This is a genomic window from Actinosynnema sp. ALI-1.44 (assembly GCF_001984155.1).
Classification (GTDB): Bacteria; Actinomycetota; Actinomycetes; order Mycobacteriales; family Pseudonocardiaceae; genus Kibdelosporangium.
The window spans coordinates 519,045-633,438 of sequence record NZ_MTQO01000054.1 but is presented as its reverse complement, the minus strand read 5'-3'; the positions used below and the strand labels follow the sequence as shown (position 1 = coordinate 633,438).

Genomic DNA, 114,394 nt, shown 5'->3' with positions numbered 1-114,394 from the left:
CCAGCGCGGGCGGGTTCTCGCCACTGAGCATCTTCGGCGGCATCACCAACGGCGTGGTGGAGCGCAGCAATCTGCCCGGCAGCCCGATGACCCTGTTCATCGCCTCGTTCGTCTTCAACGTGCTGCTCAGCGCCGTGGTGTTCGTGATCTTCGGTGGGCGGCAGCTGCTGCGGCGCAGGGTCACCGACGAGATGGCCCCCGCTCCCTCCGGCCCCGGCACGGTCCAGGCACCCGTCAGACTGGACCTCAACCGAGTCCTCACCCTGGTCGGCATCGTCGGCGTTGCGGTGGGGGCGCTGTTCTTCGACCTCGACGTCGGTCTGCTGTCGTTGAGCGTGGTCGCACTGCTGACGCTCGTCTCGCCATCGACCACGCGGGACGCCGTCAACCAGGTCGCATGGACCACGGTTCTGCTGATCTGCGGCATCGTGACGTACGTCAGCCTGCTGGAGGACATCGGCACGGTCGACTACCTCGGCCACGGCGTGGCGGGCATCGGCGTGCCGCTGCTCGGAGCGCTGCTGATCTGCCTGATCGGCGCCGCGGTGTCGGCGTTCGCGTCGACCACCGGCATCCTCGGCGCGTTGATCCCGCTCGCCGTGCCGTTCCTGCAGACCGGGCAGGTCGGCGCGATCGGACTGATCACGGCGCTCGCGCTGTCGTCGTCCGTGGTGGACGCGAGCCCGTTCTCCACCAGCGGCGCGCTCACCGTGGCCAGCGCACCACCGGAGTCGCGTGAGCTGGTGTTCAAGCGGCTGATGGCGTGGGGGTTCACGATGATCGCTGTTGCGCCGCTCGTCACGTGGCTGGTTCTCGTGGTTCCGGGTTGGCTGTAGGGCATGCCACTCACTGGAATCACGGTGCTCGAGGTCGGCGTGTTCATGGCGGGCCCGTACGCCACCATGCAGCTCGCCGACCTGGGCGCGCGGGTGCTGAAGATCGAGAACCCGGCGGGCGGCGACCCGGTCAGGCAGGCCGGGCCGTTCGTCGACGGCGCGAGTTCGCCGTTCGCCCGGCTGAACCGGAACAAGAAATCCGTCGCGCTCGACCTGAAGACACCGGACGGCCGCGCGGCCTTCCGGCGGCTGGCCGACGACGCCGACGTGCTCGTGGAGAACCTCCGGCCAGGCGCATTGCGTGGACTGGGACTCGACTACGACACGCTGCGCGCGTCCAATCCCGGCCTGATCTACGCGTCGGCGTCCGGCTGGGGCCAGGACGGTCCACTTGCGACGCTACCGGGCCTTGACATCATGGCGCAGGCGCGCAGCGGCCTGATGAGCATCACCGGGCCTCCCGGCGGACCACCTGCCAAGATCGGCATCCCGGTCTGCGACCTGGTGTGCGGGATGTACGTCGCGATGGCGGTCCTTGCCGCGCTGCGGGAACGCGACCGCAGCGGCGATGGCCAGCACATCGACGTGAGCCTGTTGGAATCCGGTGTCTCGCTGGCGGTCTGGGAGGCCGGGAAGTACTTCGCCACAGGCGAGGTCGGTGGCCCGCTCGGCACCGCCCACCAGGGGCAGGCGCCGTACCAGGCCGTGCGGTGCGCGGACGGCTGGCTCACCGTCGGCGCGATCACGCCGAAAGCGTGGCGTGGCCTGTGCGGAGTCCTTGGCCTGCAAGCACTCGTCGACCAGGAGCGGTTCGCCGACGCGTACCGCCGCAAGGAGCACGTCGACGAGTTGATCCGGCTGATCGAGGAGGCCACTCGGCACAGGGCTGTCGCCGAACTGGTCACGGCGTTGGACGACGCCCACGTGCCGTGCGCCCCGATCTCCGACTACGGCGAGGTTTTCACCTCCGACGCGCTCACCGAGCGGAATTTCCTCTGGGACGCACCGGGCGGGGTGCGCCAATTGGGCTCGCCGATGCGGTTCTCCCGTACGCCGACGCGGCGCAACGCGGCCGGGCCTGCGCTCGGCGCGGACACGCGTGCGGCGTTGCTCGCTGTGGGGTACACCAATGACGAAGTGGACGCGCTGGTCGGAGGGCAGTCATGAGCGTTGTGGTCGAACAGGAAGGTCCGGTCCTCACGGTCACCTTCAACCGTCCGGACAAGCACAACGCCATGACGTTCGAGATGTACGAATCTTTGGCCGAGGCGTGCGAACGCGCGGACAGCGACGACGGGATCCGGGCGATGGTGCTGCGGGGCGCCGGTCGTCAGGCGTTCGTGTCAGGCACCGACATCACGCAGTTCCAGCAGTTCGAGACCGGTGCGGACGGACTCGCGTACGAACAGCGGATCGCGGAGGTGCTCACGCGCCTGGAGGACGTGACTGTGCCTACGATCGCGGTCATCCGCGGTTACTGCGTCGGCGCCGGTATCGCCATCGCGGCCGTGTGTGATCTGCGTGTGGCTGCGACATCCGCGCGGTTCGGTGTGCCGATCGCCCGTACGCTCGGCAACTGCCTGTCCATGAACACGTATTCACTGCTGGTCCACCACCTTGGCCCGTCGCGGGCGATGGACATGCTGCTCAGGGCCAAACTGCTGACCGGCGGCGACGCCAAAGCCGCCGGTTTCGTGCACGAACTGTGCGGTGACGACGACCTGGCCCGCACGGCGACCGCCGTGGTCGGGACGGTGCTGCGGAACTCGCCGTTGAGCATGTGGGCGGCCAAGCAGGCCATCGCACGACTGCGCCGGGCCGCGTTGCCCGATGGCGACGACATCGTCAGCAGGGTGTTCGGCAGTGACGACTTCCATGCGGCCGTGGCCGCGTTCGACACGAAACGGCAGGTGAACTGGAAGGGTCGTTAGGGCTTGCGGCCGACTCCGCACCAGGCCAGGTGATACGCCGACGGTTCGCGGTCGACCGGGTTGTCCGGCCGCCAGTCCTGCAGGTGCACGATGCCTGGGTCCTGCAGCTCCCAGCCGTCGAACAGGCGCTCCAACTCGGCCTTGGTCCGCGTGCAGAGGCGGGTCGTGGTGTTCCTGTACGCGTCCACGAAGGTCGCCACCTGGTCTTTCTGCTCCTGCGTCGCGTCGTCGGATGCCAGGTGCGACATCACGAGCAGGCTGCCGGGCGCCAGTCGCGAGCGGTAGTGCGCGATCAGGTCGGCCGGGTTGTCGTCGTCGCCGATGAAGTGCAGCAGGGCGACCATCTGCAGGCAGACCGGCTTGTCGAAGTCGATCAGCGCGCGGGTCCTCGGGTGGTCGAGGATGCCGTCCGGGTTGCGCAGGTCCTCCTGGATCATGGTCACGCGGTCGGTGACGTTCTGCTCCTGCAGTTTGATCAGTGAACTCTGCACCGCGATGGTGTTCGAGTCGACGTAGACGACGTGCGCGTCCGGGTTGGCCCGCAAGGCGATCTCGTGCACGTTGCCGACCGTCGGCGCGCCGGAGCCGATGTCGAGGAACTGGGTGATCCCGGTCACGCCCGCCTCTTTCACCGCGCGGCGCAGGAACGAGCGGTTGTTGCGGGCCAGCGGCTTGATCGGCGGCAGGATCTGCTCGACCTTGTCGACGAACGCGCGGTCGATCGCGGTGTTGTGGGATCCGCCGAGGTACGCGTCGTAGACCCGGTCCGGTGACGGCAGTGTCGCGTCGATGCCCGCTGCCTCAAGCCAGGCGACCACCGCCATGTCCTGGAACGGCTCAACGTACTCGGACATGTCACGGCCGGCGGACATCCGATCTCCTGTCGGGTTAAGTTGTGGCACGGGGTCACGCGCGGACATCGAGTCTATCGCGCGGATCAACCGCTCATTTGGCGTCGGAGTCGATGAGCAGCTTGCCACCCTGGCGGACGATGCGAACCGTGCGGGTCGTGGTGTTGCCGCCGCCGTAGTTCACGTTGTACGCGATCTGTTCGCCGCCGTCCGGGTCCGTGGCTGTCCGGTTCGCACCTCGCCCGCTGACCTGCGGGTACTGCGCCCAGTACTGCTCGAACGCGGCGAAGTCGCCGAACATCTGCTGCGCCTTCGGCGTCAGCATCCCCCACCGCTCCTGGGCGGACTTGTCGCCGCTGTAGTAGGCGACGACCGCGAGCCCGGCCGAGCGCCAGTCGATCGCGCCGCCCTCGTTGCCGACGGCGTTCGACGGGTTCGATGGCTGCGACGGCGTCTGTGTGGGCGTGACCAGCTTGGTCACTGTGTCCTGCGGCTGGGTGATGGTCGGTTGTTGCGCGCCTTGGTCCTTCGAGCCGCTTGTGCTGAGCACAGTGGCGATGACACCACCCAGCACGGCCGCCGCGACGATCGCGCCGACGATGCCCGCGACACGCTTGCTTCCGCCCGGTTTGCGAGGTTCAGCGGGCCGAGGAGGCGGGGGCGGCGGGGTACGCGGCGGCGACACGGGCCGCTGCTCGACGGGCTTGGGCGCCGCCTGCACCGAGACAGCCGTCGGGGCCGCCGCGGGCGTCGGGGCGATCAGGGTCTGCTGCACCGGCGCCGGTTGGTTCGGTACCGGTTTCGGGGCCACCGGCGGATTGATCGTCTCCCTGGGCACGACCACGGTCGCGCCACCGGCGAGTTCGCCGAACGAGGCGACCAGTTCCGGCATGGTCGGCCGGTCCGCGGGTTCGGCGCTGAGCAGCCGCATCAGGGTCTTGCTCATCGGCCCGGCCTGCTTGGGCTCGGGCACCTTGCCCATGGCCACGGCGTAGAGCTGGGCCAACGGGTTGTCCTTGAAGCCGTACGGCGGCTGGCCCTCGACGACGTGGTACAGCGTCGCACCGAGGGAGAACACGTCCGAGGCCCTGGTCGGGTCCTGTCCCCTGGCCACTTCCGGCGCCAGGTAGGCGGGCGTGCCGGCGAGCATGCCCACCGAGGACTGGGTCATCGTGCCGTCGTCGGTCGACCGGGAGATGCCGAAGTCGGTGATCTTCACCTGACCGCCCTGGTCGATCAGGATGTTGCCCGGCTTCACGTCCCTGTGCACGATCCCGGCGGCGTGCGCGGCGGTCAGCGCTGTGGCGACCTGCACGCCGATCTGCGCCGCCTCTTCCGGCGGGAGCGTGCCGCGCTCGGCCAGCAGCCCGGACAGGCTCAGCGACGGCAGGTACTCCATGATCAGGCAGGGATCACCGTCGTGCTCGGCCACGTCGAACAACGCGATGGCGTTGCGGTGCTGCAACCGCGCGGCGATCCGGCCCTCGCGCATCGCCCGGCGGCGTGCGTCAGCGGCCTGGCTCTCCGAGAGCCCGGCGCGCATCATCAGTTGCTTGACAGCAACCGTTCGGTCAAGCCGCTCGTCGCGTGCCCGCCAGACGATTCCCATCGCGCCACTGCCGATGTGGTCCAGCAGCCGGTAGCGACCGGCGACCAGCTGCCCCTCTTCGATGACGACTTCTTTCCTCGCGTGCGTGTACCTGACGGCGTCAACCTTATCGAACCCAACCCACGTTCGAGTGAAGCGGCACGGGTGATCCGGTAGCAAACCAAGCGATTGTTTGGTTTGATGGGCGTATGCTCGGCACCGAACACGACGATCTGCGGGACGCCGTGCGGCACATGCTCAACCGCGCCGACGTCTCGTGGTCCGCGCTGTGCCGCCAGATCGGCGTCGCCGGACTGGCCGTTCCGGAGGAATACGGCGGCGCGGGCGCGACATTGCTGGAATCCCACGTCGTCCTCGAGGAAACCGGCCGTGTGCTGGCACGGATCCCGATGTTGTCCACCGTGCTGGCCACGCAAGCCCTGCTACTGAGCGGTAACGCGTCGGCGTGCGCGGATCTCCTCCCCGGAATTGTCGACGGCAGCACAGCGGCGACGGTGCTGTGGGCGGATTCCGTTTCCGGAACAGTTCCGTTCGTACTGGACGGCGATGTCGCCGATGTGTTGCTCGTCGCCACACCCGACGGTCTTTTTCTCGGCGATTCCACGCATCGCGTGCATACCCCCACGATGGACGAATCCAGGCGACTGGCGACCGTGCACCTTTCCGGCGGAACCCGGATCGGGCCGCCCGCGCCACACCTGCGTGACATCGCGCTGGTCGCGTTGAGCGCCGAACAGGTCGGCGCCGCCCAACAATGCCTCGACATGACGGTGGAGTACACCAAGACACGCGTCCAGTTCGGCAGGCCGATCGGGAGCTTTCAGGCGTTGAAGCACCGGATGGCCGATATGTACGTTCTCGTCGAGACGGCGAGGTCGATCTCCTACGCCGCCGCCGAGGACCTGGACCTCGCCGCCGCGGCCGCCGCGCACTGCGCCGACACCCTGTCCACTGTGGCCGGTGAGATGATCCAGCTGCACGGCGGCATCGCGATCACGTGGGAACACGACGCGCACCGCTACTTCAAGCGGGCGCACAACAGCGCACACCTGTTCGGCCAGCCGCACGAGCACGTCGCGCGGCTGGCGGACGTCATATCCAGTCGTTGTGCTTCGACCACGTGAAGAGGTTGTCCAGCATGGCGTTCGGCTTGCGTTCGGCCTGCGCGTCGGTCGCCGTGTACCGGCCTCGGTAGAACAGCAGCGGCTGGGCGTCCCGGCAGGTGCCCAGCTGTCGCACCCGGCCGATCACGACGTGGTGGTCGCCGCCGTCCCTGACCTCCTGGATGTCGCAGTCGACCCACGTCAGCACGCCGTCCAGGACCGGCGCCCCGCTCGGTGCGGGCGTCCAGCCCGCCGACGCGAACTTGTCCGCACCGGCCCGGCCGAACACCGAGGACAGCTCCTGCTGGTCGTCGGCGAGCACGTTCACGCAGAACTTGCCGGACCGCTCGATCGCCTGCCAGGTACGGGAAGTCTTGCCGGGGCAGAACAGCACGAGCGGCGGGTCCAGCGACAGCGCGGCGAAGGCCTGGCAGGCGAACCCGACCGGGCCCTCGCCGGTGATCACCGTGACACCCGTGCAGAAGTGCCCGAGCACCCGCCGGAAGTCGACCGACACCGCCGCGGTCACTGCTTCGCGCCGACGCTGAAGTCGTGGCCCCACAGGCTGACCGCGGTGCTTTCGCGTGCGATCCAGTCCTCGTCGTCGACCTGCCTGCCCTCACAGCCGAACTCGACGTCGAAGCCGCCAGGGGTCTTCATGTAGAACGACAGCATCAGGTCGTTGACGTGCCTGCCGAGCGTGGCCGACATCGGGACCTTGCGGCGCAGCGCCCGGTCGAGCGTCAGCCCGACGTCGTCGCTGTTCTCCACCTCGACCATCAGGTGCACGATCCCGCTCGGGGTCGGCATCGGCAGGAACGCCAGGCTGTGGTGACGCGGGTTGCAGCCGAAGAACCGCAGCCAGGCGGGCGGCCCGTCGGCCGGGCGGCCGACGAACTGCGGCGGCAGCCGCATCGAGTCCCTGAGCCGGAAACCCAGCACGTCGCGGTAGAAGCGCAGCGCGGCCTCGTCGTCGTGTGTGGACAGCACGACGTGACCGAGGCCTTGCTCGGCGGTGACGAACTTGTGCCCGTACGGGCTGACTACCCGGCGGTGTTCGAGGGCGGCGCCGTGGAACACCTCGAGCGTGTTGCCCGACGGGTCGTCGAAGCTGATCAGCTCGACCACCCTGCGGTCGGCCAACTCGGCCTGTGTGCCTTCCTTGTACGGCACGCCCGCCTTGTCGAGGTTGGCACGCACCTCGTCGAGTTCGGCGGCGTTCGCCGTCTCCCAGCCGGACTGCGCCAGCTGGTCCTTCTCGCCGGGGAAGATCACCAGCCGCGCCGGGAAGTCGTCCATCCGCAGGTACAGCGCGTTCTCGTCGGTGCCCTTGCCTTCCACCATGCCGAGCACCTTGAGGCCGTACTCACGCCACTTCGCCATGTCGGTGGCCTCGATGCGCAGGTAGCCAAGCTGTCGGATGCCCATCACGCGCTCCCGATGAAGTCGAGGGTGAGCCGGTTGAACTCGGCGAACTTCTCCAGCTGCGCCCAGTGTCCACACCGGCCGAAGACGTGCAGCTGCGCGCGCGGGATGAGTTTGAGCGCGAGCAGGGCGCCGTCGAGCGGGTTCACCCGGTCCTCACGGCCCCACACGAGCAGGACGCGTTGCCGCAGCTTGTACGCCTCACGCCAGAGCATGCCCTCTTCGAAGGTCTCCGGGCTGGTGAACGACTTGCCCATGGACGCCATGGCCCGCAACGACTCCGGGTCCGCGGCGACCCGGTAGCGCTCCTCGACCAGCTCGTCGGTGACCATCGACTGGTCGAACACGAGTGTCCGGAGGAACTTCGCCAGCTTCTCCTTGGACGGTCCCGGTGGCGCGGCGAACCCGTACAGCGCCTTGATGCCCTCGGTCGGGTCCGGCGCGAACACGTTCACGCCGAGACCGCCGGGCGCCATCAGCACGAGCCGCCCGGCGCGGTCGGGGTGGCGCAGCGCGAACCGCACGGCCGTGCCGCCGCCGAGCGAGTTGCCGACGAGGTGCACCCGTTCGATGCCGAGCGAGTCGAGCAGGCCGAGCAGCGCGTCCGCGCTGTAGGTGAAGAACTGCCCGGTGATCTCGGGCTTGTCGGAGTGCCCGAAGCCGGGCTGGTCGACGAGCAGGGTCCGGTGGTGTTCGGCGAACACCTCGAGGTTGCGGCCGAAGTTGCTCCACGCCGACGCGCCGGGGCCGCCGCCGTGCAACATCACGACCGGATCTCCCGTACCGGCTTCGTGGTAGTGCAGCTTGAGGTCCGGGCCTGCCTGCGCGGTCCGTGAGGTGGACTCGAATGTCAGAGCCATGCGTCCTGCACCTTCAGGCCGAGTTCCGACTTGCCGTACATGGCGAGCGCGCGTTCCGGGTCGTTGATCGCGTGCACACGCCCGGCGTGCGCGTCGCGCCAGAAACGCTGGATCGGTGTGCCCGCGTTCAGCGCCTTGCCGCCGGAGTTCTCGAACAGCCGGTCCACCGCGCTGATCGCGCGCCCGGTCGCCTTGACCTGGTCACGCCGGATCCGCATCCGCAGGTCGAACGGGACCTTCTCGCCCGCGTTGACGTGCTTGTACGCCGTGCTGATGTTGTACTCCAGTTGCAGCCAGGCGGCGTCGATCTCGCTGGCCGCTTCGGCGACGCGCACCTGCGAGTACGGGTCCTCGGCCGCTTTGGTCCCATAGGACGCCCGGACGCGTTCCTGCATGTAGGAGGTGTGCGTTTCGTAGGCGCCGGTGGCCATCCCGATGACCGGGGTGGCGATGGAGTACGAGAAGACCGAGGCGAACGGCAGTTTGTAGAGCGGGCTGGTGTTCACCTCATGGCCGGGGCACACGCACTTGCCGGTGTCCTGGAAGCTCAGCGTCCGGTACTCGGGCACGAACACGTCGTCGACCAGGATGTCGTTGCTGCCTGTGCCCCGCAGCCCGACCGTGTCCCACACGTCTTCGATCTTGTAGTCGGAGATCGGCAGCAGGAACGTCCGGAAGTCCACCGGGTTGCCGTCGTCGCCGAGCACCAGCCCACCGAGGAACACCCAGCTCGCGTGGTCGCAGCCGGAGGAGAAGCTCCACCGCCCGGTGAACCGGAAGCCGCCGTCGACCGGCGTCGCCCGGCCCATCGGCGCGTACGAGGAGGAGATCCGCGCGTCCTGGTCCGCGCCCCACACGTCCTGCTGGGCCTGCGCGGCGAACAGGCCGAGCTGCCACGGGTGGCAGCCGAGCACCGACGAGACCCAGCCGGTCGAGCCGCAGGCGCTGGCGATCAGCCGGACCGAGCGGTAGAAGTCGAGCGGGTCGGCCTCGAGACCGCCGTGCGCGACAGGCTGCAGGAGCTTGAAGAATCCGGCCTGGCGCAGCGCGTCGATCGACTCGGCCGGAACCTTGCGCAGGTCCTCGGTCTCCTGGGCGCGTTCTCGCAGCACCGGCAGGAGTTCCCGGACCGCGGCGACGACCTCGCTCATGAGCAGCTCCCGAAACTGGAACGTGTTCTCCCTACTGGACCAGACTAGAACACGTTCCAGTTTCTGTCACGGCGGATCACGAGGCGGGCTTGGCCTCGTCCGGTTTCTCCGGGACCGGGGTACGCGCGGCGGCGATGTCGTCGGCCCATCTGCCGATCTCCACCACGATGTCCCTGACAGCGGTCGCGACAATCGACGCGATCCGGCCGAGATGCTCAGACGTGGCATCGGCGGCCGTACGGACGGCGTCTGTGGTTTCGGATTCATCACCCATGACTCGAACGTACCGACCCACATCGATTCAGCTGGACGCCCGCGATACCCCTAACGTGTGACAGGAATCCGTTTCCCCGGATTCCGGGCAAGCGTGCGGATACCGTCACCGAGAGTGGTTGTGACGAGGGGACAGCATGCATGTCAACGACGACGGCGGCGATAGCGCCGCCCAGCCGGAGATCAGCTGGGACTCCATAGGCGCCAGCGTGGCATCTTTCGCGAACATGGCCGCCAACGGCAGCTTCGAGGTCAGCGAAACCGGTGGTGACGCTTTGATCAAAGCCATCCAACGTCTGCGCGAGTGGGCAACCGACCAGGAAGTAGAACTGGCCGACTTGACGCAGCCGTTGCCGCTGGGAACCAGCCACACCGCCCATGTCATGCGACCGTACGTGCAGCAGGTGGCAGTCGACAGCCAAGGTTTCCTGACCCAACTCGCCCAACTTCAGCAGTCCCTGCACAAGGCGGAGGAGGGCATTCGTTCGGCGATGGCCAACTACAAAGCCACGGAGGAAGCCAAACGCGCCGCCTTCGGTAACATCGAACCGGCATGAAGCCGGGAGCCGACACCAGAAAGAGCTCTGAACCTGTGAAGCCCTCTCTGACGCGTCTGGCCGCGGCCATCGTGGTCTCGGCCGCGACCATGGCCGGATGTACCACCGCAACGGACGGCCTGCCGACACCTGGCAGTACACAGCCCACGCCGAACACAGGTCGCGCGACAATCCCAGGCGGAGGAAACACGGGTAGACCGCCGACACCAACCAGCAAGAGCACGGGCAACAGCCCCATCAGAAACGCCGACCCGTGCTCCTTGCTGACTGCGTCCGACATGGCGGCCCTGTCCCTACTGGCGGGCAAGACCACGGACGGGTCGACAGATGACGACAAGGGTTGTCGTTGGCACTCGTCGCGGCAAGGCGACCACACCGTACAAATTGACATCTACGCCTTGCTCAGCATTAAGGATGTACAGGCGACCGGAGAGGTCAAACAGCTTGGAAAGGTCGGCAAACACCAAGCAGTCCAATACCCGTTCGGAACCACCTGCACGATAAGCTTGGCCATCACCGACACCTCGCGTGTGGATGTGCGGGTTGGCGCAGCCGGTAACCACCAAAAAGCGTGCGAGATGGCTGCGCAAGTGGCTCAGATGGTTGAGCCCGAGTTGCCAGGTGGGAGCTGAGCGGTCATTCCCCACCGGGTCGATACAAGGTGATTGCCACCGGGCCGCGATCAGACACGTTTCGGGCAGCGGGGTCGGCCACCACGTAGTCCAGCAAGCCGGAGGCCACCCACACGGATTCGCCAGCCGCGTTCCGGAAACCTGCCGTGGTCAGCAAATGATCGATACCCAGGAAGCAACCGCACAGGATGACGTCTCCGGTGAGGTTCGACAATGCGCGGATGTGCCGGAACTGGGCTCCGGTGTCCACGCCACACAAGTCGGTCGCCACGACTGTCAACTCCCAGCCGTCAGCCCGCACGATGGCGACCGCTGTCGGTGCGGCCAGGAACTCGCGTACTTCGACGCGGCATCCAGTGAAGATCACCACGTTGTCGCCAGCGGGATCGCGCGCCACATGAGCGGACATGCCCCACTCCCGCGCGAGCAGGCCCAGTCGGCCATCCTCAGCCGATCCGGATATCCCGAGAACGCAGACCACGTCAGCCGACACGGTCCGCGCGAGGCGCCGCAAATCGGTATCCCGGCCCTCGATGTCCCAGACGGCCACGCGCATCGTGCCGGTGACCGGCGACGCATCCGCCAACCGCTGTTGTTCAACCTTGAGCATCAGACGATCCGCAACGCGTGCCGCGCACCCGCGTCGGGTTCGTCAAGCAACGCCAGACGCGCGGCCAGATAGACACGACAAGGCACGTTCGGCCGTCGCCATTGCCACCAACGCCGACGGCACACCGCGCAGCAGCCGTTCTCGTCAGGACGGTGCTCCCGCAAGAGCACACGCACTGCTCGGACCAACGGCGCGACCTCTGTCCTGGCAAGGGCGGCCGCCGCATGGTCATCGCCCTCGGCGGCCACTCGCTCCAGCACCGCGAGCGTTCCCTGCACGGCCTCATCCAGCTCCTGAAACACCACGGCTCCCTAAAATAGGCTCCCACTCAGGATCTTCACGCCGAATCCGGACTCCTGCCACAAAGTTCCCACGATCGAATGAAAGCGCTCGCCAGCGCTTGGCCGGAAGTCCAATATAGGCACCTGTGACAACCCCGACCATTCAACGACGCCGACTGGGCAACGCGTTGCGGCGCGCCCGCGAGGAAGCGGGCAGGACGCAGGACGAAGCCGCCGAGCAGATCGACGCGGCGTCCACCAAGATCAGCCGCCTCGAACTCGGCCAGAGCGGGATCAAGATCACCGATCTCAACGTGCTGCTCAAGTACTACAAGGTCGACAGGAGTTTGTGCGACGGCATGCGAGACCTCGCCCGCGCCGGGAGGCAGCGCGGACGGTGGAGCGGGTACCGCAATGTGATTCCCAACTGGTTCCGACAGTACCTCGACCTCGAACAGGACGCGTCGGAGTTGCGTTGGTACCAGGCCGAAATCGTCCCGGGCGTGCTGCAGACCGAGGCATACATCCGCTCGATGCTCGCGACCGCGCGGCCTCGGGCCACCGATGACGAGGTCGAACGGCAGGTCGAGGTGCGGCTGGAACGGCAGTCGATCCTGGACAACGAAGTGCTGCTGCGTTTCATCATCAGCGAGTCGGCGCTCCGCCGGAACATCGGTGACCCGTCGATCATGCGCGATCAGCTGGCCCGGATAGCCGAAGTCGCCGCGCAGCCGAACGTCGAACTACAGGTGCTTCCGTTCGATGCTCAGACGTTCGGTGCCGCATGGATCAACTTCATCATGCTGAGGTTCGACCACGACGCCTCATCCGATGTCGTCTATGTGGAGGACTTGATTGACGCCGATTACCTCGATCGCCCGGACGCCGTGCGGGCATACACTGGGTTGTGGAACCGCCTGCAGGCCGCCGCTCCGGGGCCCGTGGAGTCTCGGGACCTGATCCTGTGTATGGCCGACGAGACGCGAATCGAGCGAGCGCATGACACTGGACCTCTCCGACGCGGTGTGGCGGAAAAGCAGCCACAGCGGCGACAACGGCGGAGCATGCGTTGAGGTAGCCCTCTTAGCGGACAGCACAGCCATCCGCGACTCCAAGGACCCGACCGGTCCGGTGCTCGTGCTGACCCCACGACAGTGGGTCAACCTCCGGCACAGCGTGAACCCCCGCTGATCCACCAATCGAACTGGTCGAGCCCGGCCTTTTCGACGACGTCGAGCAGGCTGCCACGGCATGGCGGGCGACGGTCGGAGACACGGCCAAGGACGCGGAACTCCTCCCCGTGCGGTCGACGGACGGCGAGCGGTCGCACCTGCCGGGAAGCCTCCTCGACCACGCCGTCACCCAGGCCGCCCGCGACCACCGAGTGCGCAACTAGCCCGATTGGGTGGTACCGACCGGTAAAGAATCATGAGTACGCTTCCTGAGAAAGTGGCGCCGGTCACAGGGAGGCTCACTCATGCGACACGCGTTGGCACAGTGCCTTGCGTGTGGCTCCCGGTGTGCTTACTGCGATCTGCCGGTCCTGCTCACCAGCGAACACGAGCATCCCGGCTACGGCGTCGTCGACCAGGTGAACGACCTCGGCGGACTGCCGGGGCTCGGTCTCGTGCACCAGTTCTGCCGGGACTCGGCGCGGTCACGCAGCGCGGCCCGGCGCGGACTTGTCGTCAGAAGGGCGTATCTCGGACGGGCCACCGAGCGTTATGAAGCGCATCAGCCAGTGCGGCCTTACGATCGGCTCGGGGTTTGTCCGGGTGACGGACCGCGGTGGCGGATTGCGAAGATGCGGTACGCGTGCAAGGCGTGCCGTTACTACACAAGCTCACACTGACGAGGTTGGGTCTACGTGGTCGTTCGTCTCGTTCTTGGTCTGTTGATGACCGTCGTCGGGCTTGGGTTCGCCGCGCAGCGGGTGCTCTGGCTGAACCGGTTGATCCGGTCGGGCCAGCCCGACAACGACCGGTCCGACAATCTGGGCAAACGCGTCGCCGCGCACCTCGCGGAGGTGTTCGGCCAGCGCAAGCTGCTGAAGTGGTCGGTGCCCGGTATCGCGCACCTGTTCACGTTCTGGGGCTTCGTGATCCTCGCGTCGGTGTACCTCGAGGCGTACGGCGCGCTGTTCTACGACAAGTTCGCGATCCCGTTCATCGGCCACTGGTCGGTGCTCGGCTTCCTGCAGGACTTCATCGCCGTGATGGTCGCCGTGTCGCTGGTGGTCTTCGCGATCCTGCGGATCAGGCAGTCACCGGAGCGCAAGGAACGCAAGTCGCGGTTCTACGGCTCGCACACCGGTGGCGCGTGGCTGATCCTGGTCATGATCTTCAACGTGGTCTGGACGATGTTCCTGTTCCGCGGCGCGTCCGCGGCGGCGGGCAACTTCCCGTACGACGACGGCGCGTTCGTCTCGCTCGGGGTCGGCAACCTGCTGGAACCGCTCGGCCACGGCACCAACGAGGTCATCGAGACCGTCGGGCTGCTGCTGCACATCGGCGTGATGCTCAGCTTCCTGATCATCGTGCTGCACTCCAAGCACCTGCACATCTTCCTGGCACCGGTCAACGTCACGGCCAAGCGCCTGCCGGACGGCCTCGGCCCGTTGCTGCCGATGAAGTCGAACGGGAAGCCCATCGACTTCGAGGACCCGGGCGAGGACGACGTGTTCGGCCGGGGGAAGATCGAGGACTTCACCTGGAAGGGCATGCTGGACTTCGCCACGTGCACGGAGTGCGGCCGCTGCCAGTCCCAGTGCCCGGCGTGGAACACGGGCAAGCCGTTGTCCCCCAAACTGGTGATCATGGACCTGCGCGACCACATGTTCGCGAAGGCGCCGTACCTGATCGGTGGCAAGGAGCCGTCGGACGCGGTGGACGTGGTCGAGCAGAACGACCCGCACCACGTGCCCGAGGCGGGATTCCCCCGCGTACCGGGTGACCAGGGCGGAAGGCCGCTGGTGGGGACGCTGGAGGCAGGCGGCGTGATCGACCCGGACGTGCTGTGGTCGTGCACGACGTGTGGCGCGTGCGTGGAGCAGTGCCCGGTGGACATCGAGCACGTCGACCACATCGTCGACATGCGCCGCTACCAGGTGATGATCGAGTCGGAGTTCCCGACGGAGCTGGGAACGCTGTTCCGCAACCTGGAGACCAAGGGAAACCCCTGGGGCCAGAACAACAACGAGCGGATGGACTGGGCCAAGGGCCTCGACTTCGAGGTGCCGGTGTTCGACGGCGAACTGGCGTCCGATGTGGAGTACCTGTACTGGATCGGCTGCGCGGGGGCGTTCGACGACAACGCGCGCAAGACAGTCCGCGCGACAGCGGAACTGCTCCACCTGGCGGGCGTGAACTACGTGGTGCTGGGCAAGGAGGAAAGCTGCACGGGTGACCCGGCGCGGCGGTCAGGCAACGAGTTCCTCTTCCAGATGATGGCCCAGCAGACCGTGGAGATGCTCAACGCGGTCTTCGAAGGCAGGGAACCCCTGCAACGCAAGATCGTGACGACGTGTCCGCACTGCATGAACACACTGGGCCGCGAGTACCCGCAACTGGACGGGAACTACGAGGTCATCCACCACACGCAACTGCTGAACAGGCTGGTCCAGGCAGGCAAGCTGACACCGGTCGCAGCGGCGGACCCGCAGGGACCGGGCGTGACGTACCACGACCCGTGCTACCTGGGCAGGCACAACAAGGTCTACACGCCACCGCGTGAACTGATCGGCGCGGCGGGTGCGTCACTGACCGAGATGCCACGGCATGCTGATCGCTCGCTGTGCTGTGGCGCCGGTGGTGCCCGAATGTGGATGGAAGAGCGGATCGGCAAGCGCGTCAACGAGGAGCGCGTGGACGAGGCGCTCACCACGGGTACGGACACAGTGGTGACCGGGTGCCCGTTCTGCCGAGTGATGATCAACGACGGTCTGACCGCACGGCAGAGTGAAGGGCTTGGCGAGGGCGTCGCGGTCAAGGACGTGTCGCAACTACTGCTGGAGTCGGTGAAGCGCTCGAACAACACGGACAACGTCCCTGCGGCGGACTGAGTAACCCACTGACGCCGCCAACCCCAACCAACTCGCGCGCAGGCGAGCGCAGCGCAGAGAAGGCAGCTTGCGCGCAAGCGCAGAGTGGTGCTTCGGGGGTGTCTCCTGCCCGTCGGCCTGGGCGAAGCCAACCACGGGCTGTCCAGAGGTCGGCCTGCACAAGCAACGAACAGCGATAGCCGTACCGGCCTCTTGACAGTCCGTGGTTCCCTTGGGCAGGTCGACGGGCAGGGGACGCCCGCGCCCTGAACCCCCGGGACATCCCAAGTCTGCGCGGGGACGAACACGGCGGGAGTCCTCCTGCCTGGAGGTCTGCTCCCGGCGAGGGGCTTCTTTTCACCGCCGCGACTCCAGTGTGTTCTTCGACGGTCGCGGCGCGGACCAGGCACAGAAAGAAGGTCCCTCGCCGGGAGCAGACCTCGGGGCAGGAGGTTTCCCCGGGGCCTGTGCTCGTCCGGTTGTGGTGCAGTGACCTGGGGTGTGTCGGGGGCGGCGGTGTCCCCTGCCCGTCGACCTGCCCAAGGGAACCACGAACAGTCAAGAGGTCCGTACGGCTGTCGCCGGGCTCGCGAGAAAGTAGGCGGACCTCCTGACAGTCCGCGGTTGGCTTCGCCCAGGCCGACGGGCAGGAGACACCCCCGAAGCCCACCTCTGCGCATGCGCGCGAGCCGCGCACCTTGTCGTTCGCCGCTTGCCGATCAGGGTTGGGCTGCACCTGTGCACGATCTGCCTAGGACTCTGCGCATGCGTGTGCGTCCTACGGTTCGTTGAGTTCGATCGCTCCCGGTCGCGCATCGGCCCGTCCTGGTTTGGCGTCTAGGAGCTCTGGTACGCGATCCGCCAGTCGGCGTCCGTGGCGATCCGGTCGAGGACTTCGTCCAAGGCCATGAACACTTCCCACGGCTCGCCTTGCAGCCGCTGCACCACGAGGTTCTCCAGGTCAGGGACGCGCTTGGCCTTCCAGATCTTGTCGGCGAGGCTGACCAGCAGGTCTTCCAGTTCGATGCCGGGTTCGGTCCAGGCCGCGTGCGTCCTGGCGAACCTGGCCAGCCGCTCCGCCACGCCGTGCTCGATCAACAACTCGTACCCGGCCGGTTCGTGCTGGGAACCTGGTCCGGAGAGCTCAGCGGGATACAGCACCTTGCCGATGTCGTGCGTCGCGGCGCCGAACTGGACGGCTTCCCTGTCCACGGCGACGGCCGGGTAGCGGACTTCGAGCCAGTCCAGCAGGTGACACGCCACATCGTGGACAACGCGAAGATGCGCCGTCAGTCGTGACGGCGCATCCACCGACGCCAACAAGGCAGCCGCCCGGTCCGGCAGCGGCACCATTCCGCGTTTGAGCGAGCTCACTCGGCCAGCGTAGCCGCGAGGTTGATGGCGATGTCGGCCAGTTGGTCCTCCTGGCCGCCGACGAGCTTGCGTTTCCCTGCCTGGACAAGGATTTCCGCGCCGGAGACACCGTAGCGCTCCGCCTGCCGGTACGCGTGCTTGAGGAAGCTGGAGTAGACACCCGCGTAGCCCATCAGCAGGGCCATCCGGTCCAGTTTGCACTCCTCGGGCATCGCGGGCAGCACCACGTCCTCGGCCGCGTCGACGATCTTGAAGAAGTCGATGCCGGTTTCGATCCCGAGCTTGTCGCACACACCGACCAGCGCCTCGGTCGCCGTGTTGCCCGCGCCCGCGCCGAACCGGCGGGCGCTGCCGTCGATCTGCCGTGCCCCGGCGCGGATCGCGACGATCGAGTTGGCCACCGACAAACCGAGGTTCTCGTGCCCGTGGAACCCGACTTCGGCGTCGTCGCCCAGTTCCTCGATCAACGCGGTGACCCGGTCGCTGACCTGTTCGAGCACCAGGGCACCCGCGGAATCCACGACGTAGACGCACTGACACCCGGCGTCGGCCATGATCCGGCCCTGTTTGGCGATCACCTCGGGCGGCTGGGAGTGGGCCATCATCAGGAACCCGACGGTTTCCAGGCCTCGTTCGCGTGCCAGGCCGAAGTGCTGAACCGCGATGTCAGCCTCGGTGCAGTGCGTGGCGATCCGGCAGATCGACGCGCCGTTGTCCTGCGCCACCAGGATGTCGTCCTTCACGCCGACGCCGGGCAGCATCAGGAACGCGATCTTCGCGCGCTTGGCCGTCCTCGCGGCGGCGCTGATCAGCTCCTGCTCCGGGGTCTTGCTGAAGCCGTAGGTGAAAGACGAACCGCCGAGCCCGTCGCCGTGGGTCACCTCGATGACCGGCACGCCCGCGTCATCCAACGCGGCCACAATGGACGTCACTTCGGCAGGAGTGAACTGGTGGCGCTTATGGTGCGAGCCGTCCCGCAGCGACGTGTCCGTGATCCTGAGCATGGGCAATCCTTTCACCGACACGAACGGCAGCAGCGGTCATGATGTCCAGGTTTCCCGCATAGGGCGGCAGGAAGTCACCCGCACCCTCCACTTCGACGAAGACCGTCACGCGAGCGGGTGCGTTGCCCTCGGCCGGGTCGAACTGCGGCTCGTTGAGCAACCGGTAGCCGGGCACGTACGACGCCACATCGGCCACCATGGACGTGACGGACGCGGCGATCGCGGCATGGTCGGCGTCGTCGGGGATGGCGCAGATGATGGTGTCGCGCATGATCATCGGCGGGTCGGCGGGGTTCAGCACGATGATGGCCTTGCCGCGTTCGGCGCCGCCGATCACCTCGATCCCCCGGCTCGTCGTCCGGGTGAACTCGTCGATGTTCGCCCTCGTCCCCGGGCCCGCCGAGACGGACGCCACCGACGCGACGATCTCGGCGTAGGCAACGGGGACCACGCGTGACACGGACGCCACGATCGGGATCGTGGCCTGGCCGCCGCACGTGATCAGGTTGACGTTCGACGCGTCGATGTGTTCGTCGAGGTTGACCGGCGGGATGACGTACGGCCCGATCGCGGCCGGCGTCAGGTCGATCGCTTTGATCCCGGCTTCCTCGTAGCGCGGCGCGTTCGCGCGGTGGACGTACGCCGAGGTCGCCTCGAAGACCAGCTTCGGCGGATTGGCGCTGGACAGCAGCGTGTCCACACCGTCCGCTGTGGTCTCGAGGCCGAGCGACGCGGCGCGTTTGAGACCCTCGCTGTCCGGGTCGATCCCCACCATCCACACAGGATCGATCACCGGACTGCGCTTGAGCTTGTACAACAGGTCGGTCCCGATGTTGCCGGAACCGACGATCGCGGCAGGTACACCCATCAGACACCCCCGAACGTCAACGAGACATCACCAAGCCCGGAGAACTCGGCACGGAACGAATCACCAGGCCGCGCGTCGATCGCCCGTGTGCACGAACCGGGCAGCACGATGTGACCGGCTTCCAACCGGACGCCGAAGCTCGCGACCTTGCCCGCGAGCCACGCCACCGCGGTCACCGGGTTGCCGAGCACGGCGTCCGACCGCCCCTTGGCGACCTCTTCGCCGTTGCGCCACAACACCGCGTCGATCGCCCGGACATCCACATCGGACGGCCGGACACGCGCGGCACCCAGCACGAAGCCCGCTGAGGAAGCGTTGTCCGCGATGGTGTCCGGCAGGCTGATCTTCCAGTCGACGATCCGGCTGTCGATCAGCTCGATCGCGGGCGCGAGGAACTCCGTGGCCCGCAGCACGTCTTCTTCCGTGCAGCCCTCGCCGGGCAGGTCGGCACCGAGCACGAACCCGACTTCGACCTCGACGCGGGGGTAGCAGTACCGCCCGGTGTCCACGTCGGCGTCCTCGGCCAGGGCCATGTCGTCGAGCAGATGGCCGTAGTCCGGTTCGTCCACGCCCATCATCTGCTGCATCGCCTCGGACGACAGGCCGACCTTGTGGCCGAGCACCGGCCGTGCTCTGCGCCGGATGTTGTGCAATTGGATCTCGTACGAGTCCACCGCGTCGATGTCCGGGTAGTCCAGAACAAGCGGCCGGATCGGCGACCGATCGCGTTCGGCCTCGTACAGCCGGTCCGCCGCGTCGATGCGTTGGTCAGCCGTGAGCACTGGTTCTCCTTACACTCGCACTGTTGCCCGCTCTCCGGCCGGAGAACACGCAGTCGGCCAGCGACAGTCCGCTGACGTAGGAGTTCGAGCAGATCCCGACGGCGGTGCGGCCCGCGGCGTACAGGCCTTCGACGGCCGTGCCGTCGTCCCGGCGGACCGCGCCGGTGTCCTCGTCGACGACGAGCCCGCCGAGCGTGAGCATCGGGCACGGATAGCCGAGGCTGGGTTTGATCGAGATGTCCAGCAGCGAGTACGGCGGCGAGTCCAGCGCCCGCACGAACTCGGCTGGTTTGCCCGCCGGGTCGGGTTTTCCGGCCAGCGCGGCGGCGTTGTGCGCCTCGACGGTCGCGAGGAGCCCGGCCGGGTCGACGCCTGCCTTGCGGGCGACCTCTTCCACGGTGGCCCCGCTGACGCGCTCCCGTCCCAGCAGGAACTTGGTCTGCAACCGGTGGAACCACACGGTCTGCGAGCGCAACTGCTTGCGCACCTCGGCGACCAACGCGCTGTCCACGAACAGCCAGCCCCGCGAGCTGTGCCGGGTGACCATGTCGTGCCCCAGGGCCGCGCCGTACCGGGACTCGTCACCGATGCGCTCGCCAGCCTCCGACACGGCGAGACTGCCGAGGAACGCACTGGGCGGGCTGATGAACCGCCACGCGGACACCCGGTCCAAATGCGCGGTCGCGCCACCTGCCTCGGTACCCATCAGGATCCCGGTGCCGTCGTCGGCCACGGTGCCCAGGGCCAGGCCACGCCGGTAGTCGGGAGCGTGCTCGCGCATCATCTCGCGGTTGGCCACGAACCCACCCGCTGCCAGGACCACGCCACGCCGGGCCTCGACCCGCAACGGCTTTCCGTAACGGTGTTCCAGTCGTTTGACCCGCCGGTTCAGCGCCCGACGCAGGAACGGTACATACAACCCCGGCTTGGCCGCGTACTTGCCGTACACCCGATGTCGATAGGCGGCCCACCCGCTGAGCTGGGAACACTCAACACCGACAACCCGCCCGCCCTCGGTGACCAGGCGACGCGCGAAGGTTTGCGTCCGGACTCGCGCGCCCCTGGTCGCGGCCTCCGCGAGCCGGGCGAAGAACACCTTTCCCGAGGTCCCCTTGCCCTTGGTCCGATGCCCCCGGGCGGCGGGTGGCGCGGCGTCACGGAATCCGCCCGCCGACTCGCTGCCGGAGTAGTACAGGTAGTGCTTGTTGCTCGGGTAGGACGTCTTGTACGGGCAGAGGCTGGCGTCGAACGGCACGCCCTGCTTCTCCAGCCAGGCGATCATGTCCACGCTGGAGTCGACGAACCCGCGCAGGGTCCGCTCGGCCACCACATCGCCGGTCTCCAGTCGCAGGTACTTCAGCATCGCGTCCGGAGTGTCCGGAATGCCCGCTGCGGTCTGCTGCGGGGTGCCGCCGCCCGCGTAGACGACGCCACCGGACATCGCGGTCGCGCCGCCGCCGGTGAACCGGTCAAGCACCAGCACATCGGCTCCCGCGCCTGCCGCCTCGATCGCCGCACACGCTCCGGCCGCGCCGAAGCCGACGATCACGACGTCGGCACTGTCGTCCCAGTCTGGTGAAACACGTTTCTGCACGCTCAGACCTCGCCTCAGGGTGCTCGAATCTGGAGACACCATAGCGCCTTGACGGCCATTTCTATAACCTGTTCTAGTATTGGCCGTGGAGGTGGAGATGACCGAGCCAGCCGAGTTCGACCTCGTTGTCGTCGGCAGCGGGGCAGCCGGGATGACCGCCGCGCTCGCCGCCGCCCGCAACGGGCTGAGCACCGTGGTGCTGGAGAAGGCGCCGACCTACGGCGGCTCGACGGCCCGGTCGGGCGGCGGTGTCTGGATCCCCAACAACCGGGTGATCCTGAACTCCGGCGTGCCCGACACGCCCGAAGCGGCAGGCGCGTACCTCGACCACATCGTCGGGGACGTCGTACCAGCCGACCTGAAGCGGACCGTGCTGGCGCACGGCCCGGAGATGCTCGACTTCGTCCTGGCCAACACGCCGCTGGAGTTCAAGTGGGTGAAGGGCTACTCGGACTACTACCCCGAGGCGCCCGGCGGGATGCCGGGCGGCCGGTCGATCGAGCCGAAGCCGATGCCCGCGAGCCTGATCGGGGCCCACCTGGCCACGCTGAACCGGCCGTACCTGGCCTCGCCGATGGACGTCGCGGTGACCCAGGCCGACTACCGCTGGCTCAACCTGGTCCGCAGGCACCCCCGAGGCGTGCTGCGCGCGCTCCGGGTCGGCGCCCGTGGTTTCACGGCCAAGGTCCGCAACCGCAGACTGCTCGCGATGGGTCAGGCACTGGCTGGCGGCCTGCGGGCCGGACTGGCCAAGGCCGATGTCCCGGTGTGGCTGGAAACCGCGCTCGTGGACCTGGAGACCAAGGGCGACCGGGTCACCGGTGTCCGGGTCCGCCAAGGCGGCACGGAGTTCGTCGTCTCGGCGCGGCACGGCGTGCTGCTGGCGTCCGGCGGCTTCGAGCGCAGCGAGCAGTTGCGTAAGAAGTACCAGCGCGAACCGATCGGCACACAGTGGACGGTCGGTGCGCTGGAGAACACCGGCGACGGCATCGAAGCGGGTCTGCGACTCGGTGCGGCGGTGGACCTGATGGACGACGCCTGGTGGGGCCCGTCGATCTTGCTCAGCGGTGGACCGTACTTCTGCCTGGCCGAGCGGACGTTGCCCGGCTGCCTCATGGTCAACGCCGAAGGCAAGCGGTTCGTCAACGAGGCAGCGCCCTATGTGGACGCGGTGCACGCCATGTACGGCGACGGAGACGGACCGGCCAAGAACTTCCCGACCTGGCTGATCGCCGACCAGCGCTACCGCAACAGGTACATGTTCGCCGGGTTGTACCCGGGGCAGCCGTTCCCCGGCCGCTGGTACAAGGCGGGCGCGGTGGTCAAGGCGTCGACGCTGCGGGAACTCGCCGAACAGATCGACGTGTCCCCCGACGGCCTGACCGACACCGTGCAGCGGTTCAACGGCTTCGCGCGGACCGGGAAGGACGAGGAGTTCCGGCGCGGCGAGTCCACATACGACAAGTACTACGGAGACCCGCGCAACCGCCCCAATCCGTGCCTCGCCCCGCTGGAAGTCGCGCCGTTCTACGCGGTCCGGATCGTGCCGGGCGACCTGGGCACCAAGGGCGGGCTGCGGACCGACTCGACAGCACGTGTCCTGCGTGAGGACGGATCGATCATCGAAGGCCTGTACGCGGCGGGCAACGCCAGCGCGGCCGTGATGGGCCGAACCTACGCGGGTCCGGGCGCGACCATCGGCCCCGCTATGACATTCGGGTACCTGGCCGCACTCGACATTGCGGTACACCGCAAGGGGAGCAAGCGATGACTGGTGACGAGATCCGGACCATCGACGTCGGCACGGAGCCGACCAGGTTCGCCAGGGGCTGGCACTGCATCGGCCTGGCACAGCACTTCAAGGACGGCAAGCCGCACGCGATCGAGGCGTTCGGCACCAAACTCGTGGTGTTCCAGGGCGAGGACGGCGAGCTCAACGTGCTCGACGCCTACTGCAGGCACATGGGCGGCGACCTGAGCCAGGGCACGGTCAAGGGCGCCAACATCGCGTGCCCGTTCCACGACTGGCGTTGGTCCGGCAAGGGCCGATGCGTGGAGATCCCGTACGCCAAGCGGGTTCCGTTACGAGCGCGGACAAGGGCGTGGACCACTCTTGAGCAGAACGGCCAACTGCTGATCTGGCACGACCCGCAGGGCAACCCGCCGCCGGAGAGCGTCTCGATCCCGCGGGTGCCGGGTGCCTACGAGGACGGCTGGAGCAACTGGACGTGGGACACGATCCGGATCGAGGGCTCCCACTGCCGCGAGATCATCGACAACATGGTCGACATGGCCCACTTCTACTACATCCACTTCGCGTTCCCGACCTACTTCAAGAACATCTTCGACGGGCACATCGCCACCCAGTACCTCAACTCCCGCGGCCGTCCCGACGTGGCCCCGAACGGCAAGCAGAACACCGGCAACTACGCCGGTGAGGACAACCTGCTGCGCTCGGAGGCGTCGTACTACGGCCCGTCCTACATGATCAACTACCTGTGGAACGACTACAAGGGCATCGAGGTCGAGACCGTCCTGATCAACTGCCACTACCCGATCACGCACAACTCGTTCATGCTGCAGTACGGGCTGATCGTCAAGAAGCTGCCCGGACTCGACGACGAGATGGCCGACAAGGTGGCCGGCAAGTTCGCCAAGAGCTTCAAGGTCGGCTTCCTGCAGGACGTGGAGATCTGGAAGAACAAGACCAGGATCGACAACCCGCTGCTGTGCGAGGAGGACGGCCCGGTCTACCAGTTGCGCCGCTGGTACGAGCAGTTCTACGTCGACGTCGAGGAAGTCAGCGACGACATGACACGGCGGTTCGAGTTCGAAGTGGACACGACGAAGGCCAACGAGGCGTGGGAACGCGAGGTCGCGGAGAACCTCGCGCGCCGCAAGGAAGCCGGTGTGTGATGTGGGCGAAGGCACCGGTCGCCGACGTCTCGGCGCAGACCACCGCCGACAGGCGCGGGTTCCTCGCCGACGGGCTGCGGCCGGTGGAGTGCACGGCGTGCGGGACGTGCGTGCTGGTCAAGAAGAGCAGCCAGCACCACACGAGCATCCAGTGGCAGACGTCGACCGACAGCTGCCCGGAGTACGCCGCGCAGAACAAGCCGTCCGCGTTGCTCGACACGTGCTCGAAGTTGCGCGCGAGCATCGAATCCCTTGTCGCCGAAGGTCTGCTCGAGGTCCCCGATGGCTGAGTACCAGCAGGTCACGGTCGCGGAGGTGATCCAGGAGACGGCGGACGCGGTCTCGGTGGTGTTCGACGCGGAGTTCGACTACCGGCCTGGCCAGTTCCTCACCCTGCGGTGCGGCCCGGTCGCCCGGTGCTACTCGCTGTCGAGTTCGCCGCACGCGGACGACCGTCCCCAGGTGACGATCAAGCGGATCCCGGACGGCTACGGATCGGCGTGGGTGTGCGACAACGTCCGCGCCGGGACCGTGCTGGACATCCTGCCACCAGCGGGGATCTTCACGCCGAGTTCGTTGGACGACAACCTGCTGCTGTTCGCTGGCGGCAGCGGGATCACGCCGGTGATCTCGATCATCAAGTCCGCGCTGTCGAAAGGCAGCGGCCGGGTGGTCCTGGTGTACGCCAACCGGGACGAGTCCTCGGTGATCTTCGCGTCCGCACTGCGAGAGCTGGCCGACGAGCACCCCGACCGGTTCATGGTCATCCATTGGCTGGAGTCGTTGCAGGGCCTGCCGACGCCGCGCCACCTCACCGCGCTGCGGCCGTTCACCGGGTTCCAGTCGTTCCTGTGTGGACCGACACCGTTCATGGACGTGGTCTCGCAGGCGTTGCGTTCGATGGGCGTACCACGCGACCGGATCCACGTCGAACGGTTCATCTCGTTGTCCGGCAACCCGTTCGAGGAAACCGTCGAAGAACCGGCCGAGGGCGACGAAGCGACGGTCGAGGTGGAACTCGACGACGAACAGCACACCCTGCAGTGGCCGCGCAACAAGAAGCTGCTGGACCTGCTGCTGGAGAAGGGCATCAAGGCGCCGTACTCGTGCCGGGAGGGCGCGTGCAGCGCGTGCGCCTGCCGGATCGAGCAGGGCGAGGTGAAGATGCTGCAGAACGAGATCCTCGACCAGGAGGACCTGGACGAGGGTATCGTGCTGGCTTGCCAGTCGCTGCCGGTCACCGACACCGTCAAGATCACGTACAGCTGAGGAGTGCCATGCCCATCGACCCGTCGGTCGCGATCGGCGCACTGGTCGGCGAGACCACGTTCTCGTGGACTCAGCCCGATGTCATGCTGTACCACCTGGCGCTGGGTGCCGGGGCGGATCCGATGTCCGATGTGGAGCTGCGGTACACCACCGAGCAGGACCTGCACGTGCTGCCGACGTTCGGCGTGATCGCGCCGAACCTCCGGCAGACCGAGGCGCCCAAGGTGTCCTTTCCCGGTGTGGAGATCGACTTGGCGAAGGTGTTGCACGGCCAGCAGGAGATCACCGTGCACCGGCCGTTGCCCAGCGCGGCGACGGCCACGGTCCGCACGCAGATCACCGACGTGTTCGACAAGGGCAAAGCGGCCGTGATCGTCCAGGAGTCGACGGCCGTCGACACCGCCGGTGAGCCGTTGTACACCACGAGGTCCAGCATCTTCGCGCGTGGCGAGGGCGGTTTCGGCGGTTCCCGTGGGCCGTCGACCTCGATCGACCTGCCGGACCGCGAGCCGGACTTCGTGCTGGACACGCCGACGCTCCCCCAGCAGGCGCTGCTCTACCGGCTGTGCGGCGATCGCAACCCCTTGCACTCCGATCCGCGGTTCGCCGCGGCGGCCGGGTTCCCCAAGCCGATCCTGCACGGGCTGTGCACGTACGGAATGGTCTGCAAGGCCGTGACCGACGGGATCCTGGGCGGTGACGTCAGTCAGGTCGCCGGGTTCGCCACGCGGTTCGCCGGTGTCGTCTTCCCCGGTGAGACGCTGCGCAGCCGGGTGTGGCAGGAGGACAAGCGGTTGCTCGTGACGTGTTCGGCCGGTGACCGCCCGGTGCTCACGGACACCGTGCTCACCCTATGTTGATCGCGGGTTTCTTCGCCGGGTCCAGCCAGCGCATGATCTTGTCGAGTTCGGCCGCGTCGACCGAGACGCAGCCCGCGGTCGGCTTGCCCGCCGAGACGTGCAGGAAGAACGCCGAACCGGCGCCCGGCCTGACGGGGTCGCGGTTGTAGTCGATCACGACCGCGTGGTTGTAAACGGCACCCGCGGTGATCAGGCGTTCACCCGCGCGTTCGTTGAACGGACATTTGCCCACCGCACACCGGAAGTGTTTGTTGTACTCGCGTGCCGCGGTGTCGCTGACCCACCAGTCCTGCTCGTCGACCTTGAAGTACGGCAGGCGGGTGCCGTTGTTCGGCGCGATGCCGAACGACTCGGTCAGTCCGAAAACACCTGTCGGCGTGCGGGAAATCCCTTCCTGCGTCGCTCCCATTCCAGCCGTGCCGACAAACGCGTTCAGCGGGCCGATCTCACGCTTCCACTCGCCGTTCACGAGCGACCACGCACTGAGTTTGGCCGTTGTCGCGGAGTGATCCGGCGCCGACACCGTGATCATCTGTTCCATATCGCCGTTGTGCGGCAGGAAACCCGATGCCGCGCCCGGTTTGACCATCGCGACCAGTGTGAGCTCGTGCTCGTCCACCACCGGCTTTCCGGTCCTGCTTGCTGTCGGCGCGAAAGCCGGGATGGCGGCGACGCCGAGCAAGGCAAGGACGAACACGAACGGCAGGGCGATGCGACGCACCGGGCCAGACTAGTAGATCGGTCACCGGCTGACTATCAGTCCGCTCGTCGGCACCCCGGTTCCCGCGGTGACCAGGACAGGCCCGTCGACCTGGTTGTACGACGTGCCACGAATCTGCCTGACCGCTTCGGCGATGCCATTCATCCCATGTATATAGGCTTCACCGAGTTGCCCGCCGTGCGTGTTCACCGGCAGCCGCCCGCCGATTTCGATCGCGCCGTCGGCGATGAAATCGCGTGCCTCACCGGGTCGGCAGAAACCGAGTTCTTCCAGCTGGACCAGAACGAACGGGGTGAAGTGGTCGTACAGCACGGCGACCGAGATGTCGTCGGGCCGCAGCCCCGACTGGGCCCACAACTGGTCCCCGACCACACGCATCTCGGGCAGTCCGAGCAGATCGTCCCGGTAGTACGACGTCATCACGAACTGGTCCGAACCACTACCCTGTGCCGCCGCGGCGATCACAGCCGGTGGATGGGGCAGGTCGCGGGCGCGCTCGACGCTCGTCACCACCAACGCGACACCGCCGTCGCTTTCCTGGCAGCAGTCGAGCAGGTGCAATGGTTCGACCACCCAGCGTGACGCCTGGTGGTCGGCCAGCGTGATGGGCTTGCCGTGGAACCACGCGTTCGGGTTGACTGCGGCGTGCCTGCGGTCGGCCACCGCCACCCGGCCGAAATCCTCCGACGTCGCACCGTAGACGTGCTGGTAGCGGCGGGCGAACATGGCGACGTCGGCGGCGGGCGTGCCCAGTCCCATGGGGTACGACCACGACGCGTCGATCCCGTTCGTGGTCGGCGCGGACGCCACGGCCGCGGACACCCGTCCGAACCGGTGGCCGGACCGCTCGTTGAACGCGCGGTAGCAGACCACGACATCGGCGACGCCCGTCGCGACCGCCATCGCCGCCTGCTGCACGGTCGCACACGCCGCGCCGCCGCCGAAGTTGATCCGGCTGAAGAAGCTCAACCGCGGTACACCCAGTTCCCGCGCGACCGCGATCTCCGAGTTCGAGTCCATCGTGAACGTGACCAGACCGTCCACATCGGATGGTTCGAGGCCCGCGTCGGCCAGTGCCGACCTGACCGCCTCGACGGCCAGCCGCAGTTCCGTGCGACCCGACTGCTTGGAGAACTCCGTCGCCCCGATCCCGGCGATCGCGGCCGCGCCGGACAGTGTCCTCATGGCGCGCTCACCCGGACCGTTCCGGTCACGTGATCACCGAGTGAACACTTGCCGACCACGTCGACCACGGTGTCCGGCCCGTCGGGCTTCGCCGTGCCGGAGAAGACCAACGTGTCGCCCGCGTAGCACGGGACACCGAGCCGGATGGACACGTTGCGCACCAACGCGCGCGGACCGGCCCAGTCGGTGACGAACCGCTGCACCAGCCCGGTCGTGGTGAGGATGTTGAGGAAGATGTCCTTCGACCCGCGGGCGACGGCCGCGTCCCTGTCGTGGTGCACGTCCTGGAAGTCGCGGGTGGCCAGTGCCGTGCTGACCACGAACGTCGCGGTCGTGTCGATGGCGAGTTCCGGCAGCTCGGTCATGGCACCGCCCGCCAGACCGGCAGGGTGAGGTCACTGTCCACTCGCGACCAGTCGACGGTGACCGGCTGGCCGATCCGGACGTCGTCCGGGGACACGTCGAGCAGCTCACCCAGCATTCGCACGCCTTCCTCGAGTTCCACCAGCGCGATCACGATGGGCAAGCGTTTGCCCGGCACCGGCGGATGGTGGTGCACCACATAGCTGAAGATCTCGCCACGGCCACAAGACACCACGTAGTCCGGCGTCCCGCTGCCGCAACGCGGGCAGAACGGCCCCGGCGGGTGCCGTAGCGCCTGGCAGTCCGGGCATCGCTGGACCCGCAGCTCGCGTGCGGCCGTTCCCGCCCAGAAGAACTCGGTGTCCTGGTTGACCAGCGGGCGGATCACCGATCCGGTCGGCTCCGGCGGCTTGAACTTCAGGACGCGGAACATCATCTCGGCGACCGGCTCGTCGTCCACGTACCACGTGCTCAACGTGGTCACGAACCACCCCTCGCCCAACGCGGTCCGTTTGGGACCAACCACATCGGACAACCGGGTGGTCACGGCCAGCTGCTCACCGGGTCGCAGGTACCGGTGATAGGTCTGTTCGCAGTTGGTGGCGACGACCGAGGTGTATCCGGCGTCGTCGAGCACCTTGGTCATCGCCCCCAGCGGGTCGTCGTCGTCACGGACGCCGTTGAGGCCGTACATCGTCCAGACCTGGACCATCGCGGGCGGGGCGAGCTCCGGGTACACGGGGTTGCGGTCGCCCAGCGCCTCCGTCCAGTTGTTGATCATCGGCTCGTTGACCGGATCCCTGGCCAGGCGCGGTTTGCTCTCGCCGAGCTCCTTGAGCCGGGCGGCCTCGGCTTCGATCGCAGCGTTCATCGGGGCACCCTCGGCAGTTTCAGACCGGCGGTGGCGATGAGCTCGCGCTGGATCTCGTTCACACCACCGCCGAACGTCAGGACCAGGTTCCGTTTCGCCTGCACGTCCAGCCACCGCACCAGCTCGGCGGTCCGCGGATCGGCGGGATCGCCGTACCTGCCGACGATCTCCTCCATCAGCCGCCCGATCCGCTGCGTCCGGTCGGAGGAGAAGACCTTGGTCACGGAGGCGTCGGCGACGTCCAGTTCGGACGACGCGACCTGGCCGTTGAGCAGCTCGTTGACCTCGACCACCGCACGGGTCTCGGCCAGTGCTCGTCGCACGTCCGGCCGGTTGAGCAGATCGCGTTGCGCTGCCCATTCGTGGACCCGGTCGTAGAACCCGGCGATCCGGCCCGCCGGGCCGAGCATGATCCGCTCGTGGTTGAGCTGGGTGGTGATCAGCTTCCAGCCATCGTTCTCCTTGCCCACCAGCATGTCCGCCGGGACACGCACGTCGCTGTAGTAGGTGGCGTTGACGTGGTGGGCACCGTCGCACGTGATGATCGGCGTCCACGAGTAGCCGGGCGCTTTCGTGTCCAGGATCAGGATCGAGATGCCCTTGTGCCGTGGCGCCTGCGGATCGGTGCGGCAGGCCAGCCAGATGTAGTCCGCGTCGTGCGCACCGGTCGTGAAGATCTTCTGGCCGTTGACGACGTAGTCACTGCCGTCCCGGACCGCGGTGGTCCGCAACGAAGCCAGGTCGGTGCCGGACTCGGGTTCGGTGTACCCGATCGCGAAATGCACCTCCCCTGCCTCGATCTTCGGCAGGAAGTACTCCTTCTGGGCCGCCGAACCGAAGGACTTCAACGTGGGACCGACGGTCTGCAGCGTCACGTACGGCAACGGGATGTCGGCCCTGGCGGCCTCGTTGACGAAGATCTGCCGGTTCACGTCGGTCGTGTCACGCAGCCAGCCGTCGGATCCCATCCGCCGGATCAGGTCCCGGTACACCGGGCCGTGCCGGTCGACCATCATCTCGGTCCGCTGCTCCGGCGTCAGCAGGTTCTCGAAGTACGCCCGCAGTTCGGTGCGCAGCGCGTGCTGCTCCTCGGTCAGGTCTACGAACACCGCGCCCCCAATCGGTCGAGCCTCTGCTCCGCGCCGCCGACGAACCGAACGAGGTCCTTGCTCAGCGAGTAGTAGCGGTGCATCGGGTAGGTGATGTCGACGCCGATCCCGCCGTGCAGGTGGTGGCAGGTGTGCATGGCGCGCGGGAGTTCTTCGGCGAGCCAGTACGCCGCCACGTCCGTCGCCAGGCCGGCGTCCAGGCCGCTGTGCAGGCGCCAGATCGCGGACCAGACGGCCAGGTGCAGGGTCCGCGCGGCGACGTACACGTCCGCGATCTGCTGTGCCACGGCCTGGAACGCCGCCAGCGGTTTGCCGAACTGCTCGCGTGTCCGAACGTGCTCGGTGGTCAACCGCAACGCACCCGCCAGCAGTCCGTCGCCGACGGCAGCGGCTCCGGCCACGGCGAACGCCCGCAGAGTGGCCGTTTCGCCGAGCCGTTCGCCTTGCACGTCGACCAGATCGAGGGTGTACTCCGGCGTTCCGCTCGACGAATACGTCTTCGTCGTGGTCACATCGGCCGAGTCCACGATGTACACGCCGGTGTCGGCGGCCACGAGGATCGCCGTCGCGTCCTCCGCGTAGAGGACGTGGGTCTTGTGCCCGGTGAGCCGACCGTCGTGGGCTTCCACCCGGCCGTCCAGTGCCGCGGTGATCACGCCCGGTTCGCCCAGCAGGCGATCCTGCTGGTCGGCCGTTCCCATGTGGACGACGGGCAGCACGCCCAGTGCCAAGGTCGCCATCGCCGGGGTGATCACGCCTGCCCTGCCGACCTCGGACAGCACCAGGCACGTCTCGATCACGCCAAGGCCGTCACCGCCGAGCCGTTCCGGTGTGCCCAACGTCAGCAAGCCGGCCTGGCCGAGGGCTTTCCACGCCTGGTCGGGATCGCGGCGCAGCACCGCGGCGGTCAACTCGGCGATCTCGCGCTGCGTTTCGTCGAACGTGAAGTCCACGCCCACCTCCTAGCTTCTCGGTAGGCCGAGAACTCGTTCCGCGGCAAGGGTCGACAGGATCTGGGTGGTGCCACCGGCGATGCTCAGGCACCGCGTCATCAGGAACGTGTGAATCGCCCCGGCCGCGACGTCGGCCAGCGCCCCGTCCGCGCCGTACAGATCGAACGTGGCTTCCGCGACGGCTTGCCGGTGCTGGACGCCGACCAGTTTGCGGATGCTCGGGTCAGTGCCGAACTGGTCCATCAACGAGACGACCAGACCACCTGCCACCAGTTCGCCGAGCTTCTCCGGCTCCGCGCCCCGGGTTTCCGCGGTGGACAACAGCGTTTCCACCTCCGCGCCGAACGAGGAGCCGCCACCCATGGCGACCCGTTCGTTGGCGAGCGTCGTCCTCGCCAGCTTCCAGCCGTCACCCGGTTGTCCGACCACGCAGTCGTCCGGCACGAAAACGTTGTCCAGGAAGACCTCGTTGAACATGGCGTCGCCGGTGATCTCCCGCAACGGCCGAACTGTGATGCCCGCGGACCGCATGTCCACCAGGAAGTAGGTGATTCCCTTGTGCTTGGGCACATCGGAGTCCGTGCGGGCCAGGCAGATCGCCCAGTCGGCCTCCCCCGCCCGCGAGGTCCACACCTTCTGGCCGTGCAGGTGGTAGCCGCCGTCCGCTTTGACCGCACGAGTCCGGAGCGATGCCAGGTCGGAGCCTGCCTCGGGTTCGCTGAAAAGCTGGCACCAGGTGATCTCGCCGCGCAGGGTCGGCCAGACGAACCGGTCCCGTTGCTCGTCGGTGCCGTGCCGCAGGACCGTCGGCGCGGCCCACGCCCCGATCACGAGGTCCGGCCTGCTCACGCCCGCGCGGCGGAGCTCGTCGGCGATCATCAGCTGCTGCTCGGCGGACGCGTCCATGCCGTACGGCTTGGGCCATTCCGGCACGAGCAAGCCGGTTTCCGCCAGCCGGGCCCGTTGCCGGTCCTTCGGGAGCGCGGCGATGTCCGCGACGAGGTCCCTGGTCCGAGCGTCCGCTTCGGACACCGCACGGACCTGCCGCCGGGCGCCGCCGATGGCGAGTTGCGCGACTTTCCGGCGCCAATACGCGGTACCGCCGAACAAGGCCCTGAGTGCCAATGCCCGGCGCAGATAGAGGTGGGCGTCGTGCTCCCAGGTGAAGCCGATGCCACCGAGGACCTGGATGCAGTCCTTCGCCGTCCGCACAGCGGCTTCCAGTGCCACCGCGCCCGCGACCGCCGCCGCGAGCGGGTGTTCACCCGGTGCCTCGTCGGCCGCCCTTGCCGCGTCCCACGCCGCCGCTCTGGCTTCTTCGACGCGGCACACCATGCCCGCACAAAGGTGTTTCACGGCCTGGAACGAGCCGATCGGCTTGCCGAACTGTTCGCGGACTTTGGCGTATGCCACGGCTGTCGCCAGGCACCAGCCCGCGACGCCGACCGCTTCGGCCGCGGCCAGTGTCACCGCGAGGTCCTCGACACCGTCGACGTCCAGCGTGTGGCGTTGGCCGAGGTGCTCGATCTCGGACAGTGGACGGGAGAAGTCGAGCGCGTCCCGTTCCACGAGCTCGGCTTCGACGAGCGTCCAGGCGTCGTCCAACCGCGTCAGCAGATACGGTGCGTGACCGACAACGGGTGCGCCGGGTCCGAGTCCCAGCGCGACCGGGACGCCGCCCTCGGTCAGACCGGGCAGAAACTCCTGGGAAACCTGAGAATCTTTCGCACGAGCCAGCAGGACACCGGCGAGCACGGTCGGCAACACCGGACCGGGCACCAACGCCTTCGCGACGTGCTCAAGGGCCATGGCGATGTCCGCAACCGGCCCGTCGACCATCTCGAACAAGCCGAAGTGTGCGAGGTCGGCCCAGTGCTCACGCCAGTGTTTGGCGCCGTCCGCGCCACGAACCGTCGGCAGCACGTCGGCGCCTGCCGCCCACGCGGAGATCGACTCGCCGATGGCGCGCTGCTCGTCGGTGATAGACACTCCGTCATTATAGAACGTGTTTCAGTTCTGAACTCAACCCCACGAGCGAGTAGGATTCGCCGAGGCGCGGTACACTGGCAACCGAAGTGGAACAGGTTTCAGCAAGGGGACCCATCGATGACAGCCACGCCTTCCGGTGCCATCAGCGCCCTCGGCGACGACGAGCTCGGCTCGGCAGCGCAGCGCGACCGGCGCAAGCGCATCCTGGACGCGACGATCGCGTTGGCCACCAAGGGCGGCTACGACGCGGTCCAGATGCGAGCCGTCGCCGAACGGGCCGAAGTCGCACTCGGCACGCTGTACCGCTATTTCCCCTCCAAGATCCACCTGCTCGTGTCCGGGCTGGCGCGCGAGTTCGAGCGCAACCAGGAGCGGATCGAGAAAGGGAGCGTCCCCGGCGAGACCCAGTACGACCGCGTTCTGTTCGTACTGGGCAGGGTCACGCGTGCGATGCAGCGCGAACCCCACCTCACCGAGGCGATGACACGGGCGTTCATGTTCGCCGACACCTCGGCGGCCGCCGAGGTGGACCACGTCGGCAAGCTGATGGAGCGGATGTTCACCCGCGCCATGCACGAAGGCGAACCCACCGATGAGGACAAGGCGATAGCCCGCGTGGTCGGCGACGTCTGGCTGTCCAATCTGGTCGCCTGGGTGACCCGCCGCGCCTCGGCGACAGACGTGGCCACCCGCCTCGAACTCACAGTCAGGCTGCTGCTGAAGCCCTGATGTCGTGAGGTCGTGAGTGGTTAGGCCGGTTCTGACCCGGACGACCACTCACGACGAGGTCACGCCAGGGCGCCGCTGACTGAGGCGTGGCCCTTGAGGAGGTTGCGGGCTATCGTTCGGCGCTGGATCTCGTCCGTTCCCTCGTAGATCCGCAGCAGGCGCAGTTCGCGGTACCAGCGCTCGATCGGCAGTTCTCGTGTGTACCCCATGCCGCCGTGGATCTGCAGCACCCGGTCGACGATCTCGTTGGCCTTCACGCCGCCGTAGAGCTTGGCCATCGACTGGGCCTGGCGGGAGTCCATCTTCTGGTCGACCTGCCACGCCGCGTGCAGCACGAGCCAGCGCAGCGCCTCGATCTCCACGGCCGAGTCCGCGATCATCCACTGGATCGCCTGGCGCTCCGCGATCGGCAGGCCGAAGGTCTCGCGGGTCCTCGCGTAGTCGATGCCCATCTCCAGCAGACGTTCGGTCGCGCCGATCGCCCTGGCGGGCAACAGGTACCGGCCCTGGCCGATCCACCGCATGGCCAGTTCGAAGCCGCGCCCCTCCTCACCGAGGATGTTGCGGTGCGGGACGCGCACGTTGTCGAACGTCAACGCCGCCGGGCCCCACTCGCCCATCGTGTCGATCGGCTGCGACTTCCAGCCCATCTCCCGGTCGGCGAGGAAACAGGTGACCGCGCCCTTCTCCTTGTCCGTCACGGCGAAGACCATGGTGAAGTCGGCCTCGTTGCCACCGGTGATGAACGTCTTCTCGCCGTTGATGATCCAGTCGTCGCCGTCGCGCCGGGCCGAGGCGCGGATCGCGCGGGCGTCGGATCCCGCGCCGGGCTCGGTGATCGCGAAGCACGACTTGCGCTCGCCGGAGATCGTCGGCTTGAGGTACGTCTCCTTCTGCTCGTCGTTGCCGTAGAATAGGATGTTGTCCGCCGAGCCGCCGAACCGGAACTGCACGAAGGACCGGCCCAGCTCCGCTTCCAGCAGCGCCGCCATCACCGCGCCGAGGTTCATCCCGCCGTACTCCTCGGGCGTCAGCACGCCCCAGAAGCCGGATTCCTTGGCCTTCAACTGGAGTTCACGCAGTTCCGAGGCTTCCACCCCCGGGCGGCCGGACCGCTCGCGGCGCAGCACCTCCGGCTCGAGCGGCATGATCTCCTTGCGCACGAACGTCCGCACCCAGTCGCGGACCTCGCGCTGCTCTTCGGTGAGGGAGAAGTCCACCATGGTGATGCGCCTCCTAGAGCCTGCGGCCGCCGTCGACGTAGATGGTCTGGCCGGTGATGAACGATGACTCGTCGCTGACGAGGAACGCGATGGTGCTTGCGATGTCGGACGGCTGCCCGACTCGGCGCACCGGGGTGATCTCCGCACTGCGCGCGGCCAGTTCGTCGGGCGTGACGCCGACGCGCTCGGCGGTCGCGGCCGTCATCTCGGTCACGATGAAGCCGGGAGCGACCGCGTTGACGTTGATGCCGAACGGGCCGAGCTCGATCGCGAGCGTGCGGGTGAAGCCCTGCAGGCCCATCTTGGCGGTCGAGTAGTTGGCCTGGCCGCGGTTGCCGAGCGCGGACACGCTGGAGAGGCTCACGATCTTGCCGTACTTCTTGGCGACCATGTGCTTCTGCGCGGCCTTGGTGGCGAGGAACGCACCCTTGAGGTGTACCCCGATCACGGTGTCCCAGTCCTGCTCGGTCAGTTTGAACAGCAGGTTGTCCCTGGTGACTCCGGCGTTGTTGACGAGGATGTCGAGCGAGCCGAACTCGTCGACCGCGCGGTCGGCCGCCGCGGTGATCTGTTCGGCGTTGGTGACGTCCGCGCCGACGGCGATCGCACGGCCACCCGCGGCCTCGATCGCGTCGACCGTCGCCTTGCCCGCCGCCTCGTCGAGATCGAGGACGATGACCGCGGCGCCGTCCGCCGCGAGCCGCCCGGCGACAGCCGCGCCGATCCCGCGAGCCGCCCCGGTGACCAGGGCCACGCGTCCGTCCAGTGCCGCCATGCTCAGCCTCCGTAAAGCCGTAAACCGTACAGCGTTAGGTATAGTGCGAGCATAACTCTGGAGGGACGCCGATGCCACGGCCGAGCACGCCGATCCTGAGCAGGGATCGCATCAGGGCCGCCGCGCTGGAGATCATCGACCGCGACGGGCTGCCCGGTCTGTCGATGCGCAGGCTCGCCGCCGAGCTCGGGGTCCAGGCACCGTCGCTGTACAGCCATTTCGCCACGAAGGACGCGCTGCTCGACGACGTCTGCGACCAGATGATGTCGACCGTCGACGTGAGCGATTTCCAGAAGGCCGACTGGCGGACCGGGATTCGCACGTGGGCAAGGTCATACCGGGCCGCGTTGGCCGCGCACCCCAACATCGTGCCGTTCCTGGCCGGTGGACCAGCCCGCCGCGACTCCGCGCTGCGGGTCGCGGACGCGGTGCACGGCGGACTGGTCGGCGCGGGCTGGCCGCCCAAGATCGCGACCATGATCGGCGCTTCGACCAAGTACCTGGTTCTCGGCGCCGCGATCGGGTCGTTCTCGCGCGGGTTCGAGGACGACGCCCGCGTGTACAACGACCGGTACCCCAACCTCAGTCAGGCGCACCGGTTGGCCGAGCACGCCGACGAGATCGACCAGGGCTCGTTCGAACTGGCCCTGGATTCCTTCCTGAACGGACTCGGCGTGTTGTACGACTCCGTGGCTACGCGGGGTGGAACTCCTTGAGCCGGTCCGCCTCGGCGGATTTCTCCGTGGCCTCGAACCAGTGCGGGTAGGTCACGTACACCAACTCGGTTTCGTCGTTCGCCACGTACAGCACCTCGGTGTCCGCGCGTAGGTAGATCACCTCGCCGACGCCCGCCGTCACGGGACCGTCCGGCCCGTCGACGGTGAACGAGCCTTTCGTGATGATCAATGCCTCGTCGTAGGTCACCTTCCACGGGTTGCGCTCACCCTTGCCGTACCGGCCGAAGCCGACGCTCATCTGCGCGCCGCTGGTCTGGTCGACCACATCGGCCAGGTGAACCTGCTGGTCGAGGCGCTGAAACCACGTCTTCGCGCCGTCGATGACGAACCGTTCGACTGCTGCCATCCCCAGACTCCTCGGTTAAATGGAACTTCTTCCATTTAGTTAACTGGAATCTTCTCCACTTGTCCAGCGGTTAGGCTGCCGGGGTGCTTCCGATCGCCGGGTCCGGCCCGTCCGAACGGGCCGACGCGGCCCGCAACAGGCAGAAGATCCTCCAGGCGGCGGCGCGGATCGTCGCCACACGCGGAGTCGAGTACCTGGCGTTGGACGAGGTCGCCGCCGAAGCGGGCGTCGGCGTGGGCACGGTCTACCGCCGTTACTCCGACCGCGGCGCACTGGCGCAGGCGTTGCTGGACGCGCAGGAACGCGAGTTCCAGGCGTCGTTCCTCAGCGGCCCACCGCCGCTCGGCCCCGGCGCGCCCGCACGGGAGCGGATCCGCGCGTTCCTGCACGCGTACGTGGACCGCCTGGAAACACAGGGAAAACTACTGATGGTCGCGGAAACCGAGACGCCGTGGGCCCGGTTCGTGACCGGCGCGTACCGGCTGCACCACAACCACCTCGTCAGCCTGATCACCGAGGCCGAACCGGGTGCGGACGCGCACTTCCGCGCGGACGCGTTGCTGGCGCCCCTGGCTGCGGCGCAGTACGGCTACCAGCGCGAGAACGGGATGAGCGTGGAACGGATCAAGGCGGGCTTCGATCAACTGGTGAACTGAAACCACAGCCACAAACCGGCAGCCAGCACGACCAGCAGCACCAACCACAGCACCATGTCGCTGAGGACCTCGCCGACGAACTCGACGACGATCTTCACGACGCCGCGCAGAACCCACATCACGCCGTGCAGGACCGCGAGCGGCCACCGCCGCCAAGGCTGCGCGGAGTCGCGTCGTAGCCGTCTTGACTCCCGCCCGGCCGACTGTCCGCCGGGGTCATCCAGAGAGCTGATCAGCCACCGCCAGGATCCGGCGTGCGTTGTCCACGTGCAGGTTCTCGATCATCCGGCCGTCCACAGTGACCACACCGCGGCCCGCCTGCTCGAACGCCTCGACCACGCGACGGGAGTACTCGATCTCCTCGGCCGACGGCGAGAAGACCCGGTTGCACGGCTCGACCTGCCCCGGGTGGATCAATGTCTTGCCGTCGAAGCCGAACTGCTTGCCCTGCAAGCACTCCGCTTCGAAGCCTGCCAGGTCCTTCACGTCGTTGTAGACGCCGTCCAGGATGTCCTTGTCCGCCGCGCGAGCGGCGAGCAGGCACAGCGACAACCCGGTGAGCAGCGGCGCGCGGCCGGGCACGTGGTCGGCGCGCAACTCCTTGGCCAAGTCGTTGGTGCCCATCACCAGCACCGACAAGCGCTCGCTCGCGGCGGCGATGTCGTGGGCGTGCAGCATCGCGATCGGGGTCTCGACCATCGCCCAGATCGTCGTCTTGTCCGGCGCCCCACCGGCTTCCAGCGCGCGCTCGATGGCGTGCACCTCGGCGGCCGAGTTGACCTTCGGCACGACCACGGCGTCCGGCCCGGCCTCAGCTGCCGCGCGCAGGTCGTCGGCGTGCCATTGCGTGCCGAACCCGTTGACGCGGATGGTGACCTCGCGCTTGCCGTACTCACCGGACGCGGCGGCCTCACAGACCCGCTTGCGTGCGTCCACTTTGGAGTCCGGGTGGACCGCGTCCTCCAGGTCGAGGATCAGCGCGTCCGCGGGCAGTGTCTTGGCCTTTTCCAGCGCTCGCTCGTTCGCGCCGGGCATGTACAGCACGGACCGGCGCATCAGACCTCCTCGGCAGCGGCGTACGCCTCCGCCAGCTCCGGGTCACGGGCGGCGAGCTGGTCGGCCAGTTCGGCGACCACGCGGCACTGCTTCACGGTGGCGTCGTCCTGCATCTTGCCGTCGATCATGACGGTTCCGGTGCCGTCGCCCATCTCCCTGATCACGCGGCGCGCCCAGGCGACGTCCGCCGGGGACGGCGAGAAGACCTTCTTGGCGATCTTGATCTGCGCCGGGTGCAGGCTCCACGCGCCGACGCAGCCCAGCAGGAAGGCGTTGCGGAACTGGTCCTCGCAGCCGACCGTGTCGCGGATGTCGCCGAACGGCCCGTAGTACGGCAGGATCCCGTTGGCCGCGCAGGCGTCGACCATGCGCGCCACCGTGTAGTGCCAGAGGTCCTGCTGGAAGGTCTGCCTGCCGGTCGTGATGTCCTCGCCGACCGGGTCGGTGCGGACCAGGTAGCCCGGGTGACCGCCGCCGACCCGGGTGGTCTTCATCCGCCTGCTCGCCGCGAGGTCCGCCGGGCCCAGTGACATGCCCTGCATCCTCGGCGAGGCCGCGGCGATCTCCTCGACGTTGGCCACGCCGGTCGCGGTCTCCAGGATGGCGTGCACCAGGATCGGCCGCTCCAGCCCGGCCTTGGCCTCCAACTGCGCCAGCAACCGGTCGACGTAGTGGATGTCCTGCGCGCCCTCCACCTTGGGCACGATCACCACGTCCAGCTTGTGGCCGATCGCCGGAACCAGCGTCAGCAGGTCGTCCAGCGCCCACGGCGAGTCGATGCTGTTCATCCGGGTCCACAGCTGCGCGTCGCCGAAGTCGGCGTTCTTGCCGATCTCGACGAGTCCCGCGCGGGAGACCTCCTTGCGGTCCGCCGGGACCGCGTCCTCCAGGTTGGCGACCAGCACGTCGACCTGCTTGGCCAGGTCGGGCACCTTGGCGGCCATCTTGGGGTTGCCGGGGTCGAAGAAGTGCAACGCTCGCGAAGGGCGCAACGGGATCTCCCGCACCGGCTCCGGCGCACCGAGCGCCAGCGGCCGGAAGAAGTCCTTCGGCGAACGCATCCTGACCTCCATGTCCTCGGGTGTACCGGAGGGTAACCCGATGTGCGCGGCTCTGCCCGCGACTCGCGTCACACAAATCGGTTGCCGTGCCCGGTACGGCTCTGCTGAACTGCGCGCAAACCCCGCGATCAGAGGAGAGCAGTAGTGCGACTGTCAGCCATGTCCACCAGGAAAGGAATCCACCCCTATCTCAAGGACATGAAGCTTGGCACGCACGCTCAACTTGGGGATCCTCGCGCACGTCGACGCCGGTAAGACCAGCCTCACCGAACGCCTGCTGCAACTCGGCGGCGTGATCGACGAGGTCGGCAGCGTCGACGAGGGCAGCACCCAGACCGACTCCATGCGGCTGGAGCGGCAACGCGGGATCACCATCAAATCCGCCGTGGTGTCGTTCGTCGTCGGCGACGTCACCGTCAACCTGATCGACACGCCCGGTCACCCGGACTTCATCGCCGAGGTGGAGCGCTCGCTGAGCGTCCTCGACGGCGCTGTCCTGGTCGTTTCCGCCGTGGAAGGTGTGCAGGCGCAGACCCGTGTGCTGATGCGGGCGCTGCGCAGGCTGGCCATCCCCACGATCATCTTCGCGAACAAGACCGACCGGACAGGCGCGCGGCACGACAGCCTGCTGCGGGAGATCGCCGACCGGCTGACACCCGCGATCGCACCGGCAGGCACCGACCCGGTGGACGTCCTGGCCGAAGTGGACGATTCGCTGGTCGCCGCCTACCTCGACGGTTCGCTGACACCGGAACGCACCAGGGAATCCCTGGTCACGCAGACGCGCCTGGCCCGGGTGCACCCGGTGTTCTTCGGCTCGGCGATCACCGGCGCCGGAGTGCCTGACCTGATGTCCGCGCTGGTCGAGTTCCTGCCGTCGGCATCCGGTGCGCAGGACGGGCCGGTCTCGGGCCTGGTGTTCAAAGTGGAACGTGGGCAGCACGGCGAGAAGATCGCCTACGTCAGGGTCTTCGCCGGCACGCTGCGCGTCCGCGACCGGGTGCGTTTCGGTGACAAGGACGGGAAGGTCACCGCGATCAGCGTGTTCGACCGCGGTCCGGCTGTGCGGGTCGCGGCGGTCGGCGCCGGGCAGATCGGCAAGCTGTGGGGCCTGGCCGACGTCCGGATCGGTGACCAGATCGGCGAGCCGCGCACCCACTCCGAGCACCACTTCACCCCGCCGACGCTGGAAACCGCTGTCATACCGGACGACCCGTCCGAACGAGGCGCGTTGTACACCGCCCTCACCCAACTGGCAGAGCAGGATCCGCTGATCAACCTGCGGCAGGACGGCGTGATCTCGTTGTACGGCGAGGTGCAGAAGGAGGTCATCCAGGCGACCTTGATGACCGACTACGGCCTGGCCGTGTCGTTCGAGGAGACCACGACGATCTGCATCGAACGCGTCACCGGCACGGGCGAGTCCCTCGAGATCATCAACGAGGGCGACAACCCCTACCTGGCCACGGTGGGGCTCAGGGTCGAGCCGGGCACCGGCGTGACCTTCCGGCTGGAGGTCGAGCTCGGCTCCATGCCGTCGGCCTTCTTCAACGCCGTCGAGGAAAGCGTGTACAAGACCCTGCGGCACGGGTTGTCCGGCTGGGAGGTCACCGACTGCGCCGTGATCATGACGCGCTCCGGTTACTGGGCACGGCAAAGCCACGCCCACGGCACGTTCGACAAGTCGATGTCCAGCACGGCCGGTGACTTCCGCAACCTGACCGCGCTGGTACTCAAGAACGCGCTCAAGCAAGCCGGAACCGTCGTGCACGAACCGATGCACTCGTACCGGCTGGAGATCCCGGAGGACACGCTCGGTGTCGTGCAGCCGGTGTTGGTGCGGCTGCGGGCGTTCCCGCTCAGATCCACCCCGCATGGCGCCGCCTACCTGTTGGAAGGCGACATCCCCGCGGCGCGGATCCACGAGCTGGAGCGGCTGCTGCCGTCACTGACCCGTGGTGAAGGCGTGGTGGAGAGCGCCTTCGACCACTACGCGCCCGTCTAACGCGGGTCGTCGGTGAAGACCTTCGTGACGATCTCGCCGTCCATGGTCAGGTAACCGTGCAGCATGCCCGGCGTGCTGTGCGGCCCGGCGAAAGCCCCTTGGCGGTCGATGGCGATCACGCCGCCCGTACCGCCAAGGGCAGGCAGGCGGCGCATCACCACGTCGAACGCCGCCTCGGCGAGACTCAGGCCGCCGAACTCGACCATGGCCGAGATCGTGCCCGCCGCGGCGCCCCGGATGAACACCTCGCCCTGGCCGGTCGCGCTGATGGCCGCCGTGTCGTTGCGGGCGTACGTGCCCGCGCCGATGATCGGCGAGTCACCGACGCGGCCGCTCATCTGGTTGGTCGTACCGCCGGTGGACGTCGCGGCGGCCAGGTCACCGTCACGGTCGACCGCGACGGCACCGACCGTGCTGTACTCGGCCCGTTCCGGGATCTGCGGGTCCTTGGCCTCGTTCAGCTGGTCCAGGCGCCGCTGAGTCCAGAAGTAGTCCTGGGTGACGGGCCGCAGGCCGTTGCGCACCGCGAAACTCTCCGCGCCGTCGCCGCACAGCAGCACATGCGACGTCCGCTCCATGACCAGCCTCGCCGCCAGGACGGGGTTGCGCACGTTCCGCACGCCCGCGATCGCCCCTGCGGCCAGGTCGGCGCCACGCATGATCGACGCGTCCAGCTCGTGACCGCCGTCCTCGGTGAACACCGAGCCCTTGCCCGCGTTGAACAACTCGTTGTCCTCGAGAACCCGCACGGCCGCTTCGACGGCGTCCACGCTCGATCCGCCTGCACGCAGCAGCTGCTCGCCCGCGCGCAAGGCGTCGGCGAGCCCGTCCCGATGGGCTTTCTCCAGCTCAGGCGTGGTTTCTTCGCGGATCAGCTTGTTGCCCGCGCCGCCGTGCACGGCGATGATGACGTTGTGTGCGTCTGGCTGATAGGTCACTACGGCACAGTAGAGCGTCAGTGCGCGGGGACGCCGTTGGCGGTGATCCAGCGTTCGACGGAGTACTCCACCAGGGTGATCAGGGTCTGTTTGGTCGATTCGCGGTCCCTGGCGTCACACCGGACGATCGGCACACGCGGGTCGATGGCCAGCGCTTCGCGGACGTCGTCCACCCGGTGCCGCATTTCGCCGTCGAAGCAGTTCAGGCCGATGATGTACGGCAGACCGCGCTCTTCGAAGAAGTCGACGGGGGAGAACGAATCGGCCAGCCGACGGCTGTCGGCGAGCACGACCGCGCCGATCGCGCCCCTGACCAGGTCGTCCCACATGAACCAGAAGCGTTGCTGGCCAGGCGTTCCGAACAGGTACAGGATCAGGTCGGTGTCCAGCGACACGCGGCCGAAGTCCATCGCCACCGTCGTCGTCGTCTTGTCCGGCGTCGACTCGATGTCGTCGAGACCGGCGCTGGCCTCGGTCATCACCGCCTCGGTCGTCAACGGCATGATCTCGGAGACCGAACCGACGAACGTCGTCTTGCCGGCGCCGAAACCACCGGCTACCACGATCTTCACCGACGTCATGGTCGGCACGAGTGCTTGCTGCGCGGTCCTATAGCCGGCGGAGTCCACCCAAAACCCTTTCCATCAGCGCGAGATGTGATGAACCGCCGGACAGGCCGGTCGTCCGGTGGACGACCACCAATCCGGTCGCGACCATGTCCCCGAGCACGATCTTGGCTACTTGCAACGGCATGTCGAGCTCCGCGGAGATCTCCGCGACCGACTTCGGCGTGCGGCACAGCCGGGCGATCGAGCGGTGCTCGATCTCGGCGAGACCGTCCTCGGCCATCCCGGCGGACGCCGTGGAGATCATCGCCTCCACCCGCAGGTCCCCGTCGGCCTTGGTGCGTCCGCCTGTCATCGCATACGGGCGGACCATCGCCGGGTCGTCGTCCGGCATCTCGACGAGCACCGGCTGCGGGGGCTGCGGCGCGGGCCTCGGCCCCGGCTGCGGTTTGACTTCGACGGGCTCACCCGCCTTGCTGCCGAACGTGAGTCCATTCAGGACATCGGCGAAGGTCGGACTGGGTGGCGCGTCCTCGTGGATCGTCATGCGCCCCTCACACCGCAGCTCCGGTCATCCCCCTCGCGCCTTGCAGTGCCGCGCGCAGTTCGGGGGTGAGCATCTGGCCGACGCGGTCGACCAGCATGGTCATCTCGTAGGCGATCTGGCCGATGTCGCACGTGGGAGCGGCGAGCACGGCCAGCGACGACCCGTCGCTGATCGACATCAGCAGCAGGATCCCGCGTTCCATCTCGACGACGGTTTCCTTGACCGGACCGGCCTCGAAACACCGCGAGGCGCCGTGGGTCAGGCTGACCAGGCCGGACGAGACCGCGGCGAGCTGGTCGGCGCGGTCGACGGGCAGGCGTGCGGACGCGGTGAGCAGCAGTCCGTCGGCGGACACGACCACCGCGTGCGCGACACCGGCGACTCGCTCAGCGAAGTCGTTGACCAGCCAGCCGAACTGGTGCGGCTGGGATTGGGGCGACGTCATGATCGGGTCTCCTGTTGTCCATTCTGGTTTTCGGCCAGGCTGCGCCTGCCGTTGCTCAGTCCGCGCTGAAGCCCGTCCAGCCGGCCCCGAACCTCCTGTGCCCCTCGCTCACCCCGCACCAGGCCCTCGCCGAATCCCGGCGGCGAGGCGATGCTCCCTGGTACGAGCTTCTCCCGGGGGACGCGCTGCGGCAAGCCCGCGGACGTGACACCTTCGGGGGACTTCGCCGCCGACTCGGCGGACTTGAACCCGTCGTCGGCCTCGCTGCGGAATTCGGAGTCGTCGGTGTAGACGCGGGGCTTGCCCGCGTCGGTGCGGTCGCGGGCGCGGGACAACCCGCTCTGCAGCCCGCCCAGCCGTTCGCGCAACGCCTCCGCCTCACGCTTGCCGCGGATCTCCGGCGACTGGCCGGTGTCGGAGACGCTGCCCGGCACGAGCTTCTCGCGCGGGACGCGCTGCGGCAGGCCCGCCTTCGTCACGCCACGCGGTGCTTCGACGACCGCCTGCGCGGTCTCGAATCCCTTGTCGGCGGCGAACTTCCACGTCTCGGTCGGCGCTTCGGCCGGTGGCCGCTCCTGATCGGACCCGGTGAACCACGCCGAGATCATCTCGTCGAAGATCGGGGTGGTCTCGTGGATGCCGCGTTCGGCGGGCGGGGACGCCGGTGCCGATGCCGAGGCCGACGCCGGGGCGACCGGGTCCCACCAGCCGGTGGTCACCGCCGACTGCTCCGCCGTGGCGACGCCGTGGTCGCCCGTGCCGAACAGGTCGCCGCTGACGGGTCGCTCGGCTTCCGTGCCCGGGCCGTCGGTGCTCTTGTGCACCGGCGCGGCACCGGTCGCCAGCCGGGCAGCCAAGTCCGAAGTGGACACCGTACGCCCGTTGGGGCGCGGCTGCTCGTCGTGCTCGCCCGGCGACAGCAGGTCGACCGGGATGGTCATGGTCGCCCTGATGCCGGGGATGTCCTTGCCACCGTGCAGTTCCACCCGGACGTTGTGCCTGCCAGCCAGCCTGCCGACGACGAAGAGACCCATCCGCCGGGACGCCGACGCGTCGAGCTGACCGCCCTCGGCCAGCCGCTTGTTCACCTCCTCGATCTCCTCGTCGCGCATGCCGATCCCGCTGTCGAGGACGTCGACCGACACGGTGCCGTCGTCCGCGAACCTGCTGGCGATCGTGACCTTGGTGTCCGGCGCGGAGAACGCGGTGGCGTTGTCCAGCAGCTCGGCCGTCAGCCGGACCAGGTCACGAGCCGCGTAGCCGACGACCGCCAGCCCGGGCGGCGGCTGCACGACAACTCGTTGGTACTGCTCGATCTCCGACACCGCCGCACGCAACAGGTCGGCCAACTGGACCGGCGGTCCGGCCCGGCGGGCCAGCTCGCTGCCCGACGAGAGCACCATCAGGTTCTCGTTGTTGCGCCGCATCCGGGTCGCCAGGTGGTCCAGCTGGAACAGCGTGGCCAGCTGGTCGGGGTCCTCCTCGTCGCGTTCGAGGCGGTCGAGCAGGTGCAGCTGCCGCTGCACGAGGCCCTGGCTGCGCCGGGAGAGGTTGACGAACACGTCGCCGTAGCTGGCCCGCAGGTGCGCCTGCTCGGCGGCCAGCCGCAACGCCTGGTCCTGCACGGCGTCGAACGCGCGCGCCACCTGCCCCAGTTCGTCCTTCGTGGTCACGGGGACGGGTGCGACCAGCGGCGGCAGCAACGCGCCCGACCGCAGCCCGGCGACCGCCTCCGGCAGCTTGTGCTCGGCGACCGACAGCGCGCTGCGCCGCAGGATCCGGAGCGAGCCGACGAGTTGGCGGCCGACGATGACCACGACCGCCGCCGCGAGGAGCACCGCGGCGAACAACACCACGGAGACGAGACCCGCCGCGTCGCTCGCGCCGTTCTGCAGCTTCATGGACTCGGCACGCAGATCACGTCCGAGCGTGTCCGCGATCGTCGACAGCGCGGCGGTGGCGAGCTGGGAACTGGTCTCCCAATCGCTCTTGCCGATGGTCACCGCCACCGGCCCGGTGCCCGGCTGGTCGAGGATCTGCTTGAGCAGGCTCGCACGGCTCGTCACCCCCGAACCGGTGACCGTCTCGTCGAACTGCCGTTGGTGGTCCTGGCCCGCAGCCGCGTGGAAGTCCCTGATCCGGGCGTCGTACCTGGCCTGGGACGCGCCCAGTGCGCCCACCTCGGTGGCCGACAGCGAACCAGTGGCTATCCCGGCTTCGACCTGTGCCTGCTGCAGGTGGATCTCCTCGTTGGCCAGCCGCAGGTCGTGCAGCGCGACCGCGGTGCCGGTCAGCGCCGGGTCGGTGATCTCGCCGGCCAGCGCTCGGTCGAACCCGAGCAGCACCGTGATCACCTCGGTGTACCTGGCCAGCGCCGTCGGGGCGTCCAGCTCGGACCGGGTCACCTGGTCGCGCAGCGTCTTGATCGGGGTGAGCTGCGCGGCGACCTCGTTCGCCGTCTGCTGCGCGGCTGGCGTGGCGAACCAGAGCGATTGGGCCGCCCGGCTCATCGCGCTCCAGTTCACGTCGGTCGCCTGGTATTCCTGCCGCAGTTCGGCGCCGGGTTGCGCGACGCGCGCGACGAGCAGCCCCGCCGACTCCGCCCGCTCGTCCTGCAGGCCGCCGATCGCCTTGCCGAGCTGGTCGGACAGCGCCACCAGCCGGTCCACCCGGCGGTAGGACTCGGACCTCGCCACCTGGTCGCCGATCTGCACCGCGCCCAGCGCGACGACGAAGACCAGCGGGACCATGGTGACCGCGGCGAGCTTGGTGCGCAGGTGCCAGTCCCGCCAGCGCAGCATCCGTGCTCGTCCTGTGCTGGTCACTGTCAAAACACTCCCAATGCGCGCAGTCGCTTACTGCATTGCCTCTTCAAAGAGGGGATCAATAACTCGCATCCGTGCGGACGTACCGTTTCGCAGGGTGTCGGCACCCCCATGAGGAAGTCCCGGAGCCAAGATGCTACATGAGAAGAATGATCAATCAATGGTCCGATCGTGGCCGATCGACAATTCGCTACGGGGAGCATGTGCCAATAGCGGCTGTATGCCCCGATCGGGGGAAGTTTGATCGGCTCGCCTCGTCCCACATGGACGCACGCACGGCGTGACGACCACAAGCGGGGGTCACAGTGGACCGCTCCGGCCACCGTCGTCGCTGGTCACTCGACCGACACGCGGTGAGATCGCAGAATTCACCCGGAAGTGTGAGCGTCGCCCCTCAGGTACCGCCCCGGCCCGGCCGATGTAGTGATCGGACCGCCCGGAGACCTAGTGGACAACCCCTAACTCGTGGCTACTATGTCGCTCGCCGACAGGCGTACCGGGAAGGTACATATGACGCACTGGTCCGGCCGAACCACTTCGGCCAGCTTTGACAGAATCCACTCTTCGACAGAAAAAGAAGTCCAAGACGGGCCCGACTTCGTGCACATTCAACGGAGTCCGGAATTCACCGAACTGCGATCAGGACTGCGCAGGTTCGTGTTCCCGGTGACCCTGCTGTTCTTCGGGTGGTACATCGGGTTCGTCGTGCTCGCCGCCTACTTCGGCGAGTTCATGAGCCACCGGCTGATCGGCTTCGTCAACGTCGGCCTCGTGCTCGGCGTGCTCCAGTTCGCCAGCACGCTGCTGATCACCCTGTGGTACCGGCGGTTCGCCAAGCGCCGGATCGATCCGAAGACGGCGGCGCTGCGGGCGTCGGCCCGGCAGCAGTCCGCACTCCGGTCCCACGCCCGGCACTCGTCAACCCGGCGCTCGCCGGCCCGGCATTCGTCAGTACTGAGGGAGGTCGACCAGTGAGCCCCGATGTGGGCAGTCCCGTGCTCAACGTCGCCGTGTTCGCGCTGTTCGTGCTGGTCACGTTGGTGATCGTGGCGAACGTCAACCGCAGGCAGGCCACGGCGAACGACTACTTCACCGCGGGCGGCGCGTTCGGCGGCGGCAAGAACGGCCTCGCGCTGTCCGGCGACTTCCTGTCGGCCGCGTCCTTCCTCGGCATCGCCGGGGCGATCGCGATCCACGGCTACGACGGGTTCGTGTACTCCATCGGGTTCCTGGTGGCGTGGCTGGTCAACCTGCTGCTGATCGCCGAACTGGTCCGCAACACCGGCCGGTTCACCATGGGCGACGTGCTCTCGTACCGGATGCGCGCCCGCCCGGTCAGGGCCGCGGCGGCCACGTCGACCCTGGTGATCTCGTTCTTCTACATGCTCGCGCAGATGGCAGGCGCCGGTGGCGTCGTCGCGCTGCTGCTGGGCGTGCACGACGGCAAGGGCCAGGCGGTGGTGATCACCGTCGTCGGCATGATCATGCTGGTCTACGTGCTGGTCGGCGGCATGCGCGGGACCACGTGGGTGCAGATCATCAAGGCCGCGATCCTCGTGCTGTGCGTCGCGCTGATGACCGTGTTCCTGCTCGGCAAGTTCGGCTTCGACATCTCCGAACTGCTCCGGCAGGCCGCCGCCAACAACACCAAGGGCGAGCGGATTCTCAACCCCGGCGGGATGTTCGGCGAGAACGGCACAAGCAAGCTCGACTTCGTCTCGTTGGCGCTGGCCCTGGTTCTCGGCGCGGCGGGCCTGCCGCACGTGCTGATGCGTTTCTACACGGTGCCGAACGCGGTGCAAGCCAGGCGATCGGTGATCTGGGCGGTCGGCACGATGACGGTGTTCTACCTGGCCACGCTGATCATCGGCTACGGCGCGTCGGCGCTGGTCGGGTCGCAGCGGATCCTGGCGGCGACCGGTGGTGAGAACTCGGCGGCGCCGCTGCTCGCGTACGAGATCGGCGGAACGCTGTTGCTCGGCATCGTCGCCGCGGTCGCGTTCGCGACGATCCTCGCTGTGGTCGCGGGTTTGACGCTGACCGCGTCGGCGTCGTTCGCGCATGACGTGTACGCCAACATCTTCAAGCGTGGCCACGCCAAGCCGGGCTCCGAGGTCCGGGTTGCCCGGCTGACCGCCGTCGCGGTCGGTGCGATGGCGATCGTCGGCGGAATCCTCGCCAACGGGCAGAACGTGGCGTTCCTCGTCGGTCTGGCGTTCGCGTTCGCCGCGTCGGCCAACCTGTCCACTTTGCTCTACTCGCTGTTCTGGCGCCGGTTCAACACGAACGGCACGTTGTGGGGCATGTACGGCGGCCTGGTGTCGTGCCTGGCGCTCGTCGCGGTGTCGCCGGTGGTGTCGGGCAGCCCGACGTCGATCTTCCCGTGGCTGGACTTCGCCTTCTTCCCGTTGAGCAACCCGGGGATCGTGTCCATCCCGGTGTCGTTCATCCTCGGTTTCCTCGGCACCGTGCTCAGCCGCGACAAGGGCGACGAGCGCAAGCAGGCCGAGATGGAGGTCCGGTCGCTGACCGGGATCACCCCGACATCGTCATGACGGGAACGATGACGGGGACGTGTACATCATGCCGAGGAACTCGACGAGCGGCCGCTCCCGCAGTCCCGCGGTGGCCGCCGGAACAGCGAGCGAATCGGTCAGGTAGGGCAGCAGAAGCAGGCCGGGCGCGGTCGTGGAAGACCCGGTGACCAGCGATCCGGCGCTGTACCCCGCGCAGATCCGACGGCTGACGCTCATCGGTTGCGGGATGCTATCCCGCTGTCCCAGTCGATGGACACCCGTTGACCTTGTGTCCGTGGGTTTTCCATGCTCGACTCATGACGGTCGTAGGGGTACTGGTCGGAAATCCGAAACCGGCATCACGGACGTTGCAGGCAGCGCTCGCGATCCGAGCCGCGCTTCGCCGGAACAGCCCAGGTGCCACCGAAGGGCCGGTGATCGACCTCGGCGAGTTCGCAGGCGAACTGTTCGACTACCGCAGCGTGCGGGTGGAACGGGCGGTCGAGGACGTGCGCAACGTGGACGTCCTCGTGGTGGCGTCACCGACGTACAAAGCCACGTACACGGGCCTGCTGAAGGCGTTCCTCGACCGGTTCGGAGCGGGTTCGCTGCGGGGCAGGACGGCGGTCCCGCTGCTCGTGGCCGCGAGCGACAGACACGCGCTGGCCGTGGAGGTGCACCTCAAGCCGGTGCTGGTGGAGATCGGTCTGAGCGTGCCGGGCCCTGGGCTGTTCCTCAACGAATCCGTGTTCGCCACCGGGCTCGACGAAGCGGTAGCCGCACTGCTGAAGGGCGTCCAGTGAGCATCGGTGACCAGCTCAAGCTCGCGTTACGGCACCACCCGGCCGCGGTCACGATCATCACCGCGCCAGGTCCGGTCGGGCTCACGGTCAGCTCGTTCGGGTCCGTGTCGATGCGCCCGCCGCTGGTCGGGTTCTGGATCGGCACGAGCGCGTCGGCGTTCGACGCGCTGACCACCGCGACGCGCTTCGCCGTGCACCTGCTGCACGCCGACCACACGGACCTCGCCGACCTGTTCGCCCGCACGAAGGCCGACCGGTTCGGCGGCGTCACCCGGTGGGAATCCGATGTAGACGGTGTGCCGCACCTGCTCGACGCGCCGGTCAGGCTGCGCTGCCGGACCGCGCACCGGGTCTCGATCGGCGACCACGTCGGGGTGATCGGTGAGCCGCTCGACATCGAGCACCACGCGGAAACCCAGCCGCTGCTGAGGTTCCAGGGCCGCTACACGTCCGTGGCCTAAGAGCGGCACGAAAGGGCGGGCACGCCGCGGACGGGCACCCATAGCGTCGACGCATGGTGAATCAGCTGGTGGCCGCGGCCCGGTTCATGCGCGACGGGTTCGACGGCATGCTCACCAACTTCCGCGAGTACGGGCCGGTGGTGCCGATCGGTCCCTACACCTACCTGCTCGGGCCGGACGCGAACAAGTTCGTGTTCGCCAACCCGCAGCTGTTCAGCTGGGGCAAGGCTTTCAGCTTCCTCAAGCCCGTCGTCGGCGACACGTCGATGATCGTCAGCGACGGCGCGGAGCACAAACGCCGACGCGGCCTCGTGCAGCCCGCGTTCCACCACCGCCACGTCAACGGCTACCTGTCGGCGTTGGCGCGGGACGCCGACGCGTTGATCGACGGCTGGCGAGACGGGCAACACCTCGACCTCGGTGTGGAGTTCCGGCGCGTGCTGCGGCGGATGAGCGTGCGGTCGCTGTTCGGCGACCGGATCGGTGAGCAGGCCGACCGCTTCGGTGACCAGCTCGCGGCGATGATCGACCTGGTCGAGCAGCAGCCGCTGTTCGTCGACGCGCACCAGGCGCTGCGAACACGGGCATGGCGCCGCGCGCTGGCAGGCAAGCAGGAGACAGACCGGCAGATCATCGCCGAGATCGCCCGGGTACGCGCGGGCGACGCGGACAACGGTGTGCTGGCGAGGCTGACGAACGCACGCGACGAGGACGGCGCCGTGCTGTCCGACGTCGAGATCCGTGACCAGGCCGTCGGGTTGATCGCGGCCGGGTTCTCGGCCGTCAGCAGCGCCATGACGTGGATCGTGCGCACCCTGACGGACAATCCCGGCGAATGGGACCTGGCCCGTGCGGAGGTCACGCGTGTCCTCGGCGATCGGCCACCCACCGGCGAGGACCTCACCAAACTGGTCCGCGTGCACGGCGTCGTGCAGGAGACGCTGCGGCTGTGGCCGCCCACAGCCATCAGCATCCGGATCCCGACACGGGACTTCACCTACGAGGGCAAGCGGATCCGCGCCGGGCGGCGGGTGTTCTACAGCCCGTACGTCACCCACCGGCTCGCCGAGGTCTGGCCCGACCCCGAGCGGTTCATGCCCGAACGCTGGGACCCCGCGCACCCGGCGTACCGCAAACACGGGCCGCACGAGTTCCTGCCCTTCGGCGGCGGGCCACACCGGTGCGTCGGGTCCACACTGGCCGTCAGCGAGCTGGCCGTGCTGCTGACGAGGCTGTTGGTCAGGGTGACGTTCCAGCTCGCCCCCAGCGGCCCGACCGAGGCCACCAAGGGCGTCCCGATCAAGCCGAAGAACGGGCTACACGGCACAGTGACGAGGCTAACTGTGTCGATCCCGTAAGCGGATTTCGTTCATGGGCAGGACGGGACCTATGCTTGCCCGCTGTGATCGACGCCCTCCCGCAGGCGCCGGAACGCATCAGAGCGTTCCTGGACGACCGCAGACCCCCGACCCCGTGTCTCGTGATCGACCTCGACACGGTGCGGGAAAGCCATACCAATCTGCGGGAAACACTGCCTGAAGCGAGGATGTACTACGCGGTCAAGGCCAACCCCGCGCCCGAGGTCGTCAAACTGCTCGCCGGGCTGGGCTGCGGCTTCGACGTGGCAGGCCGCGAGGAGATCGAACTGTGCCTCGGCCAGGGCGCCACGGCCGACTCGATCTCGTACGGCAACCCGATCAAGAAGGCACGGGACATCGCGTACGCCCACCGGGTCGGCGTCCGCCGCTTCACCTTCGACAGCGAGTCCGACCTGGAGACCATCGCGACCTTCGCGCCGGGCGCCACCGTGTCGTGCCGGATCCTGGTGGCAGGCACCGGATCGCAGACCCCGTTCGGGCACAAGTTCGGATGCGCGCCCGAGATGGCCACACGGCTGCTCGTGCGGGCCGCGGAACTGGGCCTCGACCCCGAGGGCGTGGCTTTCCACGTCGGCTCGCAGCACCTCGACCCCACCGCGTGGGAGCCGTGGATCGCCGCGGCGGGCGAGGTCACACGGACCGTCGCAGCGACGGGCATCCCGCTGCGCGGCCTGAACATCGGCGGCGGCTTCCCCGGCCGGTACCTGGTCGACCCGCCGCCGCTGACCGACTACGCCGGCACGATCCGTGCCGCGATCGCGCGGCACTTCGACCACGAGGTCGACCTGGCGATCGAGCCTGGCCGGGTGCTGGTCGCCGGGGCCGGGATGATCCGCAGCGAGGTCGTGCTGGTGTCGCGCAAGTCCGACGCCGACCCCAAGCGCTGGGTCTACCTGGACATCGGGCGCTACGGCGGGATGGCCGAGACCGAGAACGAGGCGATCGCGTACCGGCTGCAGACCGCGCTGGACCACGAGCCGACCGGGCCGGTGGTCATCGCCGGGCCGTCGTGCGACGGCGATGACGTGCTCTACCAACGGACTGCCTACGAGCTGCCATTATCGCTGCGCGCCGGGGACCACGTGGACATCATGAGCACCGGCGCGTACACCCAGAGCTACTCGTCGGTGGCGTTCAACGGATTCCCGCCGCTGCGGACCTACTTCGTCGGCGGTGCCCCGCTTTCGCCGGAGGTGGTCGACAACGAGGTCGGGGAGTTCGCCGGGCGGCACGTGCTGGCGGAGTTCGAAGGCGTGTCGGCCGAGCTGCTCGACGACGCCGCGTTCCTGCGTGAGAGCCTGGAACGCGCGCTGGAGAAGGCGGGCGCGACCGTGTGCGACATGACGTACAAGCAGTTCGAGCCGCAGGGTGTGACCCTGCTGGCGCTGCTGTCGGAGTCGCACGCGTCCATCCACACGTATCCCGAACGGGGTGCGGTGTTCATCGACGTGTTCACCTGCGGCCAGGTCGCTGACCCCGAGCTCGCGGTGAACTTGTTGCGCGACATGCTCGACGCGAGCGTGTCCAGGATCAGTGTCGTCCACAGAGGACAGGAGAACCGGTGAGGATCGATGAGCCGGTCGGTGCCGGTCTGACTCGTGTGTGGCAGGTCGACGACGTCATCGTCGACACGCGCACGGAGTTTCAGCACCTGGTGATCGGCAAGACCGCGCAGGGTGTGTCGTTGTTCTGCGACAACGAACGGCAGAGCACGGACTTCAGCCAGCTCGTCTACCACGAGGCGCTGATGGTGCCCGCGTTCCTGCTGGCCGCGCGGGTCGACCGGGTGCTGGTCGTGGGGTCGAGCGAGGGCGTGGCCAGCCAGATGGCGGTGGCCGCGGGCGCGTCGGTGGTCGACCACGTCGACATCGACACCGAGGCCGTCAAACTGTGCGCGCAGCACCTGCCGTACGGCTACACGACCGAGGAGCTCGCCGCAGCCGAGCAGGGCGACGGCCCGGTACGCGTGATGTACGCCGACGGATTCGAGTACATCCGCACCACCGACGAGCGCTACGACATCGTGGTGGTCGACCTGCCCGACGAGCAGGACGACGTGAACGCCCAGCAGAACAGGCTCTACGGCGCCGAGTTCCTGCGGATGTGCAAGCGCCTGCTCACGGACGGTGGCGTCGTCGCCTACCAGGGCGGCTGCCCGACCCTGTGGCGGAACTCGACACTGGTGAAGTGCTGGCGGCGCTTCGAGGAGGTCTTCTCCGCACCGGTCTACTTCGGCTCCGACGAGCACGAATGGGCGTTCTTCTTCGGCACGGAACTGGACGCGCCGGTGGAAACGATGGTCGCCGCGCTGCCTTCGTCGAAGTACCGCCCGGAGACCATCGACGAGCTCACGCTGCGCGGCTCGACCGTGCCGCCGATCAGCCTTCGCCCCCGGTGATCAGCTCAGCTCCTTGGTGACCCTGCGTTCGGCGACGAAGGACACGAACGGGATCATCCCGGCGAGCAGGACCAGCCCGGTCTTGACGATCGGCCAGCGGGCCTTGAGCCCGAGGTCGACCGCCAGGACCAGGTAGATGACGTAGAGGAAGCCGTGCACGGGGCCCACGATGGCGCTGTACTGCGGCTCGTCGAACGCGATCCGCATGATCATGGCGGCGACCAGGGCGAGCAGCCCGACACCGACGATGTAGGCGAGTACCCGGTACCGCGCCAGCGCGCCCTTCAAACCAGGGGCGGCGGCGTCACGGGCCGGGTTCTCCTCGTTGGTGACGATGGGGTCAGGGGCGGTCATGGGATTCCTTCGCGTTCAGCTCGGCCAAATACTGGTTGTACGCGGCAAGCTCGTCATCGGGCTGGTCAGCGGTCACCGGGGGCTCCGGCCTGCGCGGCGACGGCAGCCGCCGGGGAGGCTCAGCGACAGCAGCGGATCCCGCCCCGGTCCGCTCCTCGCTCTCCCGCGCCCGCAACCGCCGGATCCGCCACACCATGAAAGCCGGGAACAACCCGAACAAGGGCCACTGCAGCACGTAGCCGAGGTTCTGCCACGACCCGCTGGCCGACTCGTACCGGTTCCACTGCCACCACGCCAGCAGGCAAGCACCGGCCAGACTGACCACGCAGGCCACCACAACAGCGAGCCTGCGCACAATCACCCGGTCGCGGTTGCCACGCACGGTTCGACGCTAACATCCCCACCCTGAGTGACCACCGTCACCGGCCACGCGACCGCCCGCGTTCCGCCTCCGAGCGTCACATGGACGACGGGCGATAGGATCAAGCAACACTCATGTGCAACGTTCGAGAAGGCGGGTTGACGTGGTGGGAAGCCCGACGACCGAGGTCAGGTCCAAGGTCGTCGACCTGGCCTCTTTCCAGTTGGACGAACTGCGGTCCGACGAGCACGAAGCGCGCACCGAGGCGGCCGTGAAGTGGGCCGTGGCGTACGCGATCGGTCCGTCCGCCACAGCGGTCCAGAAACAGAACGAGGACGGGTGACCAGGTCAAACCCTGTGGCACGCGGGACAACGAGTGCGGCGGCAACCACCCACCAGCTGCCCGTGTCCTTTCTGACGGAGTTCTGCTCGGGCCCCATTTCGAATGACTCGATGAGGGTGCTGCGGGAAAGTGTGCACAGTCAGCGCAAGGCAATGCTGCTCGCGATAATGCGCAAACTCCCGGACTCCGGAATGTCCGTCGACGATCTCGTCGATGTCGAGAATTCCTGGCGAGTTCTGTCGACCGCGGAGAAGGATCGACCGGACGTGGTCGATGACGTGCTGATGCACCCGTCCACCGGTGTGTGGCTCGTCCGGATCCTCCGCGCGTTGCTCGGTCTCACCGGCGACGCCACTGGTGAGCATGGCGAACTGCTCTACCTGCACGCGATCGCCGCCGCTGTGGCGACTCGTGCTGGTGTCTCGTGCACGGTGCCGTTGCCTGTCTCCCGTGGGATCGTCTGTCTTCCCACCATCGGCGTGGTGCAGTCGCCCACAGGCAACGCGACCGGATACGCCGAACTGCGCGTGTCAGCCGGGTCGACAGTGCTGCGGTTCGATGGCGAATTCGTTGATCTGGCCGGTGCCGAATTCTCCCCGGTGCAGCGGCATCACGCCGCCGCGGGTGGAATCGACCTCGTCGTGGAGGTCGACGACACAAACCCGTACCGGAAATTCTCAAGCCCCATTGCCCCGCACCGGATGAGCACGTCCGAGTGGGAGCGGTGGCGGGCTTTGCTCGACGACGCCTGGGACCTGCTGGTCCGCCGCCACCCCGGGTACGCTCGCGAACTCTCCGCCGGTCTCAGGTCCATCGCGCCCATATTCGACGACCGCACCATGGTGGGGTCGTCGTCGAGCGCCGCGTTCGGGGCCGTCGCACTGTCGTCGACAGTGTCCCCGACCGCGCTCGCCGAGATCCTCGTACACGAGTTGCAACACTCCAAACTCAACGCGTTGATGGAGCTCGTCACGCTCTGCGATGACGACGCCGGACAACGCTGGTACGCGCCATGGCGCGACGACCCCAGGCCACTGGCCGGTCTACTGCATGGGCTCTACGCGTTCATCAGTGTCGTGGAGTTCTGGCGGCTGCAACGGGATCCGGACGGTGACGCGGCTCGTGTGCGCGAAGCCGACTATGTCTTCGCCTACCGGCGGCACCAGTTGCGGCAGGCTGTCCGTGTCGTCCAGTCCGCGTCGGAACTGACCGAGCTCGGATCCCACCTGGTGACCGCTGTGTCGGAGCGAGTGGCCGCGTGCGCTGACGTGAGTGTTCCGGCCGAAGTGGCCGAAACCGTGGAGTTGATGGCAGAGGACCATCGCATCACGTGGCGGCTGCGGCACGTCCGGTCGGACGGCGACCATCTCGACCGGCTGGTCTCCGCATGGCTGCGGGAGCAATCCGCTCCACCGGCACCGTTCACCACCCGCGACGACGTCGTACCGTTTCATCGGGCTGCCACCGCGTCCGCCCAGCAGTCGTTGCTGAAGACCAGGATCGTACGCCCCGACCGTTTCGGCGAACTGAGTTCGACCGCTCCCGCCGGGGACCGGGCGTTCGCCACCGGTGACCTCCCCGGTGCGGCGAGGTCCTATGTGGACCGGGTTCGGACGGCACCGACCGACTTGGGCGCGTGGGCCGGGCTGGCTGTCTCCCTGCCCTCGCACACGCCTGAGGCAGGCGCCCTGCGCACGGCGCCAGAAGTCGTCTTCGACCTCCACAACCGTTTGCTTGGCACCGACCGAGCCCCGGTCGACCCGGTCCGCCTCGCCGCCTGGCTCGGAGCCTAGTGGTTGCGAACGGAAGTTCGTGACCACTAGTGGTCACGACCGCTAGAGCTGCATCGTGTCGGTGTCGCAGTTCGCTCTCTCCCATGCCGATGCCGCTTTCGTGGCCGGGTGATTCGGGCCGAGGACTGTCCGCAGGCGGTCCACTGTCTCGGTGTGCAGCAGGTCGGCTTCATCGCGCAGGTTCAGTTCGACGGAATCGATCGCCAGGTTCACCGCCACCGCCAATGTGGACGGATGCTGCTCGCCCAGTGTGCGTGTCGAGCGTTCGAGTGTGTCGCTGTCGAGTTCGTGCGCCTCACCCATGCGGCCGGAGGCCGCGAGGTCGCTGGCGAGGTTCGTGGCTGCGACAAGGCCGAACGGATGGTCGTTGGTGAAGATCCTGCGCAGCGCGTTCACAGTCACGGCGTTGCGTTCCCTTGCCTCATCAACGCGCCCGAGCAATCTGGAGGTGACCGCGAGGTTGATCGCGGCGACCAGCGTGTACGGGTGCTCCCCGCCGTACCGCTCGGCGAACAGCCGGTGGCTCAGTTCACCCAACTGCCACGACTCGTGCAGCCTTCGCAACTGTCTCAGGTCGGCGGACAAGCACATCTGGGCTGTGATGGTGTCCTCGTGCCGCGCGCCATGTCGCCGCCTGTAGAGACCTACGCATTCACGGGAGAGTTGCGCTGCGGCCTCGTACCGTCCGGCCCTTCGCCGTGCCACCGAGAGACTCCTCATGGCGCCGATGGTGCTCGGGTGCTCGGCCCCGATGACGGCCTTCTGCCGCTCCAGATTCTCCTCCTGGATCCGGCATGCCGTGATGTGCTCGCCGCACTCGCGCATGTCCATGACCAGGCCGTTCAATGACAGGAAGGTGCTGAGGTGTTCCTCACCCAGTACACGCTTCTTTCTGTTCCACGTGTCACGGTCCAGATCACGGGCGATGAAGAAATTGCCGTTCAGCCGGTGGCAGCCCGCGAGATTGTTCGCGTATATCAGCGTCGAAGGGTGCTCCCTGCCCTGTACGTGGCACGACCGCTCGAAGATGGTCCGCTGCATGTGGAGTTCGTCGACGACCAATCCCCGTGGCCGCAGGCTCATCCGCAATGTGTCCGCGGTGAGCAGGAACAGTCTGTTGTCCGTCCCGAAGGTGTCCTTCACCTGTTGATATGTCGAGTTGTTCAACTCATAGGCCTCGTCGTAACGATCGAGCCGGTACAAGGCCAGCCCTTGCCGACGAGCCATCTCCAACGTGTCGGCGTTCGTCCGCCCGAAACTGGCTCGCCACTGCGTTTCCGCCCGCTGCGCCAGATCGAACGCCCCCTGGTAGTCGCCGCTGTTGAGCAGATAACGGACCAGGTGGATCAACAGACCGCGGACCCGGCCGTCCCGGCGGCAGGCGATCGCGTCGGACACGTCGGCGTGCGGCAGCAGTTCGGCGTACCGCCCCCACGTCTGCGACGTCGGGTCGTCGGGGTCCGCGTGCACCAGCAGAACGTGCACCGCGTGCCGCAGGTCCGCCCTTTCGCCCGCGTCCAACTGGTTCTGGATGACGGTCTGCACCAGGCGGTGCAGCCGCAGCGTCGCCCTGTTCTCGTCGATCTTGGCCAGCCCGTATCCGCTGATCACCTGGAAGATCCGGTCCAGTTCGGCCGGGTCGGCCATCGCGTCGGCCAGTTGGTCCGCGACCGGGACGTCCTTGCTGCCTTCGAAGAACGCCCGTGGGATGGCGGGTTCGGCCGCGAAGAAAGCGCACACCTGCAGCAGTTGTAGCGCTGCGGGGAACTCGGTGCGCAGGTGGTGCAGCGGTACGCTCCACGCCGCCGCGACCGACCTCATCACCCCGTATTCGCCGGGCTCATCGTCCGGCAGTTCGGCCAGATGTCCTTTCAGCAGTTGGAGGTACTCGGCGGCGGGCATGCCGGTCCGCGCGCGCCACACCGCGGCCTGCTCGACCGCCAACGGCAGGTCGCCCAGTGCGTCGGCCAGCCGGTCGGCGTCGGCCTCGCCGATGTCGCCGCCGATCCGGCGCAGCACCTGGATGCTTTCCTCACGGGTGAACAGGTCGACTTCGACGACGTTGGCCACGCGTGCCCAGCGCGTGTCCCGTGACGTGACGATGATGTGGCCCGCGCTCGTGGGGAAGAACGGCTGGACGCCTTCCGGGCTGCCCGCGTTGTCGAAGACCAGCAGCCAGCGGTCGAACGGTTCCCCGGTCCGCAGGCTCTCGAGCACTTCGGTGATCGCGACCTCGGCCGAACTGGCGGGCAGTCCCAGTCGTTTGGCCAACTCGACGAAGCTCGCCGTGATCTGGGACATCTGCTCGGCCGGGATCCACCAGATCACGTTGTACTCGTCGGCGTGCCGGTAGATGTACTCGACCACGGTCTGCGACTTGCCCACGCCGCCCATGCCCTGCAGCGCTTCCGGGAGTACCGCGGTCACGCCGGGCGACGCCAGTTTGTCGGCGAGCACGCGCAACAGGCTGTCCCGGCCGACGAAATCGTTGTTCCGCGGCGGGATCGATCCCCAGACCCGCGGGCGGCGGTCGCTGTCCCGCGCGTGGGCGTCCACTGCCGGTCGCATGCCCCGTGCGACCGGAGTTCCGTCGTGGACGAGTTCACTGCGCGCGTGTGTCCACAGTCGCGCGCCTTTCAGCTCCCGCCGCAGGCTCACCGCCCTCGGCGCGTACCTTCCCGACAAGGCACGGAAAACCGCTTCCTGGACGCGCAGGTACGGCATCGTCTCCGGGGAGACCTCGGGCCGCACCGTGCCGTCCGGATCGTCGACGGCGTCGCGGAAGTTGCGCAGGATGGCCACACTCGAGCCGAGGTAGTCGCCGAGGACCCTGGCGACCCGGACGGTGTCCGCGCGGCGCACCCCGGACAGCAGTTCTTCCCTTACCCCGTCGTGGAACTCGAACACCACGGCTGTCGGGTCGTGCACCGACCGCGTGGTCTTCACCTTGCGCAGCAGGTCACCCAGCAGCACCTCGGCCAGGATGGAAACATCGCTGTCCGACAGGAGTTTCCGCTGCACGAACCGCATCATCGCGAGGTTCAACGGCGCCGCCGCCAGCAGGCCCGCGAGCTGGAACGCCGACGGCGAGGCGTGCGTGCGGAACCGCATCACCCGGTCGTAGGCCGACCGGGCCGCACGTGGCTCAGCCAGCTCCACCATCGGCTTGCTGTCATGGGGATTCAGCATGACCGCCGTCGTCTCGACCGGCGCGGCGCCGGACGCCGCGACCAGATTCGCCCAGCCGGACAGCCATTCCGGGGTCAGTGCGAGTACCGGGACCGGGATCGAGTCGCCGGGCACGTCGTCGTCGAAGATGTCGTGTTCGATCCGCCGCACGTGCAGTTCCCGGTTGGCCACACCGAGAGCACTTGCCGAAAGGGACACCCGGCGCGGCGACAGACCGCTCCAGCTCCACAGCCGTGCCGGCAGGACGTTGATGATCGCCAATGGCATCCGGCTGGCCCAGCGGGCGAGCACCCGCGTGGCCGTTCCGTCGTGCCACGCGCTGGCGATCGCGTCGGTCAGGACGATCACGAGCCTGCGTCCGGTCGGGTCCACCAGGTGACGGGTGCTCTGCACGGCCCCGGCCGGTCCTTCGACGCGGAGAACCAGTTCCGGTGCCGAGCAGTCGACGAGGAGCCGCCGTACGTTGCGGAACGCGCCCTGCTGTCGCATGAGTTCCCTGAACTCGTCGACGGTCTCGCGCCAGACGTCCATCGAGGCCGAGGTGTCCACGACGAGCACGAGTTCGAAACGGCGCCACGGCGCGGGTTCCAGAACGGGGAGCCACATCCCGTCCTGCGCCGCCCTGACTGCCGTCGCTTCCTCGTTGAGCTCGCGCTTCCACGGTGACGGCGAACGTTTCATCAACGGCCGCAAGGCTCGCGCCAGCAGCGCCGCCTGCTGCAGTTCGCGGCCCGCTGTCCCGACGCGTGTCGCGGACGTGGGTGACGTGCCGTCACCCGGTCGCGCGAACCGCGCCGACCAGGACATGCCCAAGTCCGGATCCTGTTGGGGGCGCGCCGGTTGTGGCTGGTCGGCGGGCAGCGGACCAGGTGTGTCCACCGTGGGCATTTCGGGCACCGTTGCCGCCTTGTCCGGTGGCCCGGCGTCCACGTGCTCGCTGATCACCCTGGCCAGCCAGAGCGCGTCCTTGATCTCGATCGCGGTCAGGTCGCCTGTGCGCAGCCGTGGCCTTCCGGTCGGCTCGTTGACCGCGCTCATCCGGGCTCCGCCGTGGACAGGGGGTGCCAGATCGCCCGCATCAGCTCGTTCCACTCCTCATCCGGCTGGTACGCCCCGGACGTGGCCAGCTCGCTCGCCAGGTGCACGACGTTGAGCAGCTGGTCGGCGGCGAGCCCGCCGACTGCTTCACTGCGTTCGAGGAACTCGCCGATCAGCCGCGCCACATCGACCCGCTCGGTCGTGCCGAACTGGGCGGCCACCATCGCGGCGAGCTGCTCGGAATCGGGTGGGCTGAGGTGTAACTGCAGACAACGGCGCAGGAAGGCAGGAGGAAACTCGCGTTCGCCGTTGCTGGTGATGATGACGACGGGGAAGGCCCGGCACTGCACCCAGCCGTCGGTGATCACGGCGCTGCCCCGCTTGTCGTGCGTGAACACGGTGACCTCTTGCTGCTGCTTGGCGATCCGGACCAGCTCAGGGATCTCGTACTCGCCGTCCTCGAAGACGCTCAGCAGGTCGTTCGGGAGATCGATATCCCCTTTGTCCAGTTCGTCCACCAGCAGAACGCGCGGGACCTCGTACGGGAGCAGCGCCGTTCCCAACGCGCCGAGGTGCACGAAGTCGCCGATGTCCGGCTCGCGGCCGGGGCGCGAGCCCGCCGCCTGGACACGGCCGATCGCGTCGTAGTTGTACAGACCGTCGACCAGTGTCGTCCGGCTCGTGATCCCCCACCGCAGCACCGGACCGAGGCCCAACTCGGTCGCGATCAGGAACGCCAGGCTGGACTTGCCCGTCCCCGGCCTGCCGGTCACCAACAGCGGTCTGCGCAGGTAGAGCGCGGCGTTGACCATCGCGATCTCGTGCGGTGTGGAGAGGTGCCTGCGACCAGCCGCGCTGCCGATCCGGCGCGCCGTTTCCCCGCTGTCGCCGTTCGGCCTGGTCGCGACGCCCTCGCCGGTGAACCTGCGCCACGGCGGCGGTTGCGGAAGGGCCGTGATGGGAGACGGAGCCGCTTGTCCTGTTCCGCGATAGATGCGCCAGTCCACCGTCAATCCACCTCCTCGGGTGGTCCCGGACGGTCCGGGACCACGACCCGCTCGGGGTCGTCCCACAGCACAGCCAGATGGCTGCCGACGTGCGGGTTCTGCGTGTCGCTCGCGAAGGCGCCGGTCCGCACCAGCCGGACCCGGTCGAGCAGCCGCCCTGGTTCCTCCGCGTGCAGGAGGTCCTTCGCGGTCGCGACGAAGTCCTCAAGGCCGCAGTCCGCGCGGTGCCAGACCATCACCGGGATACCGGCCCGCAGGCCGACGGCGACCTCGTCGAACGACAGCGGCGTCACCGTCGGCGGCGCACCGAGCACATGCGCGACGACGTCGGGCACGCTCTCGAAATGCGAAGTCAACTGGCGCAGGTTCGGTTCGTCACCGGGTTTGCTCCAAAACCCGGCTTCGGGCGTGAGCACGTTTTTCTCCCGGACGTGGGCCATGAGCCGCTTCCACCGGATGTACCACTGCCGATGCCATTTGCGGGCGACCATCCTGTCGAGACTGCGGACGCAGACGGGGAAATGACAGCCCACGGGCTCGGGGAAGTCGGATTCCGCTTCCCACTGCCACTGGTCGACATCCAGGTTGAGCAGTTCCCTCGGCAGAAAGAACTCGACCCTGATATCGACGTCGTACGGCGCCCAGTCGCTTTCGACGGCCTCGACGAGCGACGCGACGCGGTGCTTGACCTCGTCGAGCTCGCCGACGAAGTCCGAACCCCGTTTCGGATACCACCCGGCGGACAGATCGCGCTGCCGCCAATGGCAAAGCCGGTACAGTTCGGTCGACGGGCCGTCGCGCTGCAACTGGAACACGATGTAAGCCTGCGAACCGGGTGCCGCAGACTCACCAGAAGACTCACTCACGATCGTTTTCCGGACCGTGCGGGCCTCGGCCGCGACTCCTATTCGCGCCGCCTGCTCGTCCACCCATCGTCGCAGCTCCGCAGCCAGGTCCGGCCGGACGCGAACGGCGAGGTGCTCGACGAGTATCAGCGGCTTTGGCACGCCGTCAGGTCCGGCGTTGAGTGTTTCCAAAGCGAGGAAAACCTCCGAGCAGGTGGCCTGCGCACGCAGTTGGGGGGCATTCGCCCCGGCGACGAACCGGTAGATCCGTGCGATGTCGGGAACCACGACACCGGTCAGCATGGCGAAAAGCTGACGCCGTTCACCCGGTGACCATGTTTCCAAGGCGGACATCTCGGTGATGATCCGACGAACCTCGACCATCGCCTTGGTACCCGGCTCGATCTGGTCGAGAACGAACAACAACGCCGGCAACCCGTCCGGCCGGTGATGGCAGGTCTCGACGATGCTGAACAAATGAGCGGCGCACTGCGGGTGCTCTTCGGCGAGCAGCGGATGCCCCAACTCGTCGGACACGATTCTGACAACGAGGTTGCGCCCGTTCAAATCAGCGAGACACCCCACTCGCAAGAGGGCGCGCACCAACGGCCAAAGAGGGCCCCGTGCCGGTATGACGTCACCGCCCTCCGCCACATCGCCCCCTGAGGAGTCGCCGCTGTCACGGTTATGCGAACAATAGTGTGGCAGCCATCACCGGATCGCGGAAGCAGGTAATGAATTGATCAAGAGGCGCAGGCGGCCACCAAGATCACGAAGCCGAGGCCCGTTCGGTCCCTGAGGAACTAGCCACTCGGCCCTGCCGCACAAGCCGAACGTGCGGCACGATGGAGGCTGCGGGTTCGATGCTGGCGACAGTCCGGGGAGGTCCGTCCATGACAACGATCTCGACAGCCGATCTCACATCTGAGCTGATCGACCTGAGCACAGTGCCATTTCGCGAGTTGCGCGACGTGACAACTCCGGAACTGGCGAGCGCGGTCCGCCGCGCTGTCGCGTTCTGCACTGAGAACACCAACGACGTCCAAGTCCAAGACGAGAAGTCATAGTCGACACCAGGCTAGGACCATGAACTCCCTACGATTGCCGCCTGGCCAGCTCACGACTCATCAATTGTCCCGTCAGGCGTTCGACGAGTTGTGCTCCGGTGGCGTCACCGAGGAATTCATCACGGCGGTGGAGACCTCTCAGTGCAGCGGCAGAAAGCTACTGCTGCGCGGCCTGGCCGACTTCTGTGCTGAGCATCCCTCGGCGGTCGGCCCCCTTACCTCCACTGATTCACTGTGGGACATCGTCGCGGCGGCTGAACGCCGTGATCCCGCCGTGGTGCGGGATCTGCTGACCCATCCGACCGCCGGTGTCTGGCTCAGCAGGATTCTGCGACGGCTGAACGGCAAGGTGACGGATTCCATCCCCGTGTGGTCGGAACTCGGCTACCTGCACTCACTCGTGGCTGTAATGGCGATCCGAACCGGAGTGCATTGCCACATCAAACTTCCTGTGGTGCACGGCGTTGTGACTCTCCCGACAGTCGGGTACATCGAGTTGCCGACGGTTTTCCCAACCGGTTTCGTGGATCTGCGCCACTCCACAACCGGTTTCGTTGTGAGCACAGGGCAGGCGGAGACGGTGACACCAGACTCGCCTTACTTCTTCCCAGTGCGGCGACACACCACGCAGTCACGCGGTTTGCGGTTGTCGGTGGAGATCAACGACTGTGACCCTTATCGTGAACTTTCCGGACCTGTGGAACCGCAGCGAATGGACGCGGTCAGGGTCGCGGAGTGGCGGAAACTTCTCGACGAGGCATTCGACCTGTTGACGCTCTGGCACCCGGACTACGCGTACGAGCTTTCCGTCGGCCTGCGAATGGTGACGCCTTTGCCAGGGGACGGATCCATCCGGGGGGCCTCGTCTTCGGTCGCGATCGGCTGTGTCGCGGTTTCACAGAAACCATCGGCGACCCTGGTAGCCGAAACCCTGGTGCACGAGTTCCAGCATTCCAAGTTGAACGGCCTTCTCGGACTGTTCGACCTGGGACAGCGAGACGGTCTGTACGCGCCGTGGCGCGACGATCCACGACCGTTGAGCGGATTGCTGCATGGAGTGCTGGCGTTCCTGTGCGTTGCGGAGTTCTGGCAGGTCCAACGCGATCTGCTCCCGGATCAGCAAGCCGGCCAGGCGCACTTCACCTTCGCGCTGCATCGGCACCAGGTCGGGGAAGCGATCGCCTCGTTGAGCGATGAGCCAGCGCTCACCCCGCTGGGGCGCAGGTTGCTCGAGTCGATGCGCACCCGCTTCGCACTCGTCGCGCAGCAGCCCGTGGCGCCGGATGTCGCCGACGCGGTCGCCAAGGTCACTGACGACCATCGCGCGGCGTGGCGTAGTCGGCACCTGCGACCCGACCCCGATGATGTCGCGCGGCTGGCGAACGCTTGGCTGGCAGGCGTTCCGCGGCCGATCACGCCCGCGAGCCGAGTGGTCGCCGACACCCGGCCGTCCACCCGGTCAAGCCGCATGGACCTGGTGGAGCTACGGGTGTCCGCCCCGGCGACTTTCGCTGAAGTGATGGCTCACGCGACGCTGACGCCTGGGGATACCGCCTATCTGGCAGGCGACTACGCCGCGGCCACGACGATGTACATGGCGCAGTTGCGCAATGCTCCTGAGGACACAACAAGCTGGGTTGGTCTCGGCCTGTCCCTGAAGGCACGTGGACTTTCCGCAGCGGAAGCGATCCTGACGACACCAGAAACGGTCATCGCCGTGTCCAACAAAGTTCTTTCCGTTGTCGGGACAGTGCCGGACCCGATCGAACTGGCCGACTGGGTCGGTGCCGGACGGTAGCCGGGCACCGACCCACACAGGACGTCAGAGCTGCATGGTGTCGGTATCGCAGTTCGCCCTGATCGACTGCTCGGCAGCCAGCGTCGCCGGGTGGTCGGCCCCGAGCACGTTGCGGAAGTGGGCGATGGTCGCCTCGTGCAGCACTGCGGCTTCCTCCTTGTTCCCCAGTGCTTCCAGGTCGATGGAAAGGTTCAGGGCGACAGCGAGGGTCGACGGGTGCTTCTCACCGAGCACTCGAGTGGAGCGCTCGAAAGTGTCCACGTCCAGCGCGTGTGCGGCTGCCGTGTCTCCCATCGCGGCCAGATCGCTGGCCAGGTTCGTCGCGCACACCATGCCAAACGGATGGTCGCTTCCGAAAACCTCGCGCAGCACCTCCAGCGTTCGCTGGTTCATCTCCTTGGCTTCGTTGGCCCGTTTCAACAGGCGGAGGGTGACCGCCAGGTTGATCGCGGCCACCAGCGTGTACGGGTGTCGACCGGTGTGGGTCTGCACGAAGAGCTGGTAGCAGTGTTCTGCCAGGTTCTTGGACTGGGGAAGGTCCCCCAGCACGCGCAGGTCGGCGGACAGGCCCATTTCCGCGGTGATGGTGTCGAGGTGGGTGTCGCCGTGCCTCAGCCGGTACAGGCGCACGCATTCCTCGGACAACTCGCGTGCTTCCTTGTGCAGACCGGCCTTTCGCCGAGCGACTGCCAGGTTCCGCATCGCCCCGATCGTCGACGGGTGGTCCTCGCCGATGACGATCCGCTGACGCGCGAGCTGCTCTTCCTGCACACGGCACGCCTCGATGTAGTCACCGCATTCGCGGATGTCCATCGCCAGCGCGTTCAGCGTCAGGAATGTGGACGAGTGCTCCTCACCGAGGACGATCTTCTTCCGGTCCCCGGTGGCCTGGTCGATTTCCCGCGCACGGAAGAACTGCCCGTTGAGCCGAAGACTCCCTGCCAGGTTGTTGGCGTACCGGAGTGTGGCGGGGTCCTCATCGCCGAGCACGTGCTTGGCCTTCTCGACGATGTTCTCCTGCATCTCGAGCTCCTCGACGAATCGTCCCTGCGCTCGAAGACCGCTTCGGAGTGCGTCGGCGACGGTCAGGTACAGCTCGCTTTCGTCGCCGTATGTCTCCCTGACACGCTTGTATGTTTCCTCGATCAGCTTGAACGCTTCGTCGTAGTTACCCATGATTCGCTGCGCCACACTGCGCTGTGCGGCCATCTGAAGCGTGTCTTCATGGTTCTCACCGAACGCGAGTTTCCACTGGTCCATGGCCTCGCGCGCGTAGTCGAAAGCCACCCGGTAGTCACCGATGCTCACCAGGTAGCGAACCAGGTTGATGATCAACCTGCGTACCCAGGCATCCGACTGGCACTCGATGGCTTTCGACATCGTCGCGTGGGGCAACAGATCCGCGTAACGCTTCCATGCGTCGGTCGACACCGGGTCGTCCGGGTCGCCGTTGACCAGCAACACGTGCACGGCGTGCCGCATGTCGTTCTGTTCCTTTTCGGACAGCTGGTTCTTCAGCACTGTCTGGACCAACCGGTGCAACTGGATGGTGTTGTTGCGGTGGTCGATCTTGGCGAGGCTGTAGCGGCTGATTTCGCGGATCGCGCGGTTCAGCTTGATGGGGTCACGCAGGGCATTGGCGAGCTCCGGTGGTACCGGGACGGATCGGCCGCCGGTGAAGAGGCTCCGGGCGATCGGTTCCGGACCGAAGAACGCGCAGACCTGGAGCAGTTGCAGCGCGGCTGGATGCGAGGTGCGCAACCGGTGCAGTGGGACGTTCCACGCCGCGGCGACTGAGCGCTGGTAGCCAAGGGCACCGTATTCGGCGGCGCGTTCGTCGCCGAGAAGATCGGTCAGGTGGCGGTCGAGGAGTGTCAGGTACTCGTCGACGGGCATGCCTGTTTGGCCACGCCACGCCGCGGCCTGCTCGACGGCCAGGGGCAGGTCACCCAACGCGTGCGCGAGACGGTCGGCGTCCTCGTCGGTGATCTCGCCGCCGCGCATGCGGAGCAGGTCGATGCTTTCCTTTCGGGTGAACAGGTCGACCTCGACCGTTCGCGCCACGCCCGCCCAGTCCGGGTTACGGGAGGTGACGATCACGTGGCCGGAACTGGCCGGGATGAACGGGCTCACCACGTCCGGGTGTTCCGCGTTGTCGAAGACAAGCAACCAGCGCTGGTAGGGAGTGCCGGTGCGGAGCGCTTCGAGAACTTCGGGTCGCGCCGTCTCCGCGGAGCCCGCGGGCAGGCCCATCTTTCGCGCGAGTTCGACGAAACTGGCGTTGATCTGCGACAGCTGCTCCGACGGGACCCACCAGATCACGTCGTACTCGGAGCTGTGCCGGTAGATGTACTCGACGACGGTCTGCGACTTACCGACGCCGCCCATTCCGTGCAAGGCTTCCGGCAGGACTGCTGTCGCCCGGTTGTCCGGCTCGATCAGTCGTTCCTGCAATTTGTCGAGAAGTTCGACGCGACCGACGAAATCCGGGTTGCGCAGAGGCACGTTCCCCCAGATTTGCGGTCGGACGACAGCCCCTCTGCGTGGTTCAGTCATGGGAGTTTCGGAAACACTCATCTCGCCCTCCACAGAGGCTGCTATCATCGACTCGATTCTCCCGCTGCTGTGCGCCGTGCCGGTATGGCTTGACAGTGCATTCTCAGCACTGCGCGGGTCGAGTGGCGGCTCAACACGCTCATCAGGTCCCCCATTGGTGTATCGGTTTAATCCGTTGGTGAGCGATCGCGATCGCTTGGAGTAATGACTTCCGGAAATCGCCGCCAAAATGGCCGCCTCGATTCTCAGATAAGCGAGATTCTCGTCGGTCACGATGGGCAGCGGCGCGGTCGACGGGAAGTCGACCGCGTTCCGGAAGCTCTTCAGGATCGGCACCGCGGCGCCGAAGGCATCACTCACGACTCTGGCGACACGGACCGTGTCGGCGCGTGTCCCCATGGCGAGGAGTTCTTCGCGGACGCCCTCGTGGAACTCGTACGCGATCGCGGCCGGGTCAGTGACCGATTTCAGTGCGGGGGTGGGTGTGACTATTCCGCCGAGCAGAACCTCGGCTGTCGTCGACATGTCCGATGAGCCGTCGAGCATCACGTGGTCGATGAGCTGGATGATCGGCAGGTTCAGCGGCGCCGCGGCGAGCAGCAGGGCCAACTGGAAGCCTCGGGTGGACGCGTAGGTCTTGAAGCGCAGCACTCGTTCGCGGGGCGACAGGCGAGGCTCGGCGATCCCGATCGGGTAGTCCTCGTCCGCGGGCCGGCCGGCGCGCGCGTTGATCACGGTGGTCTCGGTCGCGCCACCGGCGACAAGCGTTGCCCAACCGGACAACCACTCCGCCGTGGCGGAAAGCACCGGGACGACGACTCCGTCATGGGGTGCGGGGTCGACACGCAGCATGCTGTTGGCCGCGCCGGGCGTCGGTGACGACAGGTGCGCGCGGTACGGGGACAAGCCGCCCCAGCTCCAGAGGCGTTCGCCGAGCACGTTGACGATCGCCGTGGGCATGTGGGCGGCCAACTCGGCGACCAGGCGCTCGGCCGCACCGGTCCGCCAGGCCGCGCCGACGGCATCCGTGATCACCAGGACCACACGACGCCCGGTCCGGTCGACGACGTCCTGCCAGGTCCGCTCGACGTCAGTGCCCCGCACCGCCAGGGTGAGCCCCGTCGGACGGGAGCAGTCCGTGCGGTGGACGCGGATCTGCCGGAACGCCCCCGTGTGGCCGAGCACTGCGACGAACTCGTCGATCAGGCTCTGCCAGATCGCCAGTGTCGGGCTCGAATCGACGATCAGCAGCAGCTCGAATCGCCGCCATGGCGCGGGTCGCCATTCGGGCAGCCAGATCTTCTCCTCGGCCGCCCGGCGGGCGGTCGCCTCCTCGTCGAGCACAGACAGCCACGGCGACGGTTCGCGTTTCGTCAGCGGGCGCAAGGCCTGTTCAGTGGCACGAGCATCGCGCAGGCCGGGGACGACCGGGAGCGGCAGCGGCGCCGACGCCCGTGACGTGTCGGCCATTGTCATGCGGAGCGCTTCGCGCCGCCGCGGCGCCCATTGTTCGGCGGGTTCCGGCTGTTTGCGTTTGGGCGGCGCGATGTCCGGCTGCGACTGACCCTGCTGCCTGTGGTCTCGCCGGGGTTCGGGCTCCACCGGCCGTTCGCTGTCGGGCATCGCGGGGGCGTCCTCGCGCGGCGGGACACCGGCGGGCGACGGCGGCGGGGCGTCCCGGTGAATGCACCGCACCAGCCACCAGATGTCCCGGAGTTCCGGCCATGTCAGATCGGTCGGCCGGGGCCCCGCCGCCACCCGCCACATCGGGCCGGGCTCCCGGTCTCGTGGCTCGTCGGACGGCAGAGCGCTCACAGTCTCAGACACCCCTGCTCTGCAGCGGGTGCCAGATCGCCGACAGCAGCGACTTCCACTCCGGGTCGGACGGCTGGTGCACACCCGCCGTCACCAACTCCACAGCCAGGTGCACCGCGTTGAGCAGCTGATCGGCCGCCAGGCCACCGTGCTCGTCGCTGCGCTGCAGGAAATCGCTGATCAGCCGGGCGACGTCGACCCCTTCGGTCGGCCCGAACTGGGCGGCGACCATCGCCCCGAGCTGCCGCTCGTCGGGCGGCTCCAGGTGCAGCTGCAGACACCGCCGCAACAACGCGGGCGGGAACTCCCGTTCCCCGTTGCTGGTGATGATCACGATCGGGAACGACCGGCACTGCACCCGGCCGCCGGTGATGGTCGCGGTCCCGCCCCAGTCCTCGGTCATCACCGTGACCTCCGGCTGCTGCTTGCTGATCCGCACCAGCTCGTCCAGCCGGAACTCACCCTCCTCGAACGCGTTCAGCAGATCGTTGGGCAGGTCGATGTCACCCTTGTCCAACTCGTCCACCAGCAACACGCGCGGCATCTCGTAGGGCAACAACGCCGTACCCAACGGTCCGAGGTGAATGAACTCCCCGATGTCCGGTTCCTCGTGCGCACGCGCGCTCGCGGCCTGCACCCGGCCGATCGCGTCATACGAGTACAAGCCGTCACGCAGCAGCGTGCGCGACCCGATCGGCCACCGCAGCACAGGCCCCAGCCCCAGCTCGGACGCGATCAGGTACGCCAGGCTCGACTTCCCCGTCCCCGGCCGCCCGGTCACCAGCAGCGGCCTGCGCAGGTAGATCGCCGCGTTGACCATCGCGACCTCGTGATCGGTCGACAGGTGCCTGCGGTTCACCGCGGCACCGATCCGGCGGGAGGTCTCGCCACCGTCGTCCACCGGCCGCGACTCGACGTGCCCCGCCCCGGGGAACCGCCGCCACGGCGGCGGTTTCGGCAGGTCACCGACCGGCGCGTCACGCGGCGCACCGGTCCCCGTGTAGACCCGCCAGTCCTGCTCGGTCATGCCGCGGGCACCCCCTCCGGGATGACCATCCGCTCGGGGTCGTCCCACAAGATCGTCAACTGGTTGCCGACGTGCCGCAGCTCCAGACCGTCGGCGTACGCGTTCGCCCGCACCACCCGCACCCGGTCCAACAGGTGCTGGGCATTGCTCTCGTACAGGATGTGGTCGACCGCCGCGCCGAACTCCTCGGCATCGCAGTCCCAGCGGTGCCAGATGATCATCGGGATTCCCGCGCGCAGCGCGATGGAAATCTCGTCGGTGTACGTCGCACCGGTCGGCGGCGCGCTGAGAATCAACGAGACGACAGTAGGTGTGCGCTCGAAGTAGGAAACAAGTTCCCGCAATGCCTGGTGCGCGTTCGAGCGATTCTGGTACCCGCCGCCCCTGGTGACGCTTTTGTGCTGACTGACTTGAGCCTTGAGCTCATTCCACCGGATGTACCACGAGCGGTGCCATTTACGCGCTTTCATTCGCTCCAACGACCGGACGGAGACGAGAAAACGACATCCCATGGGTTCGGGGAAACGTGACTCCGTTTCCCATTGCCACTGGTCGACGTCCAGGTTGAGCAATTCCGTGGAGAGGAGGAACTCGAGTCGGATCGTCGGCTCGAACTGGGCCCATTCCGACTCGACGGACTCGATGACCTCGGCCACCCGGAATTGCATCTCGGACACACTAGTGGCATGGATGTCCGGCCCCCGCTCGGGGTGCCACCCCTCGGTGATGTCGAGTTGTTTCCATGTCGCTATCCGGTAGGCGTCACCACTGGGACCAGCACGTTCGATCTGAAACACCACATATCCGTCCGCGCGCTGCGGCGGCTTGTGGATCATGGTCGGCACGACCTGCTCGCGCAGCTGCCCGAGCTCGGCGTCGAGGCCCAGTTTTCCGGCCTGACCACTGACCCAGCGACGCAGCTCGACCGCGAGGTCCAGCCGGACCCTGTTGGCGAGGTGTTCAACGAAGACGATCGGTTTCGGGATGCCGCTCACGGCCGCGTTGAGCGTCTCCAGCGCGCGGAACATCTCCTGATATGTCGTCTGCTCCGGCAGATCCAACGCCGCCTCACCGGCGACGAAGCGGTAGAGATCGCCGATATCCGGGATCACCACACCGCTGAGCAGCGTGAACAGTTGTCTGCGATCTTCCGGGGAGATCGTGTCGTAGACGATCATTTCGGTGATCACCCGCCGCACGTCCGCCATGGCGGTCGAGCCCGGCTCGAGTCGTTCGAGGACCACCAGCAGCGTGGACAATCCGTCCGGTCGCTGTCTGCAGGCGTTGACAAGGCTGAACAGATGTGTCGTCGTCTGCGGGTATTCGTCGACGGCCAGCGGGTGATCGAGTTCGTCGCTGACTATTCTGATCACCAGGTTTCGGCCGCTCAGATCGTTGAGACAACCTACCCTCATCAACGCGCGGACAAGCGGCCAAAGAACGCCGTTGTCGCCGCCGTTGCCCTCCGTCATTCGGAACCTCTCCCCTATCCGATGGCGTGCCGTCCATCATAGGGTCGAGAGGTCAGTTGGGTGAGCCCCTAAATCAACGACGTTGCGCTTGCTTGGCGTAACCGTCGGCCAGGCCGAACACTTTCTGACCATAGGGAACAGAGTTGTTGTACGACATGACGCCAGCCCACCAGCCCGATGGTGTGCCCATGTCACGCCCGCCCGCACACAGATAGCGAGCGGCGGCCAGCGCCGCGTCGTCGATCTGCTGCGGGTCGCCGCGGCCGTCACCGTTGCCGTCGGAGGCCCACTTGGCCCAGGTCGAGGGGATGAACTGCATCGGCCCCACCGCGCGGTCCAGCGTCGGGTCGCCGTCGTAGCGACCGCCGTCCGTGTCCGCGATGTGCTGCACGCCCGTCGAGCCGTCCAGCGGGACGCCGATGACCGGCTTGGTCGGCCGTCCGTCCTGGCCGAGCTGGGCGCCGCCGAACTGGCCGTGGTTGGACTCGATCCGGCCGATGCCCGCCAGAGTGGCCCAGGACAGCCTGCACCCCGGTGTGGTCGACCGCACCACGAGCTCGGCGTTGCCGTACGAGCGCAGCGCTCGAGCCGGGACGCCCGTCGACGCGGCAACCTGGTTGGCCCACGCGATCAACGGATCGACGCCCGGCGTTGCCTGGGGCACGCTGTCCGCCGCCTGCTGGGGAACGACCGCGCCGGGCTGTACCGGTGCGGCCTGGACCTGCAGAGCGGGGATTTCCGTGGTGACCGGACCGGCATTCGGAGCCGACGTGGCCGTCAACAGCCACACCCCGCCACCTGCCAGTACGACCACGAGCGTGACCAGAGCGAGCCGCAGGAGCAGCCCCCGACGACGATCAACCACCACAGGTTGTCAACGACGAGGGCGGAGCCCCGTTACGTCCCGATCAGGCGACCCGATTCAGGCGACCCGATTCAGGCGACGCCGTTGCGCTGCTGCCGCTGCAGCCGCGCGACGCACCACGCGGGCGCGCTGCCCCGGCGCAGGTGCTCGAGCACCGTCAGCGGCCCGAGCCTGCGGCTCAGGTCGGACGGCGCCAGACCGGCCGCGCGGTAGTCGAGCGCGCGCTGGTCCAGCGGGCTGATGCCCGCGTCCCACCACTGCTCGGCTTCGGCGAGCCCGCCGACCATCTGCCAGTAGCCCGCCGCCGAGGCGACCAGGTCCTGGGGCACACCGGGCAGGCGCTTGGCCATCGCCTCGGTGTAGCGCGGGTCGGCCGACTGCACGGACACCCACGACTTGGCACCGCCCCTGGACCGCTGACCCGGGATACCCGGTTGAGAAGCGGTTACCGGTCCCTCGGCGAGCCACGTCGAGGCAATCCGATTGATCTCCTCCGCTTCCGCGTCCTGCGAACGCTCAGCCGTCCACTGCCGAACCAAAGCGTCGACCCCGTGGTCGTCGACCATGCGTGCCTCCTGTGGGGGCGATGATCACTCGTTGCCGAAGACCGTAGGGGCGGACGGGGTCAAGAATCCAGAGTTGACTCATCATCAATCTCGCCACCTGGACTTATTCCCCATAATCCACCCGGACGGTCCAAGATGGATCGCTCTTCGGCGCTACCTGTGACTCAGCGTCATTAAGCGAACAGGCTCTTGACAAACGTGATGATCGCTTCGGCCCCGTCGCGCAGCCAGCCCAGCACCGACTGCACCGCGTTCGCCGACTGCGTCGGCTGTGTGATCAGGTAAAACACCAGCAGCGCAACCACTGCCAGCAGGAGTATCTTCTTGAGATTCACCGGCCTTGACTCCGTCCGCTCGCACCCCTCCAGGTTCCGCACCGGCCCTGACCCCGGACACGGAAACTGACCGCCATCACTCTACGGGGGCAACGCTTCCCCGTGCAGACGGACACACCCCGTAATCACCCATTAGGGGAAGACCCTGATTGGCCTAGATTTCACGCTACGAACACGCACGACTACGCATGGTTCAACCGGATCGGACCAACGCGGCGAGTCGTCCAGCGACACGCCGGACACCAGCGCCAACACCGCCCGACCGGGTTACCGGACCGGCGTCGGCGACTTTCATCCCGGCGGACGAGCCGTCCGTTCACCGTCAGTCGCGAACACGCAGACACGGAGGCACGATGAACCAGCTCGGCCCGTTCCAGGACCTGTGGGACGCATGGGATGAAGCCGACGAAGCCATCCGCGCCAAACCCCTGTCCCACTTGGCGCCCGGACGGCGGATCCGGCTGTCGCGTCTACAGCGTGCGGGCGATGATCTCCTTCATGATCTCCGTTGTGCCGCCGAAGATGCGCTGGACGCGTGCCGCCGTCCACGCCTTGGCGATCGGGTACTCGTTCATGTAGCCGTAGCCGCCGAACAGCTGCAGGCAGTCGTCCACGACCTTGCCGAGGCGCTCGGTCGTCCACATCTTGACCATCGCCGCGCCGTTGACGTCCAGTTCGCCCTTGAGGTGCCGGGTGATCGCCTGGTCGAGGAACGCCTTGCTGACCGCGACCTCGGTCGCCGCGTCGGCGAGCACGAACTTGGTGTTCTGGAAACCGAACAGCGGACGGCCGAACGCCGTTCGCTCCTTGGTGTACTGGATCGTCTGCTGCACAGCGAGTTCCATCGCCGCGACCGCGGTCACGCCGATCACCAGCCGCTCCTGCGGCAGCTGCTGCATCAGCTGGATGAAGCCCTGGCCTTCCGCCTCACCGAGCAGGTTCGCGGCGGGGATGGTCACGTTGTCGAAGTACAGCTCGGAGGTGTCCTGGCCCTTCATGCCGATCTTGTCGAGCACCCGGCCGCGCCGGAAGCCTTCCACCCCTTCGGTTTCCACGACGACGAGGGACACGCCCGCCGCCTTCTCCTCCGGGTTGGTCTTCGCCGCGACGATGATCAGCCCGGCCTGCGCGCCGTTGGTGATGAACGTCTTGGATCCGTTGACCACGTAGGTGTCGCCGGTGCGGATCGCCTTCGTCTTGATGCTCTGCAGGTCCGATCCGGTGCCCGGCTCGGTCATCGCGATCGCGCCGACCAGTTCGCCGGACGCCAGCCTGGGCAGCCAGCGCTGCTTCTGCTCCTCGGTGCCGTAGGCCAGCACGTAGTGCGCGACGATTCCACTGTGGACGGCCACACCCCACGCGTCGTCCCCGGCCCGCGCCTGCTCCTGCAGCAGGATGGCCTCGTGCGCGAAGGTGCCGCCGCCACCGCCGTACTCCTCGGGGACGCTCAGGTTGAGCAGGCCGACCGCGCCCGCCTTCGTCCACAGCTCGCGGTCGACTTGCTTGGCCTCCGCCCAGCGCTCCTGGTGGGGAGTGAGCTCCTTCTCGCAGAACGAGCGGGCCAGCTCACGGAAGGCAGTCAGGTCGTCGTCGAGCCAGGTCATGTCCGCGCCTCTCCCCGGAAAACATTCCATTCGGAAGGTACATGCGTGCAGGACTGCATGTAAAGTGCCCGGCATGTCCCCAGAGGCACCACCGGCGGCGAGACAGGCGCGCACCCAGCAGGAGCGCCGTGAGCGCACGAGGAGCGCGCTGCTCGACGCCACCGTCGAATGCCTCGTCGACCTCGGCTACTCCGGCACCACCGTGCACGAGATCTGTCGCCGCGCCGGGGTGTCACGCGGCGCGCAGCAGCACCACTTCACCACCAAGGCCGAACTGATGGCCGCGGCCGTCGAGCACCTCTTCCAACGCCTGCGCGACGAGGTCAGCGGCTCGCTGCAGGCCCCGCCGGGGCCGGAGCGCGTCCACGAGGCGATCGACCTGCTCTGGCGCGGGTTCTCCGGCGAGCTGTCCACGGCGGCACTGGAACTGTGGGTGGCCGCGCGCACCGACGACGAACTGCGGCGGTCGATGCTCCCGGTCGACCGCGCGCTGGGTCGTTCCACGCTGGAGATCTACCGCGACGCGGCGGGCGTCGACGTGCCGGACGAGAAGCTGGAGACGCTCTACTGGCTGACGGTGAACCTCACCAGGGGCCTCGCGCTCGACGCGATGATCGGCGGCGACCCGGCCAGGCGGGCGCGGCTGCTCGACGAATGGAAGGCCATCGCCGCCGCCGCTTACCACGATGTTGGTCGGCCCGGCCCTCGCTCGGGCCGACCAACACCCTGAAAGACACGACCGCGCCCGCACTATGACGCCCGAGGGCGAAAAATATTCGTGTGCGGTCCGCCGGTGGCAGGATCTAGGCATGACCGACTTCTCCCCGCCGCCCGCGCGGCGGTCACCCTTACGCCTGGTCTCCGGGGTGTTGTGGCTGGTCGCGGCCGGGCTCGGGGTCGGATCCACGTTCCCCGTCGTGTACTCCCGGCTCTACCAACGCGACTTCCGGTTCGACTCCGGGTACTGGCAGAGCCGCACCGACGGCCCCAACGACGAGCCCGTCGTCACGACCACCTACTTCGGTGTCCCCGTGATACTGGCGGCCGTCCTGCTGGTGGTGGCGTGTCTGGTCGCGTTGTTGTCCGCCCGCCGGTGGGGCGCGATCGTGTCGGGTGCCTTCGGCACCGGCGTCCTGGTCGACTCCACACTGACCTGGTACGTCGGCATGATCACGCCCGAGTCCTCGGACGACCCGACACGGGTCGAGGTCGGCACCGGGCTCATCCTGGTCACCGCGGCGACCGTCATCGCGCTGTTCGCCCTCGTCCTGGCGTTGGCGGAGCGCGTCCGGCCCGTGCACGCACCGCCGCCGTACTACCAACCCACGCACCCGCCGATGCAGCCGGTCCGGATGCCCGCAGCCCAGCCGCAGGTACAACAACAGCCCCAACCGCAACGCTGGGAACCGGAGACGCCAAGCTATGGCGTACCCGTCCAGACCGAACCACCGATCGAACCGCCGCCCGTGCCGGAACCCGGAACGATCTCCCGAAAGCTCGACGGAGAGGACAAATGACCGTACCGGCCCAGTGGCCCGTCGCCCGTTTGCGGCAGATCGGCTCCGGTGTGTGGATCCTCGCGGCCGTTCTGACGGCGGTCGGTTCCTTCATGCCGCTCCTCGAGTTCAACAACAGCTTCGGGGACCCGACCGGGACGTCGTCCCGTCGTGCCACGACCTCGTACACGCTGTGGGGCGCGGACAACCGAGCGTTCGAGTTCTTCCCGATGTTCGGTGTGCCCGTGGCCGTCGGCGCCGCGTTGCTGCTCGTGGCCGGGCTGCTCGGGGTGATCTCGACCCGGCTGCACCCGGCCAGCGGCCCGGTGCTGGCCGCCCGGCTGATCGGCACCGGCGGCGTGGGCGTGCTCGCCGGTTCGCTCACGGTCGTGTTCCTCTTCTTCCGGACGTTCACGTCCGGGGGCGACGAGGACGACGTCAACCTGGTCGAGCAGACCAATGGGCTCGGTGTCTGGATGTTGCTGGGTTCCGTGGTGATCGGCATCGGCGCGATCGTGCTGATGCTCGTGCCGAAGCTCGCCAAGCGGGGCGACGAACCCGAAACGCCCCCGATGGGTGTCCCGGTGATCCGGGTTCTCGAACCGGAGTACGAGGAGCCGAAGGCCGCCGACCCGGTGGACGTCGAGCAGCCGAGCACTGACCCAAAGGGGTAGACATTCGTCGGCCCTGTCGGCCATGCGGAATGATCTGGCTGTGTCCGACTTGGCGGGCGCGTGGCGTGTGCCCGCCGCGTGCCTGGTGCTCGCGTTCGCACTGCTTGCCGCGTCCGGCTGGTGTGTGCTGAGCAGGGCCACGAGCCCGTCCGACGGTACCGTGATCAACATCGGTGATCAGGCGGTGTCGTTCGACGCCGTCGTCATCCGGAAAACGACCGATGATGGGCTGTTCCGGGCGGGCGACGAGGTCGTCTCGATCAACGGGAAACCGGTGCGGGACATGGTCGTCGACGGAGTCGGCGGCCCGGCGGCCGCGGTGGGTGACGTCGTGCGCTACGAACTGCGCCGCGACGGGCAGCGGGTGGATGTCTGGAAAACACTGAAACCTTTCCCGATCGCGGACGCTGTCGGGAAGAACTGGCCCACTTTGCTTGTCCTCGCGGTAATTCTGATCGTCGCGGCCGGGATTTTCACGGCGCGGCCGAAGGATCCGGCCGCCCAGGCCGCGCTGCTGACCTCGGCGCTGAGCTTCATCACCTCGAGCGGGTCGACGCACTTCCAACTGGAGGCGATCGATCTCGTGGCAGGCGGCCAGTTCTGGCGGTGGTTCACGGGCGAGGCCAGCTTCATGGTGCTGTGGGCCGCGACCCTGCACATGACGATCGCGTTCCCCACGGTCTACAACAAGAACGCGTTCCGCAAGCAGGTCGCGGCGAGTTATCTCGGCCCGGTCGTGCTCTACGGCCTGATGGCGCTGTACGCGTGGCAGTTCGCAGGCGACCCGCTCAGCCGGTTCAGCCTGCTCGCTTCGCCCGTGTTGCCGGTCCTCTACATCTATCCCCTGCTGATCCTGGTCACGCTGGTGGTCCGCTACCGCACGGCGCAGGACGAACTGGACCGCCTCAGAATGCGCTGGGTCGTCTGGTCGCTCGGCGGCGGCGCGTTGCTGTACTCGGTGTTCTTCGCCGTCCCCGAAGCGCTCATCGGCCGGACGCTGCTGCCCAGCGAACTGCACACGCTGGCGTTCCTGCCCGCGCCGATCGGCGTCGCCGCGGCGATCCTGCGCTACCGGGCGCTGAACATCGAGGTCGTCGTCAGCCGTTCGCTGGTCTACGGCGCGTTGTCGGCAGGCACGATCGGCCTCTACATCGGACTGGTCAGCCTGCTGTCGCTGCTGTTTCCGCCGCTGGACGAGCTGTGGCAGCAGGCAGCGGCCGCTGCCTGCGTCGCGGTCCTGGTGCAGCCTCTCCGATCCCGGCTGCAGTCGGTGATCAACAAGCGGCTTTTCGGCGACGCGCACGACCCGTACCGCGTGGTGTCCACGCTCGCCGCGCGGCTGGAGGAGACGAGGGCACCCAACGAGACGTTGCCCGCGTTGGTCGAGACGATCGGCAGCGCGCTGCGGCTGCCCTATGTGGCGATCGAGATCCTGGGACCGGCCGGGGCGCCCAACGAGCACGTGGCCACGTTCGGCGAGGCCGGCGGCGAGCTGTTCCGGCTGCCCCTGTCCTACCAGGGCGAAGTGGTCGGGCAGCTGGCCGTCGCACCCAGGACTTCCCGGGAAGTCCTGGGACGCCGGGACAGGTTGGTACTCGCCGAGGTCGCCAGGCACGCGGGCGCGGCCGTGTACACCGCCCGGCTGACCCGGGACTTGCGGCGCAGCCGCGACAACGTCGTACAGGCCCGTGAGGAGGAGCGCAGGCGGTTGCTGCACGACCTGCACGACGGCGTCGGGCCGACGCTCGCGGCGATCTCGTTGGGGCTGCACGCGTGCCGCAAGGCGATCGGACCCGGGTCCACGCAGGGCGAACTGCTCAGCACCCTGCAGGAGGAGCTGGACGGGGCGATCAACGAGATCCGCAGGCTGGCGCACGGGCTGCGGCCCCCGGAGCTCGACCGGATCGGCCTGGTCGGCGCCATCAGGGCCTACGCGAAGGCGATCTCGACACGCGCCGACGATCAGGGCGTGACGATCAAGTTGGAAGTGCCGATAAGCATGCCGAGGCTGCCGGCGACCGTGGATGTCGCCGCGTACCGGATCGTGTCCGAAGCGCTGACGAACGTGACCCGTCACGCCGCGGCCCGGTCCTGCGCGGTCCGCCTGTGGGTGGACGACGACCTGCACATCGAGGTCGTCGACGACGGAATCGGGCTGCCCGAGCAGCCGGCAACCGGCGTCGGGTTATGGTCGATGCGCGAACGGGCGACCGAACTGGGCGGCGACTGTGTCGTGTCAGCGGGCAACGGCGGTGGCACCAAGGTGCGCGCCACGTTGCCGCTGCCGAAGGAAGGCGGGTAAAGGTGATGGATCCGCTCCGGGTCATGGTGGTTGACGATCACCCGCTGTTCCGGTTCGGGCTGTGCACCGTGCTCGCCGACGTCCCGGGGACCGAGGTGGTCGGTGAGGCGGCGACCGGGCTGGACGCGGTCAGCGCGGCCAAGGCGCTGCGGCCGGACGTGGTCGTGATGGACCTGCACCTGCCCGACATCAGCGGGATCGAGGCGACCAGGCAGATCGTCACCGAACTGCCCGGCACCGGCGTGCTCGTGCTGACGATGTTCGACGACAGCGAGTCGGTGTTCGCCGCGATGCGCGCGGGCGCACGCGGCTACCTGCTCAAAGGCGCAGGCCAGGACCAGATCGTGCGCGCGGTGCACGGCGTCGGCCGCGGTGAGGCGATCTTCGGCCCGGACATCGCCACCCGGGTGCTCGGCTACTTCAACACCCCGCCGCCCAGCAACGACCCGGTCTTTCCCGAACTCACGAGCAGGGAGCGGGAAGTGCTCGCGCTGATCGCCGAAGGGCACAGCAACGCGACCATCGCGCGTGACCTCTCGCTGAGCCCGAAGACCGTGCGCAACCACGTGTCCAGCATTTTCACCAAGCTGCACGTCGCCGACCGGGCGCAGGCGATCGTCCGGGCCCGCAACGCCGGGCTCGGCTGAGCCGTCACTGTCGCAAAAGGACTCGTTACGGGATTTGCGTAACGAGCCGGTCTCGGTTGCGTTTTTCCTTGCCCGACTGGGTCATTGCGCTAGGAGTTGGTACCCGGGCGCGGGTGTGCCCGGTCGGGCAACAACGGGACATCGGTCCCATGTGGCCGGGACGCCCCTTCGGGCAGGCTGTGTGCAGTCGAAAGTTCAAGACGTGCCGGACGAATTGGGGACGGTCGGCACTCAGCGGGGAGAGAGAACGAAATGCACGAGCAGCGTCGCACTCCAGTCGTCGTCCGAGCCACCGACCCCATTCTGCAGAACGGCGTGCACATGGCCCTGCGGACGCGGCCGGAGATCTGGCTCGTCGACGAGGAATCGGCGACCCAGGACGCTGTTGCCCTGGTTGTTACCGACCGGTTCGACGAGCGTGGCAGCCAACTGCTGCGCACGCTGCAGGTCCGCGGCTTCACCCGGATCGTGTTGATCGCGGGTGAACTGGAGGACGCCGAGATCCTCACCGCCGTCGAAGGCGGCGTCTGCGCGGTGGCCCGCCGTTCGGAGACCACACCGGATGTGCTGGTGCGCCTGGTCAAGGCCGCGGCGTCGGGCGAGGGCGCGCTCCCGCCGGACATGCTGGGCAGGCTGCTCAACCGGGTCTCCCGGCTGCAGCGGCACGTGCTCGAGCCGCGCGGGCTGCACCTCGCCGGGATCACCAACCGGGAGACCGAGGTGCTCAAGCTGGTCGCGAATGGACTGTCCACTAAGGAAATCGCTGACCAGCTGTGCTACTCGCAGCGCACGGTCAAGAGCATCCTGCACGACGTGACCAACCGGTTCCAGCTGCGCAACCGCTCGCACGCGGTGGCGTACGCGCTGCGTGAAGGCCTGATCTGATTCATCGACGGTGTGTGGAAAGCCCCGCCTCGGCGGGGCTTTTCGGAAATGGACGAGCGAAGCCGTGATCACCGAAGTGGACGACGCGCTGTGCCGCCTGTTCGGCAGACAGATGCCGGAGGGCACCGTCGTGCGGCTCGATCCGCCGAAGCCGACGTGGCAGACCGAGCGGCCGTCGAACACCATCGACCTGTTCCTGTTCGGGCTGCAGGACGACACCGGTGCGCCGCCGCAGGGCGAGCCGGTGCGCCGGTGTGAACTGTCCTACCTGGTCACGGCACGGGCGGAGAAGATCCACGAGGAACACCGGCTGCTCGACCGGGCGCTGCGCACCGCGATGTTCTCCGGCACGCTGCCCGACGACTGCATGCCCGCGGCGCTTGCCGTGACCGACCAGCCCGTCTACCTCAAGATCGCCAACACCGGGCCGGGCTCGCTGTGGACCAGCCTCGGGATGCCCGCACGGGCCGCGTTCGTGATGAACGTCAGCGTGCCGGTGCTGCCGGAGGCCGCGACCAACTCCCGCAGGAACCCGCGCCGGGTCTGGGAGACGCCTTAGCCTAGTCAAGGGCTCCGAGGCGTTCGCCGATCAGCACGATCGCGCCGATCGACGCGAGCGTTCCGCCGTTGTACGTGAACCACTGCTCGGAACTGCTCACGTGAGCGGGCTCGCCGTTGTGCGGGGTGACCGTGACGGCAAGCCGGTAGGCGAAGGTGCCTGTGGCGGTCGCACCGTCGTGGGCGAAGTCGATCATGCCGTCCCCGTGGAAGATCATCGTCGCGGGTTCGGCGTACGTGGTGCCCCGCTGTACGAAACGGTGACTCGCCGGGCAGGTGATGCTCGGCGCGTCGGTGCCGAGACCGCTGATGAACATGCCTTCGCTGATCCGGTCGAGCACCTCGGGCTCGGCGGCGGCCTGGTCGGTGGACGTCACCACGACGTTCCCGCTCAACGTCAACGCCAGATCCACCGCCACGTGGCCGATGTCAGCCGTCGCCGCCGCGATCGGTGTATCGGGCAGCGTGTACCGGGCCATGAGCACCCCTTGCGCGCGGAAAAAGACGAGGCGGCATCACGTTATGACCTGAGCACCCGGTTGCGGCGGCCCGAAAGGGCAGCACATCGGGCGGACAGCGATTACACGGCCGAAACGCCTGTGCAACACCTGGCAGCGAGCCTGGACGCATGACCGATACACACACGTGGCGGCTGCGCGTCGAGCTGGACGACTCTCCGGGTGTGCTCGCGCGGATCACCACCCGGCTGGCCGCCCGCGACTGCAACGTACTGGCGTTGTCGATCCTGCCCGTGCCGGGCGGCGTGGTGGACGAGCTTGTCGTGAAGGCCGCACCGGACGTGCCGCCCGCCGAGCTGGTCAGGGAGATCAGGGCGGAAGGCGGCAGGTGCCTCGGGATCACCCACGCCGACGTGCGTGACCTGGTCGATCCGCCGACAGCGGCACTGCGCGCGGCGGCGATGGCGTTCGACGACCCGTGCGCCGCGCCCGAGGCCGTGCGCGTACTGCTCGCCGCCGACTCGGTGACCTTCGAATCGGGCGAACCAGGCCGATTGCTGGACGGCGGGCACCGCGCGATCTTCGCCATCGGCGACGGCACGACCGTGGCGGCTCGCCGTGGCTGGGCGCCGTTCACCGACGTCGAACTGGCTCGCGTGGCCGTGTTCACCGCGATGTTCCGGCAGGTCACGGTGGACGCCGACCCTCCGACGGCCGTCGTCACGCCGGACGGAGCGGGTGTGGTGCTGCGTCGAGGGGAGGTCACCGACCTGGACGCGGTGTCGCAGCTGCACGCACGGTGCTCAGCACGGACCTTGTTCGCCAGGTACCACTCAGGGGTGCGCACGCTGCCGCGGCGGTTGCTGCACCGGCTGCTGGCTCCGCCACGCGGCAGCACCGTCCTCGCCGTCTGCGGGCGTGAGGTGGTCGGGATCGGGCAGTTGATCCGCACGGCGCGGCCGGAGGAGGCCGAGGTGTCGTTGTTGATCGAGGATTCGTGGCAGCACAAGGGAATCGGCACGGCGTTGGTGTGCAGGATGGCCGTCGCCGCGCGAGCCGAGGGGCACCGTGAGCTGGTCGCGTGGTGCCTGCCCGGCGAATCCGGGTTCGAGCGGACGGCGGCAAGGGCCGGGATCCCGTTGTCGGTGCGCACCGAGCAGGGAATGCTCCGGATCGGCCTCCGGGTGGGTGAGAGCGCTTCCGAGGTGACCCGGACGCGTTGACCTTCCTCCGCAGCCTCCGCGACTGATCAGGCTAGGCTGGTTTGATTGTGCGGAGTTGGGAGGAACGCAGGTGGCCAGTCGACCGCTCTCCGGAGCACGACCCACTCTCGAGGACGTGGCCGCGGTCGCGGGTGTGTCCCGAGCGACGGCGTCACGCGTGCTCAACTCGTCGCCCCGGGTGAGTCCGGAGGCGCACGAAGCGGTCACGGCCGCCGCGTTGAAACTCGGGTACCAGCCCAACCAGGCAGCCAGGACGCTCGTGACGAGGCGGACCGGCGCGATCGCGATGCTGGTGTCCGAGCCGCAGGCGAAGGTCTTCGACGACCCGCACTTCGGCGCGCTGGTCCGCGCGGCCGCGAGCGAACTGTCGAGGATCGACACCCAACTGGTGCTGATGCTCGGTCTCGGCGAAGGCTCGCACGGCCGTGCCGAGCGGTTCCTGCGCGGTGGGCACGTGGACGGAGCGCTGCTGTTCACACCTCACCGCGACGACCCGCTGCCGTCCACGGTCCGGAAGCTGCACCTGCCGTGCGTGTTCGGCGGGCGGCCGTGGGGTTCGCTGCGCGGTCTCTACACAGTGGACAACGACAACGAGGGTGGCGGCTACCTGGCCACCGAGCACCTGCTCAGCCTCGGCCGCAGGACAATCGTGTCCGTCTCCGGTCCCGGCGATGAGCTCTCCGCACAGGACCGGCTGGCAGGCTGGGCCCGAGCGGTCAGCGCAGGCCCGGACGAGCAGGCGCACCTCACCGAATCGGGCGAGTACACCCGCGAAGGCGGGTACCTCGCGATGAACAAGCTGCTGCACCGGGTGCCCAAGCTCGACGGGGTGTTCGCAGCCAACGACCTGATGGCCGTCGGCTGCCTGAAGGCGCTGCGGGAGGCGGGTAAGCGCGTGCCGGACGACGTCGCGGTCGTCGGCTTCGACGACAATCCGATGGTCGCCCCGCACACCGATCCCCCGCTGACGACGATCCGCCAGGACCTCGAGGACCAGGTGCGGAAGATGATCGCCAACCTGGCGGTGCTGATCGACGGCGGCTCGGTCCGCAAGCGCGAAGTGCTTCCCGTGCACCTGGCCCGCCGCGAGTCGGCGTGACTCGCGGCGGGGGATGTCGGACCGCCGCGTCCGGCATCCCCCGCACGGCTGCCCGGAGCGTCACCTCCGAGTCACTGTCTCCCCTGCCCACCCGAACACGGGATGACGCCCCGCGATCGTGAGAGCGCTCCCACCCTCTTCCGAAAAGAAGGCGGTGTCAAGACAGCCGGGTGCACCTGGATGAGCGGACGACCGAGTGGCTGACCGAACACCTGCGCGGTCGAAGCCGCACTGGCCAGTCGGTTGAGGGGCATCGCACCGGTCGCCGAGGTCATCGCCTCCGACCCCGATGGGACAGCGACGGGCGCACCGACGATGTCCGGCGGCAATCGGTTTCGCAGTGAGCTCTTGGCACAGCGACAAGAGACCCAGAGTCACACCATGCCAACAGGAGGCCCACTCGGAGGAATCCGACTAGCCCGAACGGCAGGAACAAGCGCAGCCAGAACCGCCCCCGAGCCCCCGACCAGAGCAGCGAAAACCCCGAGATCGAAGGTGAGCCTGTCCAGGAAGACGAAAACGCTCAGCAGGCCGACCGCAGCCCCGGCCATGCCCACCCACGCCGCCTCGGTGAGGACACCGTTGAACACCTGCGAGCGGCTCGCGCCGAAGCAGCGCAACAACGCCACATCTCGTCGTCTTCTGCGGACCGTGACCGCGAACGCCTTGTACACCACGAATTCCGTTACCGCGAACATCGGCAGGAGCCAGTAGGCCGCTGCGTGAGCGACGATCATCAGAATGAAGGCGCCGATCATCAGGGCACAGCACACCAGCGCCGCCGCGGTCATCCGGTAGCCCGCATGGACCGGGTGCGCTCTCATGGCATTGCCGCCCGTACTGATTCGACCGTCGGCCTGGTCACCTCGTCGACGATGCGCCCGCCTGACAGGACGTAGACCTGGTCCGCGTGGGCCGCCACGAACGGGTCGCGGGTGGCCAGCAGCACCGACTGGCCCAGCTTTCGGACCCACATCCGCAGGAAGCCCAGGAGCGCCGCTGCTTCGGTTCGGTCGAGTTCGCTCGTCGGCTCGTCGGCCAGCACCACGTCCGGCTTGTTCAGGAACGCCCTCGCGCACGCCACTCGCTGGCGTTGCTCCGGGGTGAGCACCGCCGGGCGGACTTGCAGCAGGGGAGCCAGGCCCAGCAGTTCGACCACCTTGTCGAACCACTGCCGCTCCGGCCGGGCGCCCGCCAGTTCCGGGCCGATCAGGATGTTCTGCCCGACCGACAGCGTCGGGAACAGGCTGCAGGTCGCGAACACGAACCCGATCCGGTCGCGCCGCAGTCTGGTCAGTGCCGCGTCGCCGAGGCACGAGATCCGATCTGCTCCCAGGTGGACGGATCCGCGGTCGGGACGCATCAGCCCGCCGACGCAGTTGAGCAGCGTCGTCTTCCCCGCCCCCGGTCCGCCGACCACCGCTGTCAGCCGGCCGGCCGGCACGTCGAGATCCACTCCGCGCAACACCTGCGCGTGTTCCAGGCCACGCACGCTCGCAGCGACCCCGACGGCTACCGACATACTTCAACGCTAGGTGGTGGGGCGCTGTCCGCACATCGGCTTGCGGACGTGTCGTGGATCAGACTTGAGTCTGACTCCCCGGTCAATCCAACAGGCCCCGGTCGTAGGCGAGCGCCACCGCCTCGGCTCTGCGGCTCGCGCCCAGCTTGGCCATGATCCGGGACAGGTGCACGCTCACCGTCTTCTCGCTGATGTACAACTCCTCGCCGACCTGCCGATTCGTCTGTCCCAGCGCCACCAGCCGCAGCACCGACTGCTCACGGGGCGTGAACAGGTCGACCGTGCCCCTCGGCCCGGCGCCGTCCTCGGTCAACGACAGCCGAGCCCGGCGGGCCAGCTGCGCCAACGCGTCCTGCAAGGGCTTGGCGCCGAGCTTCACGGCCGTCTTGTTGGCGAGCCTGAGCTGGGTCGACGCCTCGTCGCGGCGGTCCGCGCCCAGCAGCGCCTCGGCGTACCGCCACCGTGCCATCGCCTGGTCGTACACCGCCCCGTAGTCGGCTGCTTCGACTGCCGCGGCCCACGCGTCCGGGTCGCTGGCGCCGTCGAGCCTGGTCTGCTCGGCCAGTGCGCGGGCATGCCAGTAGCGGCCGTCCGGGCCGAGGCTGCCGCTGCGGGGTGTGCCGTGTTCGGCGGTCTTGATCGCGCGGTCGGCGAACTGCCTGCCCTTGGCGAGCACCTCGTCGAGCGGCTCGCCCTTGACCCTGGCCCGCGCCACCGCGTCGGCCGCGGCCGCTGTGCCCATCGCGCCGAGTTTGATCCCGACCATCGGCCACGAGCCGCCGACCTTCGTCGCCCAGTCGAGCACCTCGTCGAGCCGCTGGATCGCCAGCTCCGGCTTGCCGCGCCACATCGCCAGCTCGGCACCGGCCTCGCCGCACAGCCACGCGATCTGCAGCTCCCGCCACTCCGGCCGCAGGCTGGTCAACATCCGTTCCGCGTCGGCGAACCGGCCACGGCCGACCGTCATGTGCACGCAGCACGCGGCGATCCGTGCGGAGATCATGCTCGACACCCGGCCGCGGATCTGCTCGTGCGGCTCGTCGACGGCGTCCCAGTCGCCCTTGGCGAACTGGTTGAGCATCTGCAGCACCCGCAGTTCCACCCCGAAGTCGCTCCAGGACAACCCGGTCTCCCGAGCCAGCTCCATGCCGTCCGCCAGCACCGCGGCGGCTTCGTCGAACAGGCCCTGCTCGAAGCGGTTGAGGCCGTGGTAGAACCGGGTACGCAGGCCGACCGTGATCACGTCGGCCTCGTTGGCCCGCTCTTTCGCCTCCAGCAACAGGTTCTGGCTTTCCTCGATGTCGCCCGCGGCCTCGTGCACGATCGCGAGCGTGGTCAGCGCGTCCGCCTCGGCGCCCGTGGAGCCGACCGCGCGGGCGTCCTTGATCGCCATCTCGGCCCGTTCCCGTGCCATGTCCATCTCGCCGGAGGCACGCAGCATCCGCGCGTACACCGAGAGCACCCAGGCACGCGTCGGGCTCGGCGGCAGGTCCGCCGCCTTCGCCCACGCGGACTCGATGGTCGTGCGGGCTTCCTCCTCGCTGCCGTCGATCGCCATCAACGTCTGCGCGAGCCTGCGGCGGACTTCTGCCTGCACCACGTGATCGCACTGCTTGTCGGAGAGCTTGACGGCCGACCGCGCGTAGGCGATCGCCCGTTCCGGGTGACCCGAGGTGCCTGCCGCCCAGGAAGCCCTACGCAGCAACGTCAGTTCGTCGGAGTCGGCCGGGCGCTGGTCCTCGTCGACGGAATCCCACAACCGCAGCGCCTGCTCCAGGTGCCGCAACGCCTCCCCCGGCGCGCCCAGCTGGGACGCTTCCTTCGCGGCACGGACCGACGCCGCCAACGCGTTCGGCAACGCGTTGCTTTCCATGCTGTGGTACGCGAAAGCGGCCGCGTTCCCGCGTTCGTCCTGCCGCTCGCGGAGGTAACCGGCGTATGCGGCGTGCAGCCGGACGCGTTCGCCGGGCAGCAGGTCGCTGTACACGGCCTCACGCATGAGCGCGTGCCGGAACGAGTAGTGCACCTGCTCGCCACCGGTCACGAAGATGTGGTGCTGCACCGCTTCACGCAGCGCTTGTTCGAGCTGGATGTCGTCGAGGTCGCCCACTTCACGCAGTGAGCTGTGCTTCACCGTCCGCCCGGCCACCGAAGCCAGCCGGATCACCTGCTGCACGGGCTCGTTGAGCCGCTCCACCCTGGCGAGCAGGACGTCGGCGAGCGACGACGGCAGGCCGCACTCGTCGTCGGCGAACGCGGCGAGCAGTTCCTCGGCGAAGAAGGCGTTGCCCTCGGACTGGTCGGCGACCTTGCGGACCATGTCGGCCTCGATGCCGCCCTCGGCCAGCGCGTCGACGAACTCCCGCGCCGCGACCTTGTCGAACGGCGGCAGCTCCAGCCGTTCCACCGCGGGCAGCCGGACCAGCTCGGCCAGCAACGGCCGCAGCGGGTGCCTGCGGTGCAGGTCGTCCGTCCGATACGTACAGATCACGAGCAACCGCTGGTTGCGCAGCCTGCTCATCAGGAACGACAACAGCCCGCGGGTCGAGCTGTCGGCCCAGTGCAGGTCCTCGATCACGAGCACGACCGTGCCGTCCTCGGCCAGTTCGCCCAGCAGCCCGTGCACGGCGTCGAACAGCCGCAACTGCCCGATGTCCTGCTCCTGGCGCGGCTGCATGCCCTGCACCTTGCCCAGCGTCGGCGCGAAGTTCGGCACGAACCGCTGCGCCTCGGGCACCATGTCCTGCGCGCCGGGCGCGACCAGGTCGGGCAGCAGCATCCGCAGACCCGGCCGGGCGAGCGCGTCGTCCCGGCCTGTCGCACGCAATTGTGCAAGCGCTTCGGCGAACGGCAGGTACGGCAGGCCCGTCTCGCCGACGTCGACACACCGCCCGGACAGGACGGTCGCGCCTTGCTCGGCGGCGACCGCGCTGATCTCCTCGACCATCCGGGTCTTGCCGATCCCGGCGTCCCCGGCGATCAGCACCGCGCCAGCCGTACCCCCAGAGGAACGGCTGAAGGCCGCGCGCAGCCGGTCCATCTCCCGGCTGCGCGCGACCAACGGTATTCCTGATCCCAACCTCGGCACGTCAGGCATAGTGACACACCTCAGGCCGCGCGGCGTTCACCATTTCCGTCTTCGGACCGGTGTACTCGAAGCCGCCGCCACCAGCGCGGCGGCTGCGCCTCGCGGGCCGCACGCAGGTGCTTCCTGGCGACCATGTCACCCCGCCGGTACGCGATCTCGGCGTTGACGGCCTCCGGGGTCCACTCCATCTCACTCACCTCTGTCCTGTCGCGATCTCGGTGATGGTGAGATTCGTCGTAAGGGCCCGGAGCGGACATCAGGAGAACCACCACTGTTATGGGTGTGACCCCTTACCGGCTGGGGTAAGGGGTCACAACTGCTGGGTAAGGGCGCGTAAGGCGCAGCATCTTCCCAGCTCAGCCCGGTGAGTGGGCCGCACCACTCACTGGGTCGCTAGCACGCGCCAAGATCGGTCCACACGTCGTTCGTGCCGGGCTCCTGACCCTGCGTCCACCACTTGTTGCGCCAGTTGTGGCCGTTGTGGGACACCTGCTGGCTGCCGGCGTAGACGGTTCCGGCCGCCCACGCGGGCGCGGTGCAGGGGCCAGGCGGCGGGTCGGTCGGAGGCGGGCCGCTCCCGCCGCCACCGCGCGGGTAGTCCGTGGTCAGCGCGTAGCTCTTGCCGCCGAAGGTCAGCTTGAAGTTGCTGGGTGTCGCGATCGGCATCTGGTAGACGATCGCGACGTCGACCGAACCACCCGCCGGGATGCTCTGCCAGCTCGGGATGGTCACCGACACGTGCTGGAAGTCGCCCTTCATGCCGCCGACGTTCGGTCCGCTGTGCCCCTTCTGGGTCACCCGCAGGCCGAAGCCGGACTGGTCGGACATGCTTCCGGGTGCGCTCGTGCCGTAGTCGAACTCGAGCACGGCCGAACCGGGGATCGTGGTGGTCGACCGGTTGGTGATCTTCATCTTCGGGTTGATCGGGTAGTTGGAGTCGCCGAGCGCGAAGCCGCTGAACGTGACGCCGACGTCCAGCACGTTCGCCGGGGTGGCGGTGTTGGACTTCGACGCGCCGTACGGGGCCGCGCCGCGCAGACCCGCGTTGAGCGAGTCGATCAGCGTCGTGCCCATGAAGTACTGGTTCTTGGCCGAGTCGAAGGCGTAGTCACCGGACAGCTCCCAGATCATCACGCCGCCGATGCCCTTGTCCGCCACGTACTTCGCCTTCGCCGCGATGGACGTCTCGTCCTCGGTGGACAGGAAGACCTTCTTCTGCGCGTTCCACAGCCACGGGGCGGTCAACGTGTTGTCGTAGTTGCGCGCGTAGGTGCCGGTGAGCCGGTCGGTCGGGTCGTTGACCGGGTCGAGGCCGTAGGCAGCCAGGTAGTCGCCCTGGATGCCGCGTTCGAGGTTCTTCGCGTGCCACATGGGGTTCACGCCGGACGGGACCTCGGCACCACCCGCGGTCGAGTCGTGCCACAAGTTGTCGATGCCGACCGCACCGTTTCCACAAGGGACCTTCGAGCCGACGCTGGATCCCGTGCCGGGCGGACACTGTTTCTGGTCGGGTAGCGCGGCTGTGCCCCAAAGCCCGTTGGTGCCGCCGTTCACGCCCTGCCAGCCGCGTGTGTAGAACGGCACGCCGACGTTGATCCGGCCGGCGGGCATCGCGCCGCGGAAGTAGTGGTACGCCCAGTCGGTGTTGAGGTAGCCCTGGCCTTCGTACTGTGCGGTCGTGTAGACCTGCCAGTACTTGAGCTCGGCGTCGTTGCCGTCGTCGTACAGCGGGGCGTTCGGCCCGACGAAGTGGTTCCACGAGCCGTGCAGGTCGTAGGACATCAGGTTGGCGAAGTCGAGGTACTGGGTCACCTGCGAGGTCTCGGAACCGCGCAGCAACCAGCCGGACGACGACACCGCGGCGGTCAGCAGGTAGTGCTTGCCGTCCGCGGCGCTCGCGGCGTCCAGTTTGGACCGCAGGGTGCGCATCAGGTTGACGTAGCCGGTCATCTGCTGGCCGCGGGTGGTCTGCGAGATCCAGTAGTCGTCCGGGTTTCCGGCGTAGTTGGCCGACGTGGCGTACTCGTAGTCGATGTCGGCGCCGCTGAAGCCGTACTGGCGCACGAACGCCACCACCGAGTCGGCGAACGTGTTGATCGTGGCCTGGTTCTGCGCCATCTTGTAGAAGCCGCCGGAGGCGGTGCGGGTGCCGTCCGGGTTGAGGAAGCCGCCGGTCTCCGCCCAGCCGCCGATCGAGATCAGCGTTCTGACGTCCGGGTTCTGCTTCTTGTACTTCGTCAGCAGGTTGAAGTGCCCCTTGTAGGGCAGCGACGGGTCCATCTCGGCGCCCGGCACACCCGGCCACTCCATGCCGGTCGCCGGGTTGTTGGCGCCATCCGGGCCGACCGAAACCTTGTTGTCGGCGCCGACGTGGGCGAACGCGTAGTTGATGTGGGTGATCTTCGACCACGGGATGTCGCTGGCCAGGTAGCGCGGCGAGCCGTCCTTGCCGGTGCGCCAACTGGTGAAGTAGCCGATCACCCTGCGGCTGTTGCCGTTTGCCAGTTTCTCGCGGCCCGCCGCGTCGTAGACCGTGCAGTACGGGACCGCCACGCCGGCTGTGCTCGCCAGCCCGTCGGGTCTGCAGTCGTCCGCGGCTGCCGCCTGCCGTTTGTCCACCGCGAGAGCGAACAGCCCGGCCAGGGCGATTATCAAGCCGATCAAGGACAAGCGAAACAATGTCAACTTCGGTGTCGATCTCGACGTCATCTTCGACCTCCGCCAGGGGCAGGGGGTGGCGCGCGGCCACGACCTGTCGGAAATGTCTTCGACGTTAAGAGGTCCAGACCCGCCGAGCAATAGGTCTGGACCACTGTTCCGCTATGCAGCGCGTGCCGGGCTCAGCGCTTCGTCGCCGCGATGAACGCACCCCATCCGGCCGCGCCGAAACGAAGCATCCCCGCGTCCGGTTTCTTCGAATCACGCACTCTTGTCCCCGAGTGCGCCAACGCGATCTCCACACAGTCGTTCCCGGCGCCGCTGCGGCTGCTCTTGCGCCACTGCGCGCCGGCCGGATCGGAAACAGTCATGGATTTCCTCCCTCTCGTTGACGAGACAACCTTTCGGCTGCCCGAGAGACCAAGTGCACGCTGTCGTCCGGGCTCGCGGCGGACGCTCGCAAATGGTCGAACATCAACGTATACCTTTGGACGTCGGAGTGCTCCTCCAGATAGACACCACCGGTTGTGGTGTCCACATAGACGACGTCGGGATCCATCTGTTCCGGAAAACCAAGGATGAGGAACGGACCATCCATAGAGGAGTGCGCGCCCGCGTCGAACGGCACAACCTGGAGCGTCACGTTGGGCAATGTGGATATCTCACGCAGACGGAGTAATTGTTTGTGCATGACACCAGGTCCGCCGACCGTCCTGAGCAGCACGGCCTCGTCGACGACGGCCCAGTAGTTCGGCGGATCCGAATCGGTCAGCAAACGCTGGCGTTCCATCCTGGCGATCACCCGGCGCTCCACTTCGGCCTCTGTCCAGTCGGGCCTGATCGAACGCATCACCGCGCGGGTGTAGTCCTCGGTCTGCAACAAACCGGGTACCAACAAGGCCTGGAAGGCACGCAGTGAGGACGCATCCGATTCCAGACCGACGAAGGCGCCGGTGAAAACCTCGTTATAGGCGTGCCACCAGCCTTTCTTACGGGCCTCACGAGACAGTTGGACAAGCGCTTCCAACCTGTCCGGTGAGACGCCGTACAGCTCAAGCAGATCGCGCGCGTCACGCGGGGTCACGCCGACGTGCCCCGTCTCGATGCGACTGATCTTGGACGCCGAGCACTCCAGCCGTTCACCGACCTCCTCGATCGTCAGCCGCGCCGCTTCCCGCAGTCTGCGCAGTTCACTGGCCAGCCTGCGCCGTCGGACGGTCGGGCTTTGCCCTCGTGCCATCTGCAGCTCCCGAAAGTCACCCGTTCGTGTACTGCAACTTGCAGAATGCGGTTTGCAGCCGCAAGCTACTTCGTACCGCCTGCCAGTAGCAGTTGAGGCTCCGCACGGGACGCAGAGGGACGTGGTGACGAGTGGTCGTGGTGAACAATTCGATTTTCGGCCACCTGGAGTCATCGCTTAACGGCTACCTGGCCGATCTCACCCGACGAGGGGAGTCGGCGGACCCGGCGACGGCGACGCGAATCGCCAACAGCGAGTTGCCACGCGTGGTCGCCGCGCTGCAGGCGGTGCTCGACGAACACCGTCCGGACGAGCAGGGACGCTGCCCGAGTTGCCGCAAACGCCTCTTCGGCCGCGCGCCCGCGCCGTGCCGCGCGTACCTGGCAGCCCACCTGTGCCTGCTGGTCACCGAGGACGACCAGCCCTACAGCGACACCCCACGGCTCGGCGCGCGCTGAGCCACCCAGAACGGACCGGCCGGCAGGCCGGTTCGACCGGAACGCACGGTCCCTCCCCCGGCCAACCCCCTTCCCCCGGCCGACCTCACGTGCCTTCCGGTTGCCCTCCCCAGCGGGGCCGGGATTTCGCGCCCCCCGACTGAAACCCGGTCCCGCTGGTTCCCCCGCACGGGGACACTTTCGAATGCATCTGGCGCCCCGAGGCAGCCATCAGCGGCCCCGACACATGCCGCGACCGCAATAGGCGTCGCGCCAGGCATCGCCCGCGCCACGCACGGCTGCCCGGACGGGTGGTCCGCGATCTTGCGGACGGGAACTCGAGGCCCTTCTTCTCACCTGCTGTCACCAGCCCGGGTGTGATCAACTCGACCGGATGAACTTTTTGCGCGGCAAGCGATCTGACGTCATCATGGATGTCGAGCGGGACGGTACACAAAGGACACAGGTGGCCGTACCCGCCTCAGTGCCGACACAGGTCGTGCCGACACGGAGGTTCGCATGATGGCCGGTTCCAGCACTCAGCACCGGGCCCCACGGGGCCCCTTCCGCCCCCGCGGTGGTTTCGGGCGCGCGCGTCGCGCCCTCGTCGACCAACCGCGGTTACTGCTCTGGCGCTGACCGTCCACCATTCGTGACCCCTGGTTTGGGAATACCCGGGGTACTCCCGCCTCCGCAAGGAAAGAAGATGTCACGCGTCGCAACCCTGCTCAGGTACGACCTGCCCGCTTCCTTCGTCGTGTTCCTCATCAGCGTCCCCCTCTCGCTGGGCATCGCCGCCGCGTCCGGTGCCCCGCTCATCGCCGGGCTCGTCGCCGCCGTCGTCGGCGGGATCGTCGCCGGTTCGCTTGGCGGCTCGGCGTTCCAGGTGAGCGGGCCCGCCGCGGGCATGACCGTCATCGTCGCCGGGATGGTCGAGCAGTACGGCTGGCCCGCGACCGCCGGGATCACCGTGGCCGCCGGTGTCGTCCAGGTCCTGCTCGGGATCACGAAGGTCGGCAGGCTGACGCTGTCCCTGTCGCCCGCTGTCGTGCACGGCATGCTCGCCGGGATCGGGATCACGATCGTCACCGGGCAGCTCCAGGTCCTGCTCGGCGGCCAGGCCGACAGCGACGTACTCGCCAGTGTCGCCGGGCTGTTCGGCCGGCCGCCCGTCTGGAGCGCCGTCCTCATCGGCGTGGTCACCATCGGCCTGATGGTGCTGTGGCCGCGGATCCCGCGCGGCACCGTGCTCCCCGCGCCGCTCGTCGCCGTGGTCGTCGCCACCGGTGTCGAACTGCTGTCCGGGCTGGAGGTCGACACCGTCCAGCTCCCGGACGACCCGCTGACCGGCCTCGCGATTCCCCAGGTTCCCGCGGGTGGCGTCGTCGAGATCGGCTTCGCCGTGCTGAGTGTGGCGCTTGTGGCGAGCGTGGGTTCGTTGCTGTCCGCTGTTGCCGTCGACAAGATGCACAACGGTCCTCGTGCGGACCTCGACCGCGAGCTCATCGGGCAGGGCGTGGCGAACACTGTTTCCGGCGGGCTCGGCGGACTGCCGGTGGCAGGCGTGATCGTACGCAGTTCCACCAACGTCGCCGCGGGAGCGCGGACCCGGTCGTCCGCGATCCTGCACGGCGTGTGGATGCTGCTGTTCGTCCTGTTCCTGGCGAACGCGCTCGAAAGCATCCCGATGGCCGCGCTCGCCGGTGTGCTCATCGTGGTCGGTGTCCGCCTCGTCAACGCCGGGCATCTGAAGGATCTCCGGCTGCACGGGGAACTAGCCGTCTACGCCGTCACCGTGCTCGGCGTGATCACGTTGGGGTTGCTCGAAGGCGTCGCCATCGGCGTCGCGGTCGCCGTCGTCCGGTCGCTGTACCGGCTCGCGCACACCTCGGTGCGTGTCCGGCAGGAGCAGGACGAATGGCGAGTCGACGTCGGCGGATCGCTGGTGTTCCTCGGCGTCGGCAAACTCGTTCGCGAGCTGCGCCGGATCCCCAGCGGCCGGAAGGTCGTGCTGCAGCTCGCGATCGACTTCATGGACCACGCCGCGTTCGAGGCGATCGACGACTGGAAGTCGGGCTACGAGGACCGCGGCGGCCAGGTCGAGGTGCTGGACAAGGACACGTGGTACGGCAGGGCGCGCGACGGCGCGCCGGGCCGGCGCAAGACGATCCCGTGGGTCGGTCGCTGGACCGACTGGGAGCGCAGGACTTTCCGGATGCCCGAGCCGCGGGAACCGGTGCTGGACGGCGCGCTGGAGTTCGAACGCGTGTCGGCGCACCTGGTCCGGCCGTTCCTCGCCGAGCTGGCCCGTCAGGGACAACGTCCCGAGCAGCTGTTCATCACGTGCGCGGACTCACGCGTGCTGCCGAACCTGATCACGTCGAGCGGGCCGGGAGAGCAGTTCTGTGTCCGCAACATCGGCAACATCGTCCCGGTCTTCATCGACTCGGAGTCGTCCGAAGAGGACAGCTCGGTCGGTGCGGCGATCGAGTTCGCGGTGGACGTGCTCGACGTGCCGACGATCGTCGTCTGTGGACACTCGCACTGCGGTGCGATGAAGGCGTTGATGGGCAACACCGCGCAGCCGGGGACACGGCTGCACTCGTGGCTGCGCAACGCGCGGACCAGCCTGGCCAGGGTGGACGGGACCGACGACGTCGAGCACCTGGCGGCGGCCAACGTGGCGCAGCAGTTGGACAACCTGCGGACCTACCCCAGTGTCCGCAAGGCGGAGGAACAGGGACGGCTGCGACTGGTCGGGATGTACTTCGACCTGACCGAAGCCCGCCTGTACCTGGTCGACCCGGACGACTTCCGCCTCGTCCAACTCGAACCCCTCACCTGACCCCGTGCAACCAATGTGGCCTTTGTTGCGAAAAACGCAACAAAGGCCACATTGGTTGCAAAAATCAGGCGTTGGTTTCGGAGCGGTCGGCGCCCCACAGGGTGTGGAACGAGCCGTCCTTGTCTACCCGGCGGTAGGTGTGCGCGCCGAAGAAGTCGCGCAGGCCCTGGATGAGCGCGGCGGGCAGGCGCTCGGAACGCAGCGCGTCGTAGTACGCCAGAGCGCTGGAGAACCCGGGCACCGGCACACCGGCGGCCACCGCGGTGGTGACCACGCGACGCCAGGCGTCGGCGGCGTTCTCCACCGCGGCCCGGAAGTAGTCGTCCACGAGCAGCGACGGCAGGTCCGGCGTCTTCTCGTACGCCTCACGGATGCGGTTGAGGAACACCGCGCGGATGATGCAGCCGCCGCGCCAGATGGTCGCCATCGCACCGAGGTCGATGTCCCAGCCGTACTGCTCGCTGGCCGCGCGCATCTGGTCGAAGCCCTGGGCGTACGCGACCACCTTGGACGCGTACAGCGCCGCGCGGACGTCGTCGACCAGGTTCTCCGGCACCGGAACCGAAGCGTCCGAAGTGGACGTCAACGCCGACCGCTGGTCGACGCGGGCCGACAGCGACCGGGCGAACACCGCCTCCGCGATGCCCGTGACCGGAATGCCCAGTTCGAGCGCTTCCTGCACGGTCCAGCGACCGGTGCCCTTCTGCTCGGCCTGGTCGGTGATGACGTCGACGAACGGCTTGCCCGTCTCGGCGTCGACGTGCCCGAGCACCTCCGCGGTGATCTCGACCAGGTACGACTCCAGGTCGCCGGTGTTCCACGTCCGGAACACGTCCGCGATCTGCGCGGGGTTCAACCCGCCCGCGCGCCGCAGCAGGTCGTAGGACTCCGCGATCAGCTGCATGTCGGCGTACTCGATGCCGTTGTGCACCATCTTCACGAAGTGCCCGGCGCCGTCCGGCCCGACGTGCACGCAGCACGGCTGGCCGTCGACGTTGGCCGCGATGGACTCCAGCACCGGGCCGAGGTGCTTGTAGGACTCGGGGGAACCGCCCGGCATGATGCTCGGGCCGTTCAGCGCGCCTTCCTCGCCGCCGGAGATGCCCGCGCCGACGAAGTGCAGTCCGCGCTCCTTCAGCGCCGCCTCGCGCCTGCGGGTGTCGGCGAAGTGCGCGTTGCCGCCGTCGATGATCATGTCGCCGGGTTCCATCAGGTCGGCGAGTTCGTCGATCACGGCGTCGGTCGGGCCGCCCGCCTTGACCATGATGATCACCTGGCGGGGCTTCTGCAGCGACGCGACCAGCTCCGCCGCGGTCTCGGCCGGGACGAACTCGCCCTCGTCGCCGTGTTGCTCGATGAGCGCCTTGGTACGGGCATACGAGCGGTTGTGCACCGCCACCGTGTAGCCGTGCCTGGCGAGGTTACGCGCCAGGTTGCTGCCCATCGTCGCCAGGCCGGTCACCGCTATGCGGGCCTTGCCTTCCGTGCTGTTCGCCATGTCTACCAGCCTGCCGTAAAAGCCTGTTCAAGGCTCGCGCGATATGTACCACACGGAGCCTAGTCCCGGACGCGCAACAAACCCTCTTGGACGACTGTGGCGACCAATGTCCCGTCGTGGGCGAAGAACCGGCCGGTCGCCAGACCGCGTCCGCCGGAGGCGCTCGGCGATTCGCAGTCGTAGAGCACCCATTCGTCGGCCCGGAACGGACGGTGGAACCACATAGCGTGGTCGAGGCTCGCGCCGATCACGTTGTCCAGCCACCAGTATTTGCCGTGCCGCGCCAGCGGAGCGTCCAACAGCGTCATGTCCGACGCGTATGCCAGAACACACACGTGCAGCAGCGGGTCGTCCGCGAGTTTGCCGTCCGCCCGCATCCACACTTGGTTACGGCCTTCGCGCGGGCCCTTGTCCCGCGACAGCCACGGCGGTTCGGTGACGTACCGGATGTCGATGGGACGCGGGATCGACTTGGTCGGGTCGAGCTTGCCGAACGCGGCCTCGACCTGCTCGATGTACGTCGGCAGGCTGTCCGGCGACGGCACGTCCGGGATCACGTCGGCGTGTTCCAGCCCCTGCTCGACCAGCTGGAACGAGGCGGACAGCGAGAAGATCGCCTTGCCGCGCTGGATGGCGACAACCCGCCGTGTGGTGAACGAGCGGCCGTCGCGGATCCGGTCCACTTCGTACACGATCGGAATGCTCGGGTCGCCGGGCCGGATGAAGTACGCGTGCAACGAGTGCACGTGCCGGTCCGACGGGACGGTGCGGCCCGCCGCGATCAACGCCTGCGCGGCGACCTGCCCACCGAACACCCTGATCGGGCGGTCGGCGGGGCTGACACCGCGGAAGATGTTCTCCTCGATGACTTCGAGGTCGAGCAGCGCGACCAGCTTGTCGAGCACCGGCTGCCCGGACATGCCCGCCTGGCCGGGATCCGCCGCGGCTGCCCGCGCGACCTCTGTCATCTGCCGCTCCTATGCGTGGTCTTCTTCCCCCAACCGGTGTACGCGGATGAGGTTAGTTGACCCGACAGTTCCCGGCGGGGAACCTGCGACGATCACCACTAGGTCACCGGGCTGGTAGCGGCCGATGGACAGCATCGAGATGTCCACCTGGCGGACCATCTGGTCGGTCGAGTCGACCCTCGGGACCAGGAACGTCTCGGTGCCCCACGTCATCGTCAGCTGGCTGCGCACGTCCTGCTCGGGCGTGAACGCCAGCAGCGGCAGGTGCGTGTGCAGCCGGGCGAGTCGGCGCACGGTGTCCCCGGACTGCGTGAACGCGACCAGCGCCTTGGCGTTGAGGCGCTCGCCGATGTCACGGGCCGCGTAGGACAGCACGCCGCGCTTGGTACGCGGCACGTGCGTCAGCGGCGGCACGGCCGTGGACTCGATCTCGACGGCCTCGACGATCTTGCTCATCGTCTTGACCGACTCGATCGGGTAGCGGCCCACACTCGTCTCGCCGGACAGCATCACCGCGTCGGCACCGTCGAGCACGGCGTTGGCGACGTCGGACGCCTCGGCCCGGGTCGGCCGGGAGTTGTTGATCATCGAGTCGAGCATCTGGGTGGCCACGATGACCGGCTTGGCGTTCTCGCGGGCGATCTGGATCGCGCGCTTCTGCACCAGCGGCACCTGCTCAAGCGGCAGTTCGACGCCCAGGTCGCCGCGGGCGACCATGATCCCGTCGAAGGCGAGCACGATCGCCTCGAGGTTGTCGACGCCCTCCGGCTTCTCCAGCTTGGCGATCACCGGCAGCCTGCCCCGGCCGACCCGGTCCATCACCTGGTGGACGAGGTCGATGTCGGCGGGCGACCGGACGAACGACAGCGCCACGAAGTCCACGCCGAGCGACAGCGCGAACTCGAGGTCCTCGATGTCCTTCTCGGACATCGCGGGCACCGAGACGTCCATGCCGGGCAGTGAGATGCCCTTGTTGTTGCTGACCGGGCCACCCTCGATGACCTCGCAGACGACGTCCTGGTTGTCCACCTCCTTGACGACCAGGCCCACCTTGCCGTCGTCGACCAGGAGGCGGTCACCGGCCTTGGCGTCGCGCGCCAGGCCCTCGTAGGTGGTGGACACGCGGTCGTGGGTGCCGACGACGTCCTCGACGGTGATCCGGACGATGTCGCCGTTGTTCCACTCGACCGGTCCGTTGGCGAACGTGCCCAACCGGATCTTCGGTCCCTGCAGGTCAGCCATGATCCCGACGGCGTGCCCCGTCTGGTCGGATGCCGCCCGGACCACGTCGTACACCTGCTTGTGGTCGCTGTGGCTGCCGTGGCTGAAATTCATTCTCGCCACGTCCATACCCGCCTCGACCAGTTCGAGGACACGTTCCTGGGTGGACGTGGCTGGCCCCAGGGTACAGACGATCTTCGCGCGTCGGCTCACGTTCGTGCAGCCTAGCCGTTCCATCTGAACCGATGCGGAACTACTACCCGGTAATTTGGTGAACGACGGGTCAGAACCCGATCTCCGCCTGCTCGGCGACGGAAAAACTCGTCCCGCACTCCACACAGGTCGCCTGCCCGAACAAATAGCTCAGGGCTATCGCCACGTCCGGACGACCGTGCGCCATGGCATCGTCGTACAGTCTGCGGCGCAGTCCGCTCAGCCCAGCGGGGTCGACGGGGACAAGGTCCGTGCGCTCGGTGTCGTCCTCGATGGCGTAGTCGTCGATGGTGGCGAAGTAGCCGTCGTCACCGATCACGACGAACGACATGGCCGTGCACTCCGGGCACTCGACCTCGTACTCCTCGTTGGCGAGACCGCCGAGCGGGTCGCTACCCACGTCGTGCCCCTCGAACGCCAGGATCGACTGCACGAGGTACAGGTACTCGTCTTTCGCGGTCACCGTGCGCAGGTGCTCGTTGGCCAGTCGCAGCAGGGCGGCGATGTCCTCGGCGTACGCGGCGTGCACGTCACCGATGCTCGACGGCCGGTCGTCCGAGCCGACGATGGCGCCCGCGAGGGCCAGCGCCTGGGCGCGTTGCTTGGTGTCGCCGGAGGCGGCGATGTCGGCGAGCCGGTGCAGGGCGGCGAAGCTGGCCGGGTACACCGTGCCCTGGTGGCACAACGCCGACCAGAGGTCGTTCCAGTCCGCGGACGGCTCGGCCGCCACCTGGTCCAGCCTGGTCGGGATGTCCTCGGCGGTGCCGTACGCGTGGGTGAGCTGCCCCCAGTTGGTCATGGGGGCATCCAACACCGTTACCGGGGGTCAGGGAGCGTTCGGGGGAGCGCCGCGTTCCGCGGGCACCGGCGGCGGCTTCTCCGGGGAGTTGAACTTGATCAAGTAGCCCCACGAGCCCTCCCGGTCGGCCAGGCGGGCGTCGGTGTCGTCGCGCGGCTCGCGGATGGTCCAACCGCGCGGCCAGTTCGTCAGGCTGCGGTCGACGTCCATCCGCACCCTGCCGCCGTCGAGCATCGCGGTGGTGGCGAACCACGCCTCGGTGAAGTCGACGTTGCCGCCGAACCGCGCCGCGCGCAGGTCCGCGTTGCGGGTGAAGTACGCGCTGCGGAAGCTGCAGTGCGCGGCGAAGTACGCGCCGAGCGCCTCGACGTGCGCGCCGAACCGGACGCCGTTGAACGCCGCGTCCTTGGAGAACGTCGATCCGCTGAAGTCCGCCTCCGCGGCGAACCACGCACCCGCGAACTCGCAGCGCCCGACGAACATCACCGTGCGGAACGAGCCGAGCGCGCTGAACGCCGCCTGGGAGAAGTCGACCATGCCCGCGAAGACCGTCTTGGTGAACTGCGCCTCGCCGTTGACCTTCATCCCGTTGAAGTCCGCGTCACCGGCGAAGCCCGCTCCGGTGAAGTCGACGCCCGCGGCGAACCACGAGGTCTGGAAGTCCGCGCGGCGGCTGACGAACCGCGCGGCGATGAACCGGGCGGGCCCGGAGAACTGGCTGCCGACGAACGAGATGTCACCGGCGAAGTGCGCGCGGTCGAACGTGGCCAGCCGGGCGCGGCAGTTGTCCATCCGGAAGTCGATCAGGGTGGCACCGGACAGGTCGACGTCGATGTCCGGCCAGAACAGGTCGTCCTCGGCCGGGCGCAGGTGCGCGGCGATGATCCGTTGCGCGGCCACGCGGACACCCCGTTCGGCCACGTCGGCCACCGCGTCGTTGGCTTGTTCCGGAGGCGCGTACGGCATCCGCAGGTAGGAACAGATCACGTTCACGACCGTCTGCCGGTAGCGCGCGTCGACCTGCGCGAGCCGCTCGAGCCCGTACAGACCGGCGAGCCGCACCGGGGCCTTCTCCGAGCCGAGTTGGTCGGCCGCGCGGGCGTACGCGTCCGAGCCGCGGCGTTCGACCACGTCGAACTCGTGCGCGGCGGCGGACTGCGACAGCCGCCAGACGTGCCAGGCGGCGATCATCAGCGCGACCGCGAACCCGGCCAGCAGGCCGAGACCCACCGCTGTGCTCACCGAATCCAGCGCGGGGCCACCGGACACCAGGAAGACCACGAGTGCGATCGCGGCAAGGCCGAACACGGGTGCGACGACCACGGCCGCCACTCGCCACCAGGACCACGGGGTGCGTTCCATGCAGGTGATGGTGTCTCAACCGCCCGGCCTTGACCACAGCGGGGCGGGTATCAGGCCGAGCGGACGCTGACCCCCACGTGGTCCCTCGCCCACTCGTTGAGCGGCCGCAGCTCACGCCAAGCCTTGCGAACCCGCGTGAAGCACTCGCGTTCGTGCAGGAAATCGGCGGGTTCCCAGGTGCGCGCGGCGTACAGCGACTTGTGCTTGAGCAGCTCGATCCGGGGGTGATCCACGTCATAGCCCTTGGGCTTGGTCTTGAGCCGTTCACCGAGAATGTCCCAGCCGGACCGGCGGAGCTTGGTCACCATCTGTTCGAACGCGGGACCGTGCAACTCCTCGCCGACGGCCGCGCGGAACCGGGCGATCTGGTCGGACTCGAGGTGGAAACACCCGCCGCCGACCCGCAACCCGGCCGGGCTGATCTCCACGTAGTACGCCCCGCCACCGCGCCCCTGCTCGATCACGCCGCCGCAGTTGGTCTTGTACGGGGTCTTGTCCTTGGCGAACCGGACGTCCCGGTAGGGCCGGAACACCTTGGCCGTCCCGAAGTCGGTGGCGAACTCAGCGGACAACTCGGCGAGCAGCGCCTCCATCGGCGCCCGCACGTCGGTGTTGTAGGTCTCGCGGTTGTCGTCCCAGAACGCTTTGGAGTTGTCGACCACCAGGCCGTCGAAGAAGTCGATGGCGTGCTCGCCGAACCCGGAGAACTTCACGCGGCCGAGGGTAGTGGTCAGCCGTCGCGCCACATCGGGTACATCCGGGTCCTGGGCTCCGGGCCGAACGGGCGCCCGATGAACTCGAAGCCGTGCCGCTTGTACAGAGCGGTGCTGAGCCACGAACTCGCTTCGAGGTAGGCGGGTGTACCACCGAGGGCAGCGAGGTCGTGGGCGAGCAGGTCACTGCCTATCCCCATGCGGTGGCGGTCCGGGCGGACGGCGATGAGCTGCAGGTGCATGTGATCGCCCCGGTCCGGGCTGTTGGCCGCCATCAGCTCCGACAGCTGCCGGAACCGCCCGGTTTCCTCGTCGGTCATCATCCCGAACCGGGACAGGAAGTGCTCGTCCTCGCCCGGCTGGTGTTGTGCACTGGGCAGCCACACGGTCGTGGCGAACCTGTCGTGGCGCAACGAGACCATGCCGCCGGATTCGATGGCGAGGGTCGCGAACACCCCGAGGAAGGCGGGCTGGACGGCCCGACGGCGGGCAGCAGCGGGGAACAACCACGTGCTCACCGGGTCGTCCTGGAACGCCTCGGCCAGCAGGGCCGTGACTTCGGGCAGGTCATCCGTCGTTGCGGCGCGGACCGTCACCGGACAACCTCCGTGGTTCCTATTCCTCCGACTTTCGCGTACACAGCGGGTTTGCCGGTACGCAACACCCGGCTGCGCACGAGCCCCAGTATCGCGGCGAGCAGCAGCAGGCCGGGCAGGATCCAGCGCAGTGGGGAATCTTCGCCGGTGCCAACGACAACGTGGAAGTTCACGATGATCAGCACGAGCACCGCGGCGAGCAGGACGGCCGCGAGCGCGGGCGCGACCAGCCGCTGCCACGCGGTTTCCGGACCGCGCCTGCCGCGGAAGAATGCGATCACCGAGATCGACACCATGGTCATGATCAGCACGACACCGGTCGACGCGGTCGCACCGAGCCACGTGAACAGCTCGAAGATCGGTTCCCTCCCGGCGATGGCGAACCCGGCGACCACGAGGAACGCGACCACCGTCTGGGTCAGCGAGCCGACGACAGGCGCTCCGTTGCGGCGATTGGTCCGGCCGAGCGCGTCCGGCAGCACGCCCTCCCTGCCCAACGCGAAGAAGTACCGCGCAACCGCGTTGTGGAAGCTCAGCAGCGACGCGAACTGGCTGGTCAGGAAAAGGGCATAAGCGATGTCGGTGACCGTCGCGCCCAGGTGCTGGCCGCTGATGCCGAAGAACACCCCTGGCCCGTTCTGCTGCGACTGCGCCACGACCTGCGACGGACCGACGCCGACGGCCATCGCCAGCGACGAGACCGTGTACAGCACCGCTGTCAGTCCAATCGCGACATACGTGGCCCGTGCGACCGTGCGCGCCGGATCGCGGCATTCCTCGCCGTACGTCGCCGCTCCCTCGAAGCCGGTGAACACCGCGACGGACAGGGCGAAGACCGCGCCGACGCCGGTCACGAACAGGTTCGACGGGTCCAGCGGCGCCAGTGGCTCGCCGCCGGGCGCCGGATTGGCCAGGCCGACCGCGTCGATCACGACGATCGCCAGGCACTCGAGGCCGAGCACCACGCCGAGGACCTTGGCGTTGAGGTCCACGCGCAGCACGCCGAGCACGCCGACCACCACGAGGATCGCCACCGCCCACAGCCACCACGGCGTCTCGATCCCGGCCTTCTGCCGCAGGAAGTCCGCGACCGACCAGCCGAACAGGCCGTACACCCCGATCTGGATGCAGTTGTACGCCAACACGGCGACGAACGAGACCGCGATCCCGGCCGGTTTGCCGATCCCGTTGGCGACATAGGGGTAGAACGCACCGGCGTTGGTGATGTGCCTGCTCATCACGCCGTAGCCGACCGCGAACAACGCGAGGACCGGCGCCAACAGCACGAACGACAGCGGCACACCGATGATCCCGGTGACCGCGTAGGTGGTGGAGATCCCGCCCGCGATGGCGTAGAGCGGCCCGGACGCCGCGACCACGAAGAAGACGATCTGCGCGACACCCAGCCTCGGTTTGGCCAGTCCGCGCGTGAAGCTCGGCGTTGACGCCCCCATGGTTCGGTTGCCCTCCCGTGGAATCCCCTGTCGACACCGTTGGACTGGACCGGGCGAAAGTATAGGATCACGCCGGACGGTTATCCATGGTTCGACCACTTTTCTCGGTACGGCAGTCAATCGGGAGCCACGGTGCGACTGGGTGACCTTTCGTTGTGCGAGGCCTTGTTCTTCCTCGGTCACGACCCGTTCTCCGGCAGGGCGAGAATTCGCCGCGGCGTCCTCGAACTCGGGCTTTCGGCCGCCGCGCTCGCGGATTTGTTGTTCGACGAAAGGATCACGCTCGACCACGGCACAGTCGTGTTGATCAGCCGCGTCACCACCGGCGAGCCGATCGCCGACCGGACACTGGCCGGGATCATGTCCGAACAGTCACCGCACGGCGTGCGCGACTGGGTCGAGCACATCGCCGAAACGATCTACGACATCGTCGTGGAAACCCTCACGGTCAGGGAACTGGTGAGCGTGACGGAGAAACGCGGGATGTTCCGGCATTCCCTGCACTACCAGCCCACGGATCTGCGGATCGCGTCCGCACCACGAGCGGCGATCCGAGCGGCCATGATCGAGAACGACCGGTGCGCACCGCCGGTCGCGACACTCGCGTTGATCGCGTGGTCTATCGGCATCGACGACATCGGCGAGCCCGAGACATCACGAAAACACAGTGCGGAGTGGGTCCTGCGGGTCAAGAACACGCTCGTGAGCCCGTTCAGCGGCCTGGTCTGCGGCACGGACGCCGCCGTCGCCGCCACGGTCTACGGCGGCAGCCGCGGCTAGGTGGTTAGTCCACTGTGGACATGCCCGACATCGCCGACATCGCACCGGCGCGCAGGACGCTGAGCTCGCGCCGGTCGCGGGAAACGAAAACGGCGTTGGTCAGCACCACCATGAACCGGCCGGCGTCCGGCGCGAGGTACAGGCTCGTACCGGTGAAGCCGTGGTGGTAGGCCGTTCCGGTCTCCGGCACCACGATCCAGCCGAGCCCGCGCCTTGTCCCGTCCTGCGACGCGTACACCCTGAAGCTGTCGTGCACATACCTGCCAAGGGGTGAATCCGCCTGCCGGGTCCGGAGAATCCCCCGCGCGAACCGGGCCAGGTCGGCCGCGGTCGAGAAAACCCCGGCGTGCCCGGCCACACCGCCCATCAGCGCGGCACTTTCGTCGTGCACCACACCCCAGGTCGGCCGGGTGCCGATCAGCCGTCGCTCAGTGGGCGCGACGTGATCACCCGCGGGCAACGGCCCGTACGAAGTGGAGTGCATCTCCCACGGGCGCCAGATCCGTTCCGCGGCAAGCACGTCCAGGTTCTGCCCGGTGACGCGTTCGAGGACGAGGCCGAGCAGGACGAACCCGCGGTTGATGTAGCGCATCCGTTCACCCGGCTGGGTTTCCAGCTCCTCGCGGAGGATGTGCTCGACCAGCGGCACACCGCTGGCCAGGTACTCGTCGAAGCGGGTGGCCGAGCGCAGCCCCGTGGTGTGGGCGAGCATCTGGCGGGTCGTCAGCCCCGAGGCCGGGTGCGTCGACGGGCCGAGGTACGTGCTCACCGGTTTGTCCAGCTCCAGATCGCCGTCGGCGACCGAGAACCCGGCGAGCAACCATGTCATGAGCTTCGTCAGCGAGGCGACGTCGTAGCGGGTGCCGGTCGTCGGTGTGACCTCGGCGAAGCTGGGCGCCACCACGCCGTGAGCCAGCGAACGGACCCCCGCGGCGTCCCCGACGACGGCGACCGCCCCGGGCGCGCCACCGGCGGCGAGGAATCGCGTGACGGCGTTGTCCAAGCGCTCGGCGGCCGAGTCGAGCCACCCGTCAGTTCGTTCTGGCATGACACCACTATTCCCATTTCGGATAGCTTGGGCACCATGGGGCAGATCACCACAGTCTTGTTGGACGTCGGCGGCATCCTGTTGCTGCCCACCACCTCGGTGTGGCGCGCGGCGGTCGCGCACGCCGGGATCGAACTCACCGACGAGCAGTTGCGCCGCGCGCACTACGCGGCGACGGCGGCGATGGACGCGTCCGGCGGGGTCGACCTGGATCTCTACCGGCGGGTGGTGGCGCAGCGGTGTGGCGTGACCGACGAGTTCACCCAGCGGGTCCTCGCGGAACTCGACGAGCACTTCACCGGCGAGGCGTGGCTGCAGCGGGCCCCGCACGCCGCGGAGGGCATCGAACGGCTGCTCTCCGACGGCTACCGGGTCGGGATCGTGTCCAACTCGGTGGGCACCGTCGCCGAGATGCTCGTCACCGCGGGTGTCTGCCAGGCCGGTGCGGGTGACCTCGTCCCGGTCGAGGTGGTCATCGACTCAGGCGTTGTCGGCGTGCGCAAACCGGATCCGGCCATCTTCGGCTTCGCGCTGGAGCACATGGGCGTCACAGCGACGGAAACCGCGTACCTCGGCGACACCGCCAGGGCCGATGTGGACGGTGCCAGGCTCGCCGGGCTGCGCCCGATCCACTTCGACCCGTACGGCGACTGCCCCGACCAGCCAGACGACCACGAGCACCTTCAGCGGTTCGACCGGCTTTCCGAACTGCTGGCGGGCTGATCCGGCGCGGCTGCGGGGCGAACGAGCGACAGCACGACAAGCAGGCAGGTCCCCCTCGTGAGTGTTCAGCGGGGGGTAGAACCACGCTGAACACTCACGAGGCGGCGAGCGCGCTGAGGGCCGCTGCGGCCCGTTCGACGTCCTCGGTCAGCGTCCGGTCGTCCATCCGGGGGTCGAGGATCGCGTCCATGTGGTCGTACGCCGCACGGACCGGCACGTCGACCAGGTCGGCGGCGCGCATCCGCAACGCCCGCACAGCCGCGACGAGTTCGCAGCCGAGCACGAACCGGTACGCGGCGGCCACCTGCCCGGCCTGGCGCGCGGCCTGGGTCGAGAACGACGCGTGGTCCTCCAGTCCCCGCGAGACGATCGCACTGCCCAGTGTCACCGGCAAAGCCGCTTGCCGCAGCTGCGCGAGCGCGTCGTGGGCGACGTACTCGAGGATCATCACGCCGGAACTGCCGGGCGGTCCCGACGCGAGGAACGCGGGCAGGTCCGTCTGGTCCGGTTCGACCAGATCTCCCAGCCGGGCCGCGGCGAGCTCGGCAACGTGGTGCATGGTCGCGCGTGCGGTGTCGAGCGCGACCGCGACGTACGCGGTGTGGAAGTGCGCGTTGTGGTAGACGTCGTTGTCCTGCACCGAGATCATCGGGTTCTCGGTCGACGCGTTGATCTCGGTCGTGAGCACCTTCTCCAGGTACGCCACCGCGTCCAGCGCGGGCCCTTGTACCTGTGGGAAAGCACGCAGGCCGTACGGGTCCTGGATTCGCCTGCCCGGCTTGGGAACTTCGGTCATGCCGAGCAAACGCCGCATCTCCGCGGCGCATTCGACCTGACCGGGGTGCGGTTTGGCTTCGTGCACAGTGGTCGCGTACGGCTCCGGCGAGCCGCCCAACGCGATGTACGACAACGCGGCGACCGCGTGGCTGGCTCGCAACAACTTCCGCAGCTCGACCGCGACCAGGACGGCCTCGGCCAAAGTGGCGGCGTTGCTGCTGAGAAACCCCAGTGCCTCACCGACTCCGAACTGGACCGGCTCGATCGCCCCGGTGGCCCACGGCCGCTCACCGGTCAGCGTCAGCGCGGTCTCGGCCAGTGCGGTCAGGTCGCCGGTGCCGATCGCGCCGATCCGGTGCACGGCGGGCAAACTGTTGCTGTTCAACGCCTCCGCCACGGCAAGCAACAGCCTGGGGTGCACGCCGGAGCGCCCGGCCGCCAGCTGGTTGAGCCGGACCAGCAACATCGCCCTGACCAGACCGGGCTGCATCAGCTCACCGACACCGCCCGCGTGACTGCGCATCAGCCGGAGGCTGTCGTCCGCCGTGCCCTCGGTGACGACCGTCTTGTTCGCCCCGACACCGGTTGTCCGGCCGTAGACGGCACGCCGGGCGATCGCTTCCCGTTGCAGCTTCCACGCCGCCTCGGCGTCGTCCAGCGCCGCCGGGTCCACGCTGACCCGGACGTCACCGGACGCGAACCCGGCGACGTCGTCAACGGTCAGCGACGCGCCAGTGAGGACAATCTGAGCCATACCCAGATTGTGCGCCGCGCGTCAAACGACAGCCAGGGGCAGAGCGGTCGGGTGCACCGGGGCGGGCAGGTCGGAGGCGCCGGTGAGGTACGCGTCGACGGCGTTGGCCACCGAGCGGCCCTCGGCGATCGCCCAGACCACAAGGGACGCGCCGCGGTGCGCGTCGCCGCAGACGAACACGCCGGGCGCGGTCGTCTGCCAGTCCGGGCCGCACGACAGCGTTCCGCGCTTGGTCAACCGCAGGCCGAGACCGTCCAGCAACGGCATGTGCTCGACGCCCTCGAACCCGATCGCCAGCAGCACCAGGTCCACCGGGATGGTCTCCACCTCGTCGGACACCGGCGTCACCACGCGTGTCCCGGTCTTCGGATCCTTCTCGACCCGGACAGTCCGCAACTCGACCTTGCGCACGTTGCCTTCGTCGTCACCGACGAAACCCTGCACCGCGACGGCGAACCGGCGCTCGCCCGCTTCCTCGTGCGCCGGATAGGTCCGGAGTACGACCGGCCAGGTCGGCCACGGCGAGCGCTCGTCGTCCCTGGCGTCCGGTGGTTTCGGGTACTGGTCGAGCTGCGTCACGCTCAACGCGCCCTGGCGGGTCGCGGTGCCGTAACAGTCCGCGCCCGTGTCGCCACCGCCGATGACCAGGACGTGCTTGCCCGCGGCGCTGATCGGCGACGGGCCGTCGCCTTCGCACTCGCGGTTGGCCGGAACCAGGTGGTCCATGGCCAGGTGCACGCCCTTGAGCTCACGCCCCGGGATGTCCGGCGCGTCCCGGCCACGCAGGGCACCGACCGCGAGGACCACGGCTTCGAAGGACTCACGGAGCTCCTCGACCGACAGGCCGCTGCCGCCGACCTCACAACCGGTCACGAACTTCGTGCCCTCGGCGCGCAGTTGCGCGAGCCGCCGGTCAAGGACCTTCTTCTCCATCTTGAACTCGGGGATGCCGTAGCGCAGCAGGCCACCGAGCCGGTCGTCCCGTTCGAACACCGTGACCTCGTGGCCCGCGCGGGTCAGCTGCTGCGCGGCGGCCAGCCCGGCCGGGCCGGAACCGACTACGGCGACCCGCTTGCCGGATGACACAGTGGACACACGGGCGGCGACGGAGTTGGTGTCCCACGCGACTTCGGAGATCGTCTCCTCGATGCGCTTGATGGTGACCGCGCCGCCGGAGTCCGGCGAGATGGACAGCACGCAGGCCGACTCGCACGGCGCCGGGCACAACTTCCCGGTGAACTCCGGGAAGTTGTTGGTCGCGTGCAGCCGTTCGCTGGCCAGTTCCCAGGCGCCGCGGCGGACCAGGTCGTTCCACTCCGGGATCAGGTTGCCCAGCGGGCACCCCGCCGTGCCGGAGTGGCAGAACGGGATGCCGCAGTCCATGCAGCGCGTCGCCTGCTTGCGGACCTGGGTGTCGCGTTCGGACGGTGACAGGGCCTCGTAGACCTCACGCCAGTCGCCGAGCCGGTCGTCGATCGGCCGCTTCGGCGCGTCCTTGCGGGTGTGGGAAAGGAAACCGTTCGGGTCAGCCACGGGACGCCTCCATCACTGCCTCGTCGACGTCACGACCTTCGGCACGAGCCAGCCGCATGGCCTCCAGGACTCGCGCGTAGTCACGCGGCATCACCTTGGTGAAGGACACCGAACGCCGCGTCCAGTCGCCCAGCAGCGACGCCGCGACGGCCGAACCGGTCAGCCTGTGGTGGCGTGTCACGGTCTCCCGCAACCAGTCCAGGTCGTCGGCGTTGAGCCGCTGCAGGTCCACCATCTCGGTGTTGACGAGCGCGGGCCGCAGATCGAGCACGTACGCGACACCGCCGGACATCCCGGCCGCGAGGTTGCGGCCGGTCGGGCCGAGCACGACGGCACGGCCACCGGTCATGTACTCGAACGCGTGATCGCCGACGCCTTCCGCGACGATCACCGCGCCCGAGTTGCGCACACCGAACCGTTCACCGACCCGGCCGCGCAGGTGGATCTCGCCGGAGGTGGCGCCGTAGCCGATCACGTTGCCCGCGATCACCTGCGCCTCGGCGGCGAACAGCGAGTCCGGGTGCGGGCGGACGACGATCCGCCCACCGGACAGGCCCTTGCCGACGTAGTCGTTCGCGTCGCCGACGAGGTCGATGGCGATCCCGCGCGGCAGGAACGCGCCGAGCGACTGGCCGGCCGACCCGGTCAGCGTCACGTCGATCGTGCCCTCCGGCAGGCCGTCACCACCGTAGCGGCGCGTGACCTCGGAGCCGAGCAGCGTGCCGACCGTGCGGTTGACGTTGCGCACCGGCAGTTCCAGCTTCACCGGGTGCGCGTCCTCCAGTGCCGCTTCGGACAGCTGGATCAACGTGCGGTCGAGCGCGTGCGCCAGGCCGTGGTCCTGCTCGCGGACCTTGCGGGGAGCGTTGTCGTACGTGTTCTCCGGAACCTCGAACACCGGCGTCAGGTCGAGGCCGCTGGCCTTCCAGTGCTCGACGGCGTCGTCGACGTCCAGCATCTCGGCGTGCCCGACGGCCTCGTCGATGGTCCGGAAACCCAGTTCCGCCAACAGCTCGCGGACCTCGTTGGCGATGAAGTGGAAGTAGTTCACCACGTGCTCGGCCTTGCCGGTGTACCGCTTGCGCAGCACCGGGTTCTGCGTGGCGATGCCGACCGGGCACGTGTCCAGGTGGCAGACGCGCATCATCACGCAGCCCTCGACGATGAGCGGCGCGGTGGCGAAGCCGTACTCCTCGGCACCGAGCAGCGCGGCGATCACCACGTCCCTGCCGGTCTTCATCGCACCGTCCACCTGCACGGTGATCCGGTCGCGCAGGCCGTTGAGCATCAACGTCTGGTGGGTCTC

Annotated in this window: 107 protein-coding genes and 2 pseudogenes (2 of these 109 only partly in view); 43 read left to right on the top strand and 66 right to left on the bottom strand. The window is 68.0% G+C overall.

All coding sequences use genetic code 11. The annotated features are described in order from the left end of the window. The 3 genes in view from ALI144C_RS49905 to ALI144C_RS49895 are tightly spaced (at most 3 nt apart) and all read left to right on the top strand, a layout consistent with a single transcriptional unit that may run on beyond the window. Positions 1-836 carry the 3' portion of an SLC13 family permease gene (locus tag ALI144C_RS49905; RefSeq protein WP_076994300.1) on the top strand. The gene continues 433 nt to the left of window position 1, outside the view, so 836 of the gene's 1,269 nt are visible here — the last part of the coding sequence; its start codon lies beyond the left edge, outside the window; its stop codon occupies positions 834-836. Between the two features lie 3 nt (positions 837-839). Further along, positions 840-2,003: a CaiB/BaiF CoA transferase family protein gene (locus ALI144C_RS49900; protein WP_076994299.1), complete on the top strand. Its 1,164-nt coding sequence runs from the start codon at positions 840-842 to the stop codon at positions 2,001-2,003. Then, a complete protein-coding gene (locus ALI144C_RS49895; RefSeq protein ID WP_076994298.1) occupies positions 2,000-2,767 on the top strand; it encodes an enoyl-CoA hydratase/isomerase family protein in 768 nt (255 codons plus the stop codon). Before ALI144C_RS49900 ends, ALI144C_RS49895 begins: the two co-directional genes overlap by 4 nt. Here the strand turns inward: ALI144C_RS49895 and ALI144C_RS49890 are convergent. Together ALI144C_RS49890 and ALI144C_RS49885 are read right to left on the bottom strand one after the other, a co-directional pair. Continuing rightward, complete coding sequence (locus tag ALI144C_RS49890) at positions 2,764-3,639, bottom strand: SAM-dependent methyltransferase (protein ID WP_168211539.1); 876 nt, start codon at positions 3,637-3,639, stop codon at positions 2,764-2,766. The two genes, ALI144C_RS49895 and ALI144C_RS49890, sit on opposite strands and share 4 nt — an antisense overlap. Positions 3,640-3,712: 73 nt before the next feature. Next, a complete protein-coding gene (locus ALI144C_RS49885; RefSeq protein WP_269086755.1) occupies positions 3,713-5,251 on the bottom strand; it encodes a serine/threonine-protein kinase in 1,539 nt (512 codons plus the stop codon). Positions 5,252-5,415: 164 nt separating this feature from the next. Here ALI144C_RS49885 and ALI144C_RS49880 point away from each other — a divergent pair, with 164 nt between their 5' ends. Continuing rightward, on the top strand, positions 5,416-6,351 hold the full coding sequence (locus ALI144C_RS49880; RefSeq protein WP_076994297.1) for an acyl-CoA dehydrogenase family protein: 936 nt from the start codon (positions 5,416-5,418) through the stop codon (positions 6,349-6,351). Here ALI144C_RS49880 and hsaB read toward each other — a convergent pair. The 5 genes from hsaB to ALI144C_RS49855 form a co-directional block, all read right to left on the bottom strand. After that, a complete protein-coding gene (gene hsaB / locus ALI144C_RS49875) occupies positions 6,320-6,847 on the bottom strand; it encodes a 3-hydroxy-9,10-secoandrosta-1,3,5(10)-triene-9,17-dione monooxygenase reductase subunit (protein ID WP_237774688.1) in 528 nt (175 codons plus the stop codon). The genes ALI144C_RS49880 and hsaB overlap by 32 nt on opposite strands. Before the next feature lie 8 nt (positions 6,848-6,855). Further along, positions 6,856-7,758, bottom strand: a complete 903-nt coding sequence (gene hsaC / locus ALI144C_RS49870; RefSeq protein ID WP_076994295.1) for an iron-dependent extradiol dioxygenase HsaC — start codon at positions 7,756-7,758, stop codon at positions 6,856-6,858. Then, on the bottom strand, positions 7,758-8,615 hold the full coding sequence (hsaD, locus tag ALI144C_RS49865; protein ID WP_076994294.1) for a 4,5:9,10-diseco-3-hydroxy-5,9,17-trioxoandrosta-1(10),2-diene-4-oate hydrolase: 858 nt from the start codon (positions 8,613-8,615) through the stop codon (positions 7,758-7,760). The genes hsaC and hsaD overlap by 1 nt, the downstream gene beginning before the upstream one ends. After that, positions 8,606-9,766, bottom strand: coding sequence for a 3-hydroxy-9,10-secoandrosta-1,3,5(10)-triene-9,17-dione monooxygenase oxygenase subunit (hsaA, locus tag ALI144C_RS49860; RefSeq protein WP_076994293.1), 1,161 nt, complete (start codon positions 9,764-9,766; stop codon positions 8,606-8,608). The genes hsaD and hsaA overlap by 10 nt, the downstream gene beginning before the upstream one ends. A 76-nt stretch (positions 9,767-9,842) precedes the next feature. Further along, on the bottom strand, positions 9,843-10,040 hold the full coding sequence (locus ALI144C_RS49855; protein ID WP_076994292.1) for a hypothetical protein: 198 nt from the start codon (positions 10,038-10,040) through the stop codon (positions 9,843-9,845). Between the two features lie 136 nt (positions 10,041-10,176). Between ALI144C_RS49855 and ALI144C_RS49850 the strand changes: the two genes are divergently transcribed. Then, positions 10,177-10,596 (top strand): hypothetical protein, encoded by a 420-nt coding sequence (locus tag ALI144C_RS49850; protein ID WP_076994291.1) that lies wholly within the window; start codon positions 10,177-10,179, stop codon positions 10,594-10,596. After that, positions 10,593-11,228 (top strand): DUF3558 domain-containing protein, encoded by a 636-nt coding sequence (locus ALI144C_RS49845; RefSeq protein WP_083754079.1) that lies wholly within the window; start codon positions 10,593-10,595, stop codon positions 11,226-11,228. Before ALI144C_RS49850 ends, ALI144C_RS49845 begins: the two co-directional genes overlap by 4 nt. A 4-nt stretch (positions 11,229-11,232) precedes the next feature. On the opposite strand, the gene ALI144C_RS49840 is transcribed toward ALI144C_RS49845, so the two are convergent. Together ALI144C_RS49840 and ALI144C_RS49835 are read right to left on the bottom strand one after the other, a co-directional pair. Further along, entirely contained in the window at positions 11,233-11,838 is a 606-nt protein-coding gene (locus ALI144C_RS49840) for a hypothetical protein (RefSeq protein WP_076994289.1), read from the bottom strand. Continuing rightward, positions 11,838-12,140, bottom strand: coding sequence for a hypothetical protein (locus ALI144C_RS49835; RefSeq protein WP_237774687.1), 303 nt, complete (start codon positions 12,138-12,140; stop codon positions 11,838-11,840). The genes ALI144C_RS49840 and ALI144C_RS49835 overlap by 1 nt, the downstream gene beginning before the upstream one ends. 125 nt (positions 12,141-12,265) lie before the next feature. Here ALI144C_RS49835 and ALI144C_RS49830 point away from each other — a divergent pair, with 125 nt between their 5' ends. Both ALI144C_RS49830 and ALI144C_RS49825 read left to right on the top strand, forming a co-directional pair. Beyond that, on the top strand, positions 12,266-13,192 hold the full coding sequence (locus ALI144C_RS49830; protein WP_083754078.1) for a helix-turn-helix domain-containing protein: 927 nt from the start codon (positions 12,266-12,268) through the stop codon (positions 13,190-13,192). Then, positions 13,119-13,310, top strand: coding sequence for a DUF397 domain-containing protein (locus ALI144C_RS49825; protein ID WP_076994286.1), 192 nt, complete (start codon positions 13,119-13,121; stop codon positions 13,308-13,310). Before ALI144C_RS49830 ends, ALI144C_RS49825 begins: the two co-directional genes overlap by 74 nt. Positions 13,311-13,590: 280 nt before the next feature. On the opposite strand, the gene ALI144C_RS56475 is transcribed toward ALI144C_RS49825, so the two are convergent. Further along, entirely contained in the window at positions 13,591-13,752 is a 162-nt protein-coding gene (locus ALI144C_RS56475) for a hypothetical protein (protein ID WP_193441291.1), read from the bottom strand. A 234-nt stretch (positions 13,753-13,986) separates the two neighbouring features. Between ALI144C_RS56475 and ALI144C_RS49815 the strand changes: the two genes are divergently transcribed. Then, a complete protein-coding gene (locus ALI144C_RS49815; RefSeq protein ID WP_076994284.1) occupies positions 13,987-16,179 on the top strand; it encodes a (Fe-S)-binding protein in 2,193 nt (730 codons plus the stop codon). A gap of 816 nt (positions 16,180-16,995) precedes the next feature. Here the strand turns inward: ALI144C_RS49815 and ALI144C_RS49810 are convergent. From ALI144C_RS49810 to ALI144C_RS49790, 5 genes are read right to left on the bottom strand one after another with little or no spacing between them, the layout of a single operon-like run. Further along, positions 16,996-17,532, bottom strand: a complete 537-nt coding sequence (locus ALI144C_RS49810; protein WP_237774686.1) for an HD domain-containing protein — start codon at positions 17,530-17,532, stop codon at positions 16,996-16,998. After that, the gene (gene dmpG, locus ALI144C_RS49805; protein WP_076994283.1) at positions 17,529-18,536 is read right to left on the bottom strand and encodes a 4-hydroxy-2-oxovalerate aldolase; all 1,008 of its coding nucleotides are present in this window, start codon (positions 18,534-18,536) and stop codon (positions 17,529-17,531) included. Before dmpG ends, ALI144C_RS49810 begins: the two co-directional genes overlap by 4 nt. After that, on the bottom strand, positions 18,490-19,404 hold the full coding sequence (locus ALI144C_RS49800; RefSeq protein ID WP_076994282.1) for an acetaldehyde dehydrogenase (acetylating): 915 nt from the start codon (positions 19,402-19,404) through the stop codon (positions 18,490-18,492). Before ALI144C_RS49800 ends, dmpG begins: the two co-directional genes overlap by 47 nt. After that, on the bottom strand, positions 19,404-20,186 hold the full coding sequence (locus ALI144C_RS49795; RefSeq protein WP_076994281.1) for a 2-keto-4-pentenoate hydratase: 783 nt from the start codon (positions 20,184-20,186) through the stop codon (positions 19,404-19,406). Before ALI144C_RS49795 ends, ALI144C_RS49800 begins: the two co-directional genes overlap by 1 nt. Further along, entirely contained in the window at positions 20,173-21,780 is a 1,608-nt protein-coding gene (locus tag ALI144C_RS49790) for an FAD-binding protein (protein WP_076994280.1), read from the bottom strand. The genes ALI144C_RS49795 and ALI144C_RS49790 overlap by 14 nt, the downstream gene beginning before the upstream one ends. Positions 21,781-21,877: 97 nt before the next feature. Here ALI144C_RS49790 and kstD point away from each other — a divergent pair, with 97 nt between their 5' ends. From kstD to ALI144C_RS49765, 5 genes are read left to right on the top strand one after another with little or no spacing between them, the layout of a single operon-like run. Beyond that, positions 21,878-23,551: a 3-oxosteroid 1-dehydrogenase gene (kstD, locus tag ALI144C_RS49785; RefSeq protein ID WP_076994279.1), complete on the top strand. Its 1,674-nt coding sequence runs from the start codon at positions 21,878-21,880 to the stop codon at positions 23,549-23,551. Further along, positions 23,548-24,696 carry a Rieske 2Fe-2S domain-containing protein gene (locus tag ALI144C_RS49780; protein WP_076994278.1) on the top strand — a complete coding sequence of 383 codons (1,149 nt, stop codon included), beginning with the start codon at positions 23,548-23,550 and terminating at the stop codon, positions 24,694-24,696. Before kstD ends, ALI144C_RS49780 begins: the two co-directional genes overlap by 4 nt. Beyond that, a complete protein-coding gene (locus ALI144C_RS49775) occupies positions 24,696-24,986 on the top strand; it encodes a hypothetical protein (protein WP_076994277.1) in 291 nt (96 codons plus the stop codon). The genes ALI144C_RS49780 and ALI144C_RS49775 overlap by 1 nt, the downstream gene beginning before the upstream one ends. After that, a complete protein-coding gene (locus ALI144C_RS49770) occupies positions 24,979-25,965 on the top strand; it encodes a ferredoxin--NADP reductase (protein WP_076994276.1) in 987 nt (328 codons plus the stop codon). Before ALI144C_RS49775 ends, ALI144C_RS49770 begins: the two co-directional genes overlap by 8 nt. Positions 25,966-25,973: 8 nt before the next feature. After that, on the top strand, positions 25,974-26,825 hold the full coding sequence (locus ALI144C_RS49765; protein ID WP_076994275.1) for a MaoC/PaaZ C-terminal domain-containing protein: 852 nt from the start codon (positions 25,974-25,976) through the stop codon (positions 26,823-26,825). Here the strand turns inward: ALI144C_RS49765 and ALI144C_RS49760 are convergent. Genes ALI144C_RS49760 through ALI144C_RS49730 form a run of 7 tightly spaced genes read right to left on the bottom strand, consistent with a single transcriptional unit; the run spans position 26,812 to position 34,016 of the window. After that, positions 26,812-27,546: a L,D-transpeptidase family protein gene (locus tag ALI144C_RS49760; protein WP_237774685.1), complete on the bottom strand. Its 735-nt coding sequence runs from the start codon at positions 27,544-27,546 to the stop codon at positions 26,812-26,814. The two genes, ALI144C_RS49765 and ALI144C_RS49760, sit on opposite strands and share 14 nt — an antisense overlap. A gap of 21 nt (positions 27,547-27,567) precedes the next feature. Beyond that, positions 27,568-28,731, bottom strand: coding sequence for a lipid-transfer protein (locus tag ALI144C_RS49755; RefSeq protein WP_076994274.1), 1,164 nt, complete (start codon positions 28,729-28,731; stop codon positions 27,568-27,570). Then, positions 28,728-29,096, bottom strand: a complete 369-nt coding sequence (locus tag ALI144C_RS49750; RefSeq protein ID WP_076994273.1) for a MaoC family dehydratase — start codon at positions 29,094-29,096, stop codon at positions 28,728-28,730. Before ALI144C_RS49750 ends, ALI144C_RS49755 begins: the two co-directional genes overlap by 4 nt. Next, positions 29,093-29,965 (bottom strand): bifunctional MaoC family dehydratase N-terminal/OB-fold nucleic acid binding domain-containing protein, encoded by an 873-nt coding sequence (locus ALI144C_RS49745; protein ID WP_076994272.1) that lies wholly within the window; start codon positions 29,963-29,965, stop codon positions 29,093-29,095. The genes ALI144C_RS49750 and ALI144C_RS49745 overlap by 4 nt, the downstream gene beginning before the upstream one ends. After that, on the bottom strand, positions 29,962-31,074 hold the full coding sequence (locus ALI144C_RS49740) for an acyl-CoA dehydrogenase family protein (protein WP_076994271.1): 1,113 nt from the start codon (positions 31,072-31,074) through the stop codon (positions 29,962-29,964). Before ALI144C_RS49740 ends, ALI144C_RS49745 begins: the two co-directional genes overlap by 4 nt. Next, positions 31,065-32,027, bottom strand: coding sequence for an acyl-CoA dehydrogenase family protein (locus tag ALI144C_RS49735; RefSeq protein ID WP_076994860.1), 963 nt, complete (start codon positions 32,025-32,027; stop codon positions 31,065-31,067). Before ALI144C_RS49735 ends, ALI144C_RS49740 begins: the two co-directional genes overlap by 10 nt. 9 nt (positions 32,028-32,036) lie before the next feature. Beyond that, positions 32,037-34,016 (bottom strand): acyl-CoA dehydrogenase, encoded by a 1,980-nt coding sequence (locus ALI144C_RS49730; protein ID WP_083754076.1) that lies wholly within the window; start codon positions 34,014-34,016, stop codon positions 32,037-32,039. Positions 34,017-34,133: 117 nt separating this feature from the next. Here ALI144C_RS49730 and kstR point away from each other — a divergent pair, with 117 nt between their 5' ends. Next, complete coding sequence (kstR, locus tag ALI144C_RS49725; RefSeq protein WP_076994270.1) at positions 34,134-34,745, top strand: cholesterol catabolism transcriptional regulator KstR; 612 nt, start codon at positions 34,134-34,136, stop codon at positions 34,743-34,745. A gap of 59 nt (positions 34,746-34,804) precedes the next feature. On the opposite strand, the gene ALI144C_RS49720 is transcribed toward kstR, so the two are convergent. Next, positions 34,805-35,965, bottom strand: coding sequence for an acyl-CoA dehydrogenase family protein (locus ALI144C_RS49720; protein ID WP_076994858.1), 1,161 nt, complete (start codon positions 35,963-35,965; stop codon positions 34,805-34,807). Between the two features lie 16 nt (positions 35,966-35,981). Further along, positions 35,982-36,743, bottom strand: coding sequence for a 3-oxoacyl-ACP reductase FabG (fabG, locus tag ALI144C_RS49715; protein WP_076994269.1), 762 nt, complete (start codon positions 36,741-36,743; stop codon positions 35,982-35,984). Positions 36,744-36,814: 71 nt separating this feature from the next. On the opposite strand from fabG, the gene ALI144C_RS49710 reads away from it, so the two are divergent. Further along, positions 36,815-37,459, top strand: coding sequence for a TetR/AcrR family transcriptional regulator (locus ALI144C_RS49710; protein WP_076994268.1), 645 nt, complete (start codon positions 36,815-36,817; stop codon positions 37,457-37,459). On the opposite strand, the gene ALI144C_RS49705 is transcribed toward ALI144C_RS49710, so the two are convergent. Beyond that, positions 37,437-37,826 (bottom strand): cupin, encoded by a 390-nt coding sequence (locus ALI144C_RS49705; RefSeq protein WP_076994267.1) that lies wholly within the window; start codon positions 37,824-37,826, stop codon positions 37,437-37,439. The two genes, ALI144C_RS49710 and ALI144C_RS49705, sit on opposite strands and share 23 nt — an antisense overlap. Positions 37,827-37,909: 83 nt before the next feature. On the opposite strand from ALI144C_RS49705, the gene ALI144C_RS49700 reads away from it, so the two are divergent. After that, positions 37,910-38,482 carry a TetR/AcrR family transcriptional regulator gene (locus tag ALI144C_RS49700; protein WP_076994266.1) on the top strand — a complete coding sequence of 191 codons (573 nt, stop codon included), beginning with the start codon at positions 37,910-37,912 and terminating at the stop codon, positions 38,480-38,482. Here the strand turns inward: ALI144C_RS49700 and ALI144C_RS56130 are convergent. The 3 genes from ALI144C_RS56130 to ALI144C_RS49690 all read right to left on the bottom strand — a co-directional run bounded on the left by ALI144C_RS56130 (position 38,467) and on the right by ALI144C_RS49690 (position 40,599). Then, on the bottom strand, positions 38,467-38,604 hold the full coding sequence (locus tag ALI144C_RS56130) for a hypothetical protein (RefSeq protein ID WP_168211538.1): 138 nt from the start codon (positions 38,602-38,604) through the stop codon (positions 38,467-38,469). The two genes, ALI144C_RS49700 and ALI144C_RS56130, sit on opposite strands and share 16 nt — an antisense overlap. A 94-nt stretch (positions 38,605-38,698) precedes the next feature. After that, positions 38,699-39,538 (bottom strand): HpcH/HpaI aldolase/citrate lyase family protein, encoded by an 840-nt coding sequence (locus tag ALI144C_RS49695; protein ID WP_076994265.1) that lies wholly within the window; start codon positions 39,536-39,538, stop codon positions 38,699-38,701. Next, positions 39,538-40,599, bottom strand: a complete 1,062-nt coding sequence (locus ALI144C_RS49690; protein ID WP_076994857.1) for an HpcH/HpaI aldolase/citrate lyase family protein — start codon at positions 40,597-40,599, stop codon at positions 39,538-39,540. Before ALI144C_RS49690 ends, ALI144C_RS49695 begins: the two co-directional genes overlap by 1 nt. A gap of 205 nt (positions 40,600-40,804) precedes the next feature. Between ALI144C_RS49690 and ALI144C_RS49685 the strand changes: the two genes are divergently transcribed. Beyond that, a complete protein-coding gene (locus tag ALI144C_RS49685) occupies positions 40,805-42,604 on the top strand; it encodes an elongation factor G (protein WP_076994264.1) in 1,800 nt (599 codons plus the stop codon). On the opposite strand, the gene ALI144C_RS49680 is transcribed toward ALI144C_RS49685, so the two are convergent. From ALI144C_RS49680 to ALI144C_RS49660, 5 genes are read right to left on the bottom strand one after another with little or no spacing between them, the layout of a single operon-like run. Then, the gene (locus tag ALI144C_RS49680; protein ID WP_168211537.1) at positions 42,601-43,542 is read right to left on the bottom strand and encodes an isoaspartyl peptidase/L-asparaginase family protein; all 942 of its coding nucleotides are present in this window, start codon (positions 43,540-43,542) and stop codon (positions 42,601-42,603) included. The two genes, ALI144C_RS49685 and ALI144C_RS49680, sit on opposite strands and share 4 nt — an antisense overlap. A 17-nt stretch (positions 43,543-43,559) precedes the next feature. Continuing rightward, positions 43,560-44,123: a GTP-binding protein gene (locus tag ALI144C_RS49675; protein WP_083754156.1), complete on the bottom strand. Its 564-nt coding sequence runs from the start codon at positions 44,121-44,123 to the stop codon at positions 43,560-43,562. Positions 44,124-44,151: 28 nt separating this feature from the next. Then, the gene (locus ALI144C_RS49670) at positions 44,152-44,655 is read right to left on the bottom strand and encodes a DUF742 domain-containing protein (protein ID WP_076994262.1); all 504 of its coding nucleotides are present in this window, start codon (positions 44,653-44,655) and stop codon (positions 44,152-44,154) included. Positions 44,656-44,662: 7 nt separating this feature from the next. After that, positions 44,663-45,100: a roadblock/LC7 domain-containing protein gene (locus ALI144C_RS49665; protein WP_076994261.1), complete on the bottom strand. Its 438-nt coding sequence runs from the start codon at positions 45,098-45,100 to the stop codon at positions 44,663-44,665. Further along, positions 45,097-47,925, bottom strand: a complete 2,829-nt coding sequence (locus tag ALI144C_RS49660; RefSeq protein WP_143231388.1) for a sensor histidine kinase — start codon at positions 47,923-47,925, stop codon at positions 45,097-45,099. The genes ALI144C_RS49665 and ALI144C_RS49660 overlap by 4 nt, the downstream gene beginning before the upstream one ends. 600 nt (positions 47,926-48,525) lie before the next feature. Here ALI144C_RS49660 and ALI144C_RS49655 point away from each other — a divergent pair. Further along, entirely contained in the window at positions 48,526-48,900 is a 375-nt protein-coding gene (locus ALI144C_RS49655) for a DUF485 domain-containing protein (protein ID WP_076994259.1), read from the top strand. Beyond that, positions 48,897-50,480, top strand: a complete 1,584-nt coding sequence (locus ALI144C_RS49650; RefSeq protein WP_076994258.1) for a solute symporter family protein — start codon at positions 48,897-48,899, stop codon at positions 50,478-50,480. Before ALI144C_RS49655 ends, ALI144C_RS49650 begins: the two co-directional genes overlap by 4 nt. A 63-nt stretch (positions 50,481-50,543) precedes the next feature. Here the strand turns inward: ALI144C_RS49650 and ALI144C_RS49645 are convergent. Next, a pseudogene (locus ALI144C_RS49645) lies at positions 50,544-50,678 on the bottom strand (MFS transporter); the annotation flags it as partial. An 80-nt stretch (positions 50,679-50,758) separates the two neighbouring features. Between ALI144C_RS49645 and ALI144C_RS49640 the strand changes: the two are divergent. The 6 genes and pseudogenes from ALI144C_RS49640 to ALI144C_RS49620 all read left to right on the top strand — a co-directional run bounded on the left by ALI144C_RS49640 (position 50,759) and on the right by ALI144C_RS49620 (position 55,482). Continuing rightward, entirely contained in the window at positions 50,759-51,244 is a 486-nt protein-coding gene (locus tag ALI144C_RS49640) for an NADPH-dependent FMN reductase (RefSeq protein ID WP_076994256.1), read from the top strand. Continuing rightward, entirely contained in the window at positions 51,241-51,705 is a 465-nt protein-coding gene (locus ALI144C_RS49635) for a flavin reductase family protein (protein WP_076994255.1), read from the top strand. The genes ALI144C_RS49640 and ALI144C_RS49635 overlap by 4 nt, the downstream gene beginning before the upstream one ends. Before the next feature lie 53 nt (positions 51,706-51,758). Beyond that, positions 51,759-53,063, top strand: a complete 1,305-nt coding sequence (locus tag ALI144C_RS49630) for a cytochrome P450 (protein ID WP_076994254.1) — start codon at positions 51,759-51,761, stop codon at positions 53,061-53,063. Positions 53,064-53,098: 35 nt separating this feature from the next. Next, a pseudogene (locus ALI144C_RS58195) lies at positions 53,099-54,256 on the top strand (type III PLP-dependent enzyme); the annotation flags it as partial. A 21-nt stretch (positions 54,257-54,277) separates the two neighbouring features. Next, positions 54,278-54,649: an adenosylmethionine decarboxylase gene (gene speD, locus ALI144C_RS58190; RefSeq protein ID WP_237774749.1), complete on the top strand. Its 372-nt coding sequence runs from the start codon at positions 54,278-54,280 to the stop codon at positions 54,647-54,649. Continuing rightward, entirely contained in the window at positions 54,646-55,482 is an 837-nt protein-coding gene (locus ALI144C_RS49620; protein ID WP_076994253.1) for a spermidine synthase, read from the top strand. Before speD ends, ALI144C_RS49620 begins: the two co-directional genes overlap by 4 nt. Here the strand turns inward: ALI144C_RS49620 and ALI144C_RS49615 are convergent, their stop codons facing one another. Continuing rightward, the gene (locus ALI144C_RS49615) at positions 55,483-55,836 is read right to left on the bottom strand and encodes a DUF3817 domain-containing protein (protein WP_076994252.1); all 354 of its coding nucleotides are present in this window, start codon (positions 55,834-55,836) and stop codon (positions 55,483-55,485) included. Beyond that, positions 55,823-56,218: a hypothetical protein gene (locus ALI144C_RS49610; RefSeq protein ID WP_237774684.1), complete on the bottom strand. Its 396-nt coding sequence runs from the start codon at positions 56,216-56,218 to the stop codon at positions 55,823-55,825. Before ALI144C_RS49610 ends, ALI144C_RS49615 begins: the two co-directional genes overlap by 14 nt. 145 nt (positions 56,219-56,363) lie before the next feature. Between ALI144C_RS49610 and ALI144C_RS56125 the strand changes: the two genes are divergently transcribed. After that, positions 56,364-56,540 (top strand): hypothetical protein, encoded by a 177-nt coding sequence (locus tag ALI144C_RS56125; protein WP_168211536.1) that lies wholly within the window; start codon positions 56,364-56,366, stop codon positions 56,538-56,540. 110 nt (positions 56,541-56,650) lie between these two features. Then, on the top strand, positions 56,651-58,333 hold the full coding sequence (locus ALI144C_RS49600) for an HEXXH motif domain-containing protein (RefSeq protein ID WP_076994250.1): 1,683 nt from the start codon (positions 56,651-56,653) through the stop codon (positions 58,331-58,333). 42 nt (positions 58,334-58,375) lie between these two features. On the opposite strand, the gene fxsT (ALI144C_RS49595) is transcribed toward ALI144C_RS49600, so the two are convergent. The 3 genes from fxsT (ALI144C_RS49595) to ALI144C_RS49585 are packed head-to-tail and all read right to left on the bottom strand — an operon-like array spanning position 58,376 to position 65,015. Next, a complete protein-coding gene (gene fxsT / locus ALI144C_RS49595) occupies positions 58,376-62,560 on the bottom strand; it encodes an FxSxx-COOH system tetratricopeptide repeat protein (RefSeq protein ID WP_076994249.1) in 4,185 nt (1,394 codons plus the stop codon). Then, positions 62,557-63,567: an AAA family ATPase gene (locus ALI144C_RS49590; protein WP_237774683.1), complete on the bottom strand. Its 1,011-nt coding sequence runs from the start codon at positions 63,565-63,567 to the stop codon at positions 62,557-62,559. The genes fxsT (ALI144C_RS49595) and ALI144C_RS49590 overlap by 4 nt, the downstream gene beginning before the upstream one ends. A 2-nt stretch (positions 63,568-63,569) precedes the next feature. Next, a complete protein-coding gene (locus ALI144C_RS49585; RefSeq protein WP_269086744.1) occupies positions 63,570-65,015 on the bottom strand; it encodes a VMAP-C domain-containing protein in 1,446 nt (481 codons plus the stop codon). Between the two features lie 290 nt (positions 65,016-65,305). Here ALI144C_RS49585 and ALI144C_RS56120 point away from each other — a divergent pair, with 290 nt between their 5' ends. Together ALI144C_RS56120 and ALI144C_RS49575 are read left to right on the top strand one after the other, a co-directional pair. Continuing rightward, positions 65,306-65,479, top strand: a complete 174-nt coding sequence (locus ALI144C_RS56120; protein ID WP_168211535.1) for a hypothetical protein — start codon at positions 65,306-65,308, stop codon at positions 65,477-65,479. Positions 65,480-65,498: 19 nt separating this feature from the next. Further along, positions 65,499-67,277, top strand: a complete 1,779-nt coding sequence (locus tag ALI144C_RS49575) for an HEXXH motif domain-containing protein (protein WP_083754073.1) — start codon at positions 65,499-65,501, stop codon at positions 67,275-67,277. A 24-nt stretch (positions 67,278-67,301) separates the two neighbouring features. Here ALI144C_RS49575 and fxsT (ALI144C_RS49570) read toward each other — a convergent pair whose 3' ends face one another. The 7 genes from fxsT (ALI144C_RS49570) to ALI144C_RS49545 all read right to left on the bottom strand — a co-directional run bounded on the left by fxsT (ALI144C_RS49570) (position 67,302) and on the right by ALI144C_RS49545 (position 77,517). Then, positions 67,302-71,660 (bottom strand): FxSxx-COOH system tetratricopeptide repeat protein, encoded by a 4,359-nt coding sequence (fxsT, locus tag ALI144C_RS49570; protein WP_143231384.1) that lies wholly within the window; start codon positions 71,658-71,660, stop codon positions 67,302-67,304. Beyond that, positions 71,653-72,675, bottom strand: coding sequence for an AAA family ATPase (locus tag ALI144C_RS49565; protein ID WP_076994243.1), 1,023 nt, complete (start codon positions 72,673-72,675; stop codon positions 71,653-71,655). The genes fxsT (ALI144C_RS49570) and ALI144C_RS49565 overlap by 8 nt, the downstream gene beginning before the upstream one ends. After that, a complete protein-coding gene (locus ALI144C_RS49560; protein ID WP_269086754.1) occupies positions 72,672-74,090 on the bottom strand; it encodes a VMAP-C domain-containing protein in 1,419 nt (472 codons plus the stop codon). The genes ALI144C_RS49565 and ALI144C_RS49560 overlap by 4 nt, the downstream gene beginning before the upstream one ends. 130 nt (positions 74,091-74,220) lie before the next feature. After that, positions 74,221-75,012: a lytic transglycosylase domain-containing protein gene (locus tag ALI144C_RS49555; RefSeq protein ID WP_237774681.1), complete on the bottom strand. Its 792-nt coding sequence runs from the start codon at positions 75,010-75,012 to the stop codon at positions 74,221-74,223. 71 nt (positions 75,013-75,083) lie between these two features. Further along, the gene (locus tag ALI144C_RS49550) at positions 75,084-75,578 is read right to left on the bottom strand and encodes a transcriptional regulator (protein WP_076994240.1); all 495 of its coding nucleotides are present in this window, start codon (positions 75,576-75,578) and stop codon (positions 75,084-75,086) included. A gap of 173 nt (positions 75,579-75,751) precedes the next feature. Beyond that, positions 75,752-75,913: a hypothetical protein gene (locus ALI144C_RS56115; RefSeq protein ID WP_168211534.1), complete on the bottom strand. Its 162-nt coding sequence runs from the start codon at positions 75,911-75,913 to the stop codon at positions 75,752-75,754. A 470-nt stretch (positions 75,914-76,383) separates the two neighbouring features. Further along, positions 76,384-77,517 carry an acyl-CoA dehydrogenase family protein gene (locus tag ALI144C_RS49545; protein ID WP_076994239.1) on the bottom strand — a complete coding sequence of 378 codons (1,134 nt, stop codon included), beginning with the start codon at positions 77,515-77,517 and terminating at the stop codon, positions 76,384-76,386. Between the two features lie 73 nt (positions 77,518-77,590). On the opposite strand from ALI144C_RS49545, the gene ALI144C_RS49540 reads away from it, so the two are divergent. The 7 genes from ALI144C_RS49540 (at position 77,591) to ALI144C_RS49510 (ending at position 84,080) form a co-directional block, all read left to right on the top strand. Next, complete coding sequence (locus tag ALI144C_RS49540) at positions 77,591-78,247, top strand: TetR/AcrR family transcriptional regulator (protein WP_076994238.1); 657 nt, start codon at positions 77,591-77,593, stop codon at positions 78,245-78,247. Positions 78,248-78,326: 79 nt separating this feature from the next. After that, positions 78,327-79,034, top strand: a complete 708-nt coding sequence (locus ALI144C_RS49535; RefSeq protein WP_076994237.1) for a hypothetical protein — start codon at positions 78,327-78,329, stop codon at positions 79,032-79,034. Beyond that, positions 79,031-79,687, top strand: a complete 657-nt coding sequence (locus tag ALI144C_RS49530) for a hypothetical protein (RefSeq protein WP_076994236.1) — start codon at positions 79,031-79,033, stop codon at positions 79,685-79,687. The genes ALI144C_RS49535 and ALI144C_RS49530 overlap by 4 nt, the downstream gene beginning before the upstream one ends. Positions 79,688-79,727: 40 nt before the next feature. Continuing rightward, positions 79,728-81,989, top strand: coding sequence for a sensor histidine kinase (locus tag ALI144C_RS58185; RefSeq protein WP_076994235.1), 2,262 nt, complete (start codon positions 79,728-79,730; stop codon positions 81,987-81,989). Positions 81,990-81,991: 2 nt separating this feature from the next. Continuing rightward, positions 81,992-82,636 carry a response regulator gene (locus ALI144C_RS49520; RefSeq protein ID WP_076994234.1) on the top strand — a complete coding sequence of 215 codons (645 nt, stop codon included), beginning with the start codon at positions 81,992-81,994 and terminating at the stop codon, positions 82,634-82,636. A gap of 252 nt (positions 82,637-82,888) precedes the next feature. Beyond that, positions 82,889-83,521 (top strand): response regulator transcription factor, encoded by a 633-nt coding sequence (locus ALI144C_RS49515; RefSeq protein WP_076994233.1) that lies wholly within the window; start codon positions 82,889-82,891, stop codon positions 83,519-83,521. A gap of 64 nt (positions 83,522-83,585) precedes the next feature. Continuing rightward, positions 83,586-84,080: a Pvc16 family protein gene (locus tag ALI144C_RS49510; protein ID WP_076994232.1), complete on the top strand. Its 495-nt coding sequence runs from the start codon at positions 83,586-83,588 to the stop codon at positions 84,078-84,080. A 1-nt stretch (position 84,081) separates the two neighbouring features. On the opposite strand, the gene ALI144C_RS49505 is transcribed toward ALI144C_RS49510, so the two are convergent. Continuing rightward, positions 84,082-84,558 (bottom strand): hypothetical protein, encoded by a 477-nt coding sequence (locus ALI144C_RS49505; RefSeq protein ID WP_143231380.1) that lies wholly within the window; start codon positions 84,556-84,558, stop codon positions 84,082-84,084. 149 nt (positions 84,559-84,707) lie between these two features. Between ALI144C_RS49505 and ALI144C_RS49500 the strand changes: the two genes are divergently transcribed. Both ALI144C_RS49500 and ALI144C_RS49495 read left to right on the top strand, forming a co-directional pair. Further along, complete coding sequence (locus tag ALI144C_RS49500; RefSeq protein WP_076994230.1) at positions 84,708-85,760, top strand: GNAT family N-acetyltransferase; 1,053 nt, start codon at positions 84,708-84,710, stop codon at positions 85,758-85,760. 70 nt (positions 85,761-85,830) lie between these two features. Then, positions 85,831-86,859, top strand: a complete 1,029-nt coding sequence (locus ALI144C_RS49495) for a LacI family DNA-binding transcriptional regulator (protein ID WP_083754071.1) — start codon at positions 85,831-85,833, stop codon at positions 86,857-86,859. Positions 86,860-87,233: 374 nt separating this feature from the next. Here the strand turns inward: ALI144C_RS49495 and ALI144C_RS49490 are convergent, their stop codons facing one another. The 7 genes from ALI144C_RS49490 to ALI144C_RS49460 all read right to left on the bottom strand — a co-directional run bounded on the left by ALI144C_RS49490 (position 87,234) and on the right by ALI144C_RS49460 (position 95,367). After that, complete coding sequence (locus ALI144C_RS49490) at positions 87,234-87,650, bottom strand: FtsX-like permease family protein (protein ID WP_168211533.1); 417 nt, start codon at positions 87,648-87,650, stop codon at positions 87,234-87,236. A gap of 29 nt (positions 87,651-87,679) precedes the next feature. After that, a complete protein-coding gene (locus ALI144C_RS49485) occupies positions 87,680-88,381 on the bottom strand; it encodes an ABC transporter ATP-binding protein (RefSeq protein WP_076994227.1) in 702 nt (233 codons plus the stop codon). An 82-nt stretch (positions 88,382-88,463) separates the two neighbouring features. Continuing rightward, the gene (locus ALI144C_RS49480) at positions 88,464-91,478 is read right to left on the bottom strand and encodes a helix-turn-helix transcriptional regulator (RefSeq protein WP_076994226.1); all 3,015 of its coding nucleotides are present in this window, start codon (positions 91,476-91,478) and stop codon (positions 88,464-88,466) included. Between the two features lie 11 nt (positions 91,479-91,489). Beyond that, complete coding sequence (locus ALI144C_RS56110; protein WP_168211532.1) at positions 91,490-91,657, bottom strand: hypothetical protein; 168 nt, start codon at positions 91,655-91,657, stop codon at positions 91,490-91,492. A gap of 205 nt (positions 91,658-91,862) precedes the next feature. Further along, a complete protein-coding gene (locus tag ALI144C_RS49470; RefSeq protein ID WP_168211531.1) occupies positions 91,863-94,178 on the bottom strand; it encodes a chitinase C-terminal domain-containing protein in 2,316 nt (771 codons plus the stop codon). Positions 94,179-94,309: 131 nt separating this feature from the next. Further along, the gene (locus ALI144C_RS49465) at positions 94,310-94,498 is read right to left on the bottom strand and encodes a DUF397 domain-containing protein (RefSeq protein ID WP_076994225.1); all 189 of its coding nucleotides are present in this window, start codon (positions 94,496-94,498) and stop codon (positions 94,310-94,312) included. After that, positions 94,495-95,367, bottom strand: coding sequence for a helix-turn-helix domain-containing protein (locus ALI144C_RS49460; RefSeq protein WP_076994224.1), 873 nt, complete (start codon positions 95,365-95,367; stop codon positions 94,495-94,497). The genes ALI144C_RS49465 and ALI144C_RS49460 overlap by 4 nt, the downstream gene beginning before the upstream one ends. Positions 95,368-95,507: 140 nt before the next feature. On the opposite strand from ALI144C_RS49460, the gene ALI144C_RS49455 reads away from it, so the two are divergent. Together ALI144C_RS49455 and ALI144C_RS49450 are read left to right on the top strand one after the other, a co-directional pair. Next, positions 95,508-95,825, top strand: a complete 318-nt coding sequence (locus tag ALI144C_RS49455; RefSeq protein ID WP_143231378.1) for a hypothetical protein — start codon at positions 95,508-95,510, stop codon at positions 95,823-95,825. Between the two features lie 685 nt (positions 95,826-96,510). Beyond that, a complete protein-coding gene (locus ALI144C_RS49450) occupies positions 96,511-98,649 on the top strand; it encodes a SulP family inorganic anion transporter (RefSeq protein ID WP_076994222.1) in 2,139 nt (712 codons plus the stop codon). 64 nt (positions 98,650-98,713) lie between these two features. Here ALI144C_RS49450 and gndA read toward each other — a convergent pair whose 3' ends face one another. The 8 genes from gndA to ALI144C_RS49410 form a co-directional block, all read right to left on the bottom strand. Continuing rightward, positions 98,714-100,147: an NADP-dependent phosphogluconate dehydrogenase gene (gndA, locus tag ALI144C_RS49445; protein ID WP_076994221.1), complete on the bottom strand. Its 1,434-nt coding sequence runs from the start codon at positions 100,145-100,147 to the stop codon at positions 98,714-98,716. Between the two features lie 59 nt (positions 100,148-100,206). Next, positions 100,207-101,115 carry an acyl-CoA thioesterase II gene (gene tesB, locus ALI144C_RS49440; protein ID WP_076994220.1) on the bottom strand — a complete coding sequence of 303 codons (909 nt, stop codon included), beginning with the start codon at positions 101,113-101,115 and terminating at the stop codon, positions 100,207-100,209. A 9-nt stretch (positions 101,116-101,124) separates the two neighbouring features. Continuing rightward, a complete protein-coding gene (pyk, locus tag ALI144C_RS49435) occupies positions 101,125-102,549 on the bottom strand; it encodes a pyruvate kinase (RefSeq protein ID WP_076994219.1) in 1,425 nt (474 codons plus the stop codon). 70 nt (positions 102,550-102,619) lie between these two features. Further along, entirely contained in the window at positions 102,620-103,348 is a 729-nt protein-coding gene (locus tag ALI144C_RS49430) for a hypothetical protein (protein ID WP_076994218.1), read from the bottom strand. A 27-nt stretch (positions 103,349-103,375) separates the two neighbouring features. Continuing rightward, entirely contained in the window at positions 103,376-104,710 is a 1,335-nt protein-coding gene (locus ALI144C_RS49425; protein ID WP_143231376.1) for a pentapeptide repeat-containing protein, read from the bottom strand. A gap of 50 nt (positions 104,711-104,760) precedes the next feature. Next, the gene (locus ALI144C_RS49420) at positions 104,761-105,423 is read right to left on the bottom strand and encodes a DUF2461 domain-containing protein (protein ID WP_076994852.1); all 663 of its coding nucleotides are present in this window, start codon (positions 105,421-105,423) and stop codon (positions 104,761-104,763) included. 17 nt (positions 105,424-105,440) lie between these two features. Next, on the bottom strand, positions 105,441-106,019 hold the full coding sequence (locus ALI144C_RS49415; protein ID WP_076994216.1) for a GNAT family N-acetyltransferase: 579 nt from the start codon (positions 106,017-106,019) through the stop codon (positions 105,441-105,443). Continuing rightward, entirely contained in the window at positions 106,016-107,473 is a 1,458-nt protein-coding gene (locus tag ALI144C_RS49410; protein WP_076994215.1) for an APC family permease, read from the bottom strand. The genes ALI144C_RS49415 and ALI144C_RS49410 overlap by 4 nt, the downstream gene beginning before the upstream one ends. Positions 107,474-107,605: 132 nt before the next feature. Here ALI144C_RS49410 and ALI144C_RS49405 point away from each other — a divergent pair, with 132 nt between their 5' ends. After that, entirely contained in the window at positions 107,606-108,253 is a 648-nt protein-coding gene (locus tag ALI144C_RS49405; protein WP_076994214.1) for a GOLPH3/VPS74 family protein, read from the top strand. Between the two features lie 4 nt (positions 108,254-108,257). On the opposite strand, the gene ALI144C_RS49400 is transcribed toward ALI144C_RS49405, so the two are convergent. Further along, the gene (locus tag ALI144C_RS49400) at positions 108,258-109,301 is read right to left on the bottom strand and encodes a serine hydrolase domain-containing protein (protein ID WP_083754069.1); all 1,044 of its coding nucleotides are present in this window, start codon (positions 109,299-109,301) and stop codon (positions 108,258-108,260) included. 36 nt (positions 109,302-109,337) lie between these two features. Here ALI144C_RS49400 and ALI144C_RS49395 point away from each other — a divergent pair, with 36 nt between their 5' ends. Further along, positions 109,338-110,024 carry an HAD family hydrolase gene (locus ALI144C_RS49395; protein WP_076994213.1) on the top strand — a complete coding sequence of 229 codons (687 nt, stop codon included), beginning with the start codon at positions 109,338-109,340 and terminating at the stop codon, positions 110,022-110,024. A 94-nt stretch (positions 110,025-110,118) separates the two neighbouring features. On the opposite strand, the gene ALI144C_RS49390 is transcribed toward ALI144C_RS49395, so the two are convergent. The 3 genes in view from ALI144C_RS49390 to gltB are tightly spaced (at most 21 nt apart) and all read right to left on the bottom strand, a layout consistent with a single transcriptional unit that may run on beyond the window. Continuing rightward, positions 110,119-111,555 carry an aromatic amino acid ammonia-lyase gene (locus tag ALI144C_RS49390; RefSeq protein WP_076994212.1) on the bottom strand — a complete coding sequence of 479 codons (1,437 nt, stop codon included), beginning with the start codon at positions 111,553-111,555 and terminating at the stop codon, positions 110,119-110,121. Positions 111,556-111,576: 21 nt separating this feature from the next. Continuing rightward, the gene (locus tag ALI144C_RS49385; RefSeq protein WP_076994211.1) at positions 111,577-113,088 is read right to left on the bottom strand and encodes a glutamate synthase subunit beta; all 1,512 of its coding nucleotides are present in this window, start codon (positions 113,086-113,088) and stop codon (positions 111,577-111,579) included. Next, on the bottom strand, positions 113,081-114,394 hold the 3' portion of the coding sequence (gene gltB, locus ALI144C_RS49380; protein ID WP_076994210.1) for a glutamate synthase large subunit. 3,240 nt of this gene lie beyond the right edge of the window; the window shows 1,314 of its 4,554 coding nt (coding positions 3,241-4,554); its start codon lies beyond the right edge, outside the window — the gene reads right to left on this strand; it ends in the stop codon at positions 113,081-113,083. Before gltB ends, ALI144C_RS49385 begins: the two co-directional genes overlap by 8 nt.

Bases quoted from the DNA above. Each gene is read 5' to 3' on its own strand.
- ALI144C_RS49855 (WP_076994292.1), bottom strand. From the start codon at position 10,040: ATGGGTGATGAATCCGAAACCACAGACGCCGTCCGTACGGCCGCCGAT.
- ALI144C_RS49825 (WP_076994286.1), top strand. From the start codon at position 13,119: ATGACACTGGACCTCTCCGACGCGGTGTGGCGGAAAAGCAGCCACAGC.
- ALI144C_RS49550 (WP_076994240.1), bottom strand. From the start codon at position 75,578: ATGGTCGACGACCACGGGGTCGACGCTTTGGTTCGGCAGTGGACGGCT.
- ALI144C_RS49675 (WP_083754156.1), bottom strand. From the start codon at position 44,123: ATGACGTCGGTGAAGATCGTGGTAGCCGGTGGTTTCGGCGCCGGCAAG.
- ALI144C_RS49900 (WP_076994299.1), top strand. From the start codon at position 840: ATGCCACTCACTGGAATCACGGTGCTCGAGGTCGGCGTGTTCATGGCG.
- ALI144C_RS49545 (WP_076994239.1), bottom strand. From the start codon at position 77,517: ATGACCTGGCTCGACGACGACCTGACTGCCTTCCGTGAGCTGGCCCGC.
- ALI144C_RS49670 (WP_076994262.1), bottom strand. From the start codon at position 44,655: ATGACGATCCACGAGGACGCGCCACCCAGTCCGACCTTCGCCGATGTC.
- ALI144C_RS49840 (WP_076994289.1), bottom strand. From the start codon at position 11,838: ATGCTCAAGGTTGAACAACAGCGGTTGGCGGATGCGTCGCCGGTCACC.
- ALI144C_RS49490 (WP_168211533.1), bottom strand. From the start codon at position 87,650: ATGACCGCGGCGGCGCTGGTGTGCTGTGCCCTGATGATCGGCGCCTTC.
- ALI144C_RS49425 (WP_143231376.1), bottom strand. From the start codon at position 104,710: ATGGAACGCACCCCGTGGTCCTGGTGGCGAGTGGCGGCCGTGGTCGTC.
- ALI144C_RS49850 (WP_076994291.1), top strand. From the start codon at position 10,177: ATGCATGTCAACGACGACGGCGGCGATAGCGCCGCCCAGCCGGAGATC.
- ALI144C_RS49845 (WP_083754079.1), top strand. From the start codon at position 10,593: ATGAAGCCGGGAGCCGACACCAGAAAGAGCTCTGAACCTGTGAAGCCC.
- ALI144C_RS49745 (WP_076994272.1), bottom strand. From the start codon at position 29,965: ATGAACGCTGCGATCGAAGCCGAGGCCGCCCGGCTCAAGGAGCTCGGC.
- ALI144C_RS49710 (WP_076994268.1), top strand. From the start codon at position 36,815: ATGCCACGGCCGAGCACGCCGATCCTGAGCAGGGATCGCATCAGGGCC.
- ALI144C_RS49640 (WP_076994256.1), top strand. From the start codon at position 50,759: ATGACGGTCGTAGGGGTACTGGTCGGAAATCCGAAACCGGCATCACGG.
- ALI144C_RS49485 (WP_076994227.1), bottom strand. From the start codon at position 88,381: ATGTCGGTAGCCGTCGGGGTCGCTGCGAGCGTGCGTGGCCTGGAACAC.
- ALI144C_RS49515 (WP_076994233.1), top strand. From the start codon at position 82,889: ATGCACGAGCAGCGTCGCACTCCAGTCGTCGTCCGAGCCACCGACCCC.
- ALI144C_RS49615 (WP_076994252.1), bottom strand. From the start codon at position 55,836: ATGACCGCCCCTGACCCCATCGTCACCAACGAGGAGAACCCGGCCCGT.
- ALI144C_RS49535 (WP_076994237.1), top strand. From the start codon at position 78,327: ATGACCGACTTCTCCCCGCCGCCCGCGCGGCGGTCACCCTTACGCCTG.
- gndA (WP_076994221.1), bottom strand. From the start codon at position 100,147: ATGGCGAACAGCACGGAAGGCAAGGCCCGCATAGCGGTGACCGGCCTG.
- ALI144C_RS49480 (WP_076994226.1), bottom strand. From the start codon at position 91,478: ATGCCTGACGTGCCGAGGTTGGGATCAGGAATACCGTTGGTCGCGCGC.
- ALI144C_RS49540 (WP_076994238.1), top strand. From the start codon at position 77,591: ATGTCCCCAGAGGCACCACCGGCGGCGAGACAGGCGCGCACCCAGCAG.
- ALI144C_RS49755 (WP_076994274.1), bottom strand. From the start codon at position 28,731: ATGAGGACACTGTCCGGCGCGGCCGCGATCGCCGGGATCGGGGCGACG.
- ALI144C_RS49765 (WP_076994275.1), top strand. From the start codon at position 25,974: ATGCCCATCGACCCGTCGGTCGCGATCGGCGCACTGGTCGGCGAGACC.
- hsaA (WP_076994293.1), bottom strand. From the start codon at position 9,766: ATGAGCGAGGTCGTCGCCGCGGTCCGGGAACTCCTGCCGGTGCTGCGA.
- ALI144C_RS49465 (WP_076994225.1), bottom strand. From the start codon at position 94,498: ATGACTGTTTCCGATCCGGCCGGCGCGCAGTGGCGCAAGAGCAGCCGC.
- ALI144C_RS49890 (WP_168211539.1), bottom strand. From the start codon at position 3,639: ATGTCCGCCGGCCGTGACATGTCCGAGTACGTTGAGCCGTTCCAGGAC.
- kstD (WP_076994279.1), top strand. From the start codon at position 21,878: ATGACCGAGCCAGCCGAGTTCGACCTCGTTGTCGTCGGCAGCGGGGCA.
- ALI144C_RS49395 (WP_076994213.1), top strand. From the start codon at position 109,338: ATGGGGCAGATCACCACAGTCTTGTTGGACGTCGGCGGCATCCTGTTG.
- ALI144C_RS49630 (WP_076994254.1), top strand. From the start codon at position 51,759: ATGGTGAATCAGCTGGTGGCCGCGGCCCGGTTCATGCGCGACGGGTTC.
- ALI144C_RS49895 (WP_076994298.1), top strand. From the start codon at position 2,000: ATGAGCGTTGTGGTCGAACAGGAAGGTCCGGTCCTCACGGTCACCTTC.
- ALI144C_RS56110 (WP_168211532.1), bottom strand. From the start codon at position 91,657: ATGGAGTGGACCCCGGAGGCCGTCAACGCCGAGATCGCGTACCGGCGG.
- ALI144C_RS49565 (WP_076994243.1), bottom strand. From the start codon at position 72,675: ATGACCGAGCAGGACTGGCGGGTCTACACGGGGACCGGTGCGCCGCGT.
- ALI144C_RS49530 (WP_076994236.1), top strand. From the start codon at position 79,031: ATGACCGTACCGGCCCAGTGGCCCGTCGCCCGTTTGCGGCAGATCGGC.
- ALI144C_RS49775 (WP_076994277.1), top strand. From the start codon at position 24,696: ATGTGGGCGAAGGCACCGGTCGCCGACGTCTCGGCGCAGACCACCGCC.
- ALI144C_RS49575 (WP_083754073.1), top strand. From the start codon at position 65,499: ATGAACTCCCTACGATTGCCGCCTGGCCAGCTCACGACTCATCAATTG.
- ALI144C_RS49780 (WP_076994278.1), top strand. From the start codon at position 23,548: ATGACTGGTGACGAGATCCGGACCATCGACGTCGGCACGGAGCCGACC.
- ALI144C_RS49705 (WP_076994267.1), bottom strand. From the start codon at position 37,826: ATGGCAGCAGTCGAACGGTTCGTCATCGACGGCGCGAAGACGTGGTTT.
- ALI144C_RS49430 (WP_076994218.1), bottom strand. From the start codon at position 103,348: ATGACCAACTGGGGGCAGCTCACCCACGCGTACGGCACCGCCGAGGAC.
- kstR (WP_076994270.1), top strand. From the start codon at position 34,134: ATGACAGCCACGCCTTCCGGTGCCATCAGCGCCCTCGGCGACGACGAG.
- ALI144C_RS49770 (WP_076994276.1), top strand. From the start codon at position 24,979: ATGGCTGAGTACCAGCAGGTCACGGTCGCGGAGGTGATCCAGGAGACG.
- hsaD (WP_076994294.1), bottom strand. From the start codon at position 8,615: ATGGCTCTGACATTCGAGTCCACCTCACGGACCGCGCAGGCAGGCCCG.
- ALI144C_RS49600 (WP_076994250.1), top strand. From the start codon at position 56,651: ATGAGGGTGCTGCGGGAAAGTGTGCACAGTCAGCGCAAGGCAATGCTG.
- ALI144C_RS49695 (WP_076994265.1), bottom strand. From the start codon at position 39,538: ATGCGCCGGTCCGTGCTGTACATGCCCGGCGCGAACGAGCGAGCGCTG.
- ALI144C_RS49450 (WP_076994222.1), top strand. From the start codon at position 96,511: ATGTCACGCGTCGCAACCCTGCTCAGGTACGACCTGCCCGCTTCCTTC.
- ALI144C_RS49410 (WP_076994215.1), bottom strand. From the start codon at position 107,473: ATGGGGGCGTCAACGCCGAGCTTCACGCGCGGACTGGCCAAACCGAGG.
- ALI144C_RS49800 (WP_076994282.1), bottom strand. From the start codon at position 19,404: ATGGGTGTACCTGCCGCGATCGTCGGTTCCGGCAACATCGGGACCGAC.
- ALI144C_RS49750 (WP_076994273.1), bottom strand. From the start codon at position 29,096: ATGACCGAGCTGCCGGAACTCGCCATCGACACGACCGCGACGTTCGTG.
- ALI144C_RS49690 (WP_076994857.1), bottom strand. From the start codon at position 40,599: ATGCGTTCGCCGAAGGACTTCTTCCGGCCGCTGGCGCTCGGTGCGCCG.
- ALI144C_RS49505 (WP_143231380.1), bottom strand. From the start codon at position 84,558: ATGGCCCGGTACACGCTGCCCGATACACCGATCGCGGCGGCGACGGCT.
- dmpG (WP_076994283.1), bottom strand. From the start codon at position 18,536: ATGCTCAGGATCACGGACACGTCGCTGCGGGACGGCTCGCACCATAAG.
- ALI144C_RS49665 (WP_076994261.1), bottom strand. From the start codon at position 45,100: ATGACGTCGCCCCAATCCCAGCCGCACCAGTTCGGCTGGCTGGTCAAC.
- fxsT (WP_076994249.1), bottom strand. From the start codon at position 62,560: ATGAGCGCGGTCAACGAGCCGACCGGAAGGCCACGGCTGCGCACAGGC.
- ALI144C_RS56120 (WP_168211535.1), top strand. From the start codon at position 65,306: ATGACAACGATCTCGACAGCCGATCTCACATCTGAGCTGATCGACCTG.
- ALI144C_RS49500 (WP_076994230.1), top strand. From the start codon at position 84,708: ATGACCGATACACACACGTGGCGGCTGCGCGTCGAGCTGGACGACTCT.
- ALI144C_RS49560 (WP_269086754.1), bottom strand. From the start codon at position 74,090: ATGAGGGTAGGTTGTCTCAACGATCTGAGCGGCCGAAACCTGGTGATC.
- ALI144C_RS49470 (WP_168211531.1), bottom strand. From the start codon at position 94,178: ATGACGTCGAGATCGACACCGAAGTTGACATTGTTTCGCTTGTCCTTG.
- ALI144C_RS49400 (WP_083754069.1), bottom strand. From the start codon at position 109,301: ATGCCAGAACGAACTGACGGGTGGCTCGACTCGGCCGCCGAGCGCTTG.
- fabG (WP_076994269.1), bottom strand. From the start codon at position 36,743: ATGGCGGCACTGGACGGACGCGTGGCCCTGGTCACCGGGGCGGCTCGC.
- ALI144C_RS49460 (WP_076994224.1), bottom strand. From the start codon at position 95,367: ATGGCACGAGGGCAAAGCCCGACCGTCCGACGGCGCAGGCTGGCCAGT.
- tesB (WP_076994220.1), bottom strand. From the start codon at position 101,115: ATGACAGAGGTCGCGCGGGCAGCCGCGGCGGATCCCGGCCAGGCGGGC.
- ALI144C_RS49390 (WP_076994212.1), bottom strand. From the start codon at position 111,555: ATGGCTCAGATTGTCCTCACTGGCGCGTCGCTGACCGTTGACGACGTC.
- ALI144C_RS49880 (WP_076994297.1), top strand. From the start codon at position 5,416: ATGCTCGGCACCGAACACGACGATCTGCGGGACGCCGTGCGGCACATG.
- hsaC (WP_076994295.1), bottom strand. From the start codon at position 7,758: ATGGGCATCCGACAGCTTGGCTACCTGCGCATCGAGGCCACCGACATG.